The organism is Micromonospora sp. B9E7 (genome assembly GCF_039871815.1).
Lineage (GTDB): Bacteria > Actinomycetota > Actinomycetes > Mycobacteriales > Micromonosporaceae > Micromonospora.
The window spans coordinates 1-112789 of sequence record NZ_JBDPLX010000024.1 but is presented as its reverse complement, the minus strand read 5'-3'; the positions used below and the strand labels follow the sequence as shown (position 1 = coordinate 112789).

The window sequence follows — 112789 nt, the reverse complement described above, 5'->3', positions numbered from 1 at the left end:
CCCCCACCCAGGCCCCCACGTCCGGGTCGATCATGGAGTTGTGGCGGGTGACAAAGTAAACGTTCCGGATCGAAGCGGGCACCACCACTCCATGATCGACCGGGTCTCGGCGCGGCTGAAACATGGTCGAATTCCGGCAAAACCGCCCGGAGGGCGATGAACTGGCGTCTGATCGCTGCTAGGCGCCACCGCTGCACGGGCGTCGGCCACCTCGATCGGGAGCGCAGGTGCTGGTACTGCTCGTCCTCCACCTCGCGGCGGCTCTCGCCGCACCGCTGCTCGTCCGGTGGTGGGGTTCCAGCGCGTGCTATCCGCTGGCGCTGGCGCCGGCCGCCGCGTTCTGCTGGGCGGTGGCCCGCACACCGGCCGTCGGCGACGGCGGGGCCGTGGTCGAGACGTACCCGTGGATCCAGCACTTGGGTCTGGACATCGCGCTGCGGCTCACCACGCTGTCCTGGCTGATGACGCTGCTGATCGGCGGCGTCGGCGCGCTGGTCCTGGTCTACAGCGCCCGCTACTTCACCACCGGCTCGACCGGGCTCGCACAGTTCGCCGGGGTCCTGGTCGCCTTCGCCGGCGCGATGCTTCTCCTGGTCTTCGCCGACGACCTGCTGCTGCTCTACGTCGGCTGGGAGCTGACCACGATCTTCTCGTACCTGCTGATCGGGCACAGCACCGAACGACGTTCCAGCCGGTGGGCGGCGGCGCAGGCGCTGACGGTCACCACGCTGGGCGGGCTCGCCATGTTGGTCGGGTTCATCATGCTGGGCGAGCACGCCGGCACCTACCGGTGGTCGGAGATCGCGGCCCAGCCGCTGCCCGGCGGCGGGTACCTGGTGGGCGCCGTACTGCTGATCCTGGCCGGCGCGCTGTCCAAGTCGGCGGTGCTGCCGTTCAACTCCTGGCTGCCGGTAGCGATGGCGGCGCCCACGCCGGTCAGCGCCTACCTGCACGCCGCCGCCATGGTCAAGGCCGGCGTCTACCTGGTCGGGCTGCTCGCGCCGGTGCTCGCCACGGTCGGCCCGTGGCGGCCGGTGGTGCAGGTCGCCGGCGTGGCGACCATGCTCGTCGGCGGTTGGGCGGCGCTGCGGCAGACCGATCTGAAGCTGCTGCTGGCGTACGGGACGGTCAGTCAGCTCGGTCTGCTGGTCGCGGTCACCGGGTCGGGCACCCCCGACGCGGCCCTGGCCGGCGTGGCGATGCTGCTGGCGCACGCGCTGTTCAAGGCGGCGCTGTTCCTGGTCGTCGGCATCATCGACCACGGTGCCGGAACCCGTGACCTGCGCGAGCTGACCGGGCTGCGGCGCTGGTCCAGGCCGCTGTTCGTGGTGGCGGTGCTGGCCGCGGCGTCGATGGCCGGTGTGCCGCCGCTGGTCGGCTTCGTATCCAAGGAGGCGGTGTTCGCGGCGTTCACCCATCAGCCGGTGCTCCTCACCGGTCTGGTCGCCGGGACGGTGCTCACCGTCGCGTACAGCGCGCGCTTCCTCTGGGGCGCGTTCGCCGACCGGCCGGGCGTGGCACCGGTCCGACCGGGACCCGTCGCCGCGTCGTTGCTGGTCCCGCCGGCGGTGCTCGCCGGGGTCGGTCTGCTCGCCGGCCCGGCCGCGAGCGTGCTGGACGACCTGCTGAGCCCGTACGCCGATCTGCTCGGTGAGGTGGACGCGCACCTGGCGCTCTGGTCCGGGCCGACTCCGGCGCTCGGTCTGTCCGTGGTGGCGCTCGTCGGCGGTGGCCTGCTCTTCGCGGTGCGCGGGCCGCTCGCCCCGGCGCTGGCCCGGCTCCGGTCGCCGGTGAGCGGCAACCAGGGGTACGAGTGGATCGTGGGCCGGTTCGACCGGCTGGCCATCGACGTCACCGGCGCGACCCAGCGTGGTTCCCTGCCGCAGTATCTGGGCATCATCCTGGTCGCCCTGGTGCTGGTCCCCGGTACGGCGATGCTCTCCGCCAGCCCGTGGCGGGCTCGGATCCCGCTCTGGGACAGCCTGCTGCAACCGGTGGTCGTCGTGGTGATCGCGGTCGCCGCGGTGCTGGCGGTCGGTGCCCGTCGCCGCCTGACCGCGATGCTGCTGGTGGGAATGACCGGCTACGGCACGGCGATGCTGTTCGTCCTGCACGGAGCACCCGACCTGGCGCTGACCCAGTTTCTGGTGGAGACCGCGACGATCGCGGTCTTCGTGCTGGTGCTGCGTCGCCTGCCGCAGCGGTTCTCGGCCCGCCCGTTGCGCCGTACCCGCTGGCTCCGTCGGGTGATCGGGGTGGCGGTGGGTGTGGTGGCCGCCGGGCTGGCCCTCACCGCCGCCGGTGCCCGCCAGGCGCCGAGCGTCTCCGCTGCCTTCCCGGACCTGGCGGTGGTCCAGGGGTACGGCCGCAACGTGGTGAACGTGACCCTGGTCGACATCCGGGCCTGGGACACCCTGGGGGAGTTGGCGGTGCTGGTGGTGGCCGCGACCGGCGTGGCCAGCCTGATCTTCGAGCGGTCCCGCACCGGGCCGCGACCGCGCCGCCCGGAGTCGGACCAGCGGCTGAGCGAGTCTGGCCGGCCGGTGTGGCTGCGCGGCGGTCCCACCCTCTACGAGGGGCGCCGGTCGATCGTGTTGGAGGTGGTCATCCGGCTGATCTTCCACACCGTGGTGCTGTTCTCCCTCTTCCTGCTGTTCTCCGGGCACAACGCGCCGGGCGGTGGTTTCGCCGGTGGTCTGGTGGCGGGTCTCGCCCTGGTGGTGCGCTATCTGGCGGGTGGCCGGTACGAGCTGACCGAGGCCGCTCCGGTCGGCGCCGGCCTGATCCTCGGCGCCGGGTTGGCCGTGTCGGCGGGCAGCGGGGTGGTGGCGTTGCTGGCCGGTGGTGCGGTGCTGGAGAGCGCCAAGCTCGACCAGGCACTGCCGCTGGTCGGCGACACCCACCTGGTGACGTCGCTCTTCTTCGACATCGGCGTGTACCTGGTCGTGATCGGGCTGGTGCTGGACATCCTGCGCAGCCTCGGTGCCGAGGTGGACCGGCACATCGAGGCCACCGGCGAGGCCACCGGTGGACTGGCCGTCGACAAGGGAGACCGGTCATGAGCGCGAGGAGTGAGCCGGTTCTGCGAGCCCCGCAGTCGCGAACAGAGGTGGCACCGTGACCGCGAGCGACGCCGGGCCGACGTTGGTGATGGTGCTGGCCGTCGCGGTGTTGTTCGGGTGCGGGGTGATCCTGCTGTTGGAGCGGAGCCTGACCCGGATCCTGCTGGGTGTGATCCTGCTCGGCAACGGGGTGAACCTGTTGATCCTGCTGGGTGGGCGGTCGGGTGGGGCGCCGATCGTCGGCACCGGTCCGGTGGATCGGATGAGTGACCCGCTGCCGCAGGCGATGGTGTTGACGTCGATCGTGATCACCTTCGGGTTCACCGCGTTCCTGCTCGCGGTGGCGTACCGCAGCTGGTATCTCTCCGGCGACGACGAGGTGCCCGACGACCTGGAGGATCGACAGATCATCCGGCGGGCCGGGCGCAACGAGGTGGGTGCCGTCGACCACGGCGGGGAGGGCCCGAACGGTGACCCGGAGCAGGTTGATCCGGAGCCCGCCCGTCGTCGGCTGCGGCGCGGGGACGAGGCGTGATGGGCGCGTTGGTGCCGCTGCCGGTGGTGGTGCCGCTGCTCGGTGCGGCGTTGACCCTGCTGCTGGCCGGGAAACCCCGACTTCAGCGCGCGGTCAGTGTGCTCTGCCTGGGCGGCACGCTCGTCGTGGCGCTGCTGCTGCTGGTGCAGGCGTATCGGCACGGGCCGGTGGTGGTGGCGGTCGGCGGTTGGCCGGCCCCGGTCGGCATCGTGCTGGTCGCGGACCAACTGGCCGCGCTGATGGTGGTGGTCTCGTCGGCGGTGACCCTCTGCGTGTTGTTGTACTCGATCGGTCAGGGTCGCAGTGAGACGATCGAGTCCACGCCGGTGTCGATTTTCCACCCGACCTACCTGGTGCTCACCGCGGGCGTGACCAACGCATTCCTGGCCGGTGACCTGTTCAACCTCTTCGTCGGCTTCGAGATCCTGCTGGCCGCGAGCTTCGTGCTGATCACGCTGGGCGGCACCGAGACCCGGATCCGCACCGGGTCGACGTACGTGGTGGTCAGCATCCTCTCCTCGATGATCTTCCTGACGGCGGTGGGCCTGGTGTACGCGGCCACCGGAACGCTCAACCTCGCCCAGCTCGCCCAACGCCTCGACGACCTGCCCGACGGCGTCCGGCTGGCCCTGGAGTTGATGTTGCTGCTGGCCTTCGCGATCAAGGCGGCGGTCTTCCCGCTGTCGGCGTGGCTGCCGGACAGCTACCCCACCGCGCCGGCCCCGGTCACCGCCGTCTTCGCGGGCCTGCTCACCAAGGTGGGCGTGTACGCGATCATCCGTACCGAGACGTTGTTGTTTCCCGGCGGGCAGGCGGACACGTTGCTCATGGTCGTCGCCGGGCTGACCATGCTGGTCGGCATCCTCGGCGCGGTGGCCCAGTCCGACCTGAAACGGCTCTTCTCGTTCACCCTGGTCAGCCACATCGGCTACATGATCTTCGGGGTGGCGTTGAGCACCGCCGCCGGGCTCTCCGGTGCGATCTTCTACGTGGTGCACCACATCACCATCCAGACCACGCTGTTCCTGGTCGCCGGTCTGGTCGAGGAGCGCGCCGGCAGCACGGACCTGCGCCGCATCGGAGGGTTGGCCCGGGTGGCGCCGCTGCTCGGGGTGCTGTTCTTCGTCCCGGCCATGAACCTCGCCGGGGTGCCGCCCTTCTCCGGTTTCCTCGGCAAGCTCGGTCTGCTCCAGGCCGGGGTGGCGGCCGGCGGGCCACTGCCCGGGGTGCTGGTGGCCGCCGGCACGTTGACCAGCCTGCTCACCCTCTACGTGGCGTCCCGGGTGTGGAACATCGCCTTCTGGCGCGCGCCCCGGCTGGCCACCGGTGAGCCGGTCGTCCGGCTGCCGAGGCTGATGGTCGGGGCCACCGTGGCCCTGGTCGCCCTCGGGCTGGCGTTGAGCGTGCTGGCCGGTCCGCTCTTCGACGTCACCGCCGACGCGGCGGCCGACCTGCGCCTGCGTACCCCGTACGTGCGGGCCGTGCTGCCGGGCGGTGAACCGTGACCGGCTCGCCCGGGGCCGGCCCGGACGCCTCCGGCCCCAGGGTGTCCGGTCGCGGCCGGCTCGGGCGCTGGCGGGACCAGGTGGTGGCGCTCGGGTGGCTGGTGCTGGTCTGGAACCTGCTCTGGGGGGACGTCAACTGGGCGAACCTGCTCGGCGGTCTGCTGGTGGGTGGCGCGGTGCTGGTCTTCTACCCGCTGCCGGCGGTCAGCTTCGGCGGCCGGTTGCGGCCGGGGGCGCTGCTGGTGTTCGCCGGTCGGTTCGCCGTCGAGCTGGTCACCGCGAGTCTGCACGTCGCCCGGATCGCCGTGCAGCCCGGCTACCGGCCGCGAGGGGCGATCATCGGAGTCCAGCTGCGGGTGTCCAGCGACCTGAACCTGGCGCTCACCGCCGAGGCGGTCTCGCTGGTGCCGGGCACGCTGATCCTCGAGGTGGACCGGGAGGCCGGCACGCTCTACCTGCACGTGCTGGACACCCACCGGCCGGCGGACCTGGACGCGGCCCGGGAACGCACCCTCGCCATCGAACGACGCATCGTCCGTGCGGTGGGCTCCGCCGCCGAACTGCGCCGCGTCGAGACCGACTCGTCCGAGAAGGGAACCCGCCCGTGACCACGTTCCTGGCCGTCGTCCTCACCGCTCTGTTGTCGGTGACCGCGCTGCTCGCGCTGCTGCGCCTCTACCGTGGCCCGTCACTGGTGGACCGGGTGATCGCCGCGGACATGCTGCTGGCCACCATGGTCGGCGCGGTGGGTGCCGAGGCGGCGGTCAACCGGCACGCCACCACGCTGCCCGTGCTGGTCGTGCTCTCCCTGCTCGGTTTCGTGGGCTCGGTGTCGCTGGTCCGCTTCGCGGTCCGGGAGCCCTCGTGATCGCGACCATCGCCGACTGGCTCGGCGCGTTCTGCCTGGTGGGCGGCGCGCTGCTCGGCCTGGCCGCCGCGATCGGTGTGCTGCGCTTCCCGGACGCGCTGTCCCGGATGCACGCGGCCACCAAGCCACAGGTGCTCGGGGTGCTCCTGTTGCTGTTGGGCATCGGGTTGCGGCTGCGGTCCCCGGCGGACCTGGGCATGATCCTGCTGGTGGCGGTCTTCCAGTTGGCGACCGCGCCGGTGGCGGCCCAGATGATCGGGCGGGCCGCGTACCGGTCGGGGCGGCTCGACCGGAGCCTGCTGGACGCCGATGAGCTGGCCGAACGCGGATCCGGCGGCGGCTCGACAGGCCCGGCGTGACGGCCCTGGGCGGGCCCGGCGTGACGGCCGAGCAGGTTCGTGAACCGGACGATCCGCTCCTTCGGCCCACCCTCAGCGGAGTCCCAGCCAGCGCCGATAAAATAGCGGCATGATCGACTCTTCTGCCCAGGAGGGCAGCAGTAGCCAGCCGGGTCGTGCCCGGCATATCCCCGTACCGACGACCCCGGGAGCCCTGAGCGACCCGTGTTGATCGTCGTTGGTCTTCTCTTGATCGTTGTTCTCACTGCCGCCACCGGATACTTCGTGGCACAGGAGTTCGGCTACGTCGCCGTGGACCGGGGCAAGCTGCGTCAGCTCGCCGATGACGGCGACCCCGCCGCCGCCCGGGCCCTGACCGTCACCAGTCGGCTCTCCTTCATGCTCTCCGGAGCCCAACTCGGCATCACCGTCACCGCCCTGCTGGTCGGTTACGTCGCCGAGCCCTACCTGGGCGGTGGCCTCGCCGACCTGCTCGGCGTGGCAGGCGTCAGCGAGGCGGTCAGCCTTCCGCTCTCGGTGGCGTTGGCCCTGGTCATCGCCACCGTCGTGCAGATGGTCCTCGGCGAGCTGGCCCCGAAGAACCTGGCCATCGCACGGGCCGAGCAACTGGCCCGGGCGCTGAGCCGGTCCACCCTGATCTACCTGGCCGTCGCCGGGCCGCTGATCCGGCTCTTCGACCGGGCATCGGTACGCCTGCTGCGCAGGATCGGCATCGAGCCGATCGAGGAGCTGCCCAGCGGCGCCACCCCGGCGGACCTGGAACAGATCATCGCCGAGTCCCGCGAGGAGGGCAGCCTCGATGCCGAGATGTCCACGCTGCTCGACCGAGGTCTGGACTTCCGTGAGCTGACCGCCGGGGAGGCCATGGTGCCCCGGGTCGACGTGCACACCGTACGGGCGCACGAGCCGGTCAGCCGGGTGGTCGAGCTGCTGGACACCGGCCACTCCCGCTTCCCGGTACGCGGTACGGAGGGCGTCGACGACCTGATCGGCGTCGTCGGCATCGCCGACGTGCTCGGCGTACCCCCGGGGGAGCGGGCGACCACTCCGGTGAGCGCGGTGGCCGGGCCGCCGTTGCTCGTACCGGAGACGTTGCCCCTGCCCACGGTGCTGGACCGCCTGCGGTCCGGGCACCGGCAGATGGCGTGCGTGGTCGACGAGTACGGCGGCTTCGCCGGCGTCATCACGTTGGAGGACATCGCCGAGGAGCTGGTCGGCCCGATCCGGGACGAGGACGACCCACCGGAGCGGGCACCCGCCCGACAGGACGACGGGTCCTGGGTGGTACCGGCGCGCTGGCGGATCGACGAGGTCGCCGACAGCACCGGCATCGCCCTGCCCGAGGCCCCGGAGTACGACACCCTGTCCGGGTTGGTGATGCGGGAGCTGGGCCGGGTGCCGGAGGTCGGTGACCGGCTGGAGATCAGCCTGCTGCCGGAGGGCGCGGACGGCGAGGCCAACGACGCCGAGCCCCGCGCGTTGGTCGAGGTGCTGGCCGTGGACCGGCACGTGGCCGATTCGGTGCGGTTGCAACTCACCAAACCGGAGGTGACCGCGTGAGCCCCGGGATCGCGCTGTTCAGTTCGGTGATCCTGCTGGCGCTGAACGGGTTCTTCGTGGCCGCCGAGTTCGCCCTGGTGGCAAGCAAGCGCTACCGCCTGGAGCAGGCGGCGGCGAACGGTGGTCGGGCGGCACGTGCCGCGTTGGACGGCGTCCGCGAGCTGTCGCTGATGTTGGCCGGCGCGCAGCTCGGTATCACGCTGTGCACCCTGGGTCTCGGCGCGCTGGCCGAGCCGGCGATCGAGCACCTGCTCAGCCCACTGCTGCACGCGGTGGGCCTGCCGGACGCGGCCAGCCACCTGATCGCCCTGATCTTCGCCCTCGGCGTGGTCACCTTCCTGCACCTGGTGGTGGGGGAGATGGCGCCGAAGTCCTGGGCGATCACCGACGCGGAGCGCTCGGCGACGCTGCTCGCCCTGCCGTTCCGCGCCTTCGCCCGGGTGTCGCGGCCGGTGCTGTCCGCGCTCAACGCCCTGGCCAACGCGATCCTGCGGCTGTTCGGGGTCAACCAGCAGGATCAGCTCGCCCAGGTGCACGGCCCGGACGAGCTGCGGATCCTGCTGGAGCAGTCCCGCGAGCACGGGCTGCTCGGCGCGGAGCAGCACCAGTTGTTGACCAGCATGCTGGAGTTGCAGGGCACGTCGGTCGCGCAGGTGATGGAACCGTTCGCCACCATGGTCACCGTCCGTCGGGACGACCCGGCCGGGCGGATCGAGGAGGTCAGCCGGGACAGCGGCCGGTCCCGGCTGGCGGTGCTGGACGAGCAGGGCGACGTCTGTGGCCTGGTGCACGTCCGGGAGGCGGTACGGGTGGTCACCACCGGCCGCGTCGCGACCGCCGGGGAGTTGATGACCCCCGCGTTCACCCTGCCCGCGACGTCCTCGGTCACCGAGGCGGTGGCGGCGATGCGGGCCCGGCAGTCGCAGCTCGCGTTGGTGCGCAACGGCGGTGGCCCGGCTCGACCGATCGGTTTCGTGGCTCTGGAGGACCTCCTGGAGGAGGTCATCGGCGAGTTCGACGACGAGACCGACACGGTCCCGCGCGGGCGGCGCCTGCGCTGACCTGCCGACCCGGCCGCGCTGAAGCGGTGCGGCCGGGTCGGCGAGGCGCGGCGCGGTGGGGCATGGACGGCGTGGCGCGGCGCGGTGGGACATGGTCGGCGGGGTGGCGCTGCTCGGCGCGGCCGGGCTTGAGGCCCGCCGGACCGGGTAGGCGCGGCTGGTGTGGGGCGAGCGGGGCCCTGCACCGGGAGGGGGCGCGCGGTGCGGCTGACGGGAGTGTCCCCGGAGTCCGGTCGGACCGGGCTCTCCGTGCAGACCACGCTTGCCAACCCGAGCACCCGCCCGGGTCTGCGCCTGCCGGGGCGGGTGACCCTCGCGGCCGGGCCGGAGGACGTGCTGGTCCGGCACATCCGGCTCGGTCTGGTCACCACTGTCGAACCGGACGACCCGGCCGCCGCCCGACGCCTCGTGCAGTTCCACCAGGTGCCGATCGCCGGTCGGTTCGTCGTACCGGCCGGGCGACGGAGGGCTGTCGACTTCGCGTTGCCGTTGCCCTGGGAGACCCCGGTGACGACCTTCGGTGGGGTGCCGCTGCTGAGCCTGCGGATGGGTCTGCGGACCGAGGTGTCCGTCGACCCCGATCTCGACCAGGGCGCGATGGTCCCCGTCTTCGTGCACCCGATCCCCACCCAGCAGCACGTGTTCGCGGCGTTGGACACGCTCGGTTTCGCGATCCGTCAGGCGGGGTTGCAGCAGGGTGGGCTGCCCGGGGTGGAGCACACCCTGCCCCTGCACCAGCGTTGGGGCTACTGGGTGGGCCCGCTCTACGCCGGCCCGATCACCGAGCTTGAGGTGATCTTCGTGACCAACTCGGCCGGCCTGGAGGCGATCCTCTGGATGGATCGCCGGCTGGCGCTGGCCGGAATCACGCACCAGAGCATCAGCCGGTTCCGGATCTGGCACGAGGACGCCGACCGGCGGGACTGGGTCGCCACCGTGGACGGCTGGATCCGCCAGGCGATCAACCGGCACGCCGCCGCTGCCGCGCACGCCGACTGGTCCGCGCAGATCCGCGGGTCCGCCCACGTCAGCCGCCACCCGGACGAGCCGATCCGGCCCGGCTACGGGCTCGGCGGCACCGCCGGCAGTGCCGGTGTCGGTGGCGGCGGCTCCGGCGGCGGCGACGGCACCTGACCCCCCCCACCCTCCCCACCCTCCCCACCCCGGCCCCGCCAACTTCGTCGATCATGGAGTTGTGGTGGGATGAATATCCCGTTTCGCACCCTTTGTGAGGCACCACAAGTCCATGATCGACGCCGACGGGGTGGGGGGTGGGGGTGGGGTGGGGGGTTAGCTGGCGGTTGCGGTGGCCAGCTTGAGGCTGAAGGCCAGGAACAGGGCGGCCACCGCGGTGGTGCCGCCGGCCGCGAGGCGGCGGCGTTGGCGGAACTGGGCGGCCAGGAAGGTGCCCGCGAAGATCAACGCGGTCAGGTAGAGCGCGCTGGTCACCTGTGCGATCAGGCCGAGGAGCAGGAACGACAGCGCCGGCCAGGCGTAGCCGGGGTCGACGAACTGGATGAAGAACGAGATGAAGAACAGGATCGCCTTCGGGTTCAGCAGGCTGATCACCAGCGCCTTGCGGAACGGGCTGCGCATCGCCGCCGGCTCCGCGGCGTCGATGAGCCGCGGCGTGCTCGGGTCGTTGCGGTCGCGCCAGCGCCGAGCGGCGCCGAGCAGCATGGTCACCCCGACATAACCGAGGTACGCGGCACCGGCGTACTTGATCACCAGGAACAGCGGCGGGTACGCCTTGAGCAACGACGCCACCCCGGCGGCGGAGAGGAACATCAGCACCCCGTCGCCGACGAACACGCCCCCGGCGGCCCGGTAGCCGACCGCGACACCTCGTTTGGCCGCGGTCGAGAGCACGAAGAGTGAGTTCGGCCCGGGCAGCAGGATGATGGCCACGGTGCCCAGCACGTACGTCCAGATGTCGGTGATCCCCAGCACGCCCGCCATCATCACGCCACCGGTGCCGTACGGCGAAGTCTTTCTCGTAGCCTGGCCTGTGCGTTCGGCCACTCGTCGACGGTCATCGCGTACGTCACGGTGTCCCGCCAGGAGCCGTCCGGGCGTTGCCGGTGCATCCGGAGCACCCCTTCCCGGGTCGCGCCGAGTCGTTCGATGGCGGCCTGGGAGCGAACGTTGCGGATGTCGGTGTGCCAGGCGACCCGCACCGCGCCCAGCTCGTCGAAGGCCCGGCCGAGCAGCAGCAGCTTCGCCTCGGTGTTGATCCCGGTACGCCACCAGGGCCGGCCCAGGAAGGTGTGCCCGATCGCCACCGCCCGCCGCTCCGGGTCGATGTCGTAGTAGGAGGTGGTGCCCACCACCGCCCCGGTCGCCGCGCACCGCTGCACCCAGGCGACCCGCTCACCGCGGTGCTGGGCGGCCAGGGCGGCGCCGATCACGTCGGCGGTTTCGGCGGGCGTGGTGGGAGGCGCGACGCTGAGGTGCCGCCACACCTCCGGGTCCGCGCTGGCGGCGTGCAACTCGTCGGTGTGCGTCGACTCCAGCGGCTCCAGCTGGACGTGCTCGCCGTGCAGCGACACCGGGTCGTGCCAGGGCGTGCGGGGTGTCCGCAGAAACGCCGGCAGCGGTGCGGTGACGCCGGAATCCGGCTCGGGTTGCCCGGCGGTCAACCGCAGCGGCAGCACGCCGGCCCAGTGCGGCAGGTGCAGGTCGGCCTCGTCCTCGCGGACCCCGCCGGTGCGGGATCGGACGGACACCTCGCGCAGGGGCAACGCCAGCACGGCGGTCTCGGCCAGCTCGCGGCGGCTGGGCGGGCGGGTGTCGGTGCTGCGTCCCGAGCCGACCTTCTCCACGAGTGCGGTGAGCATGGCGACCTTCTCCCGCTCGTCGGTGACCAGACGGGCGGTGCCGTGCGCGACGACCGAGCGGTAGTTGGCGCTGTGGTGGAACTGGGAGCGGGCGTAGACCAGCCCGTCGAGCACTGTCACCGCGACGCAGACCGGCAGCCCGTCGCCCCGGGCGGCGAGCAGTGGCCGACTGCCGGTGGAGCCGTGCAGGTAGAGGGTGTCGCCGATGCGCACGTGCAGGGTGGGAAGCACCCGTGGCTGCCCGTCGACGGTGAAGCCGAGTGCGCAGTCGTACGCCTCGTCGAGCACGGCGTGGGCGGCGGCCTCGTCGTAGCTCATCTTGTCGCGGGAGCGGTGGGGTGTGGTCCGGGCGGTGGGTGGATACATGCGCGCCCCTTTGTTCTAGTACAATCTGTTGTTTGTGTCAGCACGCTATCAGCTCAGTGGTACGACGGCCGTCGAGATTTCGGCCGGCATCGAGTCGGGCATCCGTACCGGCGCCCTCTCTCCGGGGGCCGCGCTGCCACCGGTGCGGGCCCTCGCCGCCGACCTGGGTGTCAGCCCCGCCACCGTCGCCCGTGCCTATCAGGAGCTGCGCCAACGCGGCCTGCTCGTCACCGCCGGACGGCACGGCACCCGGGTACGCCCCCGCCCCCCGGTGGCCGCCCGCCGCTCCGCGCTGCGCCCCCCACCGCTGCCCGGAGCCCGGGACCTGTCCCGGGGCGACCCCGACCACCGGCTGCTCCCTCCACTCGGCCCGCACCTGGCGGCGCTCGCCGCCGACGGCGGACCGTCGGTCAGCTACTCCGACGCCGGAGTGCTGCCCGAGTTGGCCGAGGTGGCCCGGGCCCGACTGGCCGCCGACGGCGTACCGGCCGGGGAGTTGACCCTCGCCGGCGGCGCGCTCGACGGCATCGAACGGCTGCTCGGCGCCCACCTGCGCCCGGGCGACGCGGTCGCGGTGGAGGACCCGGGCTGGGCCAACCTGCTCGACCTGGTGGCCGCGCTGGGGCTGCGCCCGATCGGCGTACCCGTGGACGACGAAGGGCCGCTGGTGGCCGGGGTGGCCGCCGCGCTCGCCGCCGGAGCGCGTGCGCTGGTGGTCACCAGCCGAGCCCAGAACCCGACCGGCTCGGCCGTCTCCGCGGGGCGCGCCGAGGCGCTGCGGGCGTTGCTTGCCGGCCGGCGGGACCTGCTGTTGATCGAGGACGACCACGCCGCCGAGCTGGCCCGCGTACCGCTGCACCCGCTGGCCGGGGCGACCGCGAGCTGGGCCTTCCTGCGCTCGGTGAGCAAACCCTTCGGCCCGGACCTGCGGCTCGCGGTGCTGGTCGGCGACGAGACCACGGTGGCCCGGGTGGCCGGCCGGACGCGGGTTGGCGCCGGCTGGGTCTCCACCGTGCTGCAACGGCTGGTCCTCGCCCTCTGGCGGGATCCGGCGGTCGACGAGCTGGTGCGTCGGGCGGCGCAGAGCTACGAGCAGCGGCGCGACGGGCTGCTGACCGCGCTGGCGGAGCACGGCCTGCCGGCGCACGGCCGCAGCGGCATCAACGTCTGGCTGCCGGTGCCGGACGAGACGAGCGCGGTCACCGCCTTGCGCGACGCCGGCTGGGCGGTGGCCCCCGGCGCTCTCTACCGGATCGCCGCCCCGCCCGCCGTGCGCGTCACGGTCAGCTCGCTGGACATCGACGACCTGGCGCCCCTGGCCGCCGCCCTGGCCCACGCCGCCAACCCCACCCCACCCCCGGGTTTCCCCACCTGACCGGCCTCGCCCCGCCGCCGTAGGCCCCGTGTCGGTACGAGCGACGTTCGAGCAGAAAGTACGGGGTTGCGAGGATTCGGGGCGAACGGGACGGGTATGCGGGCCGCCGGAGGTGGAGACCATGGCTTCACGTGGGGCACGTAAGGGAATCTGGATCGCGATCGCGGTGGCGATCATCATCATCGTCATCGTGCTGATCGCGATCGCTTCCGGTGGGGACGGCGGCGGAAACGGATACTGACGCGGCTGCTCGGCGGGCGGGCGTACCCGGCACCGGGCATCGAACGGGTATATAACAGTCGGCATGGCCGAGCAGACCGGGAACGCCCCGGGCGCCCAGCGGTTCATCCCGCCCGACGCCGACACCATCGACGCCCTGCGCGCCGCCGCAGGCGGCTGTCGGGGCTGTGAGCTGTATCGGGACGCCTCGCAGACGGTCTTCGGCCGGGGCGACGAGAGCGCCCGGGTGGTGCTGGTCGGCGAGCAACCGGGCGACATGGAGGACCAGAAGGGGCTGCCCTTCGTCGGCCCCGCCGGTCGGCTGCTGCGCCGCGCGGTCGACGACGCCGGGCTGGACCCGGGTCACCTCTACCTCACAAATGCCGTGAAGCACTTCCGCTTCGAGCAGCGCGGCAAGCGGCGGATCCACCAGACCCCCGACCAGGCGCACATCACGGCCTGCCGACCCTGGTTGGTCGCCGAGTTCGCCCGGTTGCGCCCGGAGATCGTGGTGGTGCTCGGCGCGACCGCCGCCAAGGCGCTGCTCGGCCCGTCCTTCCGGGTCACCCGGCAGCGGGGCGAGCTGCTGCCCTGGCCCGCCTCGGCCCAGCACCCGGAAGACTTCCGGCGGGTGCCGGTGGACAACACCGGAAAGCGCGCCGACGCGCCGGATGCTCGGCTGCTGGCCACCATCCACCCGTCCGCGGTGCTCCGCGCCGACGACCAGGACAAGGCGTACGAGGGTCTGGTCGCCGACCTCACCGTCGTCACCCGCGCCCTGCCCGCCTGACGCTCCTGCCGGTCGTTCGCGTGGTCGGCAGTCGGCGATGAGCCGATACCTACCGGAAACGGCACTGCGCGATTCGTGAAACAGCTTCTCTGCAGACTCATGCGAGTCGATCTTGTAGGGAGGCGTGATGAGCGATCAGACACAGTCGACGGTCAGCCGGCGTGGGTTCCTGCGTGCGGTGGGAGTCAGCGGTGGCGCCGGTGCGATGCTCGCCACGATGGGCGCGATGGGCCTCGCTCCCAGCGCGGAAGCGTCGGTCACCCCGGCATTCCGGCCGCCGGAGCGGTCCGACTTCACGCTGACCGGACGGCCGGGTGCCAGCGTGGTCATCCTCGGGGGCGGCATCGCGGGTCTCACCGCCGCCTACGAGCTGGGCAAGGCGGGTTACCGCTGCACGATCCTCGAGGCGCGGCACCGCGTCGGCGGGCGGAACCTGACCATCCGCGGCGGCGACGTCGAAACCGACCTCGATGGACGGACCCAGCGGGCGGGCTTCTCCGACGGGGTCTACTTCAACGCCGGGCCGGGCCGGATCGCGCAGTGGATGGTCACCATGGACTACTGCCGGGAACTCGGCGTACCCGTCGAGGTCTTCACCAACCAGAACGCCGACGCCTGGATCTACAACGAGTCCGCCGGGATGACCGAGCCGGTCCGGTACCGCACGGCCAAGGCCGACGTGTACGGCTACGTCTCGGAACTGCTGGCGAAGGCCACCGACCAGGGTGCGCTGGACGCCCAGCTCACCGCCGAGGACCGAACCCGGCTGCTGACGTTCCTGCAGAGCTTCGGTGCGATCGGCGGACGCACCAACGGCTGGGCGTACACCGGGACCAACCGCCGGGGCTTCGCCGCCTATCCGGGCGCGGGCAACGACGTGGGCAGCCCGCTCGGTACGCCGCCGGCGCTCTCCGACGTCTTCGCCAGCAACGTCGGCCGGTACTTCTCCTTCGAGTTCGGCTACGACCAGGCCATGCTGATGTTCCAGCCGGTCGGCGGCATGGACCAGATCCCCCGGGCCCTGGCCAAGGCGGTGGGCATGCACCGGATCCGGCTCGACGCCGAGGTGACCGGGGTGACCGACCGGGGCGGCAACGTCGAGGTGACCTATCGGCAGGGTGGCCGGCAGGCACAGCTCACCGCCGACTACTGCGTGGCCACGCTGCCACCGCACCTGATGGCCCGCGTACCGCACAATCTCGGCACGGCGGTGACCGCCGCCCTGGCCGACTTCCCGGTCACCGCCGCCGGCAAGATCGGTCTGGAGTACCGCAGCCGCTGGTGGGAGACCGACCAGCGGATCTACGGCGGCATCACCGAGACCGATCTGGACCTGTCGCACATCTGGTACCCGTCGCACGGCTTCCACGGCAAGCGCGGCCTGGTCGTCGGCTACTACAACACCGGGGCGAACGCCAGGGCGTACAGCGGGCTCACACCCGAGCAACGCAGGGAGCGTGCGGTCAGCCAGGGTGTGAAGATCCATGGTGACAAGTACCGCAGCGAGCTGCTCACCTCGTACTCCCACGCCTGGGACCGGACGCGCTACATCGAGGGCGCCTGGACCTCACCTCGCTACGGCACGGCCGGCTACAACCTGTTGCTCCAGCCGGCCGGGCGGGTCTACTTCGCCGGCGACTGGCTGAGCCACGAGGTGGCCTGGCAGCACGGCGCGTTCGTGGCGGCCCGCTCGGCGGTGTCGTCGCTGCACCAGCGGGTCATGGCCGACTGACCGACCGACTGACCGCCGCGCCTGCTCAAGGTCCGCGCCCGGTCAAGGTCCGCGCGCCCGATCAAGGCCCGCGCAACTTCGGGGAAAGTGCTGCCTCCACGCACGCTGAAGCAGCAGCATCCCTGAAGTTGCGCGGATCTTTCGGGCGGGCGGGGGTGCGGCGGCGCGGCGGGGGCGGGCGGGGCGGCGGGGCGGCGGGTGGTGTCGCTGGTGCGCGAGGATGGGTCACCCCTTCCTGAGGAGCGCCCGATGGCCACCGCCCTGACCGCGCCGGGCACCGCCGCCCGCCCCGACCTCACGTCGATCCAGCGGCGTACCCTCCGGCTGCTCTTCACCACCCAGATCGTCGGCGGTGTCGGCGTCACCATCGGCATCGCGGTGGGCGCGCTGCTCGCCGCGCGGATCGCCGGTACCGCGGTGGCCGGTGTGGCGCAGAGCGCCGGGGTGGTCGGCGCGGCGTTGCTCGCCGTGCCGGTCACCCGGATCATGGACCGGCACGGGCGGCGACCGGGGCTGGTGGTGGCGTACGCGGTCGGTGCCGTCGGCGGCGTGCTCGTGGTGCTGTCCGCGGTGACCCGCTGGGTGCCGCTGCTCTTCCTCGGCATGTTGCTCTTCGGCGGGGGCACCGCCGCGAATCTCCAGGCCCGCTACACGGCGGTGGATCTCGCCGAGCCGGCCCGACGAGGGCGGCAGCTCTCCCTGATCGTCTGGGCGACCACCATCGGCGCGGTGGCCGCACCGAACTTCGCCGCGCTGGCCGACCGGATCACCACCGGCTGGGGGCTGCCCCCGCTCGCCGGCCCGTTCGCGTTCAGCTCGGCCGCGTTCGTGCTGGCTGCCGTCGTACTCCTCGGGTTGCTCCGGCCCGACCCGCTGCTCACCGCGCGGCGGCTCGCGGTGGCCGAGGCGCCGGCCGCCGATCTGCCGCCGGCCACCGACGCGACGGCGGCCGCAGTGGCGGCCGAGGCGCCGGCGGCAGGTGGCGGTGCGATGCCGGCCGCCGCGCCGGTCAAGGTGCGCGCGCCGCGCGGCGCCGGGATGCGGGCAGCCTGGTCGGTGGTACGCGAGCTGCCCGCCGCCCGGCTCGGCATCGCCGCCGTGGCGGTCGGTCACCTGGTCATGGTGGCGGTGATGGCGATGACCCCGGTCCGGCTCGGCGAGTCGCACGCCGACGCCGACGTACTGCGCCTGGTCGGCATCGTGCTGAGCCTGCACATCGCGGGCATGTACGCGTTCTCCCCGGTGGTGGGTTGGCTCACCGACCGGCTCGGCCGGCGGGCCGTGATCCTCGGCGGGGTCGGGTTGCTGCTGGCCGCCTGCGCGGTCGCCGGCACCGCCGGGCACCACACACCCCGGCTCTCGGTGGGTCTGGTCCTGCTCGGGCTGGGCTGGTCGGGGACGATGGTGGCCGGCTCGACGCTGCTGTCCGAGTCGGTGCCGACCGGGGTGCGGCCGAGCGTCCAGGGGTTCTCCGACCTGATCATGGGGTTGGCCGGGGCCGTCGCTGCCGTGGTCAGCGGGTTTGTCATGCAGTTCGCCGGTTATCCCGTGCTCACCCTGCTGGCGGCGGTCGCGGCGGTGCCCCTGGTGGCGCTAGCGTTGCGCCCGGTGCCGACCGGGGCACCGGACGAGGAGGGCTGATCACGTGCGGCTGACCGACTTCTGGGCGCGCTTGGAGGAGGCGTTCGGGCCCGGCTACGCGGCGAGCATCGCTCGCGACCAGGTGCTGTCGCAGCTCGACGGACGGACCATCGAGCAGGCACTGGCGTCGGGTGAGCGGACGAACGTGGTCTGGCGGGCGGTCTGCGCCGCGTATCCCGACCGAGTGCCTGCCCGACTACGCTGAGCAGCCTTTTCGTCGCTTCCGCGTGTCGCTTGTCGAGTCGTACACCTGTTCGGCTATTGTCCACAGCGGGGTGCTCGTCCACAGCTCGCGGCCCGTCGGCTGGTTTTCTGTCGGACCCAGCGCCTAGCGTGTCCGCGTGACGCGAAGCTCAGCAAAGACGCCGGCGAAGGCAGGGGTGGCAACCATGGCAGCAGGGCCTGACCGGGAGAAGGCACTCGACCTTGCTCTCGCTCAGATTGACAAGCAATTCGGCAAGGGCTCGGTGATGCGGCTGGGTGACCGGCCGGTCGTCCAGACCGCGATCATTCCGACCGGCTCCATCGCGCTCGACGTGGCGTTGGGCATTGGTGGCCTGCCGCGCGGCCGGGTGGTCGAGATCTACGGTCCCGAGTCCAGCGGTAAGACCACGGTGGCTCTGCACGCGGTGGCCAACGCCCAGCGCAACGGGGGCATCGCCGCCTTCATCGACGCCGAGCACGCGCTCGACCCGGAGTACGCGAAGGCCCTCGGTGTCGACACCGACGCGATGCTGGTCTCCCAGCCGGACACCGGCGAGCAGGCGCTGGAGATCGCGGACATGCTGATCCGTTCCGGCGCCCTGGACATCATCGTGATCGACTCGGTGGCGGCCCTGGTGCCGCGCGCCGAGATCGAGGGCGAGATGGGTGACAGCCACGTGGGTCTCCAGGCCCGGCTGATGAGCCAGGCGCTCCGGAAGATCACCGGTGTGCTCAGCAACACCGGCACCACGGCGATCTTCATCAACCAGCTGCGGGAAAAGATCGGCGTCATGTTCGGCAGCCCGGAGACCACCACCGGTGGTCGGGCGCTGAAGTTCTACGCCTCGGTCCGGCTCGACGTGCGACGCATCGAGAGCCTCAAGGACGGCACCGACGTGGTCGGCAACCGCACCCGGGTCAAGGTCGTGAAGAACAAGGTCGCCGCGCCGTTCAAGCAGGCCGAGTTCGACATCATGTACGGCAAGGGCATCTCGCGTGAGGGCTCGCTGATCGACGTCGGCGTGGAGCAGGCGATCATCCGTAAGTCCGGAGCGTGGTACACGTACGACGGCGACCAGCTCGGCCAGGGCAAGGAGAAGGCCCGGGAGTTCCTGAAGGAAAACCCGGACGTGGCCGCCGAGATCGAGAAGAAGATCCTGGAGAAGCTCGGCGTCGGGGTCGGCGCGGGTGACGCCGCCGGTGGCCCGGAGCTGCCGCCGGTCGACTTCTGACCGGTCGCTGACCCATGGCAGGACGACGCGCACGCACGGGGCGGGGCTGGGATGCCAGTCCGCCCCGTGCGGGCGACGCCGCTGATCCGCCGCGTCCCCGTCGGGGGCGCCGGGCCGAGTCGTCGGCGGATGAACCGGCGGCCACGCCGCGCGACGAGTCCGAGGTGGCTCGCGAGATCTGCCTGCGCCAGCTCGCCGTCCGGCCCCGCACCCGGGCCGAGCTGGCCGGAGCGTTGGCCAAGCGGGGCATCTCGGAGCAGGTGTCGGCCGAGGTGCTCGACCGGTACGACGAGGTCGGCATCATCGACGACGCCGCGTTCGCCCGAGCCTGGGTGTCCAGTCGGCACACCGGGCGCGGCCTGGCTCGCCGGGCGCTCGCCAACGAGCTGCGCCGCAAGGGCGTCGACGGTGACGTGGCCACCGAGGCGCTGGGTGAGCTGGACGAGGAGACCGAGGCGGACACCGCCCGCGCCCTCGTGGAGCGCAAACTGCGCACGGCCCGGGGCGAGCCCGACGCGATCTTCCGTCGGCTGGTGGGCATGCTGGCCCGCAAGGGCTACCCGCCGGGCGTGGCGATCCGGGCGGTGAAGGACGCGCTGGCCGCGCAGAGCGCCGAGGCGGCCGAGTTCGCCGAGCAGATCGACGCCGACGCGCTAGCTGACGCCGAGGGTGACCTGGACCGGGACACCCGCGCGGTGGAGTGACCGGCCCGCCGGGGCTGTCGGGCTCGGTCTGGACCGCGACGCGCGCGGTGGAGTCGGCGCGCTCCTCGGCACTGACGTCATGGTTGTCACAAAGTCGGCTCTGCCCACTGGGTCGTCGTCCCTGAACAGGTACGACATGTCAATCGAGCCTGCCAGGTCGCGGTTTTTGTCACTCTGTGTCCGCAACGACATCAGCTTTGGGTGACGATTCAACTTCTCTCCGTTCGGGGGGTTTGATCATGAGTCCTTGACCAGAGCACCCCCGGAGACCTAGCCTCGCCATACAGGCTCACATTGCCCGACCATTGCAGGCTAAGCGCACAACATAGATCGCGTAACAAGACAGCATCACTTTGGCCGACTCCGCGGCCTTTGGCGGCAGCTCCGGACTGGCCGGTCCGGGACGCCGCGACAACTGCACCCGGTCGCCGACGTTGCCCGCGGGCACCGCCGGCGGAGAGAGCTACCCACGGCCAGCCGCTCCGGTCGGGCGTCCACAGCCGCAGGAGTGTGCCCCGGCACGGTCGCTGCGGTCTCGACGTTAGGGGAGGCGGCCATGGCGGGGCGGCGGCACAGGTTCACCGGTAGACCCGACGGGGTTCCGGCATGAACGCCTTCGATGTCGTGCTCCTCGCGGCCGTCCTCGTCCTCGCGGTGGTGGTGATCGGGGCCGTGCTGGTGGGCATCCGGACGCTGCGCCGGATGGGCTCCGCGCCGGCTCCGGAGGATCCCGCCTTCATCGCCGAGAAGGACCGCCAGGAGCAGTCCCTCGCTGCCCTACGGACCGCGGCCGACGAGGCGAACAGCACGATCGACGTGGCGAAGTCCGCCGCCGCTGCGGCGCGTACCGAGGCGGCGGCGGCGAAGGCGGAGGCGAAGGCGGCCCGCGCGGAGGCGCGCCGGGTGCTCGACGACGCCCGCGCCGAGGCGGACACCGTTCTGGAGCGCGCCCACAAGCAGGCCGAGGCGGACGCCGAGCAGTTGCGGACGGCAGCGCGGCGCAGTGGCGAGCGGGAGGTCGCGGTGCTGGCCGCCACCACCCGGGAGCAGGCCGCCGAGGTCGAACGGCGGGCCGCCCGGATGGACGAGCGGGAGCGGATGCACACCGAGGAGGTGGAGCGGTTCGCCGAGCGGGAGCGGCAGCTCACCGCCGCGAAAGCTGCGCTCGCCGCCCGGGAGTCCGCGCTCGCCCAGCGGGAGGTCGAGCTGTCCGAGTCCGAGGAGCTGCGCCGTCGCGAGCTGGAGCGGATCGCCGGGCTCACCGCCGACTCGGCGCGACTGGAGCTGATCGACGCGATCGAGACGTCTGCCAAGCGGGAGGCGGCGCTGCTCGTACGCGACATCGAGTCCGACGCGCGCAACACCGCCGAGCAGCGGGCCCGACACATCGTGGTGGACGCCATCCAGCGGGTCGCCAGCGAGCAGACCGCGGAGAGCGTGGTCAGCGTCCTGCACCTGCCCGGTGACGAGATGAAGGGGCGGATCATCGGCCGGGAGGGGCGCAACATCCGCGCCTTCGAGTCGGTGACCGGCGTCAACCTGATCATCGACGACACTCCTGAGGCGGTGCTGCTCTCCTGCTTCGACCCGGTCCGCCGAGAGGTGGGCCGGCTGACGCTGGAGAAGCTGGTCCTGGACGGGCGGATCCACCCGCACCGGATCGAGGAGGTCTACGACCTGGCCCGGCAGGAGGTGGAGCAGCTCTGCCTCCGCGCCGCCGAGGACGCCCTGGTCGAGGTCGGCATCACCGAGATCCACCCGGAGCTGGTGACCCTGCTCGGCCGGCTGCGCTACCGCACCTCGTACGGGCAGAACGTGCTCAAGCACCTGGTCGAGACCGCCCACATCGCCGGCATCATGGCCGCCGAGCTGCGGTTGGACGTGCCCATCATCAAGCGCTCGGCGTTCCTGCACGACATCGGCAAGGCGCTCACGCACGAGGTGGAGGGCAGTCACGCCATCATCGGCGCGGATCTGGCCCGCAAGTACGGCGAGCACGAGGACGTGGTGCACGCCATCGAGGCGCACCACAACGAGGTGCCCCCGCAGACCATCGAGGCCGTCCTCACCCAGGCGTCCGACGCCTGCTCCGGTGGTCGGCCGGGCGCGCGCCGGGAAAGCCTGGAGGCGTACGTCAAGCGGCTGGAGCGGATCGAGGAGATCGCGGCCGGCAAGCTCGGCGTGGACAAGGTCTTCGCCATGCAGGCCGGCCGGGAGATCCGGGTGATGGTCAAGCCGGACGACGTGGACGACATCGGCGCGGCCGTGCTGGCCCGGGACGTGGCCAAGCAGATCGAGGAGGAGCTGACCTACCCGGGTCAGATCCGCGTCACCGTGGTCCGCGAGTCCCGGGTCACCGAGATCGCCCGCTGAGGCCGCCCGGCCACCACGGCGATCAGCGGCGTCGGGTCACCCGAGGACCCCGCAAGTCAGCTGTCACGTACCGAGCGAAACGAAAGGGCCAGCCCGATGCTGGGCTGGCCCTTTCGCGTGCGAGCTGGTGTCAGACGCCCGTGCCGGAGCTTTCGGACTGGGAGATCAGCGCGGCCGGCGGCGGATTCTGCGCCGGGGTGCCCGCGGTCTTGCGGCCCTTGGCGAGCCGCTGCTGGACGTACTGGGCGAGCTTCGACAGCGAGTAGTTCACCACGATGAAGAGCACGGCGATCACGACGTAGACCTGGATCGGGTTACCCAGCACGCCGATGATCTGCTTGCCGATGTTCAGGGTCTCCTCGTAGCTGATGATGAACCCCAGAGAGGTGTCCTTGAGCACCACGACCAGTTGGCTGATCAGTGCCGGCAGCATGATCCGGAAGGCCTGCGGCAGCAGGATCATCCGGGTGGTCTGTGTCGGGGACAGCCCGATGGCGGCGGCGGCCTCCGCCTGGCCGCCCGGCAGGCCCTCCATGCCGGAGCGGAGGATCTCGCCGATCACCACCGAGTTGTAGATGGTGAGGCCGATGACCAGATACCAGAGGTTGTCGAAGTAGAGGCCGAACTCGGGGAAGCCGCGGGCCACGAAGAAGATGGTGATCACGACCGGCAGGCCGCGGAACACCTCGACGCAGACCCGGGTGACCGCCGACAGCAGCGCGCTCACCCCGCGCAGCAGGTACGCCAGCGGCGTGGCGAGGCCGGTGAACTTGCGACCGGTCAGGCTCTTGAGCTGGATCCGCAGCATCGCCAGCAGCGTGCCGACCACCAGCGAGGCCACGATGGCCATCGCCGCCGCGATCAGGGTGTTCTTGAAGCCGAGGCCGATCCGCTCCCACACGAGGGAGAAGTTCTCGTTGGAGGGGTCGACCAGCGGACCCCACAACTCCATCGACAACTGGCCCTTCTCGTCCAGGGGCCGATAGATCAGGAGGTACGCCCCGATGAGCAGGACGACACCGGCGACGATGCTGCTGATCAGCGTGATCCGCCGCTGCCGCGGCCCGGGGACGTCGTAGAGGACGCTGGTCTGCTGACTCATCGGGCCACCGCCTGTCGCTTCTCGATCCGGTCCAGCAGGGCGCCGAGCGGCACAGTCATGATCAGGTAGCCGATCGAGATCCCGATGGCGACCGGGATGAAGGCGTAGCCCTCGGCGCCGGTCAGCTGATCAGCCGTGGCGGACAGGTCGCCGACGACTCCGAAGAAGCCGGCCAGCGCCGAGTTCTTGATCATCGCGATGATCACCGAGCCGAGCGGCACCACCGACGCCTGCCAGGACTGCGGCAGCACCACGTGGCGCAGGTTCTGCCCGAAGGTCAGACCCAGTGACCGCGCCGCCTCCGCCTGGCCGGCGGGCACCGCGTTGACTCCGGACCGCAGTGCCTCGCAGACGAACGCGGCGGTGTAGAGCACCAGGGCGATCAGGGCGAACCGGAAGTACGGGAGATCGGTGCCGAGCCGGGTGAACAGCGAGTCGACCACCGGGATGCGGAGGAAGTCCGCGTTGGAGCCGAGCGCCGGCAGGCCGAACGCGGCGAAGAACATCACCACGGTCAGCGGCATGTTGCGGAAGACGTTCACGTAGCTGGTGCCGAGGGCGCGTAGCGGCGGCACCGGTGAGATGCGCAGCACCGCCACGATGGCGCCCAGGACGAGGGCGCCGATCGCGGCGAGGATGCAGATCTGGAGGGTGAGCCAGAAACCACCCGCAAAGACGTCGAACTTGTCGATGAGCACGTTCACGGGTCGGTGTTCCTCCCCACCCTCCAGATCGAAGGATCAGATCAGTAGCGGTTGATGGTGGGCGCCGAGCCCAGTTCCGCGCCGAACTTGCCGGCGGTCTCGTCCCAGGCCTTCTTCCAGCTGCCGTCGGCGACCGCCTTGTCCAGCGTGTCGTTGACGAAGCTGCGGAAGTCCGCGTCCTCCTTCTTCACGCCGATGCCGTACGGCTCCTTGGTGAAGTTGCTGCCGGCCAGCTTGAAGGAGGCCTCGTCCTTGGCGATGTAGCCGAGCAGGATCACGTTGTCCGTGGTCACGGCGTCGACCTGGCCGCCCTTGAGGGCGTCCCGGCACTTGTCGTAGGTGTCGAAGAGCACCAGCTGGGTGCCGACGTCCTTGACGTACTGCTTGATCGTCTCGGCCGGGGTGGAGCCGGTGACGGAGCAGACCTTCTTGGTGCCGTCCTTGAACGAGTCCGGACCGGTGATGGTGGTGTCGCTCTTCTTGACCAGGATGTTCTGGCCGGCCTCGTAGTACGGGCCCGCGAAGGCGATCCGCTCCTTGCGCTTGTCGTTGATCGTGTAGGTCGCGGCGACCAGGTCGACCGTGCCGTTGACGATGACGTCCTCGCGGACCTTCGAGGGGGCCTCGACCCACTCGATCTTGTCCTCGGGGATGCCGAGCTCCTTGACGATGATCTTCGCGATCTCGACGTCGAAGCCCTCCGGCTTGCCCGACAGGCCCTTCAGTCCGAAGCCGGGCTGGTCGAACTTGGTGCCGACCTTGATCTTCTGGGCCTTGTTCAGCTTCTCCATGGTGCTGCCGGCGGCGAAGGACTTGCTGCCAGCGCCGGTGCCCTCCCCGCCGTCGTCGCCACCGCAGGCGGTGAGGCCGAGCGCCAGAGCGGCGACCGCGGCGACTGCCGCAACGCGCGTGATACGCATACTCTTCTCCTTCTTCGACGGAGCCCACCGAGTGCGGCGCGCTCCACTACGGACGCCTAGTGCGTGAGGATCTTGGAGAGGAAGTCCCGGGCCCGCTCGCTGCGCGGGTTCGCGAAGAATTCCGCTGGCGGGGCGTCCTCGACCAGTTGCCCGTCGGCCATGAAGATGACCCGGTTGGCGGCGTGCCGCGCGAAGCCCATCTCGTGCGTGACCACGACCATCGTCATGCCGTCGCGGGCCAGCGAGGTCATCACGTCCAGCACCTCGCCGACCATCTCCGGGTCCAGGGCGCTGGTGGGCTCGTCGAACAGCATCGCCTTGGGCTGCATGGCCAGCGCCCGGGCGATGGCCGCCCGCTGCTGCTGCCCGCCGGAGAGCTGGGCCGGGAACTTGTCCGCCTGGTTGGCGATGCCGACCCGGTCGAGCAGGGCCAGGCCGCGCTCACGGGCGGCGGCCGGCTTCTCCTTGCGGACCTTGATCGGGCCGAGGGTGACGTTCTCCAGGATGGTCTTGTGCGCGAAGAGGTTGAAGGACTGGAAGACCATGCCCACCTCGCTGCGCAGCTTCGCGAGGGGCTTGCCCTCGGCCGGCAGCTGCTGGCCGTCGAAGGTGATGGTGCCGGAGTTGATCGGCTCCAGTCGGTTGATGGTGCGGCACAGCGTCGACTTGCCGGAGCCGGACGGGCCGATCACCACGACCACCTCGCCCCGACCCACCGACAGTGAGACGTCGTCCAGCACGTGCAGCGGCCCGAACCACTTGTTGACCGCGTCCAGCACGATGAGCGGTTCGCCCGTCGTCACGTCGTCCACCGTCCCCTGTCGTCTCCCGGATCGGGGTCGGTTGACCCCCGGTGCGGCCACTGTAGGCGGCCTGATGTGGCGGAATGCAACTCGGCGGGTCACGGAGCGGTAACACCGGTCACGATCGTCGTGGTCGGTCCGATTTCGGTCACCGTCTGGGTGGCACCGGTAGCGATCGTGGCCGGTTGTCGCGATCATGAGGGAATGACCGAACCGGTACGGCTGACCCGTTACGCCCGCGGCGGTGGCTGCGCCTGCAAGATCCCGCCGGGCGAGTTGGAGATCATGGTGGCCGGTCTCGGCCCGGCTACCGGCACCGCCGAGTTGCTGGTCGGGCTGGACCACGGCGACGACGCGGCGGTGGTACGCCTGGACGAGCGGACCGGCCTGGTCAGCACCGCCGACTTCTTCACCCCGGTGGTCGACGACGCGTACGACTGGGGTCGCATCGCCGCGGCCAACGCGCTCTCCGACGTGTACGCGATGGGCGGCACCCCGTTGGTGGCGCTCAACCTGCTGTGCTGGCCGCGCGACGTGCTGCCGATGGAGTTGGCGGGCGAGGTCCTGCGCGGCGGGCAGGACGTGGCGCGGGAGGCCGGCTGTCACCTGGCGGGTGGGCACAGCGTGGACGACGACGGTCCGAAGTACGGGCTGGCGGTCACCGGCACCGTCCGGCCCGAAGAGCTGATCACCCTGGACGCCGGGCGGGCCGGAGTGCCGTTGTCGCTGACGAAGCCGCTCGGGGTGGGTGTGTTGAACACCCGGCACAAGAACACCGGCGAGAGCTTCCCGCAGGCGGTGGCCTCGATGAGCGCGCTCAACCGGGACGCTGCCCGCGCGGCGGTCGCCGCCGGCATCCGCTGCGGCACCGACGTGACCGGGTTCGGTCTGCTCGGGCACGCCTCGAAGCTGGCCCGGGCCAGTCAGCTCACGGTGGCCATCGACACGGCCCGGGTGCCGTACCTGGATGGTGCGCGGGAGGCGCTGCGCGACGGCTACGTCAGCGGCGGCAGCCAGCGCAACCTGGCGTGGGTGACGCCGTGGACCGATTTCGGCTCTGCCGGGGCGGACGAGCGGCTGCTGTTGGCCGACGCGCAGACCTCCGGCGGCCTGCTGGTGGCCGGCGAGGTGCCCGGCGCTCCGGTGGTGGGCGAGTTGCTGCCGCGTGGCGAGCACCTGGTCGTCCTGCGCTGACCGATCCGATAACACCCGGCAGGCATCGGCGAGGAACGTGAGGACACGCGGCGGTGGTGGTGCGGCTGCCGCACCGTACCCGATAAACTGTCACCTTCCCGCTACTCCGAGCAATGCCGCTCAGGGAAATTTTGCCCGGAATGGTCACAGACCGGTAACTTGCGCCCGGCTGGGGTCAAATGCCCTCCACCATCGTCAGTAAGGCCCGATCCGGAGGCCGGTGGGGACGAACGCAGCGAGGAGGCGAAATGACCGAGCTGTGGAACTGGAGAATCGACGGGGCTCAACCCGTCCAGGTCTACCCGGCGCTGGCCGAGGCCATTGGTCGGGTGGTGATGCCGTTGGCGGTGGCCGATCCGGCCCGGCTGCCGGCGTACGCGGTGGTGTGCGACGTGTGGGAGGCGCCGGGCGAGTTCGCGACGGTGGTGGACGTCTACGGGGTGCCCGAGCAGCTCCCCGAGCACGCCAGCATCGCCGCGCTCGCTCGACTGCTGGGCCGCAACTGCCTGTTGCGCGACGACACGCTCGACGCGGGCCGGCACCTGCTCGTGGCTCCGGACGGCACGGTCCGTCCGGTGCACTTCGACGTGCGGGACACCGACGACGGTGAGGTGCTCACCCGGAAACGGCTCTGCACGTTGGGCGACCCGGGTTGCCGGGGTTGGTCGCAGTGCCACCGCTCGCGCTGGGCGCCCGACACGGTCGCCCCAGCGCTCGCCGCGGCCTGACCTCGCAAGGGTCAGGCCGGGCCGGCCCGGACGGGTCGGGGCGCGCCGGCGATCAGTGGGACGCGGTGGCCTGCCGGTCCGGGGTGCCCGCACCGGCACCCCGCACCACCAGTTGGTCGAGCAAGGTGCGCGTGGCCTCGGCCACGGCGGCCACCGCGGCGTCGAACGCGGCGGCGTTGTGCGCGGCGGGCGCCCGGAAGCCAGAGATCTTCCGGACGTACTGCAACGCCGCCGCCTCGACGTCCGCGTCCGTCACCTGCGGGGTGAACGGTTCACGCAGCGTCTTGATGCTCCGGCACATGTGCGCTCCTCCTCTGTCGACCCGGCGGCCTGCCACCCGTGGTGCCGACAACTGTACCGACGGTGACACTTGGTCGATATTTGTCTATCCTGGTCACGGACCAGAGCCTTTCGAGCCATTCTCGCCGCTCGCGCTCCCAGCGCCCCGGGCCCCCGGAGACTCATTGTGGACCACGCCCCCACCCGCCCATCCCGTCCCGACCTGGATGACCTCACCCGTAGCCTGCACACCCCGCTGGAACGGATCGCCGTCGAGCACGCCGATCTGGTCGAGGCGGTCCGCAGGCGCGTCGTCGCGGGCCAGTCCGTGCCGCCCGGCAGTGTGCCCGTCGCCGCCTTCAACTCGTCCATCTGAAAGATGGCCTGCCGGTGCGGTGCACCCGGAACGGACGGATCCTGCCGGCGGATCAGCCAGTTCGTGCTGAAGGTGCACAGTCGGTGCGACCTCAGCTGCGACCACTGCTACGTCTACGAGCACGCCGACCAGACCTGGCGGGACCGACCGGTGCGGATGTCACCGGCCACGGCCCGTTCCGCCGCACGACGCATCGCCGAGCACGCACGCGAGCACGGGTTGCCAGCCGTCCACGTGGTGTTGCACGGGGGTGAGCCGCTGCTGCTCGGTGCCGCCGGGCTGCGCGAGGTGCTGACCGAGCTGCGGGCGGCGATCAGCCCGTGGACGCGACTCGACCTGCGCATGCAGACCAACGGTGTACTGCTCGACGAGCAGCTGTGCCGGCTGCTCGTCGAGTACGGCGTACGGGTCGGTGTGTCGTTCGACGGCGATCGCGTGGCGAACGACCGGCACCGGGTCTTCGCCCACGGCGGCAGCAGTCACGGCCACGTCCGGCGGGCTCTGGCGCTGCTCCGGCAACCGGCGTTTCGCAGCAGCTACGCCGGCATCCTCTGCACCGTCGACATCCGCAACGACCCGGACCGGGTGTACGAGGCGCTGCTGGCCGAGAGCCCGCCCCGGGTCGACCTGCTGCTGCCACACGCCACCTGGGACAACCCGCCGGAGCGCCCCGGCCCCGGCGCCACCCCGTACGCGGACTGGCTTCTCCGCATTCACCGCAGGTGGGTGGACGACGGGTGCCCCGGGTCGATCCGGATGTTCGAGGCGTTGCGGCCGGGTGGCGCGGGCACCGAGGCGTTCGGTCTCGCGCCGGCCGACGTGCTGGTGGTCGAGGCGGACGGCAGTTGGGAGCAGGTCGACTCGTTGAAGACGGCGTACCACGGCGCCGCCGGCACCGGGTTCGACGTGATCGCCCACTCGGTGGACGAGGCCGCCCGGCACCCCGGGGTCGCCATCCGCCAGGAAGGCGTGCAGGGGCTCTGCACGACCTGCCGGGCGTGCCCGGTGGTCGACCGGTGTGGCGGCGGGCTGTACGCCCACCGCTGGCGCACCGGCTCCGGCTTCGACAACCCCTCGGTCTACTGTGCCGACCTGCTCCGCCTGATCGACGGCGTGGCCGCGTACCCGGAGCCCACTTCCGTCGCGCCGGGCGAGTGGTCCACCACGCCGTCGGTCGACGAGCTGCTGGACGACCTGGCGACCGGGCACGGATCGCCGCAGACCGTCAGACGGCTCGCCGACGACCAGTTGGCCATCACCCGGATGCTGTTGGCCGCCTGCCGGGAGATGTCCGGCCCCACAGCCGCCTGGGAGGTGCTCGCCGACCTCGAGGTGACGGCGCCGACGGCGGTCCGAGCGGTCCTGGAGCACCCCTTCGTCCGTCCGTGGCTGGTGCACCGCCTCGACCCGTCGACCCGATCCGGTGCCCGCGCGGCGGTCGACCCGCTACCGGCCCTCGCCGTCGCCGCGGCCGTCCGGGCGGGCGTACCCGTCACAGTGGACGTTCCGGTGCGGCCCGACGTGATCACAGTGCCCACGCTCGGCACCCTGGTGCTGCCCGGCCTGGGGGAGAGCGCCGAGGTGACCGTCCAGCCCGGGGGCTTCCGCGTCCGGGGTGGGTCGGCGGACCGGACGGTGCACCTCGACCCGGCCGAGCCGTCGGCCGGTTGGCGACCGACACGCGACGTGCCGGTGCCCGCCGGGCGGTTGCGCATCGAAGACGACGACCCGTACCGGGACTGCTACGGCCAGCCGGTCGCGCCCGGCCTCGTGGCGCCGACGGCGCGGGCGTTGGGCCGTACCCTCGCCGAGGCCTGGCAGGCCGTGCACCGCGACGTGCCGGCGCACGGGGCGGCGCTCGACGGCGGCCTGCGGGCCGTCGTGCCACTGGCGCCCGACCCGGCGCGGCCCCTGCGGAGCGCGACCGCCCGGCACGCGTTCGGTGCGGTCGCCGTGACTCCCCATCCGGACCCGGAGACGGTGGCGGTGCTGCTCGTGCACGAGTGGCAACACGCGAAGCTCGGCGCGGTGCTCGACCGGTACGACCTGGTCGCACCGGGCCACGGGGCCCGCATCCGGGTGCCCTGGCGCCCCGACCCGCGGCCACCCGAGGGCGTCCTCCAGGGGGTGTACGCCCACCTGGCCGTCACCCAGGTGTGGCGGTCCCGGGCGGCATCCGCCGGTGGGGACGCGTCGGAGCACGCCGCCCGCTACCTGGCGTGGACCCGGGCCGGCGCCGACGCTCTGCTGGCCAGTCGTTCGCTCACCGCCGCTGGTGAACGGTTCGTCGACCAGCTGCGCCATGCCCTGGAGGAGACCCGTGCCGGGTCCCGATGAGCGTCCGTGGCCCACACTGGGCCGGCTTCGCCTGGCCGACGACCTGCGGGCGCTGGGGGTCCGCCCGGGTGTGTGCCTCGTGGTGCACTGCGGCCTGCGTCGGGTGGGTCCGCTGGAGCACGGCCCGGCGACCCTCGCCGGGGCCCTGCGGGACGTCCTCGGCCCCGCCGGCACGCTGCTGGTGCCCACCCAGACCGACGGCAACTCGACCACCTCCCGAGCTCACCTGGCGGCCGTCGCCGGCATGGATCGGGCGCAGCGCGACCGCTACGAGGCGGCGCTGCCGGGTTGGGACCGCCGAACCACCCCCTCGCAGCGGATGGGCGCGCTCGCCGAGTACGTCCGCTGCGCCCCCGGTGCGGTACGCAGCGACCATCCACAGACCTCGTTCGCCGCGCTCGGCCCTCGGGCCCGTCAGCTCACCGACGGCCACGACATCACCTGCCACCTGGGGGAACGCTCACCGGTGGGCAACCTGTACGCGGCCGACGGGCAGATCCTGCTGCTCGGTGCGGGCTACGAGGCGTGCAGCGCCCTGCACCTGGCGGAATACCGGCTGCCCGTGCCGCCGCCCGAGCGCGACTACTGCTGCTTCCGGCTCGTCGACGGGCGTCGGGTCCAACTCGACTTCCGCGCGCTCGACCTGGACGACACCGACTTCCCACAGGTCGGTGCCGCACTCGACGACACGCCGATCGTCGCGCACGGTCGGGTCGGCCGGGCCGACGCCCGCCTGCTGCCGGCACGAGCCGCCGTGGACTTCGCGGTCGGCTGGTTCGCCGCGAACCGCTTGGCGGTGCGACGTTGACGCGGGGACTACGCTGATGATCCGGCCGCGTGGGGAGGGCGGAGGGGCAGCGGTGAGCACAGTGGACGCACCCTCCAGGACGCGCGCCCCGCTCTTCTTCATCAGCTACTCGCGGGCGCCGGTCGGCCGGGCCACCGGCAAACCCGCCGAGTACGTCTCCCGGTTCTTCGAGGACGTCTCCGTCCACGTCAGTGAGCTGGTCGGTCCGGTGACCGGTGTGGACGCCGGCTTCCTGGACACCTCCATCGCCGGTGGTGAACGGTGGAGCCCGGAGCTGCTCCAGGCCGCCGGCACCTGTCAGGTCTTCGTTCCGCTGGTGTCCAGCGCACTGCTCGGCAGTGAGTGGTGTGGTCGCGAGTGGGACGCCTTCTCCCGCCGACGGATCGTCCCGCGACACAGCTCCGCCTCGCCGCACGAGACGGCGATCGTGCCGGTCACCTGGTCGCCGACGAACGGCACGGCACTGCCCCAGGTGCTCCGCGACATCCAACGGTTCACCCCGACCGCCATGCCGGATCCCGACATCGCGGTGCACTACCAGCGGGATGGGGTCTACGGCTTGCTGACCATGCAGTGGGAGAACGCGTACCGGGCGGTGGTCTGGCGGCTCGCGCAGCGGATCGTGGCCATCCACCGGTCGTACCTGGTGGAGCCCTGGGTGCCGGCGAGCGTGGACGAGCTGTGCAACCGGTTCGCCGAGGAGCCGGGATGAGCCCGCCGGCGGACCGGCGTCGACAGGCGTCGCGAGGAACGTACTTCTTCCTCAGCTACGCGCACTCGGCGCCGCCGCGGGGTGCCCGTGCCGACACCGACGTCTGGGTCGGCCAGTTCTTCACCGACCTGACCGAGGAGGTCCGGCGGCAGGCGCGACCGGTGGCGGGGATGCGGATCGGTTTCTTCGACCAGCACATCCCGTTGGGGGCCGACTGGAAGGCGGCTCTCGCCGAGGCGCTCGGCGACGCCGAGGTCTTCGTCCCGCTCTACTCGCCCGGCTACTTCAGTCGCCCGTGGGCGTTGGGGGAGCAGGAGTCCTTCCGGGCCCGGCTCGCCGCCGCCGGGCGGGCCCGGGTCGCCGCCGGCCATCTCATCCCGGTGCTGTGGATCCCGTTCCCCCCGTGGGAGGCCCATCCGGAGCTGGACGGCGCCCTGGACCTGGGCCGCGACGTCCCGGAGTACGCCGAGGACGGCCTGCGCGCGTTCTGCATGCTGGCCCCCTACCGGCAGCAGTACGAGCTTCTGCTGAACCGCCTGGCCAGCCGGATCGTGCACACCGCCGAGCGGCGGCCGCTGGGCCCGTCCCGCGCGCCGGGCCTCGACGAGGTCGTCCGCCCGGGGCCGACCGACCCGGACTTCGTCGTCGCCGTGCTGGCCCCGACCCGGGACCATCTGCCGACCGACCGCGACCCTGCCGGCTACGCGGCCAGCGGCCGGCTCTGGCGGCCGTACGGGCGTCGCCAGGAGCTGCCCGCCGCCGAGTACGCGGCCAGCACCGCCGAGCGACTCGGGCTGTCGGCCCGCACGGCCGACTTCGCGCAGGCCGCCGGGCTGCTCGGTCGCCGGCCCGCCGTGCTGCTGGTCGACCCGTGGATCGCGGCGGCGCCCGGCGGTGCGGAAGCCCTTGCCCGCATGCTGCACGGCCTGCGGGAGTGGGTCGTTCCGCTGGTGGTCACCGACGACGACGACACCCAGGACGCCAGCCGGTGGGCGACCGAGGTGACGCAACTGCTGCACGACGCCGGTCTGCCCCAGGTCAAGCGCGCGTGCACCGTGCCGGAGTTCGTCGACCTGATGCCGGCGCTGGTCACCGAGGCCCGCCGTCAGTTCCTCAAGTACGGCCCGGTGGTCCCCTTCGAACCACCGCCGGAGCCGGTGCCGAGCCTGCGTGACGGCCTGTCCGCCGCCGGCCCGGCCGCTCCCACCGACCCCGCGTCCCCGCCTGATGATCCGGCCCCATTGCGTCCCCACGGAGAAAACCGATGAACAACGATCGCGAAGGCCAGGTCGTCACCTTCTACTCGTTCAAGGGTGGGACGGGCCGGACGATGGCGCTGGCCAACGTGGCCTGGATCCTCGCGGCCAGCGGCCGGCGGGTGCTGGTCGCCGACTGGGACCTCGAGTCGCCTGGCCTGCACCGCTTCTTCCACCCGTTCCTCGACGCCGAGGCGATCCAGGGCACCAGTGGCGTGATCGACATGATCCGCGACTACGAGTGGGAGACCACCCGGGTCGACGACCGACCGGACCGCTGGATGGAGCAGTACGCCCGGGTCGGCCGACACGCGTTCTCGCTGCGCTGGAACTTCCCGAACGGCGGTGGCCTCGACTTCCTCTCGGCGGGCCGGCAGAACAGCGACTACGCGGTCTCGGTGAGCGGGCTGGACTGGGACAACTTCTACAACCGCCTGGGCGGCGCGCAGTTCTTCGAGGCGTTGCGCGCGGACATGAAGCGCCAGTACGACTTCACCCTGATCGACAGCCGGACGGGGTTGAGCGACGTCGCCGACATCTGCACGCTGCACCTGCCGGACACCCTGGTCGACTGTTTCACGCTCAGCGACCAGGGCATCGACGGCGCGGCCCGGGTGGCGCACTCGGTCCGAGACCGCTACCGGCGGCGCGACATCCGGGTCCTGCCGGTCCCGATGCGGGTCGACCAGGCCGAGAAGGAACGGGCCGAGGCGGGACGCCTGCTGGCCATGCGCCGGTTCGCCGGGTTGCCGGCCGGCATGACCGAGGCCGAGCGGCGGCGATACTGGGCCGCGGTCGAGGTCCCGTACCGGCCGTTCTACGCGTACGAGGAGACCCTCGCCACGTTCGGCGACCCGCCCGGCTCGCCGACGTCGCTGCTGGCCGCGTTCGAGACGTTGACCGGGATCCTCACCGACGGCGCGGTGACCGCGCTGCCGGTGATGGACGAGTCGGTGCGGGAGCGGGGCAAGGCCCGTTTCCGCCGGCGCACCGAGGCGATCGACGACCAGATCGTGCTCCGTTGTGCGCCGGAGGACGCCATCTGGGCCGAGTGGCTGGAGCGGGTGCTCAGTTCGGCCGGGCTGCGGGTGGTGGATCCCACGGCCGCCGTCGGTTCCGCCGGTACGCCCGCGCCGCGCACGCTGACCGTGGTCTCGCCGGCCTACGTGGCGACGCCGTCCGGCGGTCTGCCCGCTCGCGACACGAGCACCGGTTCCACGGCGCTCGCGGTCTACGTCGCCGACCTGCGTCCGCTGGCGGAGTTCCCCTCCCAGAGCTCCACCAACCTGGTCAACGTGAGCGCGGCGACCGCCGTGGAGCGGGTGTTGCGGCTGGTCGGTCGGCCGGTGCCGTCGTCGGCGGACGGCCCGGCGGGCGGCAGCACCAGGTTCCCCGGCGCCGAACCGTTGATCTTCAACGCCCCCAACCGGAATGCCCGGTTCACCGGCCGGGAGGACGACCTGGCCCGGTTGCGCGCGCAACTGCAGAGCGGGGGCAGCGCGGTGGTGCTGCCGGTCGCCCTGCAGGGCATGGGTGGCGTCGGCAAGACGCAGGTGGCTCTGGAATACGTGCACCGGTTCAAGGCCGCGTACGACGTGGTCTGGTGGATCGTGGCGGACCCGCCGCAGTTCGTCGACACCGCCCTCGCCGACCTCGCCAGTCGCCTCGGCATCCTCGCCGGGCCCACCCTGCCCGACACGGTCCGGTCCGTGCTGCAGGTGCTCGGCCGGGGCGAGCCGTACGAGCGGTGGCTCGTCGTGCTCGACAACGCCGAGGAACTCGACCAGATCGAGCCCTTCCTGCCCCAGGGCCCCGGGCACGTCCTGCTGACCTCCCGCAACCGCGCGTGGGGTGACCGGGCGAACCCGATCCAGGTGGACGTCTTCGACCGCACCGAGAGCGTCGCGCACCTCGCCCAGCGGGTGCCCACGATCAGCGCCGAGGAGGCCGACCGGGTGGCCGAGGCGCTCGGCGACCTGCCGATCGCGGTGGCCGCGGCGGGCGCGTGGCTCGCCGACACCGGCACCTCGGTCGGCGACTACCTGCGGCAGATCGAGCGGCACGGCCCGAGCGCCCTCTCCGTCGAGGCCACCTGGGACCTGTCGTTGAACCGGCTGCTCGACCAGGCGCCCGCCGCGTACCGGCTGTTGCAGCTCTGCTCGGTACTGGCCCCGGAAATCTCGCTGGAACTCATCTACAGCGACGAGATGGCGGCGGCCCTCGTGCCGTTCGACCCGTCGGTGTCGGAGCGGCTCGTGCGTGGCGCACTGGTCCAGCAGATCAACCGGCTCGCGCTGCTCAAACTCGACGTCCAGGGCGGCCGGGTCCAGGTGCACCGGTTGCTGCAGGCGGTGGTCCGCGACCGGATGACCGAGGACGAGATCGATGCTGCCCGGCACCAGGTGCACCTGGTGCTGGCCGCGTCCCGGCCACGCGGCGACGTGGACGACCCGACCACCTGGGCCCGGCTGCGCATGCTCTGGCCGCACCTGGAGGTCTCCGAGGCACTGACCTGCCCGGACGAGTCGGTGTGCCAACTGCTGATCGACCGGGTTCGTTATCTGTGGCAGCGCGGCGGTCTGGATCAGGCCGACGGGTTCAGCCGGGAGGTCGACGCCACCTGGACCGCGCGCCTCGGCGACACCCGGGACGAGACCGAGGCGTCGGCGCTGGGCCGGCAGTTGCTGCACCTGAGGTTCAACCGGGCGAACATCCTGCGCAGCCTGGGCCGGTTCGAGGAGGCCCGGGACCTGGACGAGGCGGTGTTGGCCGAGCAACGCCGGTTGCTGGGCGCGATGCACCCGCACAGTCTGATGACCGCCGGAAGCCTCGGCGGTGACCTGCGCGCCCTCGGCCGCTACGCCGAGGCGCTGGAACGGGACCGCTCCACCTACGCCTCCTGGCTGCAGGTGTTCGGCGAGGACCACCCCCGGACGTTGAGCGCCGCCAACAACCTCGCCGTCTCGTACCGGCTGGTCGGCGACTACCGGGCGGCCCGCCGGTGGGACGACGAGGTGCACCAACGGCGGCGGCTGGTGCTCGGCCCCACCCACCCCTACACCCTCGTCTCCGCCGTGCGGCTGGGCAGCGACCTGCGGGAGGCCGGCGAGTACGAGCGGTCGGCCGCCCTGCTGCGCACGGTGTACGAGACGTACTGCGAGGTGCTCGGGCCGGACGACGGTCAGAGTCTCGCCGCACAGGTGAACCTGGCGGTGTCACTGCGCAGCGCCGGCCGGGGCGGTGAGGCCGCGCCGATGTTCGAGACGGCCTACCGGGAGCTCGACGAACGTTTCGGCCCGGACAACCCGGACACGGTGGCGTGCCGGTCGAGTCGCGCGGCGAACCTGCTGGCCGTCGGCGACGGTGCCCGGGCGCTGACCGAGATGACCGCCGTCAGGCAGGCGTACGAGGAGCAACTGCACCTCGGGGCGGAGCACCCGCACACGCTGGCGACGCTGAGCAACATCTCCGCGGCCGAGCGCGCGGTCGGTCGCAGGTCGGATGCGCGCGCGTCGGCTGCCATGGCGTCCGGCGAGCTGCGCAAGGTGCTCGGCCCCGACCACCCGCACACCCTCGCGGCGGAGGTGAACCATGCGGTGTGCCTCGCCGAGGAGGGGGAGTGGGAGTTGGCGCGGGACCGCCTGCGGGAGACCGCCGATCGCCTGGCCGCGGTGATCGGTGCGGAGCACCCCGACACGCTTCGCTGCCTCGGTGATCTCGCCATGGTGTCGAGGCGGGTCGGTGGCGACGGCGCGGGCGAGGACGTCGGCGACGTGGCGGACCGGCTGGCCGAGGTGGTCGGCCCGGAGCACCCGACCGTACAGACCCTGCGCGAGCGGCGGTTCGTCGTCCGGGTGATCGACCCGCACACGATCTGACCGGGCGGGGCGGGTCGGGCGTCGAGGCCCGGCTCGCCGGCCGGGCCGTCCCCGGTCAGAGCCGCGGAGTGGTCGCGAGGTCCGGTTTGGCCAGCCAGGTCAGGGTCTGCGGCAGGATCTCCACCGCCCCGAAGTGCGCGGCCCCGGGCTGCACCTGGACCTCGGCGCGGGAGATCCGCGAGGCGAGCCAGTGGGAGTGCTCCACCGGGGAGAAGCGGTCCTGCTCGCCGTGCCAGAGCCGGACCTCCGCACGGATGGCACCCAGGTCGAACCCCCAGCCGCGTCGGATCGCCAGCACGTCGTCGATCCAGCCCTCGGGGCCGTGCCGCAGCGCCTCGGAGTACATGTCGGTCAGGAGCCGTCGGATCGCGATGTCGTCGACGACCCGGATGTCCTCCTCCGGCAACTGGGGGCGGAGGAACTCCAGCAGCGTCATCGGGTCCCGCCGGGCCTCCTCGGCGCGCACCTTCAGGTTGAGGGTGAGCTCGGCCAGGTCCTCGTCGGCCTGCCCGTAGTCCTCCACGTTCGATTCCGCCATGCCGGCGTACCAGTCCAGGTCGGGTGCGCCGGCCGGGGCGAGCCCCACCAGCACGGCGGCCCGGGTGACCCGGTCGGGCAGCAGCGCCGCGCAGGCCAGGGCGTGGGGGCCGCCACCGGATCGACCCACCACCGCGAACCGCTCGATGCCGAGGTCGTCGGCGATCGCCGCCACGTCGGCCGCCGCGTCGGCCACCCGCCGACCCTCGTGTCGGTCGGAGTCGCCGTAACCGGGCCGGTCGTAGCAGACGAGGTGCACGCCGAGGCGGTAGACGACGATGCCCCGCGGACGGGGGCCGCTGCGGCTGCCCGGGGTGCCGTGCAGCAGGAAGACCGCGGGCCCGTCCGGAGAGCCGGAGGTCTCCACCGCGAGGTGCCGCCCGTCCGGGGTGGTGACGGTGCGCTGTGCCGCATCTGGTCGCGTCACGGTTGGCCTCCCGCGGGTCGTCATGTGCTCCCCCGTGAACGGAGCCGCGCATCGTCGGCGCCGAGTGCAAAGCCCCCGAAATCGCCCAGAACACATTCTTGTTGTGCAGCGTACTGCCCGTCGTGGATGCCCGCTATGGGCCACCGGGTCAATGCCGGTGGGTAGGGGCCGCCGAACGGGCCGCTACCCTGGTAGCCCGAGGGGAAGGGGCACCAAGAAGGTGGCTAGGACCTACAACGTCGTGACGTACGGCTGCCAGATGAACGTGCACGATTCCGAGCGCATCTCCGGTCTGCTCGAACAGGCCGGCTACGTGCGCGCGCTGCCCGCCGACGACACCCCGGACATCGTCGTCTTCAACACCTGCGCGGTGCGGGAGAACGCGGACAACCGGCTCTACGGCAACCTCGGTCGCCTGCGCCCGGTGAAGGACAAGCACCCCGGGATGCAGATCGCGGTCGGCGGCTGCCTGGCCCAGAAGGACCGCGGCGACATCGTCCGCAAGGCGCCCTGGGTCGACGTGGTCTTCGGCACCCACAACATCGGCGCGCTGCCGGTGCTGCTGGAGCGGGCCCGGCACAACGCCGCCGCCGAGGTGGAGATCCTGGAGTCCCTGGACGTCTTCCCCTCCACGCTGCCCACCCGCCGCGAGTCCACGTACGCCGGTTGGGTGTCGATCTCGGTGGGCTGCAACAACACCTGCACCTTCTGCATCGTGCCGGCGCTGCGCGGCAAGGAGAAGGACCGGCGGCCCGGCGACATCCTCTCCGAGGTGCGCGCCCTGGTCGACGAGGGCGTGCTGGAGGTGACGCTGCTCGGGCAGAACGTCAACTCCTACGGCGTCGAGTTCGGCGACCGGTACGCGTTCGGCAAGCTGCTGCGCGCCTGCGGCGACATCGACGGGTTGGAGCGGGTCCGGTTCACCAGCCCGCACCCGAAGGACTTCACCGACGACGTGATCGCCGCGATGGCCGAGACGCCGAACGTCTGTCACTCGCTGCACATGCCGTTGCAGTCCGGCTCCGACGACGTGCTCCGGGCGATGCGCCGGTCCTACCGCTCCGAGCGCTACCTGGGGATCATCGAGAAGGTCCGGGCGGCGATGCCGGACGCGGCGATCACCACCGACATCATCGTCGGCTTCCCCGGCGAGACCGAGGCCGACTTCCAGCGCACCCTGGACGTGGTCCGCGAGGCACGGTTCTCCTCGGCCTTCACCTTCCAGTACTCGAAGCGGCCCGGCACCCCCGCCGCGACGATGGACGACCAGTTGCCCAAGCAGGTCGTGCAGGAGCGCTACGAGCGGCTGGTCGCCTGCGTCGAGGAGAACGCCTGGGCGGAGAACAAGCGGCTGGTGGGCGAGACCGTCGAGGTGCTGGTCGCCGTCGGCGAGGGCCGCAAGGACGAGCGCACCGGCCGGATGTCCGGTCGGGCCCGCGACGGCCGGCTGGTGCACTTCGCGACCGACGGTCCCGGCGGGGAGTCGCTCGCCGGCCAGATCCGCCCGGGCGACATCGTGCACAGCACGGTCACGTACGCCGCGCCGCATCACCTCAACGCCGACGGGGCGCTGGTGGCACACCGGCGTACCCGGGCCGGCGACGCGGCCGAGGTGGGTCGCTCCCCGCGTACCCCCGGGGTTTTGCTCGGTCTGCCGACGATCGGCGCACCGCCGGTCACGCCCGCACCCCTCGCCGGCTGCGCCACCCACTGACCGCACGGAAGGGCCCCCTGGACGAGGGGCCCTTCCGTGAAGGACTGAGTCAGACGGTGATCCGGCCGGCGCCCGCGCCCGCCGTCACGATGGACTTGACGTTGCTCGCGGTGTCCAGCTGGTAGGAGTACGGGATGCTGGCCACGCTGCCGCCGGCCTGGCCGGTGGGCGAGTTGACGAAGTGGTTGTTGCGGGCGACCAGGCTGCCGGGCCCGGAGTCGCCCTCACCACGGTGGTACGGGTCGTCGACGTTCTCGAAGTAGTTGCCCTCGACGAGCACACCCGCGTTCTCGGTGGACGCGACGCCGTAGCCGCCGTTGGCCCGGTAGTAGTTGTTGTAGACGTGCACCGGGTTGCCGAAGCGCACCCGGGGGTTGCGTTGGTTGCTGCCGTCGAACCAGTTGTGGTGGTAGCTCACCCGCAGGTGACCGACGTCCTGGCTGGCGTTGTCGTCGCTGTGGCCGAGCAGCATGGTCTTGTCGTGGTTGAAGACCCGGTTCCACGACACGGTCACGAAGTCCGAGCCGCGCTTGATGTCGACGGCACCGTCGTACCCGTTGCTGAAGCTGTTGTGGTCGATCCAGATGTTGGTGGCCGACTCCTGCACGTTGATCGCGTCGTCGTTCCAGTCCCGGAAGCTCAGGTTCCGGATGATCACGTTGCGGTCGCCGTTGATGTTGAGCCCGCAGCCGGCGATCGTCGCGCCGGAGTTGCCGAGGATGGTCTTGTTGGACCGGACCCGCAGCATGCCCGAGCAGGTGATGGTCCCGGACACCCGGATCACCGCGGCGCCGGTCGCGTTCAGCGCGCTGGTCAGTGCCGAGGCGTTGGTGACGGTGGTCATCGCGGCGTTGCCGCCGCCGGTGGTGCCGCCGTTCTGGGTGGCCCATCCGACCAGGCCGGTCTGCGGCGGGTTCGTCGGCGGTGGCGTGGTCGGCGGTGGCGGGGTGGTCGGCGGTGGCGTGCTGGGCGGCGGCGTGGTCGGCGTGGTGCTGCCGGTGCAGGCGACATTGTTCAGGGTGAAGCTGGCCGGGGCAGGGTTGCTGGAGTTGTTCCAGGTCGCGTTGAAGCCGAACGAGGCGCTGGCGTTGGTCGCCAGGTTGCCGTTGTAGTCGACGTTCGTCGCGGAGACCTGGCTGCCGCTCTGCGAGACGGTGGCGCCCCACGCCTGGTTGACCTGCTGGCCGGCCCCGTACGACCAGCGCAACGTCCACCCGGAGACCGGGTCGCCCAGGTTGGTGACCGTGACGTTGCCGGTGAACCCGCCCGGCCACTGGCTGGCGGCCGAGTAGGTGACCTGGCAACCGGCGGCCGCCTGGGCGGACACGGAGGTCAGCAGACCGGCGGTGACGAGGGTGGCGGTGGCTGCGGCGGTGGTGGCGATCAGCGTCATTCGACGCCGTCCTGTGCGCATGCTGCTTCCTTTCGATGAGGCGGACGGACCGTCGCGTCGCCCATGCCCGTGGGCGGCGAGGTTGGCCGGGACCAGGGTCCTCGGGCCCGCCGGTGCAGGTTCGTGAAGGAAAGCGGCTCCCGCGCTTGCGCCCGCCGATGAAGAGGCAAGCGCTTTCCCGATGAAAGCATAGAAGGGCATGCATGTAAATGGTCGGGACGGCCGATGCGTCGCACACCGGCCGTCCCCGACAGCTCAGCAGCTCACGTCGCCGGGCTTCACCGTGCCCGGCGCGCTCTCGGTGCCGTTGGCGGTGAAGCCCACGGTGACCGACCCGCCCGCCGGCAGGGACGGAGCGTGGCGTGGCGCGGGGCGGGGAGGGCGGGGTGCGGGCGCGCCCCAGCGCGGCGGGCGTGGCCGGCGGCAGGTGCGGGGCGTGGTGGCCTGGACACGCGGGAGCCCCCGGTCCCCGTGGGGGCCGGGGGCTCCGGAAGACGTCAGCTCAGCCGGCCTGCTCGGCGAGCTGGAGGAACTGCCGCTTGGAGGCGAGGGCCTGCTCGGCCTCCTTGATCCGGCGTGCGTCCCCGGCGCTCTGCGCCCGGGCCAGCCGGTCCTCGGCTTCCGCCACCTGCGCCCGCATCTGGGCGAGCAGCGGGTTGTCCTCCTTGGTGGTGCGGCGCCACGCCGAGTCCATCACGTCGCGGACCTTGTCGTCGATGGCGCGCAGCCGGCGCTCCAGCCCGGCCGCCGCCTCCCGGGGGACGCGGCCGGCCTCGTGCCACTGTGCCTGGATCTCGCGCAGCTTGGCCTGGGCGCCCTTCGGGTCGGCGTCGATGTCCAACGCCTCGGCCTCGGCGAGGAGGGCCTGCTTGCGCTCCAGGTTGCCGCGCTGCTCGTTGTCCCGGGCCGAGAAGACCTCACTGCGCCGGCTGAAGAACGCGTCCTGCGCACCCCGGAACCGTTCCCAGAGCTTCTGCTCGGCCTCCTTGGAGGCGCGCGGCGCGGCCTTCCACTGGGTCATCAGGTCCTTGAGCTGGTTGGCGGTGGCAGCCCAGTCGGTGGATTCCTGGAGCTTCTCCGCCTGGGCGACCAGCTCCTCCTTGGCGGTCTGCGCCTGCTTGCGCTGCGAGTCCAGGGAGGCGAAGTGGGCACCACGACGTCGGGTGAAGCCGTCCCGGGCGGCGGCGAACCGCTTCCACAGCTCACCGTCGGCCTTCTTGTCGACCCCACGGATGGTCTTCCACTCGTCGAGGATCTCCTTGAGCCGGTCCCCGGCGGTCTTCCAACCGGTGGACTCGGCGGCCAGCTTCTCGGCCTCCTCGACCAGCGCGGTCTTGCGGGCCAGGGCCTCGCCGCGAGCGGCGTCCCGGGCCGCGCGGGCCTCACCGGCCTTCTCCTCGGCGAGGGTCGCCAGCTTGTCCAGACGAGCGGTCAGGGCGTCGATGTCGCCGACCACGTTGGCCTCGGGCAGCGTGGTGCGGATCCGCCGGATCGTGCTCAACGAGTGTCCGGCATCCGCCGCACCCGACTTGAGCCGTGCTTCGGTCAGGTCCACCTCGGTGACCAGATCGGCGAAGCGGCGCGCGAAGTGTGCCAGGCCTTCCTCCGGCGCACCCGCCTGCCAGGATCCGACCACCCGCTCGCCGTCGGTGGTCTTGACGTACACGGTGCCGTCCGCGTCCACCCGTCCGAAGGCAGTCCAGTCGCTCATGTGCCCATCCTCGTTCTCCCGGCGTCGGGGGAACGAACCCCCGTCGCCGCCACGGCGCAGCCAAGTTGCTTCCGGCATTGTCACAGGTCTCACCCGGTCCGCGTCGAGCGCCTATCGCCGACCGTGACCATACGGTGTCCTAGGGGCCGAATGACCGGATCGGCGCGGAGACGCACCGGGGATTCCCGCTACGGTGAACGGGTGCCACTGGTCGCCGCCGCTGTCTGCCCGCATCCGCCCCTGCTCGTACCCGAGGTTGCCGGCTTCGCGGCCGCGGAGTTGGACGACCTTCGGGCGGCCTGCGACACCGCCGTACGCCGGTTGCTGGCCGTCGGCCCGGACAGCGTGGTGTTGCTCGGGACCGGCCCGGTGACCGGTCCGATCCGCACTCCGGCCACGGGCTCCCTACAGCCCTGGGGTGTCGACCTGGACGTGCCGCTGGTCCTCGGCCAGCCCGACCGGGGTGCGGTGCTGCCGTTGAGCCTGACCATCGGTGCGTGGTTGCTGGCCCGCCACGAGGCGCCACCCCAGGCCAGCGCACCCCCGGCCAGCCCACCCCAGAGCAGCGCACCCCCGGCCAGCGCACCCCAGAGCAGCGCACCGCCGGTGGCCGCCGTGCAGGTGGCCGCTGACGCGGGCCCGGCCGAGCTGGCGGCGCTGGCGGACGAGATCGTCGCTACGGGTGAGCGGGTGGCGTTGCTGGTGCTCGGGGACGGGTCGGCGTGTCGGGGAGAGAAATCACCCGGGTACGACGACCCGCGTGCCCTCCCGTACGACCAGAGGGTTGCGACGGCGCTGGCCGAGGCGGACCTGGACGTCCTGCTCGACCTGGACCCGGTGCTGTCGACGGAGCTGAAGGCCGCCGGTCGCGCGCCCTGGCAGGTGCTGGCCGGCGTGGCCCGGGCGGCGGACGGCGGCTGGCGCGGCGAACTGCTGCACGACTCGGCCCCCTACGGGGTGGCCTACTTCGTGGCGTCCTGGGAGCGGCTGTGACCAGCGGCGGAGTCGGCACGGTCGTCGCGGTGGTCGGCCCGACCGCGGCGGGTAAGTCGGCGCTGAGCATCGCGTTGGCGCACGCCCTCGACGGGGAGGTGGTCAACGCCGACTCGATGCAGCTCTACCGGGGCATGGACATCGGCACCGCCAAGTTGACCCTCGCCGAGCGGGACGGGGTGCCGCATCACCTGCTGGACATCTGGGAGGTGACCGAGCCGGCGAGCGTCGCGGAGTACCAGCGGCTGGCCCGCGCGGCGGTCGACGACATCCTGTCCCGGGGGCGGGTGCCGCTGTTGGTGGGCGGGTCCGGGCTGTACGTGCGGGCGGTGCTGGAGCGTTTCGAGTTCCCCGGCACCGACGCGGTGCTGCGGGAGCGGCTGGAACGCGAGTTGGCCGAGGTGGGCCCGGCGCCGTTGTACGCGCGGCTGCGCGCCGCCGACCCGGCCGCCGCCGAGGGCATCCTGCCTGGCAACGGTCGTCGGATCGTGCGGGCCCTGGAGGTGATCGAGCTCACCGGAGCGCCGTTCACGGCCTCGTTGCCGCAGCCCACGCCGTACTACCCGTCGGTGCAGCTCGGCGTCGACCTGGACACCGGGCTGCTGGACGAGCGGATCGCGCTGCGGGTCGACCGGATGTGGGCCGACGGCCTGGTGCCGGAGACCCGTGAGCTGGTCGGGCGCGGGTTGCCGGAGGGGCGGACGGCGAGTCGGGCGCTCGGCTACCAGCAGGTGTTGCGCATGCTCGCCGGTGAGCTGACCGAGTCGGAGGCGCACGACGAGACGGTTCGGGCGACCCGGCGCTTCGTCCGCCGGCAGCGGTCCTGGTTCCGGCGGGATCCGCGGATCCACTGGTTGGACTCGGCGACGCCGGACCTGATCGGGGCCGCCCTGCGCTTGGTGCCGGTTGCTGCGCGATGATGGGGGTGTGGAGTTCACCAAGGGCCACGGCACCGGCAACGACTTCGTCCTCCTTCCCGACCCGGACGGTCAGCTCGACCTGACCCCGGAGCTGGTCGCGGCGCTCTGCGACCGCAGGCGGGGCATTGGCGCGGACGGCGTGCTGCGGGTGGTCCGCGCGGCCAAGCACCCGGACGGCGCGGGGCTGGCCGGCGAGGCCGAGTGGTTCATGGACTACTGGAACGCCGACGGTTCGTTCGCCGAGATGTGCGGCAACGGCGCCCGGGTCTTCGTGCGGTACCTGCTCGACACCGGCCTGGCGACGCCCGCCGGCGCGGCGCTGCCGGTGGCGACCCGGGCCGGCGTCGTGCGCGCGCTGGTCGAGGGCGATGCCGTGTCCGTCGAGATGCGCCGACCCCGGGTGTACGACGAGTCGGCCGCCACCCTCGGCGAGCTGACCCTGACCGGCACGGCGGTGGACGTCGGTAATCCGCACCTGGTCTGCGTCCTGCCCGCCGGTGTGGAGTTGTCCGCGCTGGACCTGACCAGAGCTCCCGGGTACGACCCGGAGGTGTTCCCGAGCGGGGTGAACGTGGAGTTCATCGTGGCGGGCGACCCGGTCGACGCCACCGACGGGCACACCCTGATGCGGGTGTACGAGCGCGGCAGCGCGGAGACGCTGTCCTGCGGCACAGGTGCCTGCGCGGTGGGCGCGGTGGCCCTGCGCGACGCGGGCCGGGACACGGGTGTGGTCGCCGTGGACGTGCCCGGCGGCTGCCTGACGGTCACCGTGACGGCCGATTCCTGCTGGCTGTCCGGCCCGGCAGTCCTGGTGGCGACAGGCGAACTCGACCCCGCCGCCCTGCTTCGGTGATCAAGAGGTTTGCGTCAGAGTCCACGCTCTTCCTGACGCAAACCTCTTGATCAACCGGGGTTCGCTGAGCCGGGTTCGCTGAGCCGGGGTTCGGCGGGGGAGTGCGGGTCAGGGGGTTGCGCTGGCGTTGGCCGCGATCTCGGGGAGGTCCGCGGGGCCGGGGTCGGCGGCCGGGAGTGGGCTGGGGTTGTGCGCGGCGGCGCGGACGGCGGCGGCGACCGCCGGGGCGACCCGGGAGTCGAAGACGCTCGGCACGATCACCGTCGGGTTGATCTTGTCTTCGCCCACCACGTCCGCGATGGCCTGGGCGGCCGCGAGGGCCATCTCCTCGGTGAACTCCTCGGCGTGCGCGTCGAGCATGCCGCGGAACACCCCGGGGAAGGCGAGCACGTTGTTGATCTGGTTCGGCTGGTCCGAGCGACCGGTGGCGACCACTGCGGCGTGCTTGCGCGCCTCCCGGGGGTCGACCTCCGGGTCCGGGTTGGCCAGGGCGAAGACGATCGCGTCCTTCGCCATCTGGGCGATGTCGTCACCGGTGAGCAGGTTCGGCGCGCTCACGCCGATGAACACGTCGGCACCCCGGATCGCACCCGGCAGGTCACCCGAGTAGTTCTCCTTGTTGGTGTTCTCCGCCAGCCACTGCCACGCCGAGTTGAGCCCGGTCAGCCCGCGGTGCAGGGCGCCCTGCCGGTCGTACGCGATGATGTCGCCGACGCCCTGACGCAGCAGCAGCTTCATGATCGCGGTGCCGGCCGCGCCGGCGCCCGAGACGACCACGCGGACGTCGCCAAGCTGCTTGCCGACCACCCGCAGCGCGTTGGTCAGCGCCGCCAGCACGCAGATCGCGGTGCCGTGCTGGTCGTCGTGGAAGACCGGGATGTCCAGCGCCTCGCGCAGCCGGGCCTCGATCTCGAAGCAGCGCGGCGCGGCGATGTCCTCCAGGTTGATCCCGCCGTACGCCGGCGCGATGGCCTTGACGATCTGCACGATCTCGTCGGTGTCCTGGGTGTCCAGCACCACCGGCCAGGCGTCCACCCCACCGAAGCGCTTGAACAGCGCCGCCTTGCCCTCCATCACGGGCAGCGACGCGGCCGGGCCCAGGTTGCCCAGGCCGAGCACCGCCGAGCCGTCACTGACCACCGCGACGGTGTTTCGCTTGATGGTCAGCCGCCGGGCGTCCGCCGGGTTCTCGGCGATCGCCATGCAGACCCGGGCAACCCCCGGGGTGTACGCCCGGGACAGCTCGTCGCGGTTGCGCAGCGCAACCTTCGACGTCACCTCGATCTTGCCGCCCAGGTGCAGGAGGAACGTCCGGTCCGACACCTTGCGCACGTCCACGCCGTCCAGCGCGGTCAGCGCGTCGACCACCTGGTCGGCGTGGCTGGCGTCGGCGGTGTCGCAGGTCAGGTCGACGATCACGTTGGTGGGGTCCGAGTCCACCACGTCCAGCGCCGTGACGATCGCCCCGGCCTCGCCGACGGAGGTGGTGAGCCGCCCGATCGAGGAGGCGTCCGCGGTCACGGCGATCCGGATGGTGATCGAAAATCCGGCGCTCGGCAGTCGGGTGATGGCCACGGGATCCCTCCGTCACGGCTGTGCGGCCGGTCGGCCGCCGTCCGCATTTCTACCGGGTTGTCGAGTCCGACCAGCATTCGGCCCCACCTTTGGCGACCTTCACCATGGGCATATAGCAGGTGCGTTCGGCGTTGTGTCATGTCAGGATTACGTTCTACTTATCAAAACGGACAGGAGAACCGCTTGCGAGACCAGGAGAGCTTCGTCCCCGTCGAGGACGAGCTCGACGACGTCACCACCGGCGAGATGGAGCTGTCGGAGCGGCAGTCCCTCCGACGCGTCCCGGGCCTGTCGACCGAGCTCACCGACGTCACCGAGGTGGAATACCGCCAGCTGAGGCTGGAGCGGGTCGTCCTGGTGGGTGTCTGGACCGAGGGCACGGTGACCGACGCCGAAAACTCCCTGACCGAGCTTGCCGCGCTGGCCGAGACCGCCGGCTCGCAGGTGCTCGAAGGGCTCATCCAGCGTCGTACCCGGCCCGACCCGGCCACGTACATCGGCCGCGGCAAGGTCGACGACCTCGGCGCGGTGGTCCTCTCCACCGGCGCCGACACGGTCATCTGTGACGGTGAGCTGTCCCCGTCGCAGCTGCGCAACCTGGAGCAGCGCACCAAGGTCAAGGTTGTCGACCGGACGGCGCTGATCCTCGACATCTTCGCCCAGCACGCCAAGAGCAAGGAAGGTAAGGCGCAGGTCGAGCTTGCCCAGCTCGAATACCTGCTGCCCCGGCTGCGTGGTTGGGGTGAGACGCTCTCCCGGCAGACCGGTGGTTCCGGCCGGGGCGGCGGCGCCGGTGGCGGCGTGGGTGTGCGTGGTCCCGGTGAAACCAAGCTGGAGACCGACCGGCGGCGTATCCGCCACCGCATCTCCCGGCTGCGCCGCGAGATCAAGAGCATGCGGACGGTACGCGTCACCAAGCGCGCCCGACGCACCCGCAACTCCGTCCCCGCCGTGGCCATCGCCGGTTACACCAACGCCGGCAAGTCCAGCCTGCTCAACCGGTTGACCGGCGCGGGTGTGCTGGTGGAGAACGCGCTGTTCGCGACGTTGGACCCGACCACCCGCAAGGCCACCGCCTCGGACGGGCGGCTCTACACCCTCTCCGACACCGTCGGCTTCGTCCGGCACCTGCCGCACCAGATCGTCGAGGCGTTCCGCTCGACGCTGGAGGAGGTCGCGGAGGCGGACCTGGTGGTGCACGTCGTCGACGGCACCCACCCGGATCCGGAGGAGCAGGTCCGGGCGGTCCACGCGGTGCTCGCCGAGGTCAGCGCCGACCGGCTCCCCGAGCTGTTGGTGGTCAACAAGACCGACGCGGCCGACGAGGACACGCTGCTGCGGCTGAAGCGGCTCTGGCCGGACGCGATCTTCGTGTCCGCGCACTCCGGTCGGGGCATCGACGGGCTGCGCGCGGCGATCGAGGAACGACTGCCGCGCCCCGCCGTGGAGGTCCGGGCCGTGCTTCCGTACGACCGGGGCGACCTGGTGGCACGGGTGCACCGCACGGGTGACGTGCTCAGCACCTCGCACCTGCCGGAGGGCACTCTGTTGCACGTCCGGGTCGGCGCGGAGTTGGCTGCGGAGCTGGCGCCCTACGAGGTCCAGCGGGAGAGTCAGGCGGCTGGCGTCCGGTCCTGAGCGGCCACGGCGTCATCCACCGGAAACGCGCGGCATGCGACACTGGCCGAATGCGCCGCGTTGTTTCCTCGGTCACGGTTGCCCTCGGCCTGCTCGGGGCAACCGTGGCGCTTCCCGGTGTCGCTGTGGCGGCTTCCGCTCCCGGGTTGTCCGCTGTCACGCCCGGCCAGAAGCGGTGCACGATCGTCGACGAGCGCCTGCGGGAGCTGTCGGGGCTGGTCGCGACCACGAGCGGCTACGTCGTCATCAACGACGCCACCGAGAACGCGGCACGCAAGCGGATCTTCTTCCTCGACAGCAAGTGCAAGATCTCGAAGGAGGCGGTCCGCTACTCGGGGCAGGGCCCGGCCGACACCGAGGACCTGGCGCTCTCCAAGGACGGCAAAACCCTCTGGATCGCCGACATCGGTGACAACGCCGACTCGAAGACCCGCCGCACGCGCGTCGCGCTCTGGTCGATGCCGGTCAGCGGTGCCAAACAGCCGACGCTGCACCGGCTGGCCTATCCCGAGGCGAAACCGCACGACGCCGAGGCGCTGCTCATCGGCGACGACGGCAAACCGCTGATCATCACGAAGGTGACCAGCGGCAAGGCCGAGATCTACACCCCGACGGCGGCTCTGAAGAGCGGCGACACCGAACCGGTGCCGATGCGTAAGGCCGGCGAGATCGCCCTGCCGAAGACGCAGACGGAGAACCCGCTCAACACGTTCGGTCGGATCGCCATCACCGGCGCGGCCCGGTCGCCGGACGGCTCCCGGGTGGTCCTGCGCACCTACGCGGACGCTTTCGAGTTCGACGTCAGCGGCGGTGACATCGTCGGCGCGCTCAGCACCGGCAAGCCCCGGGTGACGGCGTTGGCGGACCCGTTCGGCGAGGCCATCAGCTACACCGCGGACGGGAAGTCGTTCCTCACCGTCTCCGATGCCACCCGGTTCGGGGAGGACGATCCCCTCGACATCCTCGCCTACACACCGTCCAGCTCGACCGCCGTGCCACAGGCACCGGGCGGCGGGGCGGCTGCCAAGCCGGCCGCGTCGAAATCCTGGACGGACGGGCTGAGCTTCGACGACATCACGTACCTCGTCGGCGCGGTCGGGTTGATCGGTCTGCTGCTGGTCGGCGCTGGCATATTCGGCATCGTCCAGGCCCGTCGCCGGCCGCCGAGTGACGACTCCGACTCGTCGGACCCGGGTGGTGAGCCGTTCGACCCGCGCACGGGTCGTTCCGCCGACGGCCCCCGAGCAGCTGTCGACCGCAAGGGCGGTGTCTACGGTGGCGGCGCGGCGGCGGGCGGCGCGGTCTACGGCGGTGCCCCGGGCCGTGGCGGTGTCCCAGGTCGCGGCGGCGCGGCCCCGGCAGGTGGTGCCGTGTACGGAGGTGCCCGCCCGGCAGCAGCCGATGGTGGCTACGGTGCGGCACGGGCAGATGGCGGCAACGGCGTCTACGGAGGCGGACGCCCTCCGGCCGGTGCCGGCGGTCGTCCGCAGGGCGTTGGTGGTCGCCCCCAGGGCGCCGGCGGTGGTGGTCGTCCGCAGGGCGCAGGCGCTGGCGGTCGGCCGCAAGGCGCCGGCGGTGGTCGTCCGCAGGGAGCCGGTGGTCGTCCGCAGGGCGGGGGCGGTCGGCCTGGCGGCGGGGTGTACGGCGACGGTGGCGGCCAGCCCGGCACCGGTCGCGCGGAACCGCCCCGGCGCGGCGGTCCGGAGCCCGACCAGCGGGGCCAGCGGCCCGGCCGTCGGCGGGACGACGACGCCCCTGTCGATCCGTACGGGCAGTATCCCGGGGGCGGTCGCGGCTATCGGGGCGACCGCTACTGAGACTGTCGGTGTGACCACCCGCCGTTGAACGACGGATGCGGGTGGGCACCACGTGGCGCCCACCCGCCGATCGGTCAGATCCGGCGTAGCACCGCTACGACTCGGCCCATGATGGTGGCGTCGTCACCGGGGATCGGGTCGAAGGCCGGGTTCTGCGGCATCAGCCAGACGTGCCCGTCGCGTCGCCGGTAGGTCTTCACGGTCGCCTCGCCGTCGAGCATGGCGGCCACGATCTCGCCGGAGTCGGCGGTCGGCTGTTGCCGGACGACGACCCAGTCGCCGTCGCAGATCGCCGCGTCGAGCATCGAGTCGCCCTTGACCTGGAGCATGAAGACCTCGCCCTCGCCCACCAGCTCGCGCGGGAGCGGGAAGATGTCCTCCACGGCCTGCTCGGCGAGGATGGGACCACCGGCGGCGATCCGGCCGAGCATCGGCACGTACGCCGGGGTCGGCCGCTGTGCCCGGGACAACTCGTCGTCGATGGCCTCGCTGGGAGCGCGGACGTCAACCGCGCGCGGCCGGTTCGGGTCGCGGCGCAGGAAGCCCTTCTTCTCCAGCTCCTTGAGCTGGTAGGCGACGCTGGACGGCGACACCAGGCCGACGGCCTCACCGATCTCACGGACGCTCGGCGGGTAGCCGTGCCGCTCCACCCAGGTGCGGATGAACTCCAGGATGCGACGCTGGCGGGCGGTCAGGTCGATCGTCGCCGGGTCGGGGAAGGCGCTGACCACAGGTGTGACCGGGCGCACGGCGGGCTGACCCGTCCGGCTGCGCGCGGCGCTGCGACGTCGGGTGGCCGGCGGGCCCGCCTCGGTGATCTGCTGCGGGCTCTTCGGCCGGCTTGCCCGGTCCTCGGTCACGTCCGTCCTCCCTGGTCGGCGCTGGGTGCCTCGTCGGCTCGTGGTGCGTGCGGGGTGCCACGTTGTTCATGACCGTATAGGTGAGATCGGTCATTTTCAAACATCTGTACGACCTCTCACCGGCGTGTCGGAGTGAAAAACCACTCTGGTCGTACGGATGTTCTGATAAATGGTACGTCAGGTAGCACTGGTGTTCGATCCTCGGCCGTTTTCCGGGTCAGTCTGGCCTGCTGGCCGGTAACTCGGGCGAGGGCTCGGCGTTGGGTCTTCGGGCGCGCTGATGGTGTCGGATGACCGGATGGTCCGTGACGCGCCGGACACGCCGGCCAACTTGACCCGGCTTCCCCGGCGACATACGGTCAACCCCTAGATGTAGTAGTGACACGGGCGTAAGTTGCCCACAGGTTGGGTCCGACTACCGACCGCACTCCCGTAAGGTCGAGCACGGCGGGCGTCATCCGACGATGGCACCGTCGCGTAGAGCCGTGCCCGGGCGTGCCCGGTGTGGGCGCAGTTGATCATTTTTTGGAGGTGGGCGATGCGGTGTCCGTACTGCCGGCACGCTGACTCCCGGGTGGTCGACTCGCGGGAGGCCGACGACGGCCAACTCATTCGACGGCGGCGGTCCTGCCCGGAGTGCGGCAAGCGGTTCACCACCGTCGAGGAGGCGGTCCTCGCGGTCGTCAAGCGCAGCGGCGTGACCGAGCCGTTCAGCCGCACGAAGATCATCGGCGGGGTGCGCAAGGCGTGCCAGGGCCGGCCGGTCGACGACGACTCGCTCGCGCTGCTCGCGCAGCGGGTGGAGGAGACCGTCCGGGCCAAGGGGGCCGCCGAGATCCCCAGCCACGAGGTGGGCCTGGCGATCCTGGGCCCGTTGCGCGACCTGGACGAGATCGCCTACCTGCGGTTCGCCAGCGTCTACCGCTCCTTCGACTCGCTCGCCGACTTCGAGCGCGAGATCGAGACGTTGCGGGCCGCGGCGCGAGCCCGGGAACAGGGCCGGGCCGATGCGGTCGAGGCCGCCGGCCGTACCAGCTGAGTCTTCACAGTTTTTCGAGAGATTGGGACGCGCGGTGGGTGACCGCGCAGACGAGGGGGGCGACGGCGTGACAACTAGCCGTTCACGGAACAAGGCAGGCGCGGGGCTGAAGATCGATCGGGTGTGGACGACCGAGGGGGTCCACCCGTACGACGAGGTCAGCTGGGAGCGCCGCGACGTCGTGATGACGAACTGGCGGGACGGCTCGATCAACTTCGAGCAGCGGGGGGTCGAGTTCCCGGAGTCGTGGAGCGTCAACGCGGCCAACATCGTCACCACGAAGTACTTCCGGGGCGCGGTGGGGACCCCGGAGCGGGAGTGGTCGCTCAAGCAGTTGATCGACCGGGTGGTCACCACCTACCGCACCGCGGGCGAGGAGTACGGCTACTTCGCGAGCCCGGCGGACGCCGAGATCTTCGATCACGAGCTGACCTGGATGCTGCTGAACCAGGTGTTCAGCTTCAACTCGCCGGTCTGGTTCAACGTCGGTACGCCGTCGCCGCAGCAGGTCAGCGCCTGTTTCATCCTGGCCGTCGACGACTCGATGGACTCCATCCTCGACTGGTACAAGGAGGAGGGGCTGATCTTCAAGGGCGGCTCCGGCTCCGGCGTCAACCTGTCGCGGATCCGCTCGTCGAAGGAGTTGCTCTCCTCCGGCGGCACCGCCTCCGGCCCGGTCAGCTTCATGCGCGGCGCGGACGCCTCGGCCGGCACCATCAAGTCCGGCGGCGCGACCCGTCGGGCGGCCAAGATGGTCATCATCGACGTGGACCACCCGGACATCGAGGAGTTCGTGGTCACGAAGGCGCGCGAGGAGGACAAGATCCGCGCGCTGCGTGACGCCGGGTTCGACATGGACCTCGGCGGCTCCGACATCGTCAGCGTGCAGTACCAGAACGCCAACAACTCGGTCCGGGTCTCCGACGAGTTCATGTCGGCGGTGGAGAACGGCGGCGGCTTCGACCTGCGCGGCCGGCTGGACGGCTCGGTGATCGACACCGTCGACGCCAAGAAGCTGTTCCGGACCATCTCGCAGGCCGCCTGGGAGTGCGCCGACCCGGGCCTGCAGTACGACGACACGATCAACGACTGGCACACCTGCCCGGAGACCGGGCGGATCACCGCGTCGAACCCGTGCTCGGAGTACCTGCACCTGGACAACTCCTCGTGCAACCTGGCCTCGCTCAACCTGATGAAGTTCCTCCGCGCCGACGGTGGCTTCGAGGTGGAGAAGTTCGTCAAGTCCGTCGAGTTCGTCATCACCGCGATGGACATCTCGATCTGCTTCGCGGACTTCCCGACCGAGAAGATCGGTGAGACGTCCCGCGCCTACCGGCAGCTCGGCATCGGCTACGCCAACCTCGGCGCCCTGCTGATGGCCTCCGGCCTGCCCTACGACTCGGAGCAGGGCCGCTCGGTCGCCGCCTCGATCACGTCCCTGATGACCGGCACCGCGTACCGCCGCTCGGCCGAGCTGGCCGGCGTCGTCGGCCCGTACGACGGCTACGCCCGCAACGCCGAGCCGCACAAGCGGGTCATGCGCAAGCACGCCGCCGCGAACGACGAGATCAAGCCGACCAGCCCGGTGGCCACCGCGATCGTCCGTGAGGCGACCAAGCAGTGGACCCAGGGCAACAAGATCGGTGACAAGTTCGGCTGGCGCAACGCGCAGGCCAGCGTCCTCGCCCCGACCGGCACCATCGGCTTCATGATGGACTGCGACACGACCGGCGTGGAGCCGGACCTGGCGCTGGTCAAGTTCAAGAAGCTGGTCGGCGGCGGTTCGATGCAGATCGTCAACCAGACCGTGCCGCGCGCCCTGCGCAGCCTCGGTTACCCCGAGGAGCAGGTCGAGGCGATCGTCGAGCACATCGCCGACCACGGTCACGTGGTGGACGCCCCCGGCCTCAAGCCGGAGCACTACGCGGTCTTCGACTGCGCGATGGGGGAGCGGACGATCGCCCCGATGGGTCACGTGCGGATGATGGCGGCCATCCAGCCGTTCGTCTCCGGCGCCATCTCCAAGACGGTCAACATGCCGGAAGCGGCCACCGTCGAGGACGTCGAGAAGATCTACTTCGAGGGCTGGAAGCTCGGCCTCAAGGCCCTGGCGATCTACCGCGACAACTGCAAGGTCGGTCAGCCGCTCTCGGTGGCGAAGTCCAACAAGGCCACCGAGCCGGCCGCCGAGGCCGCGCCGGTCGTCGAGAAGGTCGTCGAGTACCGGCCGGTGCGCAAGCGCCTGCCGAAGAAGCGCCCGTCCGAGACGGTCAGCTTCTCCGTCGGCGGTGCCGAGGGCTACCTCACCGCGTCGTCCTACCCGGACGACGGCCTCGGCGAGGTCTTCCTCAAGATGTCCAAGCAGGGCTCGACCCTGGCCGGCGTGATGGACGCCTTCTCGGTGGCCATCAGCATCGGCCTGCAGTACGGCGTGCCGCTGGAGACGTTCGTCAGCAAGTTCACCAACATGCGCTTCGAGCCCGCCGGTATGACCGACGACCCGGACGTGCGGATGGCCGCCTCGGTGATGGACTACATCTTCCGTCGCCTGGCGCTGGACTTCCTGCCCTACGAGCGCCGCGCCGAGCTGGGCATCTTCACCGCCTCGGAGCGGGCCGCCCAGCTGCGGGCCGAGGCCGACGCGGAGGCTGCCGCCGTCACCGGCGTCGAACTCACCGCGATGGCGTCCTCGGCGCCGGTGGCACCCCCGGCCAAGCCGGAGGCCGTCGCCCAGCCGGCCCAGGAAATGGCCGACGTGGCCGTCGCCAAGCCGGCACCGAGCGTGGGTTCCAGCACCGAGTTGCTGGAGGCCGTGATCGGCAAGGCCGCCGACGCACCGCTCTGCTTCACCTGCGGTACGAAGATGCGCCCCGCCGGTAGCTGCTACGTCTGCGAGGGCTGCGGCTCCACCAGCGGCTGCAGCTGACGTACGCGTAACGCGGCGCTGTCCCGGCTTCCCTCACGGGAGGCCGGGGCAGCGCCGTTTCCAGACGCGCGCAGAAACGTGTAGAGCTGAATGCTGATCTCGGCGGCCGGCTGCGGAAGACCCGTGTGGCACCGGACTTGTCGGATGCTGTCTACTGCAGTACCCGTTGCCGCGACACGTTGAACAGGGCGGCCAACTCGCCAGGCCCGTACAAGCGCGGTTGCTTCACCGGCTTTTCGGCATCAGGTGATGACGGTCGCTTGGAGCTAATTGAGGGTCGAGAGGAAATTCGACCAAAGTCGGCCGTCGAATCGCAGGATCGGGCCGGAAGGGTCCTTGCTGTCACGGACCTCGACGGCGTGGTCGACCTGCCGAGCCTCGACGCAGGCACCGTTGCTGCCGCTGCCGCTGCCGCTGCCGCTGCGGGTGCTCTTGCGTTAGGCGGAGTGGCTGCTCGTCAACCCGCACTGCCTCGTCGATCATGGGGTTGTGGTGGGTGACAAACTACCCGAACCACACCCGATCGGGCACCACAACTCCATGATCGACGACTCCGGACCACCCTCATGTCGCGATCTTGCACGTACTGTCCCGGTGTAAAGGGCATTCCGCGCTTTTCGGCGACCGAATCTGACCACGCACGGCCCGGTCCTTCCAGGGTCGACCGGGCGAGCTGCCCTGAGAGGTGATGGGCTCGTCCCAATCAGGGCTGGGCGAACAGGGGCCCGTAGTTCGAGCGGAACATCTGCTCTCCGAGGCGGCGCATCACCAGGTCGCGCAGCGCGGGCGGGAGCCCGGTGGCCTTGTCGCGGCGGTGGGTCTGGCTGAGCACCCAGTTCGTCCGAGGGCGGCGCCGCACCTCGAAACCACGCAAGGCGTCGGCGATGGAATCCGAGTTGGCCAACGACGAGGCGAGCACGACGGCGTCCTCCAGGGCCATCGCCGCGCCCTGGGCCATGTTCGGTGAGGTGGCGTGGGCGGCGTCGCCGATCAGCAGCACCGGCCCTCGGGACCAGGAGTCGAGCACGACCTCCTGGTTCGGGCCGGCGTGCAGGGTGCTGTCGTCGTGGTCGAGGGCCTTGAGCATGATGGTCGCCGGCTCGGTGAACGACTCGGCCACGTCGTCGCGCCAGCCCGGCCGGTCCGCCACCGGGCCGTCGTTGTAGTAGCAGTACGTCTGCTCGGCGCTGATCGGGATCGTCAGGAACTGCCGTCCGCGCCCCAACTGCACCGACCAGAACGGCTCGTCGTCGATGCGGGGAGCAACCCAGCGGTACGCGTACTGGCCCAGGTTGCGGGCCGCCTGACCGTCGAAGGCGAGCCGACGTACTGCCGAGTTCACGCCGTCCGCGCCGATCACCAGGTCGTACCGTTCGGTGCTGCCGTCGTCGAACTCGACGGCGACCCGGTCACCCTCCGGGGAGAGCGCGACCGGGTGGCGACCCCAGCGGATCGGGGCGTCGCCGACGCCAGCCAACAGGGCCCGGTGCAGCTGGGCCCGGGGCAACGACACGCACGGCCCGACGCCCTGCCACAGGGCGGCCACGTCGATGTCGAAGAGGCGACGACCACGCTGGTTCGCGCTGCGCTGACGGATGATCTCCACGGCGACGTCGGCGACCGGCTCCCGCAGACCGAGGACGTCGAGCATCCGGGTGGCATTGCCGGTGAGGTAGATGCCGGTGCCGGAGTCGGTCGGCCCGGGTGCCCGCTCGACCACGTCGACGGTCGCGCCCCACTCGCGCAACGCGGCGAGCGTCGCCAGCCCCGCGACGCCCCCACCGACGATCAGTACCCGGACACTGTTACCCCGCACGACACGTTCCTCCCCGATGCTCAGGCCTGCTGAGCTGCTGCTCAACGGTTCGGCCGACGCAGCACTCTAGAAGGCGGGTGAGGCAGCGCACGGGAACGGGGGCTGAATTACCGAGGAATGGGCTGCGACGATGAGGGCATGATCACCGCCGAGGTGTATGTGGAGTTCGGCAGGCGTGAGGCGCGCGGGGTGTCACCCACGTACGAGCGTCTGTCGCACGCCGTAGCCGACGACGAGCCCCTGCTCACTCTGCTGGACGGGCTTCCGCCGGCCAAGCGGCAGCCGAACCTGTTGTTCAGCGTCGTCCGCTGGCTCGGCGGTCCGGTCGACGACCCGGCCGCGTTCCACGACTTCGTGGTGACGCACTGGCCCGCCGTCAAGGCGGAGCTGCTCACCCGGGCCACCCAGACGAACGAGGCCGGCCGGTGTGCCGTGCTGCTGCCGGTGCTCGCCGCGCTGCCGCAGCCCCTCGCCCTGCTGGAGGTCGGCGCCTCCGCCGGGCTCTGCCTCTACCCCGACCGGTACGCCTACCGCTACGGCGAGCACCAGGTCGGCACCGGTGAGCCGGTCCTGGAGTGCGCGGCCAGCGGGTTGGTGCCGCCGGCACGCGTACCCCGGGTGGTGTGGCGGGCCGGCCTCGACCTGAACCCGCTCGACGTGACCGACCCCGGCGACGTGTCCTGGTTGGACGCGCTGATCTGGCCGGAGCACGCGCACCGGCGGGCCCGGCTGCGCGCTGCGGCCGCGGTCGCCGCGGCCGACCCGCCGCTGCTGGTCCGCGGTGATCTGGTGGACGACCTGCCGGCGCTGGCGGCTCGGGCGCCGGCTGACGCGACGCTTGTGGTCTTCCACACGTCCGTGCTGTACCAGGTGCCGCCGCCGCGGCGGGAGGCGTTCGTCCGGCTGGTCGGTGAGCTGCCCGGCCACTGGATCGCGAACGAGGCCCCGGAGGTGCTGGGGTACGACGGGTTACCCGCCCCGCCGGACGATGCCATGCACAACGTCCTCGCGTTGGACGGTCGTCCACTGGCCTGGGCGCGGGGCCACGGCCAGGCGATGACCTGGTTCGGGTGACGCCGCGAGTTGGCTCAGCGGGCCGGTTCGGGCATCCGGGCGCGTAGGGCCTGGAGGAACCACTCCGCCGCCGGGGCGACCGCGTCGCCGGTCGACCAGCCGTTGATCACCGACAGCAGGTCGAGGTACCGGTCGCGGCGGGGATCGTTCGCCACGGTCAGCCGTTCGAGCAGCCGCTGGCGCAGGCCGGTGTCGTCGGGGCGGCCCCGCAGACGCGCGTACCGGTCGATGACCACCGCGACCACGGCATCCGCCTCGGGAGCGGTCGGATCGAGACCGGCCGCCAAGGCGGGGGCCACCGCGTCCCGCACCACCGCGACCGCGTCCGGGCGGGGCAGTTCCGTAACGTCGTGGTCGGCGGCGTGCTGCCGCGCCAACTGCCGCATGCTCGCCCGAAAGGTGGGGTCCCGACACAGCTCGGCCAACTCCAACCACGCCTCGACCTGCTCGGTGGTGGGCTCGTCGGGCAGCTCCGGCGTCATCGAGACCATCACACCCGGGTACGCGGGCTGGTCGCCCAGGCCGGCGAAGACGGTGTCCAGGAAGTCGCCCACGAGTCGTCCCCGCTGATGCGTGGTGAGCTGGGCCAACCGGTGCAGGTCCTCCACTTCGGACGAGCTGGCTCCGCGCTTCGCGGCGACGGTGAGCACCGCCTGGCGTAGCCGCAGCACCCGGATCTGCACCGCCAACGCCTCGGCGTGCGCGGCGGCCACCTCGGGCAGGGGCACCTCGCGGTCTACCACACGGCGAATGGTGGCCAGGTCCACGCCCAGGTCGCGCAGGGTGCGGACCAGCTCCAGCCGGGCAACCGCCTCGGCGTCGAAGAGGCGGTAGCCGGCCGGGCTGCGATCGGTCGGTGGCACGATGCCGGTGTCGGCGTAGTACCGGATGGTCTTGACGCTCAGGCCCGTCCGCCGGGCGAGGTCGCCGATCGTGTACCGCGTCTCCCCACTCATGCCACCACCCTCGCGCCTCCCCCCGGTGGAGACTCAAGCACCACCCGGCCAGCCTCCTAGACTGCCCCGGTGAGCGGAGAGCGGAAACCCCTGGCCGGCCGGCCGCTCACCGAGCCGCACCCGTCCCGCCTGCCGCCCGAGCACCCCGACCGGGCCCGGATCCTCGCCGCGCACGACGCCGCGCTCGCTGCCGACGAGGCCGGTTACCTCGACCCGGCGAGCGGGTTGTTCGTGCTCAGCGCCGGCTTCCTGGCCCGTCGCGGCACGTGCTGCGGGCGGGGTTGCCGACACTGCCCGTACCTGGACGATCCACCGTCCGGATAGGCGTGAATGAGGACTACCGCCCGACCCGGACACCCCGTACGGTTTCCGACGGACAACCGGCGGGCGCTTTCCGCCGTCGGTCGGCGAGAGGGTGGAACGTGCGCGGGCGGATCGTGGTCGCCGGGGTGGCGGGGCTGTTGGTGAGCGGGTGCGCCGCCGAGGCCGAGCCGGTGGCGGTGCCGCCGCCGGTGCCGATCGCCGTGGACGTGGCGGCGGCCTCCTCGGGCGGGGCCTGCCGACTGCTGGACTTCGCGGTCATCGAACAGCTGGTCAAGGTGCGCTTCGACGTGGCGGCGGCCAGCGAACAGGGCGACACGCACACCTGTGTGGTCCGGGCTGCGGGAGCGACGCTGCCGGAGCTGACGTTGAGTGTGTCCGAGACCACGATCGACAAGACCACCTTCGGCGCGGACGTGGTGCCCGACAAGGCGGCGAAGGTCACCGGGCTGGGCCAGCAGGCGTACCGCCGGACCATCGCCGCCGCCAGTGGGCGCGGACCGGTCGCCGAGGTGGGTTGGCTGGCCACCGACGGGCGGTTGGCCACGGTGAGCTGGACCTCGGCCCGTGGCAGCGAACGCTCGGCAGCGGAGAAGCTGACCGGCGACCTGACCGCACTGGCGAAGAAGGTGGACACCCGGGCGTTGTGACGCCCGGGTGCCTGGTTGGTCAGTTGGCGGCGACGAAGACCCGGGAGGCGACCTCGCGGGGCAGCCGCACCCGGTCGCCGGAACGGTCGATGGACACCCCGTCGCGCTCCTGCGCCACGGTCACCGTCGCGCCGGGGTCGACGCCGGCGGCGTGCAACTGGCGTAGCACGTCACCGTCGGTCTGCACGCTCTCGCAGATCCGGCGGACCACGACCGGCCCGGAGAGGCCCGGGAAGGCCAGGTTGCGCTCGCCCTCGGCGGCCTCGGTGGCTTCCGCCTCCGGTGAGCCCAGCTCCTCCAGGCCCGGGATCGGGTTGCCGTACGGGGAGCGGGTCGGCCGGTTGAGCAGGTCGTAGACCCGCTTCTCCACGGCGTCGCTCATCACGTGCTCCCAGCGGCAGGCCTCTTCGTGGGCCTCCTCGTAGGGCATCCCGATGACGTTGACCAGCAGCAACTCGGCGAGGCGGTGCTTGCGCATCACCGAAACGGCCGTGCCGCGACCCAGGGCGGTGAGCGTGAGGTGTCGGTCACCCTCGACGGTGAGCAGGCCGTCGCGCTCCATCCGGGCGACGGTCTGGCTCACGGTGGGGCCGCTCTGTCGCAGTCGCTCGGCGATGCGGGCACGCAGCGGTGGCACCCCCTCCTCTTCCAGTTCGAGGATGGTGCGCAGGTACATTTCGGTCGTGTCGACCAGGTCGTGAGACTTCATAACGTCAGCGGCCCTCCGGTGCACATGTTACCTCGGTGAACGACTGGCGACCGCCGCCGAACCGCGGGCCGCCGACACGAATGGTGTTTGATGGTCGCCATGTCCGGTCCCCAGGAGCCGTTGGTCGAGGTCGATCGCCTTGCCGCCGCGCTCGACGATGTCGATCCGCCCACCCTGCTCGACGTCCGCTGGCGGCTCGTCGGCCCGCCCGGCCGTGACGACTACCTCGCCGGCCACCTGCCCGGCGCGGTCTTCGTCGATCTGGACACCGTGTTCTGCGGCGCTCCGGGTGCCGGCGGTCGGCACCCGCTGCCCGACCCGGCGACGTTGCAGGCCGGGCTCCGGGCTGCCGGCGTCCGCGCCGGTCACCCCGTCGTGGTGTACGACGGCGGCGACGGTCTTGCCGCCGCGCGGGCCTGGTGGACGTTGCGCTGGGCGGGACACCACCCGGTGAGCCTGCTGCACGGTGGCTACCCGGCCTGGGTCGCGGCCGGTCTGTCCGTCTCCACCGACGCGCCCGCCCCGACCCCCGGCGACGTCGTGGTACGTCCGGGTGATCTTCCGGTGCTCGACGCGGGGCAGGCCGCCGTGCTGGCCGCCGCCGACGACGCCGTGCTGCTCGACGTACGGGCGGCTCCCCGTTACCGGGGTGAGGTGGAGCCGATCGACCCGGTCGCGGGGCACGTGCCGGGGGCGGTGAACCTGCCCGCCGGTGCGTACGTAGGCCCGGACGGGCGCTTCCCGGCCGCCGACGTGCTGGGCGAGCGGTTCGCCGCCGCCGGGGTGACCGCAGCGCGGACCGTCGGGGCGTACTGCGGCTCCGGGGTGACCGCCGCGCAGGCGGTGCTCGCGCTGCACCTGGCCGGCCGCACGGACGCGGCGCTCTACGTTGGATCGTGGAGCAACTGGGTCGCCGATCCGGCTCGCCCCGTCGCCGTCGGGCAGACACCTGGCCGTTGACCAGCGCGTGCGGTGGGCCGGCGGCGGTCCCCGTGCGACGATGGGCTCATGTCCGACGACACGGTGGTGGTGTGGGACGAGTCGCTGCTCGCCTACGACATGGGTGACCATCCGCTCGACCCGATCCGGGTGGAGCTCACCTTCGCGCTCGCCCGCGAGCTGGGCATCCTGGATCGTCCCGGGGTGCGGATGGTCAAGCCGGAGATCGCCGACGACTCCGTGCTCACCCGGGTGCACGACCCCGCCTACCTGGCCGCGGTGCGTGCCGCGCCGCGCGACCCGCTCTTCGCCGGTTACGGGCTGGGCACCTCGGACAACCCGGTGTTCGAGGGCATGCACGAGGCCAGTGCGTTGATCGCCGGGGCGACGGTGGCTGCCGCCGAGGCGGTCTGGCGCGGGGACGCGCGGCGGGCGGTGAACGTGGCCGGCGGCCTGCACCACGCGATGCCCGCCCGGGCCTCCGGCTTCTGCGTCTACAACGACCCCGCGGTGGCCATCGCCCACCTGCTCGATCTCGGTGCCGAGCGGATCGCGTACGTGGATGTCGACGTGCACCACGGCGACGGGGTGCAGCAGATCTTCTGGGACGACCCCCGGGTGCTGACGGTCAGCCTGCACGAGACCCCACTGGCGCTCTTCCCGGGCACCGGTTTTCCGGACGAGACGGGTGGGCCGGGCGCGCAGGGCACCGCCGTCAACATGCCGCTGCCCCCGGGTGTCGACGACACCGCCTGGCAGCGGGCCTTCCACGCGATCGTGCCGTCGGTGCTGCGCGCGTTCCGGCCGCAGGTGCTGGTCACCCAGTGCGGCGCGGACGGTCACCGACTGGATCCGCTCGCCGACCTGAACCTGACGGTGGACGGGCAGCGGGCCACCTACCTGGCGATGCGGGCACTCGCCGACGAGCTGTGCGACGGTCGCTGGGTGGCCACCGGCGGCGGCGGATACGCGCTGGTCGAGGTGGTGCCCCGGGCCTGGAGCCACCTGCTGGCCGTGGCCACCGGCGCCCCGATCGACCCGGCCACCCTCACCCCGCCCGGATGGCGGGACCTGGTCGCCTCCCGTCGGCTGGGCCGGGAGGTGCCGTTGCGGATGACCGACGACGCGGACCCGTCGTACGAGCCGTGGCAGCCGACCGGTGAGCCCAACGCGGTGGACCGGGCGATCGCGGCCACCCGCAAGACGGTCTTCCCGCTGCTCGGGCTCGACCCGCACGATCCGCGGGACTGAGCCGGGCCGTTTCGGTGACGAGCCTGAACCAGCCCGTCGACGTGCTGCTCAGCGACGGCAGCACCGTCCAGTTGCGACCGATCGACCCGGCCGACGCGCCGGGCATCGTGGCGATGCACAGCCGGTTCTCCGAGCGCACCCGCTACCTCCGGTATTTTTCCCCGTACCCGCGCATCCCGGAACGGGATCTGGTCCGTTTCGTCACCGTCGACCACCACGACCGGGAGGCGTTCGTGGTGCTGGCCGCCGGTCAGATCGTCGCGGTCGGCCGGTACGAGCGGCTCGGCCCGCAGGCCCCGGAGGCGGAGGTGGCCTTCGTGGTGGAGGACGCCTTCCAGGGCCGCGGCATCGGCTCGGTGCTGATGGAGCACCTGGCCGACGCGGCCCGTCGCAACGACATCATGAGCTTCGTCGCCGAGGTGTTGCCGGCCAACGGGACGATGCTGCGCGTCTTCGCCGACTTTGGTTACCAGGTCCAGCGCGAGTACGCCGACGGCGTGGTGCACCTGAGCTTCCCGATCGCGCCCACCGAGGCGACCCTGGAAGTGCAACGCGGCCGGGAGCACCGCACCGAGGCCCGCTCGATCGCCCGGCTACTCGCCCCACGGGGCATCGCCGTCTACGGTGCCAGCGCCACCGGTCAGGGCGTCGGCGCGGCGGTGCTCGGGCACCTGCGGGACGGTGGCTTCACCGGCGCGGTGGTGCCGGTGCACCCGAGCGCGTCGACAGTGGCCGGCCTGCCCGCGTACCCCTCGGCGGTCGAGGCCGGCACGCCGGTGGACCTGGCGGTGGTGGCGGTCCCGCCGGAGGCGGCGACCGCAGTCGTCGCCGACGCCGCCGCGGCGGGGGTGCACGGCCTGGTGGTCATCTCGGCCGGCTTCGCCGAGGCCGGAGCGGAGGGCGCGGCCACGCAACGTGCGCTGGTCCGCGCGGCGCACGCCGCCGGCATGCGGGTGATCGGCCCGAACTGCCTGGGCGTGGCCAACACCGACCCGACGGTACGCCTCAACGCCACCCTCTCCCCGGCACTGCCGCCGGCCGGACGGGTGGGCATCTTCAGCCAGTCCGGCGCGTTCGGGGTGGCGTTGCTCGCCGAGGCGGACCGGCGTGGCCTCGGGCTGTCCAGTTTCGTCTCGGCCGGAAACCGGGCGGACGTCTCCGGCAACGACCTACTTCAGTATTGGCAGGACGACCCCGGCACCGACGTGATCATGCTGTACCTGGAGACCTTCGGTAACCCACGCAAGTTCGCCCGGTTGGCCCGGCGTATCGGCCGCGCCAAACCGGTCGTCGCGCTCGCCTCGCCGGCCCGCCCGGTGGGGGTCGGTGACACCGCCGGGCCGGACGAGGTGGCGGTGGCCGCGCTCTTCGCCCAGTCCGGGGTGATCCGGGTGGACACCGTGCCGGAGCTGCTCGACGTGGGTGTGCTGCTGGCCAATCAGCCGTTGCCGGTGGGCGGACGGGTCGGTGTGGTCGGCAACTCCTCGGCCCTGACCGGCCTGGCCGCCACCGCCTGCGTCGGGCAGGGCCTCACCGTGGCCGACGGTTATCCCCGCGACGTCGGGCCGAGCGCCGGTGCCGCCGAGTTCGCCGCCGCTCTCGCCGAGACGGCCGGCGACGAGCGGGTGGACGCCCTGGTGGTGGTCTTCGCTCCGCCGCTGCCCGGGCAGCTGACCGAGGTGGACGCCAACGTGACCGCCGCGCTACCGGCCGCCCTGGCACTGGGTAAGCCGACCGTGGCGACGTTCCTGGTCGGGCGGCTGCCGCCGGGCGTGCCCGCGTACGGGGGCGTGGAGGAGGCCGTGCGGGCTCTCGCCCGGGTGCACAGGTACGCCGAGTGGTTACGACGTCCGCCCGGGGTGGCGCCCGAGTTGCCCGGCGTCGACCAGGCCGCCGCGCAGGCCGCGCTCCGCGCCGACGGCACCGATCCGGGCGCGCTGCTGGCCGCGTACGGCATCGAGGTGGTGGCCTCGGTGACGGTCGACTCGGCCGACGCGGCGGTCGACGCGGCGGCGCGGCTGGGTTTCCCGGTGGTGCTCAAGGCGGCCGCCCCCGGGCTGCGGCACCGGCTCGACCTCGGCGCGGTCCGGCTCGACCTGCCCGACGAGCCGACCCTGCGTCGGGCGTACGCCGAGCTGGCGGCGACCTTCGGAGCGGACGCGCTGGTCCAGCCGATGGTGCCGCCGGGGGTGGCCTGCGTGGTCGAGTTGGTGGAGGACCCGGCGTTTGGGCCGGTGGTCGGCTTCGGTCTCGGCGGGGTCGCCACCGAGTTGCTGGGCGATCGGGCCTGGCGGGCGGTTCCGCTGACCGACACCGACGCGGCCGAGCTGGTCGACGAGCCCCGGGCGGCGCCGTTGCTGCGCGGGCACCGGGGTGCCGCACCGGTCGACCGGGCGGCCCTGGCTGACCTGCTGCTGCGGGTGGGTCAGCTCGCCGACGAACAGCCCCGGGTGCGTTCGTTGACCCTCAACCCGGTGCTGGCCCGCCCGGGCGGCATCTCCGTCCTGCACGCCCAGGTACGCGTCGGCGGTGTGGCCGCCCGCCCCGACACCGGCCCCCGCCGCCTCTGAGTGCGCCCGGTCAGGCGCGGCTGGAGATCTGTTGGACGCCCCACGAGTTGCCGTCCGGGTCGGTGAAGAAGACGAAGCCGATGTTGTCCAGCGGGTCCGGCACCGGCCGGGGGTTCTGTCCCACCGTCTGGATCTCGCTGACCTCCACACCGCGTTCGACCAGCTCCGCGTGGGCGCGCTTGAGGTCGGGCACCACCAGTTGTAGGCCCTTGAGGGAACCCGGCGGCATCTCCGGGACGACGCCCTTGCCGATCACGATCGAGCAGCCGGAGCCGGGCGGGGTCAACTGCACGATGCGCGCCTCGTCGCTGATCACCGTGTCGTGGTCCACCGTGAAGCCGAGCTGGTCGGCGTAGAACTTCTTCGCCCGGTCCAGATCGGAGACCGGCACGATCACCACTTCCAACGTCCAGTTCATCTTTGCTCTCTTCTTGTCGTCGTTGTCGATCGCAGCAGCTCGGCGAGCCGCGTGAAGCTCTGCCCGACGCCCCGGGTCATCGGGTAGCGCAGCACGATGTCCCGCCCCTCCGCGGTGGCGTAGAGCAGCGTGGTGGTGACTGTCGTCCGCCCGGCCACCTCGGTGAACTCGTGGCTGACCAGCGTCTCGCCCGGGTAGGACTGGTCGTCGAACAGTTCGGTGCAGACCAGCCGGTGCGGTGGCTCGATGTGTCGGTAGGCCCCAGCCTGGACCATCCGGGCGCCGTCCGGGCCCTGCGACACGAACCGCCACCGCCCGCCGACCCGCAGGTCGACGTCGCACTCCACCAGGCTCCAGCCGCGCGCGCCGTACCACCGGACCAGCAGGTCGGGTTGGGTGAAGGCGGCGAACACCAGCCGCGCCGGTGCCTCGAACAGCCGGCTCAACACGATCTCCCGGTCACCCGGGGTGTGTACGACGAGCGGGTCGTCGACGCCGCTCACCCGCGCGACCTGTCCGGGTGGGAGTGTCGACCGATGCTGTCGGTCTGGTCGTCGGCCTGGATGTCGTCGAGCAGCGCGTCGAGGCGCTGATAGCTCTCCGCCCAGTAGCCGCGGTAGTCGGCGAGCCATGCTGTCGCCTCCCGCAGCGGGCGGGCCTCCAGCCGGCACGGCCGGCGCTGGGCGTCCCGCCCCCGGCTGACGAGGCCGGCGCGTTCCAGCACCTTGAGGTGCTTGGAGATCGCCGGCTGGCTCATGGCGAAGGGTTCTGCCAGCTCCGTCACGCTCGCCTCCCCGGCCGCGAGCCGAGCGAGGATGGCCCGTCGGGTCGGGTCGGCCAGTGCCGCGAACGTCGCGTCCAGCAGTTCGGTGCTCACCACGCATAACCTCCTGGTTTTATAACCATGTGGTTTCTATCGTGGATCGAGGTCACCGGTCAAGAACCACGACAGCATGGAAGGCCCCGGCGAACCGCCAGGGCCTTCCATGGGAACCGGGTGCGTCAGCAGGCGTACGCCTCCAGGCGCTGGGCCCGCTCCGGTGCGCGCAGCTTCAGCAGCGTCACCTTCTCGATCTGCCGGATCCGCTCCCGGGACAGCCCGAACTCCCGGCCGACCTCGTCCAGCGTGCGCTGCCGGCCGTCGTCCAGACCGAACCGGAGCCGGATGACCGCCTGCTCCCGCTGGGACAGGGTGGCCAGCACCACGCTGACCTCGTTGCGCAGCTCACCCTGGGCGGCGGCGTCGCCCGGCTCGGTACGCGGATCCACCGATGCCACGAAGTCACCGAGCGCGCTCTCGCCGTCGTCGCCGACGGCCTGGTCCAGGCTGACCGGCTCCCGGTCGTAGGAGATCAGCTCGATGACCTGGATCTCGGGGATCTCGAGGGCGCGGGCGACCTCGGCGACCGTGGGTTCGCGGCCCAGCGTCACCGACAGCTCGCGGCGGGCCCGGACCATCCGGTTGACCTGCTCGACCATGTGCACCGGGATGCGAATGGTGCGGGCCTGGTCGGCCATCGCGCGGGTGATCGCCTGCCGGATCCACCAGGTCGCGTACGTGGAGAACTTGTAGCCCTTGGCGTAGTCGAACTTCTCCACCGCCCGGATCAGGCCGAGGTTGCCCTCCTGGATCAGGTCCAGGAACGCCATGCCGCGACCGGTGTAGCGCTTGGCGATGCTGACCACCAGCCGCAGGTTCGCCTCCAACAGATGGTCCTTCGCGGCCCGGCCCTCCGCGACGATCAGCTCCAGGTCCGCCCGCAACTCGGCGGAGACCGGCGTGCAGGTCGCCAGCTTCTCGTCGGCGAACAGTCCGGCCTCGATCCGCCGGGCCAGGTCGACCTCCTGCGCGGCGGTCAGCAGCTTCGTCCGGCCGATCCCGTTGAGGTACGCCCGGACCAGGTCGGTGGAGATGCCACGCTCGTCGGTGGCGTCCAGGTCGGTGAGGACCTCGGAGGCCCCGTCGGTGTCGGTCGTGGTGGACGGGCGCGTCTGGTGTTCCGTCATCTGCAGGACCATCTCTGTCTCTCCCCGTTTCCACGTCTGTGCCGTGTCTCCGGCCCAGCGGTGCCGGTGTGAGACACAGCTTGGCGGGCGGGGCGTAAAACGGGAGTGAGGCGATCGGGCACCCGACAGGAATTGGGTCGGGTCGTTGGTGCGGTGTGTCGTCCGGGTGTGCGGTTGCCCGCCACGGTTACGTTGCGGACGGTCGGCCAGCTCGGGTCGGCGAGGACGACAAATGGAGGACGGCGTGGTCTTCAAGCGGCTCATGAAGGCGATGGGCGTCGGCGGCCCGTCGGTGGAGACGGTGCTGGCCAACCCGAACTGCCGCCCGGGCGGCCAATTGGAGGGCCGCATCCAGGTGATCGGCGGCGACCACCAGGTCGACATCGACCAGGTACACCTCGGCCTGGTCACCAGGGTCGAGGTGGAGAGCGGCGACAACGACTACGACACCACCCAGGAGTTCCACCGCCAGCAGGTCACCGGTGCGTTCCGGCTGGAGCCGGGGCAGCGCCACGACCTCCCGTTCCGCTTCGCCGTGCCGTGGGAGACGCCGGTCACCGAGCTGTACGGGCAGCACCTGCACGGCATGACGATGGGTCTGCGTACCGAGCTGGAGGTCGCCCGCGCGGTCGACAAGGGTGACCTGGACGCCGTGTCGGTGCACCCACTGCCGGCACAGGAGCGGCTGCTCGACGCGTTGCTGCGGCTGGGCTTCCGGTTCGCACGCGCCGATGTGGAACGTGGGCACATCTACGGCGTACGGCAGACGTTGCCGTTCTACCAGGAGATCGAGTTCAACCCCGCGCCGCAGTACGCCCGCTCGATCAACCAGCTGGAGGTCACCTTCATCGCCGACGCCCAGCAGATGCAGGTGGTGCTGGAGGTCGACAAGCGCGGCGGCGTCTTCAGCGAGGGCCGGGACGCCTTCGGCCGGTTCACGGTGGACCACGCCACCGCCGACCGCACCGACTGGACCGCCGAACTCGACAACTGGCTCCGCCAGTCCCTGTCCCGCCGAGGCCTCTTCTCCTAACCCGACCTACTCCCACCCACCCCCCCCGGGCGGGGCCGGGCCGGGGGTGGGCTGGGGTGGGGTGGGGGTGGGGTTAGAGGTCTAGGAGGAGGGTTTGGGGGCCTATGTTGGTGCTCTCGACCAGCATGTGGGCGCGGAAGCGGCCGGTCTCGACCTTGGCGCCGCGTTCGCGTAGCGCGTCGACGACGGCGGTCACCAGTGGTTCGGCCACCTCGGCGGGGGCGGCTGCCGTCCAGCTCGGACGGCGTCCCTTGCGGGCGTCGCCGTAGAGGGTGAACTGACTGACCACCAGGATCGGCGCGCCGGTGTCGGCGGCGGATCGCTCGTCGTCCAGGATGCGCAACTCGTGCACCTTGCGGGCCATCGTCTGAGCGGTCTGCGCGGTGTCGGTGTGGGTCACCCCGAGCAGCACCAGCAGGCCGTTCTCGATCGCGCCGACCACCTCGCCGTCCACGGTCACGCTGGCCCGCCCGACGGTCTGCACCACGGCCCGCATCAGGCGGTGACCTGCTCGATGAAGCCGCGCTCGACCAGGTGCGCCACGATCGGGCCGGCGGCCTCGGCCATCTCGTCGGGCTCGACGTCGTGCGCGGCGGCGAGCAGGGCGAGCTGGTCACGTAGCGGCAGCCGGCCGTCGGCGCCACCGACCAGCGCCAGCACCAGCGGGTCGATCTCCTCGGTCCAGCGCAGGCCGTGCGGCATCGCGAGGACCTGCCGGTCCACTGCCCAGCCCTCGTCGCCCATGGTGGCCTCCTGGCGCAGTTGGAGGCCGTCGGCGGCCCGGTAGCGCTCGGCGAGCAGCGCTTCGGTGTCGCGTACCCGGAGGAAGTCCTGGCGGTCGAACCAGGCCGCGATCTGGTCGCCGAGCGGTGGCTGCACCCGCTGGCGCAGGTCCTCCACCCGGACCACCGGCTCGGCGTGCCCGCCCCGGCGCAGCGACACGATGCCGAAGCCGATCCCCTCCACCTTGTGCGCGTCGAACCAGTCCAGCCAGGCGGCCATGCGCTGCGGGTCGGGGGTCTCGCCGACGTCGGTGAGCCACAGGTCGACGTACGCCATGGGGTCGGCCACCTCGCGCTGGATGACCCAGGCGTCCAGGCCGGTCCCGGCGAACCAGCCGGCGACCCGTTCGTCCCACTCCTCACCGGCGACGTGCACCCAGTTCGCCAGGTACTGCATGGTGCCGCCCTCGGTGAGCAGGCCCGGGGCGGCGGCGGCCAGCTCGGCGCCGATCGCGTCACCGACCCGGCCGGAGTCACGGTAGACGTGCGTGGTGGTGCCCGGGCCGACCACGAACGGCGGGTTGCTCACCACCAGGTCGAAGCGTCGGCCGGCCACCGGGGCGACCAGGTCGCCGCGCAGCAGCTCCCAGTCCTGGCCGTTGAGGGCGGCGGTGGTCGCGGCGAAGCGCAGTGCCCGCTCGGAGAGGTCGGTGGCGGTCACCGAGTCGGCGTGGGTGGCCAGGTGCAGGGCCTGGACGCCGGAGCCGGTGCCCAGGTCCAGCGCGGTGCCGACCGGCCGGCGCATGGTCGCGCCGATCAGGGTGTGGGTCGCCCCGCCGATGCCGAGCACGTGCTCGGCGTGCAACGGGCGACCCGGCCGGGCGCTGGCCGGCACGTCGGCGAGCACCCACCAGTCGTCCCCGTACGGCTCCAGGTCGACGCCGGCCCGCAGGCCGTCGCCGTACCGTTCGACCAGCCCGCCAGCGAGGGCCTCCTCCAGACTCAGCGGCGTCAGCGCGGCGACCACCGCCGCCTCCGGTTCGGTCTGGTCGCAGATGAACACCCGGATCAGGGTGCCCAGTGGGTCGCCGTCCTCGGTGGCGCGCAGCGCGGCGCGATAGTCGTTGCGGGCGACCGCGGCGGTTGCCTGCGCGCCCAGCCGCTCGGCGATGCCGTGGCTGGTGAACCCGGTCCGGGTCAGCGCGGTCCGCAGTGCGTCGACGCCGGCGGGGGAGAGCAGCATGTCGTGTTCGTCCACGCCGCCATCCTGCCTTCCACCGCGACGTCGGGCGCGGCCACCCGCCGGATCGAACCCGGAGCGTCGGTGTTCGTCCGCGGTGGGCGGCCGGGCAGGATGGGGTCATGACGCTCGTGCTTCCCATCGACCCCGAGGCCAACCGGCTGCTGGAGCGCAGCCCGCTGGCCCTGCTCATCGGCATGACCCTGGATCAGCAGGTGCCGATGGAGAAGGCGTTCTCCTCGCCGTACGTGCTCACCCAGCGGCTCGGTCACGAGCTGGACGCGGTCGAGCTGGCCGGGTACGACCCGGAGGCGCTCGTCGCGCTCTTCGCCCAGCCGCCCGCGTTGCACCGGTTCCCGAAGGCGATGGCGGCCCGGGTGCAGGAGGTCTGCCAGGTGCTGGTGGAGCGCTACGACGGCGACGCGGCACTGCTCTGGTCGGATGTCGCCGACGGGCCGGAGCTGCTGCGCCGGGTTTCCGGGCTGCCCGGCTTCGGCAAGCAGAAGGCGCAGATCTTCGTGGCCCTGCTCGGCAAGCGGTTCGGGGTGACCCCGCAGGACTGGCGGCAGGCCGCCGGTGGGTACGGCGACCCGGGCGCGTACCGGTCGGTGGCCGACGTCACCGACGCCGACTCGTTGCGCCGGGTGCGGGAGTTCAAGCAGCAGATGAAGGCGGCGGCCAAGGCCAAGACCACCGACGGCTGAGCCGGCCGCTCAGGCGGCGGTGGGGTGCGCCAGGGAGGCCAGCGCGCGCCGCACGTCGGCGAGCGAGACGGTCGCCGAGTCGTCCAGGTCGGCCAGGCCGGCCTCGATCCACTGGCGCATCAGGGTGGTGACCCCGATGCCCCGGGCGTCGGCGGCGGCGCGCACCCGCTCGTAGGTCTCCAGTGGCAGCCGGACCGACCGGCTGACCATCGGCACGTCGGTGTCGGGGGTGGGGAGGTCCACCGCCGGGCTCTCGTCGATCAACTCGGCGATCCGGTCGTCGCCGCTGTGGAACTGCTTGGTCGCGTCGTTTCGGTGCATCGTCACGGCCTCCTCATCGGCGAGATCTCCGCACGGCCTCGTCGTAGCGCTTGGACTCGGCGTCGCTCAGCTCACGGGCGGAGAGGATGTCCCAGTCGTTGTCGGTGCCATCGGCCTCGGCGAGCAGCACTGCCAGTCGGCGGCCCCGACGGGCGGCGGCGTAGACCACCATCACGTCGTCGCCCAGATGGCGGATGACCCGTCGGGCGCTGTGCAGCGCCTCCCAGACTTCCCCGGGCGTGACGTCGTAGACCCTCAGGTTGGCCAACGCCTCGTCGGTGAAGCTGAACCTGCTGCCCACGCTGGCGAGCGTACCACGCACGTAACACGTGGCGTGATGACTCGAAGTTCGCTGATCACGGTGTCGCGGTGACAGGATGAGGGGCAATCCCCTCGTAGGAGGTCCATGGTGAAGCGTCAGGCGTACCAGCCGATTCTGATCACCGACGCCTCGCGCAGCCAGGACGATCAGCTCACCAGTCGCCAGCGCCGTTATGTCCTGATGATGGGCATCCGAGTGCTGTGCATCATCGTCGGCGCGATCCTGGTCGGTGCGAACGCCCCACTGCTCTGGCTCTGGCTGCCGTTGTGCGGCCTCGGCATGGTGCTCATCCCCTGGCTGGCCGTGCTGCTGGCCAACGACCGGCCGCCCAAGGAGGAGCACCGGCTGGCCAACCGGTTCCACCCTCGCCAGCAGGACGACACGCCACCGATGAGCCTCACCGCCGAGGAACGCCCGCACAAGGTCATCGACGCCGAACCCTGACCCGCGAACGGGTCAGGGTTCGTACCGTCAGGGCTGTGGACGTGCGCCCGCGGTGGAGACGGCCAGCGCCCCCAGGTCGGTGGCGCGGCTCAGCGCCGCCGCCGGGGTGGCACCCGCGAGCCACGCGGTGAGCAGGCCAGCCGCGAAGGCGTCGCCGGCGCCCGTGACATCCACCACCGCCACCCGGCGGGCCGCGGCCACGCAGACCGCCGCGCTGCGGTCGACCCAGACCGCGCCGGCCGCCCCGCGCTTGACCACGACCCGCTGGGCCGTCGCCGACAACACCCGCCCCTGCGCCGCCGGGTCCAGCCCGCCGGCCAGCACCGTCGCCTCGTCCGCGTTGACCAGCAGCAGGTCGACGTCGCGTACCCAACTCAGGAACGCCGCCGCGCCGACCCGCCGCAGCGGCGCCGCGGAGGCCGCGTCGACGCTGATGGTGAGCCCACGCTCGCGCGCGGCGGCCAGCGCCCGCAGCCCCGCGCCACGCGACGCGGCGTCCAGCAGGGTGTACGCGGACAGGTGCAGGTGCCCAGCGTCGGGTGCCGCCGCGACGGCACGCTCGACGTGCGCGGCGGTCAGCCGCAGGTTCGCGCCCCGCTGGCTGACCATGGTCCGTTCGTCGTCGTCCGCCAACACGATCACCGTGCCGGTCGGCACGCCCTCGATCCGCTCCACCGCGCAGTCGACACCCGCCCGGGTCAGCTCGGCCACCCGGTCCCGCCCCGCGTCGTCGTCACCGACCGCGCCGACGAGCGTGACGTCGACCCGCTGCGCGGCGACCCAGGCAGCGGTGTTGGCCGCCTGACCGCCGCCGCCGAGACTGATCTGCGCTCCGGTGTCCGAGCCGGCCGCGAGGGGCCCGGACAGCACGGCGACCACGTCGGTGATCACGTCGCCGACGACGACCACCCGGGCCGGTCGGGTCACGCCGGGGAGGTGGTGCGGCGGGCCGCTGCGGCGACCGCGATCCGCGCGGCCAGGTCGGCGTTGCGCAGGATGATCCGGACGTTCACCGCCAGGCTCGCGCCCTCGGTGGCCGAGTGGAAGTGCGCCAGCAGGTACGGCGTGACGGCCTTTCCCGTGACGCCGTCCCGCTCCAGCAGGGACAGGCCCTCGGCGAGCGTCCGGTCGTGCAGCTCCGGGTCGAGCTGCTCGTCGACCGGCAGCGGGTTGGCGACGAGCAGCCCGCCGGTGTGCAGGGCGTGCTCGTCCCGGGCGGCGAGCACGGCGCCGACCTGCTCCGGTGAGTCCACCGACCAGTCCAGGTCGAAGCCGGCGTCGGTCAGGTAGAAGCCGGGGAACCGGCGGGTGCGGTAACCGACCACGGCGACGCCGAGGGTCTCCAGGCGCTCCAGCGTCGCGCCCACGTCGAGGATCGACTTGACCCCGGCGCAGACCACCGCGATCGGGGTCTGGGCCAGGGTGACCAGGTCCGCCGACTCGTCGAAGGTGTGCGCTGCCTCCCGGTGCACCCCACCCAGCCCGCCGGTGGCGAACACCCCGATCCCGGCCGCGGCGGCCACCGCGCTGGTCGCGGCGACGGTCGTCGCGCCGTCCGCGCCCGTCGCCGCCGCCAACGCGAGGTCGCGGACCGAGAGCTTGGTCACTCCGTCGACGGTGGCGAGGCGGGTCAGCTGAGCGTCGTCGAGGCCGACCACCAGTTCGCCGCCGATCATTCCGATCGTCGCCGGAACGGCCCCGGCGTTCCGAACAGCTTGCTCGATCTCCCTGGCCACCCGCAGGTTCTCCGGCCGGGGCAGTCCGTGCGAGACGATGGTGCTCTCCAGGGCGACGACGGGTCGGCCGTCGCGAAGGGCTTCGGCGACCTCGGCGCCGTAGCTGATGCGAAAGTCAGTCACATTGGCACCGTACGGTGTCGGGTGTCCGCCGGCCTCAAGTGGACCCGGCCGTGATGACCTGCCAAACTTGTTGGTTGGAGGTGCAGACGTGAGCACAGAGGTTCTCGAGCGTCCGGAGCTGAAGGACGCCGACACCGGTCCCGAGATGTTCCACTACGTCCGCAAGGAGAAGATCGCCGAAAGTGCCGTCATGGGCACCTTCGTCGTCGCGCTCTGCGGTGAGACGTTCCCGGTCACCAAGGCCGCCAAGCCGGGTTCGCCGGTCTGCCCCAAGTGCAAGGAGATCTACGACTCGTACCGCGAGTGAACGCGGGCCGGCGTCCCGGCCGGCGACGTAGCCTGCGGCGGTGACCACCTCCACCGCCCTGCTCCTCGCCGACCTGACCGGGGTGGCGGTGTTCGCCGCGTCCGGTGCCTCGGCGGCGGTGGCGAAGCGACTGGACCTGTTCGGCGTCGCCTTCGTCGGCTTCGTGGCCGCCCTCGGCGGTGGGATCTTCCGGGACCTTGCCATCGACGAGGTCCCGCCGTTGGCCTTCGCCGACTGGCGGTACGCGGCCACCGCCGCGACCACCGCGCTCGCCGTCTTCTGGCTGCACCCCCAACTGGCCCGACTGCGCACCACCGTCCTGGTGCTGGACGCGGCGGGCCTGGCACTGTTCACCGTCACCGGCACTCTCAAGGCACTCGACGCCCGGGTGCCAGCGGTCGGTGCCTGCCTGATCGGCATGCTCACCGCGATCGGCGGCGGGCTCGGCCGTGACCTGCTCACCGCCGAGATCCCGGTGGTGCTGCGCCGGGAGATCTACGCGCTGGCTGCGCTGGCCGGCTCGATCCTGGTGGTGATCCTGTACGCCACCGACCAGGCTGGGCCGGCGCCGCTCACCGCCGCCGCCGTCCTGGTGTTCGGGCTGCGCCTGATCGCACTACGACGACGGTGGTCCGCCCCGGTGGCGACGCTGCGCCCGCCACGCACCGGTGACCCGGAGTGGTGAGGCCCGTTCTGCCGGGGTGACAGATGTGACCAGCGTGGCGTCGCCTGGGACGTCGGGCCGACGCTGGTTATGCTGAGTCGGCCTTCGCGGCAGCTTCTGCGCGGAGGCGTTTTCATGGGCGGCGGTCAACGTGGCCCTCGCCCCGGATCCGCCATCGTGCGGTCGGAGAGGAGCTTCGCGTGGCAGCCCGGACGCCGGTGCTCGAGACGTTTCCGGCACTACGCGCCTGGCAGCGTAAGGCCCTGGTCGAATACCTGCGCCGGCGTACCGAGGACTTCACCGCGGTCGCCACCCCTGGCGCCGGCAAGACCACCTTCGCCCTGCGGATCGCGGCCGAGCTGCTCGGTGACGGCACCGTCGAGGCGGTCACCGTGGTCGCACCGACCGAGCACCTGAAGAACCAGTGGGCCGAAGCCGCGGCCCGGGTGGGCATCCAGCTCGACGCGGCGTTCCGTAACGCCGACGTGCACTCCGCGGCCGACTTCCACGGCGCGGTGGTCACCTACGCGCAGGTGGGAATGGCCCCGCAGGTCCACCGGCGGCGCACCATGACCCGACGCACCCTGGTCATCCTCGACGAGATCCACCACGCAGGCGACTCCCGGTCCTGGGGCGACGGGGTGAAGAACGCCTTCGAACCCGCCGTACGCCGGCTGATGCTCACCGGCACCCCGTTCCGCTCCGACGACAACCCGATCCCGTTCGTCAGCTACGAGCGGGGCGGAGACGGGCTGCTGCGCTCCCGCGCCGACTCGGTCTACGGCTACTCCGACGCGCTGCGCGACGGCGTGGTCCGGCCGGTGCTCTTCCTGGCGTACTCCGGGGAGACCCGTTGGCGGACCAACGCGGGGGAGGAGCTGGCCGCCCGCCTCGGTGAACCGATGACGCAGGATCTGGTGGCGCAGGCCTGGCGTACCGCCCTGGACCCCGCCGGCGACTGGATGCCGCAGGTGCTGAGGGCCGCCGACGCCCGACTCACCGTGCTGCGCAACGCGGGTATGGCCGACGCCGGCGGACTGATCATCGCCACCGACCAACAGACCGCCCGCTCGTACGCCAAGCTGATCGAGCAGGTGACCGGCGAGAAGGCCGCCGTGGTGCTCTCCGACGACCAGGGCGCGTCCGCCCGGATCGCGACGTTCGCGGCGTCCGACCAGCGGTGGCTGGTCGCGGTGCGGATGGTGTCCGAGGGGGTCGACATCCCCCGCCTCGCGGTCGGGGTCTACGCCACCAGTGCCAGCACGCCGCTCTACTTCGCCCAGGCGATCGGCCGGTTCGTCCGGGCCCGTCGGCCCGGGGAGACCGCGTCGGTGTTCCTGCCCAGCGTGCCGCACCTGCTCGGGCTGGCCAGCGAAATGGAGACCGAGCGGGACCACGTACTCGGCAAACCCAAGGAATCCGACGGCTTCGACGACGACCTGCTGGAACGAGCGCAGCGCGACGACCAGGCCAGCGGGGAGTTGGAGAAGCGTTTCGCCGCGCTCTCGGCCACCGCCGAGCTGGATCAGGTGATCTTCGATGGCGCGTCCTTCGGCACCGCGGCTCAGGCCGGCACCCCCGAGGAAGAGGAATACCTCGGCCTACCCGGCCTGCTCACCGCCGACCAGGTCTCCCTGCTGCTGACCAAGCGGCAGGCCGCGCAACTCGCCGCCCAGCGCCGTCGTACCGCCGACGGGCCCGCTCAGCCGGCCGCTGCGCCCACAGCGGCGCCACCGGCACCCATGAGCGCCGCCCAGCGCCGCGTGGCGCTCAGGCGCCAACTGAACGCTCTGGTGGCGGCCCGACACCACCGCACCGGCCAACCCCACGGCAAGATCCATGCCGAGTTGCGCCGCCTCTGCGGCGGCCCGCCGAGCGCCCAGGCCACCATCGAGCAGCTCGAGGAACGCATCGCCACCGTCCAGACCCTCTAGACCCGCCCCGGTCGGCGGTCCTGCCCGGGTCGGCGGTCCTGTATGCGCCCGTGCTTGGAACGCACTGCCTGCGCCCCGTGCCTGCGACAGGGCCTGTGGCCGTGCTGGCGGTTTGATCCACTCGGCTTCCTTGAAGACGCGGTCTTGGAGCGGCGTGGAGGGCGCGACTTCCTTGAAACCGAGTGGATCACGGCTTTGGTCCGGGGTGGGGCCGAGGATTGTCTTCCTGAAACGCCCGCGCTGTGGGTGTCCCTACGTCAAGATCGCGCGATATCCGGGATGTAGTGGCATCCGTGCGTCGGTGAGACCACTACATCCTGGTTCGAGCACGATCTTGGAGTTCGTGGGCGACTCCGAACCTGTTTCCGGTCCCTCGGGGCGGTATGCGTCGTCAAGGTCCGCGCAATCTCGGGGATTTTGGTGCTTCCCGCGTGTCGGAGGCAGCAACTTTTGGGAAGTTGCGGAGATCTTGACGCGGGACGCGGGACGCGGGACGCGGGACGCGGGACGCGGGACGCGGGACGCGGGCAGGAAAAAGCCGGCCGGAGACACCCTCGGGGTGCCTCCGGCCGGCTATGTCGGTTTGCGGATTTAGTTCGCCATCAGATCGGCGCCACGCCAGCTGAAATCGGGCTCCGTCGCGAACCGCTCGGTGATCTTCACGAGATCCTCCGCGTACTTGTTCGCATGGTGCCCGCAGAACACCAGCTCGCTCCCACCCGCCAGAGTGATCCGGAGCTTCCCGGCAGCATTGCAGCGGTCGCACCGTTCATCGGCGGCTGGGGGCGCCACCGTCTCGGGCGGCGGCGTGAGGGTCGGGGTCATCGCCTTCCTCCTCTGGTCGTCACCGATGAACAATCTCTTCGGTCGTTGCTCACCTATGGTGCAACACCCTTGCTAGGCACTGCCTTCCCTGTGTGCCCGCGGGGGACCGAGGTCACACCTGGCAGGGACAGTGTGCCGTGCACCCAGGGTGCCACGTCAACGATCACATTCGTGCATCCGGACGATCACCATCTGGTGTTGCACACCAGGTGGTCAAAAAGACACGTTCGGTTGACGAAACCCGGTCAGTCCAGGTAATCCCGGAGGACCTGCGACCGGGACGGGTGGCGCAGCTTGGACATCGTCTTGGACTCGATCTGCCGGATCCGCTCCCGGGTCACCCCGTAGACCTGGCCGATCTCGTCCAGCGTCCGTGGCTGACCGTCGGTCAGGCCGAAGCGCAGGCGTACCACACCCGCCTCACGCTCGGAGAGCGTCTGCAGCACCTGCTGGAGCTGGTCCTGCAGGAGCGAGAACGAGACCGCGTCCACCGCGACGACGGCCTCGGAGTCCTCGATGAAGTCGCCGAGCTGGCTGTCGCCCTCGTCACCGATGGTCTGGTCCAGAGAGATGGGCTCCCGGGCGTACTGCTGGATCTCCAGCACCTTCTCCGGTGTGATGTCCATCTCCTTGGCCAGTTCCTCCGGAGTGGGCTCGCGGCCCAGGTCCTGGAGCAGCTCGCGCTGTATGCGGCCAAGCTTGTTGATGACCTCGACCATGTGCACCGGGATGCGGATGGTGCGGGCCTGGTCGGCCATCGCGCGGGTGATCGCCTGCCGGATCCACCAGGTGGCGTACGTGGAGAACTTGTAGCCCTTGGTGTAGTCGAACTTCTCCACCGCGCGGATCAGGCCGAGGTTGCCCTCCTGGATCAGGTCGAGGAAGGCCATGCCGCGGCCCGTGTACCGCTTCGCCAGGGACACCACGAGTCGGAGGTTCGCCTCCAGGAGGTGGTTCTTGGCCCGCTCGCCGTCGCGGGAGATCCAGCCCAGGTCGCGGACCATCTCCCGGACGAGCTTCTCCTCGCCCTCGTCGGCGGCCCGCAGCCGTTCGGCGGCGTAGAGCCCGGCCTCGATCCGCTTGGCCAGCTCCACCTCCTGCTCGGCGTTGAGCAGCGGAACCTTGCCGATCTGCTTCAGGTACGCACGGACCGAGTCGGCGGAGGCGGTCAGCTCGGCGTCTCGCCGGGCCTGCTTGAGGGCCTCGGACTCCTCGTCGTCCCACTCGAAGTCGTTGTCGGTCGCCGAGGCGGCCGCGTCGGTCTCGGCGGCCTGGGTCAGCTCGGCCGGCTCCTCGACCACCACGTCCTCGATGGCGGCGGCCAGCTCCTCCGGGTCGATCTCGCCCTCGGCGCCCTCGCCCTTGGCCTTGGTGCCGGCCTTGGCACCAGCGGCGGCGACCGTCGCCTTGGTGGCCCGGGTCGACTTGGTGGCCTTCGCCGGCGCGGCAGCGCCGTCGGCGGGGGTGCCGGTGGCCTTGCGTGCGGCCACCTTGCGCGGGGCCGGCGTGGACGGCGTGTCGTCGGAGGCGGGCGCCTGCTTCGGGGCGGGCGCGGCGGCCTTCTTGGTGGTCTTGGCGGTGGTGGCCCGGGACGCCGGCGTGGTCGAGCGGGCCGCGGCGACGCGGCGGCGGGTGCTCGCCGAGCCGTCCACCACTACGGTCACTCCCGCCTCGGAGAGCGCCCGCAGAATCTTCTTGGCCTGGGCCGGAGTCACCTCGGCGGACTCGACGGTGCGCGCGAGCTGGGCCGACGTGAGCTGACCGCCGGCGCTCTGCGCGTGGGCGATCAGGGTGTCGGTGAGCGAGCGAACGTCGGCGCCGGTCTGGCGGGGTTCTGTCACGAATGACCTTCCGGAGGCGAAGAGCGGGCACGGCCGGGTTGTCCGGCACAGCGTGGGGCAACCGGGCCGGGCAATGTGGTTGAGGGACCCTCGTGTCGCGGACCGGCCGGTGGTCGGCGGTCCGTGGCGCGTGGGCAGGGGTGAATTGTAACGCCGTCTGCGGCGATCATCCTGCGCCGCACTGCGTAACGGCAGTGGGACCGCCGATTCGGCGCTGATGTGGACTTTGTAAGGATGATACTCGCGCGGGGCCCCGAACGCCCCGGTCGTGCGGGAAGGGGACGTTGGGATGGGCCATTCGGCGGCGTCACCTCGGGAACTTCTGGCGGTCGCGCTCGGCGTCGCCCGGGATGCGGCGGCCACCGCGTACCGGATGCGGGTCGAGGGTGTCTCCGTGGCGGCGACCAAGAGCACCGTCACCGACGTGGTCACCGCAGCCGACCGGGCGGTCGAGCGGCAGGTGCTGGACGCGCTGAAGGAGCTTCGACCGGACGACGCGGTGCTCGGCGAGGAATACGGTACGCGGGACACCGGGCCGGTCGCCCCGGGCGGCGTGCGCTGGATCGTCGACCCGATCGACGGGACCGTCAACTACCTCTACGGGCTGCCGTACAGCGCGGTGTCGCTGGCTGCCGAGGTGGACGGCGTGGTGGTCGCCGGCGTGGTGCGCAACGTGAACACCGGCGAGGAGTGGACTGCCACGGTCGGGGGCGGGGCCTGGCGCGACGGTGTCCGGTTGCGCTGCTCCGGCGAGGTCGATCTGGGGCAGGCGCTGGTCGGCACGGGCTTCGGATACGACGCTGGTCGTCGCGTCCACCAGGCCCAGGTGGTCGCCGGGCTGATCGCGCACGTACGGGACATCCGCCGGCTGGGCGCCGCCGCGTTGGACCTGTGTCTGGTCGCGGAGGGCCGGCTCGACGCGTACTTCGAGAAGGGTCTTGCGCCCTGGGACCTGGCGGCGGGCGGGTTGGTGGCCGCGGAGGCGGGGGTCCGGGTCGCCGGCCTGGCCGGTGGGCCGCCGGGGCCGGACCTGGTGGTCGCGGCCCCGCCGGCGCTGTTCGGGTCGTTGCACGACCGGCTGGCCGAGTTGGACGCCGCCGGCGGCCCCTGACCGGCCGATCAGACCGGCCCGGTCGTCACTTGGCGGCCGGGGAGGGGCAGGCGCCCTTGGGGGCGCGGGGCGCGCCGATGTCGCCCAGGGACTGGTTGACCTCGGTCGTGGTGGCGAGCTGCTGGAAGCCGTTGCCCAACACCACGTCCACGACGTCGTCGGTGCGCTTCGGGTCGTAGCCCGGCTCGGCGTTGTTCAGGAAGTACGCCTGGAGCAGGTGCGCGGAGCCGACCCCCTTCGGGCCGTACCGCAGCATCGCCACGTCGTCGATGCCCTTGCGCTCGTTGCCGACCTTCACGACCTGGAACTTGCGGTTGCGGAAGTCGTCCGCGACGCTGCCGGCCCGGCCGGGCTCGTCGGTCGCGTTGAACACGTTGATCTTGACGTCCTTGGGCTCGTGCAGAGTCACGTCGGCCAGCGGCCAGCCCTCCGGGCAGCCCTCGGCCGTGCCGGCCTTCCCCTGGGTGTCCCGGATGATCGCGGTCACCACGAATGCCAGGGCCAGCACCCCCAGCAGGCCGACGACGACGAGTGCTCGCACCCGCGCAAAACTCATCTGAGCACTCCCGGGACCTCAGGTGGATGACGGCGGCCGGAAGCTATCGGACTGGCCGCCGGCCGTCGAATACGCCGCTGAGGTTAACGGTTGTCCGGCCGTCGCGTGGAAACAGCCCGACATGCCGGCGCGCCGACCACGAACCAGGTACTACTACCCCTATCTTCGTGTCGCCTGAATCACATTGGGAACAACTTCGCGTGCGGGGGCGTACATCTCAGCCGCAAGGGCGGTATACATGCCTCGCCCAAGGGGGGGTAAGGTTCCGCGCTCGCAGGGGAGTCGCCCCAGCGAGCTCGACCCGTTCGGTCCTCGGGTCGGGTGCCCGACACAAGTGGTGGCCGGCCAGCGGAACCGAAACAGCGTCGTCCGGCGTTACAACCGGAAGCGACAACATCGATATGGGAGAGTGAAACCGATGGCCACCGACTACGACGCCCCGCGTCGCGACGAGGTCGACCTCGGCGAGGACAGCCTGGAAGAGCTCAAGGCACGGCGCGTCGACTCACAGTCGGGCGCGGTGGACGTCGACGAGGCCGAGGTGGCCGAGAGCTTCGAGCTGCCCGGTGCCGATCTGGCCGACGAGGAGCTCACGGTCAAGGTGCTTCCGATGCAGCAGGACGAGTTCCGGTGCGCCCGCTGCTTCCTGGTCCACCACCGTAGCCAGCTGGCAGTCGAGCGTAACGGCGAGTTGATCTGCCGCGAGTGCGTCTGACATCCACGACACCGGCGGCGGCCTCCTGAACGGGGCCGCCGCTGCCGGTGTAGGCATGCGCCACCGGTGGGTACCTGCTTGACTCGTAACGGGTAGCCACAGCACCGGGAGGTCCGATGAGCGATCGAGGCGGCACCACCGACGGCGGCACGGGTGACCTTGACGCCACCGGCGGAGCGGGCGACCTCGGCGCAACCGTCGCGGCGTTGACCGCGGACGACATCGCGCCCGCCCGACGCCGTCAACTGCTGGCCCGGATGGTCGGGCAGGCCCGTGCGCGGGGCATCTCCGACCTGTTCAAGCCCCGTGCCGCCGTGCGCTGGATGGTCGACACGGTCACCGAGATCGCCCCGCACGTCCCGGTACGGGACCTGGACACCCTGCGTCGGCATTTTCCCGGTCTGGACGATGCCGCCCTGGCCGACCGGCTCGTCCGCAACGCGTCCCGGACCACCGCCGCGATCGGCGCGGCCGGCGGGGGAGTCGCCGCCGTCGAGTGGACGGTCGCACCGACCCTGCTCTCCGCGCCGGTGCTGCTCGCCGCCGAGACCGTCGCCGTGGTGGCAGTGGAGCTGAAGCTGGTCGGGGAGCTGCACGAGATCCACGGCGTGGCCCTGCCGGCCGGCGGCAGCCAACGTGCGGTCGCCCTGGTGCACTCCTGGGCCACCCAGCGGGGCGTCAACCCAATGGTGCCCGGCGTGGGAGTGGGCGCGGTGCTCGGCACCGCGGCTCGCAAGGAGCTGCGGGAGATGCTGCTGCGGCGCTTCGGTCGCAACCTCACCACGCTCGGGCCGTTCCTGACCGGCGCGGCGGTGGCCAGCTTCCTCAACCGACGAGCCACGCAGCAGATGGCCGAACAGCTTCAGGTGGACCTGCGGCGGCGGGCCATCGCCAGGCCCGCGCCCCCGGCTGCCCTGCCAGGCCCGCCGACCGGCACCTGAGCGGGTCGGCGGCGTTGCGGATCAGCCCGGCTCGCCCGCTGTCGGACCGGAGAGCGTCAGGGCGTCCCGTGCGGCCAGCACCGCCTCGGCCAGCTCGACGGGGTGCCGCGTGCTCACCACCCAGAACGGGGTCGGGTCGGCCGGGTCGTCGAGCACCACCTGCACGGCGCCGCCGATCCACGGGCGCTGCACCACGAACGCGAGCGGGTCCGCACCGACCCCGAGCACCTCACGGCGGCCGGCCACGTCCAGCGGCACCACGTCGGCCACGAAGCGGACCGGCAGGCGTGCGTCGTCCACCCGCAGCTCGGAGTCGGCGACCCCGATCCGGATCCGGCCCAGCCACCACAACCCGACCGCGGTGAGCGGCAGCAGCACGGCGAACGGCAGCCAGGTGCGGACGCCGGAGGCGCCCATCCAGATCTCGACGGCCAGCAGCGCGGCGGCCACCAGCCCGGCCAGCCACAGCCACCAGGGCAGGTCCAGCCGTTCGGTGTACGCCGGGCGGGCGTCGACCGGCGGCTGATCGGCGGACGGAGAGGGCGACATGCTCACTCCTGCGAGGGTACGGCGCACGGCGGCTCGACGAACCGGCAGGATGGCAGGGTCACCCCGAGAACCGGACGGAAGAGGGGACCCGTGACCGACGTCGTACCCGTGCCTGTGCAGCTGCTCGACTCCGAACTGCCGCTGCCCACGTACTCCCATCCCGGCGACGCCGGGGCCGACCTGGTGGCGGCCGCGGACGTGGAGCTGCCTCCCGGTGGCCGTGCCCTGGTGCCCACCGGCGTGGCCATCGCGTTGCCGGAGGGGTACGTGGGTCTGGTCCACCCCCGTTCCGGGTTGGCGGCGAGGCTCGGCGTGACGGTGCTCAACGCGCCCGGTACGGTCGACGCCGGCTACCGGGGTGAGATCCTGGTCAACCTGATCAACCATGATCGGGATGTGCCGGCGAAGATCTCCCGCGGCGACCGGATCGCACAGCTCGTGGTGCAACAGGTCGCACGGGCGCGGTTCGAGCCGGTGGCCGAGCTGCCCGCGTCCCGGCGCGGGACCGGCGGACACGGTTCCACCGGCGGGCATGCCGGGCTGGTGCCGTCGCCGACGGGCCAGGATCGGGTCGAGCGACGGCCGGACGAGCCGGGCCGCAGGCAGACGGAAGACATGGCAGGGTGAGCGTGAACAGCGGAGGGTGGGCGCAGTGATCTTCTCCCGAAAGCGGGCCGATGCCGAGCGGCAGACCCGTGACGAGCGGGCCACCCAGGTCCCGGACCAGGGCGATGCGGCGCCGTCGTTGGTGCGCGGCCCGTACGACATCTCCGAGAGCTACGACGACGTGCAGCGGCTCGACCTGGGCAGCCTGCACATCCCGGCGATCGCCGACGTCGAGGTGCGGGTGCAGGCCGACCCGCAGGGCGTGATCCAGCAGGTCGTGCTGGTGCATGGCGACAATGCGCTCCAGCTGGGCGTCTTCGCCGCTCCCCGGTCCGAGGGGATCTGGGACGAGGTGCGCGAGGAGATCCGCCAGTCGCTGCTGCGCGACGGTGCGAGCGCGCAGGAGGTCGACGGCGAGTACGGCCCGGAGCTGCACGCTCAGGTGCGTACTCCGGACGGCCCGACGCATCTGCGGTTCGTCGGCATCGACGGACCGCGCTGGATGGTCCGCGGCGTGTTCCAGGGCCCGGTGGCCACCGCCCCGGCCGTGGCCGGACCGCTCGTGGAGTGCCTGGACGGCCTGGTGGTCGACCGTGGCCAGGAGGCGAAGCCGGTCCGTGAGCCGCTCCCGCTGCGGCTGCCCCGGGAGGTCGCCGACCAGGCCGCCGCCGAGGCAGGCGACGTGGCCGCCGAGCCGCGCCAGGTCTGACCCACGCCCCACCGGCCCGCCGGAACGAGCCTCGTCGGCGTACGCTGGCGGCACGGTTCCGGCGCCGCCGGTGCCGGCCGGGGACGGCGAGCGTGGAGAGGGTGACGCGGAGGTCATGATGACCGACGAGGGCAGGGTGTCGCTGCGGCGGCTCCTGCAACGGTTCACCGCCAGCGAGGCCGAGATCGACGCGCAGGAGCTGCGGCGGGAGAGCGCCGAGTGCGGCGGGATCCCGGCCCAGATGTGCTCCCGGGGTCAGTTGGTGTCGGTCGCCGGTCGGCTGCGCACGGTGGTCTACACGCCGCGCACCAACCTGCCCACCCTGGAAGCCGACCTGTACGACGGCAGCGACGTGGTCACCCTGGTCTGGTTGGGTCGACGGCACATCGCCGGGATCGAGCCGGGCCGGCACCTGACCGCCCGTGGTCGGGTGGCCGTCCGCGACGACCGCAAGGTCATCTACAACCCCTACTACGAGCTGGACTCGCCGAAGTGACGGCGTTGCGGACGGAAGGCCGGCGATGACGACGGGACAGGACCGGGCGGCACAGCCGGAGATCGACCCCCAGGACGACGAGGCGCTGCCGACGATCGCCGAGCAGATGGCCGACCAGCTCGGCGGCTGGCGGGGTCTGGTGGAGTCCAGCATCCCGGTCGTGGTCTTCGTCCTCGCCAACATCATCGGCGAGCTGCGGCCGGCGGTGATCGCCTCGGTCTCCGTCGCGCTGTTGATCGCCGGGGTGCGGCTGGCCCAGCGTCGGCCGATCCGGCACGCCGTCAACGGCCTGTTCGGCGTCGGCGTGGGCGCGGCCATCGCCTGGCGCACCGGCGACGAGCGCGATTTCTACCTTCCCGGCATCCTCTACGGCATCGGCTACGGCATCGCCCTGCTGATCTCGGCGGCGATCCGGCAGCCGCTGGTCGGCTGGATCTGGTCGGTGCTGGTCGCCAAGGGCCGTTCGGAGTGGCGGGCCGACCCGAAGCTGGTGCGTACCTTCACCCAGCTCACTGTGCTCTGGGGCGTGGTCTGGCTGGCCAAGGTGGGCGTGCAGGCCGGGCTGTACCTGGCCCACCAGGACACCGCGCTGGGCGTGGCCCGACTGGTGCTGGGCTACCCGCCGTACGCGCTGCTGCTGCTGATCACGGTCTGGACGGTGCGCCGGGTCACCCGGGAGGCTCCGCCGGCCCCGGTGCCCGGCGCCTGAGCGAGGCGGGGCAAGCCGGGGAGCGGTCGCCCGTCGGGTCAGCGTGAGCTGCGGGTCCGCTCGACGCTGTCCGGTCCGAGGACCACCACGCGGACCTGGTCCTCCACCTCGGCGGTGCAGACGAAGATCAGCTCGTCGCCGGCCTCGATGGGGTCGTCCGGGCTGGGCACCAGGACCCGCTTGCCGCGCAGGATCGCCACCAGCGCGGAGTCGCGGGGCAGCGGCACGGCGTGGATGGGCTGACCGACGTACGGCGCGGTCGGCGGCAGGGTGATCTCGACCAGGTTCGCCTCACCCTGGCGGAAGGTCATCAGCCGGACCAGGTCGCCGACGGTGACCGCCTCCTCGACCAGCGCGGCCATCACCCGCGGCTTGCTCACCGCGACGTCGACGCCCCACTGCTCGGTGAACAGCCACTCGTTCTCGGCCCGGTTGACCCGGGCCACCACGCGGGGCACCGCGAACTCGGTCTTGGCCAGCAGCGACAGCACCAGGTTGGTCTTGTCGTCGCCGGTCGCCGCGACCACCACGTCGCAGCCGGCGATGTTGGCCTCCTCCAGGCTCGCCACCTCGCACGCGTCGGCGAGCACCCACTCGGCGGCCGGTACCCGGTCCGGGCGCAGCATCTTGGGTTGGCGCTCGATGAGCATCACCTGGTGGCCGTTGTCGATCAACTCCTGGGCGATCGAGCGGCCCACGTTGCCCGCGCCCGCGATGGCGACCCGCATGGCTCAGTGCCCCCCTTCCGGCGGCGCCGCCGCCACCGACGTGACCGTCGCCACGATGTCATCGCTGACCAGCATGAACACCTGGTCACCCTCCTGCACGACGGTGGAGCCGGTGGGTAGCGTGCCGATGCCGAAGCGGATCAGGTAGGCCACCCGTGCGCCGGTCGAGTCCTCCAGGTTGCGCACCGACCGGCCGATCCAGTCCTTGTGCACCGGCACCTCGACGATCGACACCGTGCTCGTGGGGTCGCGGAAGATCTCCACGTTGCCCTCCGGCACCAGGTGCCGCAGCATCCGGTCGGCCGTCCAGCGCACGGTCGCGACGGTGGGGATGCCCAGCCGCTCGTAGACCTGCGCGCGGCGCTGGTCGTAGATGCGGGCGGCGACCCGGGACACGCCGAACGTCTCGCGCGCCAGCCGGGCCGAGATGATGTTGGAGTTGTCGCCGCTGGAGACCGCCGCGAAGGCGTCCGCGCGCTCGATGCCGGCCTGCCGGAGCACCTCGCCGTCGAAACCCGCGCCGGTCACCGTGATCCCGGCGAAGTCGGGGCCGAGCCGGCGGAAGGCGTCGGCGTCCTGGTCGATCACCGCCACCGAGTGCCCTCGGGACTCCAGGCTGTGGGCGAGGGTCGACCCGACCCGGCCACACCCCATGATCACGACGTGCACGCTGTCCCTCCCAAGGTGCGTACCGCCCCCGCTGCCGGTGGCCTTCCGAGTGCGAGCCTGCCACGTCTCGCTGGGGAGCGGGGACCGACCGTACCCCGTCGTCGCCGGGGGCGGTGATCGCCCACCCCCGCGTTCCCGCCGTGGTGGTCGTACCCTTGGCGTTCGTGGCCAGTCCCACCTCGCTGCTGAAGCGGCTTCTCCTCGGTCGACCGTTCCGGTCCGACCGCCTGCAGCACACCCTCCTGCCGAAGCGCATCGCGCTGCCCGTGTTCGCCTCCGACGCGCTGTCCAGCGTCGCGTACGCGCCCGACGAGATCCTGCTGACCCTCTCCATCGCCGGGGCCTCGGCGTACCTGTTCTCCCCGTGGATCGCCCTCGCGGTGGTCGTGGTGATGCTCACCGTGGTGGCGAGCTACCGGCAGAACGTGCACGCCTACCCCTCCGGCGGCGGCGACTACGAGGTGGCCACGGTCAACCTCGGTCCGAAGTTCGGCGTCGGGGTGGCCAGCGCGCTGCTTGTCGACTACGTGCTCACGGTGGCGGTGTCGGTCTCCTCGGGGGTGGCCAACCTCGGCTCGGTGGTGCCGTTCGTGGCCACCCACAAGGTCATGATCGCGGTGCTCGCGGTGGTGCTGTTGACCGCTGTCAACCTGCGCGGGCTGCGCGAGTCGGGCACCGCGTTCGCCATCCCCACCTACGGCTTTGTGATCGTGATGCTCGGGATGCTGCTCACCGGGCTGTTCCGGGTGTTCGTGCTGGGCGACGAACTCCGCGCGCCGAGTGCCGACCTGGTGATCCAGGCCGAGCACAGCGTGACCGGTTTCGCACTCGTCTTCCTCCTGCTGCGCACGTTCAGCTCGGGCGCCGCCGCGCTCACCGGCGTGGAGGCGATCTCCAACGGGGTGCCGGCGTTCAAGGCGCCGAAGAGCCGTAACGCCGCCACCACGCTGCTGCTGCTCGGCACCATCTCGGTGAGCATGCTGGTCGGGATCATCTGGTTGGCCCGGCTGACCCACCTGCAGTTCGTCGAGGACCCGGGTCTCCAGATCGTCTCCGGCCCCGACGGGTACGTGCAGAAGACGGTCACCACCCAGCTCGGCGAGACGGTCTTCGGTTCCGGGTCGATCCTGCTCTACGTGCTGGCCGGGGTCACCGCCCTGATCCTCTTCCTGGCCGCGAACACCGCGTTCAACGGGTTCCCGGTGCTCGGTTCGATCCTCGCCCAGGACCGCTACCTGCCCCGCCAGTTCCACACCCGGGGCGACCGGCTGGCCTTCTCCAACGGCATCACCTTCCTCGCCCTCTTCGCGATCGTGCTGATCGTCGGCTTCCAGGCCGAGGTGACGAAGCTGATCCAGCTCTACATCGTCGGGGTCTTCGTCTCGTTCACCGTCTCCCAGGCCGGCATGATCCGGCACTGGAACCGGCGCCTGCGTACCGAGCGGGACCCGGAGGCGCGGCGTCGGATGTACCGGTCCCGGGCGATCAACACCTTCGGCGCGGGTATGACCGGTGCGGTGCTGGTGATCGTCCTGATCACGAAGTTCCTGCTCGGCGCGTGGATCGCGATCGCCGCGATGGCAGTGATCTACATGCTGATGCTCGGCATCCGCCGGCACTACGACCGGATCGCCGTCGAACTGACCCCGCCGGACGAGGGCCGGGCCGTGCTGCCTGCCCGCAACCACGCGATCGTGCTGGTCAGCAAACTGCACCAGCCGACGCTGCGGGCCATCGCCTACGCCCGGGCCACCCGGCCGGACACGCTGACCGCCGTGACCGTCAACGTGGACGAGAACGACACCCGGGACCTGCAGGCCGACTGGGAGCGGCGGGAGATGGCCATCCCGCTCACCGTGATCGACTCGCCGTACCGGGAGATCACCCGGCCGATCCTGGACTTCGTGGCCTCCACCCGCCGTAAGTCACCCCGGGACGTGGTCACCGTCTTCATCCCGGAGTACGTGGTCGGCCGCTGGTGGGAGAACCTGCTGCACAACCAGAGCGCCCTGCGCCTCAAGGGCCGGCTGCTCTTCGAGCCGGGGGTGATGGTGGTCAGCGTGCCGTGGCAGCTCGCGTCGACGGCCAACAAGAACCTGGAACGGCTCGACGCCACGCTGTCCCGGACACCGGCACGCGGGCCACGCGGCACCGTGCCGCCGGTCTCCGCCCCGCCGGCGGTCTCGGCGGCGCCGGTCTCCGCCCCGCCCGGCGAGGGTGGCCCGGCGGGCAGCGGTACGGGAGACAGCGGCCGTGACTGAGCCGAGCGAGCGTGGACTGGCCGAGGCGGAGCGGGTCGAGCTGACCGTCGACGCGGTCGCCCCCGGCGGGCACTGCGTGGCACGGGTGAACGGGCAGGTGGTCTTCGTCCGGCACGCGCTGCCCGGTGAACGGGTGATCGCCGAGGTGACCGAGGTGCACCGCGGGTTCGTCCGGGCCGACGCGGTGACCGTGCTGGACCCCTCACCGGATCGGGTCGAGCCGCCCTGCCCGTACGCGAAGCCGGGTGCCTGTGGTGGCTGCGACCTGCAACATGTCGCCCCGGACGCGCAACTGGCCTGGAAGACCGCCGTGGTGCGCGAACAGTTGGTCCGTCTCGGCGGGCTGACCGACGTCGAGCTGGACCAGCTCGGCGTCCGGGTCGAGGCGTTGCCCGGTGGGCTGCTCGGCTGGCGCTCCCGGGTCCGCTACGCGGTGGACGCCGCGGATCGGGCCGGCCTGCTCAAGCACCGCTCGCACGAGGTGGTGCCCATCGACCGCTGCCGGATCGCCCACCCGGCCATCCAGCAGCTGCCGGTGCTCACCCCCACCGGTGCGCGCTGGTCGGCCGCCGAGGCGGTGGAGACCGTCGCCAGCACCGGCGGGGACGTGACCGTCACGGAGATCCGCGAGGGGGTGCCCACCCCGGTGAGCGGGCCGGCCGAGGTCCGCGAGGTGGCCGCCGGGCGGGACTGGACGCTACCCGCGTCCGCGTTCTGGCAGGTGCACCCGGCTGCGGCGGACACCCTCTCCACGGCGGTGCTGGAGTTGCTGGACCCGAAGCCGGGCGAGATCGCGTGGGACCTCTACGGCGGCGCGGGGTTGTTCGCCGTCGGGTTGGCCGACCGTGTCGGTGCGACCGGCCGGGTGACCCTTGTCGAGGCGGCGGGGCAGGGCGTCGCCGCAGCCCGGGAGAACCTCGCCGACCTGCCCACCGTCGAGGTCGTGTCGGCCCGGGTGGAGACCGCGCTGGCCCGTCGACGGATCACCGGCCCGGTCGACGTGGTGGTGCTCGACCCGCCGCGCTCCGGCGCCGGTGCCCCGGTGGTGCGCGCGCTGGCCGCCGCCGGCCCCCGGGCGGTCGCGTACGTGGCCTGCGACCCGGCGGCCTTCGCCCGGGACGTGCGCACCTTCACCGACCTCGGCTGGCGGCTGGCCGCGTTGCGGGGCTTCGACCTGTTCCCGATGACGCAGCACGTCGAGCAGGTGGGGCTGCTGCTCCCGCCGACCGTCTGACTACCCTGGCCCGATGAAGATCGTCGGGATGATGTCCGGGACGTCGTACGACGGGGTGGACGTCGTCGCGGCGGAGTTCGAGGTCGACGGGGACACCCTCTGGCTGCGACCGTTGGGGCACCGTGGCCTGGACTACGACGAGGAGCTGCGCGCCGAGATCGCCGCGCTGCTGCCCCCGGCGGCCACCACCGTCGAGGCCGTCTGCCGGCTCGACAACCGCCTCGGCGAGGTGTTCGCCGAGGCGGCGGCGATCGGCCTGGAGCTGGCCGGTGGGCGGGCCGACGCGGTGGTCTCGCCCGGCCAGACGGTCTTCCACTGGGTCGACGACGGGGTGGCCCTGGGCACCCTGCAACTGGGTACGGTGGCCCGGGTGGCCGCCCGGGTCGGCGTACCCGTGCTGAGTGACCTGCGTTCGGCGGACATCGCCGTCGGCGGGCAGGGCGCGCCGCTGGTGCCGGCCTTCGACGCGTTGCTGCTCGACGCCGCGGCCGGGCCGCGCGCGGCGCTGAACCTCGGGGGCATCGCCAACCTCACCGTGGTCGCCCCGGGGGCCCCGGTCCTCGGGTACGACGTGGGCCCGGCCAACGCCCTGCTGGACGCTGCCGCCCGCCGCTTCCTGGACCAGCCGTGCGACCTCGACGGGGCGCGGGCGGCGGCTGGTCGGGTGCACCCCGGGCTGCTCGCCGCGTTGCTGGCCGAGCCGTACTACGCGGCGGCCCCGCCCAAGTCCACCGGCAAGGAGCTGTTCCACGCCGGTTACCTGGACCGGCACCTCGCCGCGCTCGGTACGCCGGTGCCGGTGGACGACCTGCTGGCCACACTGACCGAGCTGACCGCGCGGGTGGTGGCCGCGGAGTGCGACCGGCACGGCGTGGCCGAGGTGATCGCCGCCGGCGGTGGTGTGCGCAACCCCACCCTGCTGCGGCGGCTCGCCGCCCTCGGCGACGGACGGTGGCGGCTGCGCGGCGCCGACGAGTTGGGCGTCCCCGCGCAGGCCAAGGAGGCGTACGCCTTCGCGCTGCTCGGCTGGCTGTCCTGGCACGGGCTGCCCGGGTCGATCCCGTCGGTGACCGGCGCCACCCGGGGCGCGGTGCTCGGCTCGTGGACGCCCTCGGGGCCGGCGTACCCGGGCCGGCCGACCGCCCCGCCCCGACGACTGCGGATCCGGCCCTGATCAGGCACTCAGCTGCGGGGCGCGGGTGCGTCGGGCTCGGCCCAGGCTGCGGAGTACCACCGGGCCGATAGACTCTCCGGTCATGAGTGTTGAAGAGGACACGGCCAACCACGGCCGGCTGCTCGGGACGGTACGCGGTCCGCAGGACGTCAAGCGGATGTCCGGCGAGGAGCTGGACGTCCTCGCCGCCGAGATCCGGGACTTCCTGATCGCCAAGGTCTCCCGCACCGGTGGGCACGTCGGGCCCAACCTCGGTGTGGTCGAGCTGACACTGGCCATGCACCGCGTCTTCGACTCGCCCCGGGACCGGCTCCTGTTCGACACCGGCCACCAGGCGTACGTGCACAAGATCCTCACCGGGCGCCAGGCCGGCTTCGACAAGCTCCGCCAGCGCGGGGGCCTCTCCGGCTACCCCAGCCAGGCGGAGAGCGAGCACGACCTCATCGAGAACTCGCACGCCTCCACCGCGCTCTCCTACGCCGACGGCCTGGCCAAGGCGTACGCCCTGCGGGGTGAGCAGCGCAGCGTCGTGGCCGTGGTCGGCGACGGCGCGCTCACCGGCGGCATGTGCTGGGAGGCGCTGAACAACATCGCCACCGCCGGCAACTCGCTGGTGATCGTGGTCAACGACAACGGCCGGTCCTACTCGCCCACCATCGGCGGGCTGGCCGACCACCTCTCCTCGCTGCGGCTCAACCCGGGCTACGAGAAGGTCCTCGACACGGTCAAGGACGCCCTCGGCTCCACGCCGCTGGTCGGCAAGCCGATGTACGAGGTGCTGCACGCGGTCAAGAAGGGCATCAAGGACGCCGTGGCCCCGCAGGCGATGTTCGAGGACCTCGGCATCAAGTACGTCGGCCCCGTGGACGGGCACGACGTGGCTGCGGTCGAGGCGGCGCTGCGCGCGGCGAAGAACTTCGGCGGTCCGGTGATCGTGCACGCGGTCACCCGCAAGGGCTACGGCTACCGTCCGGCCGAGGAGGACGACGCGGACTGCCTGCACGGCCCGAGCAGCGCCTTCGACGTCGAGACCGGTGCGTTGCTGGCCGCCCCGTCGGTGAAGTGGACGCACGTCTTCGCCGACGAGCTGCTGGCCATCGCCGACGAGCGCCCGGACGTGGTGGGCATCACCGCCGCCATGGCCGAGCCGACCGGCATCGCGAAGCTGGCCCGTAAGTACCCCGAGCGGGTGTACGACGTGGGCATCGCCGAGCAGCACGCCGCCACCTCGGCGGCCGGGCTGGCGCTCGGCGGCCTGCACCCCGTGGTCGCGGTCTACGCCACCTTCCTCAACCGTGCCTTCGACCAGGTCCTGCTGGACGTGGCGATGCACAAGCTGCCGGTGACCTTCGTGCTGGACCGGGCCGGCATCACCGGCCCGGACGGTCCCAGCCACTACGGCATCTGGGACATGTCGGTCTTCGGGGTGGTGCCCGGGCTGCGGATCGCCGCTCCCCGCGACGCCGCCACGCTGCGGGAGGAGCTGCGCGAGGCGATGGCCGTCGACAACGGCCCCACCGTGCTGCGCTTCCCGACCGGCTCGGTCGCCGCGGACCTTCCGGCGCTGCGCCGGGTCGGCACTGTCGACGTGCTGGCCGAGTCGGCGCGTACCGACGTGCTGCTGGTCGCCGTCGGGTCGTTCGGCCAGTTGGGCATGGAGGTGGCCGCCCGGGTCGCCGAGCAGGGCTACGGGGTCACCGTCGTCGACCCGCGCTGGGTGCGTCCGGTTCCGGCGGAGCTGGTCGACCTGGCCGCCCGGCACCGGCTCGTGGTCAGCGTCGAGGACGGCGTGCGGGTCGGCGGGGTGGGCGACGCGCTCGCCCAGGCGATGCGCGACGCCGACGTCCGGGTGCCGCTCAAGGACCTGGGCGTACCGGCCGACTGGCACCCGCACGGCACGCGGGCGCAGATCCTCGCCGACCTGGGCCTGACCGCCCAGGACGTGGCCCGTAACGTCACCGGCTGGATCTCCGGTCTGGACGCCACGCCGGACCGCCTGACCCCGAGCGACGCGGCCGCGCAGAACTGACCCGACGAACGACGGCGGGCGACCCCTCTCGGGGACGCCCGCCGTCGCGTTGTGCGGGTCGGGGTGGGATCAGTCGGCTGGTTTCACCGAGCGGTAGTGGGTCTTGTCGGTGTTGGCGAGGCTGTAGGTCTGGGAACGGGACGGGCTGGGGACGACCGCCAGGCCGGGTCGTTCGACCAGCAGGGGAGTGCCCGGCGGCACGGACAGGGAGCCGTCCCGGGTGGGCCGCCAGCTGAGCACCACCAGCGGTTGACCGGGCATCGGGAGCTGGTACGCCTGCAACGGGGTGGCCCGGTCGGCGGGCGAGACGACGGGCGCGCTCCCGTCGGCCGGCCGGTAGACCACGGCGGTCATCGCGCCGGCGTCGGTGTCCCAGCTGAGCTGCTGCAACTCGGCTGGCTTGCCGCCTCCGAGGGCGACCTCGCCGAGCGAGCGGACGGTGAGCTTCGCCATCGGCCAGGACGTCGGCACCGAGCGCGGCGCGTCCCGGTCGCCGATCCGGCGCGGGATGCTGCCGAACGGGCCCCGGTCGCCGGCCAGCACGCAGGTGTCCAGGCCGGTGAGTGCCCGCCGTCCCGTGCCCGACTCGTCGCGGACCAGCGGATAGCGCGGATCGACGGTGCCGGTGCCCAGGTCGAGCAGCCGGTCCGCGGCCCGACCCCGGGGCAGCGACTCGGTGGTGCGCAGGGTCGCGGTCACCCCGACAGCTGTGCAGGACGGCACGTCGACCGGTGCGCTGAGGCCGTCCGCGACGGTCAACGTCCGATCCTGTGGCCCGACCAGCGTCTGCACCCGGGCGGAGACCAGGTAGCGCCGGCCGGCGGCGGTCTGCACCGGCAGCACGTCCGAGTAGACGAGGTAACCCGGGTCGGTGTACTCGGCGGCGCGGGTCACCGCGTACCGGTCGCCGTCGCGGGTGAGTTGCAGCAGCCAGGAGGCGCTCTCGCCGGGCACGTCGGCGGCCACGAGGGCCACCGGGGTGCCGTCCACCCGACCGGAGAAGAGGATGCCGGACGAGGGCAGGTGCGCCCGGTCGGCGTCCGGTGAGCGCCAGTCCCGGACGGCCCGGGTGACCGCTGTCGTCGCCGTGGCGTCTTTCGACAGGTCACCCCGGGGCGGCCACACGGCCAACGCCCCGTCCAGGCTGTCGTACCCGACCCGCAGGTCCTGTGACTTCCTCTCGGCCACCGGACCGCAGGCCGTGCTGGCCAGCAGCGCGCTGAGCAGGACGGGGAGCGCCCTGCCGTACCGGCCTGGAGTCACCTGGCCCGCCCCCGATCGCCTCACCGTCGCTGTCGGAAAGCGCCATAGTACGAGATGTCGGATGCGAGGCCCCAGTTGCCCGCCGCCAAACTCACCACATTGGACCGCACCGGGGCTTTAGTGCGTTTTCGTTGCTCCGGTAGACTCCGCCGACTGTGACGCCTGCCGAGTCCCGCGCCCTGCCCGCGCCGCACCCGGAGGCCGCCGCCGGCCCCGACGAACTGGTGACCTATCGCACACCGGTCGGCATCCTCGCCGGCCCCGCAGCCCTGACCGGCACGTCCAGCGCCCCGACCGACTCCCAGGGCACCCCCGGCGCCACGCTCGCCGCACCGGCCGAGGTCGCCGCGCCGGCCCCCGCTGACGCGCCCGCTGAGCCTGAGGCGCCGGCTGAGCCTGACGCGCCGGCTGAGGGCGCGGCGCCGGTCGAGCCCGAAACGGCTGCCGACGACGCGGAGGCGGCACCGACCACGGCCTGGTGGCGTCGCTTGACTCGACGGCGGCAGCACCTCGCCGTCGGCGGGTTGTTCCTGCTCGCCGCGCTCTGGGTGACCAGCCGCATCTGGCTTGACCCGTCCGGCCGGGTGGCCTCGCTCTACACCGGTGACCCGGCCCAGGTGCAGTTCTTCCTCGCCCACTCGGTACGCGTGGTGCTGCACGGCGAGTACCCGTTCTACACCGAGCAGTTCAACTACCCCGACGGCGTCAACCTGATGGCCAACACGGCAGTGCTGGCGCTGGGCATCCCGATGGTCCCGGTGACGCTGCTCTTCGGGCCGGCGGTCTCCTTTGTGGTGCTGGTGACGCTCGGGCTCGCCGGCACCGCGATGGCCTGGTATCTCATGCTGTCCCGTCATCTGGTGCGTACCCCGCTCGCGGCGGCGGTGGGCGGCTGGTTCTGCGGCTTCTCGCCCGCGATGTTGTCGCACGCGAGTTGGCACCCGAACATCATCAGCCAGTTCCTGCTGCCGTTCATCGTCTGGCGCGTGCTGGTCCTCACCCGGTCCCGCCGACCCGTCCGGGACGGGGCGCTGCTCGCCCTGCTGGTCACGGCGCAGGCTTTCATCAACGAGGAGATCCTGCTCTTCACGGCCCTGGCCTGCGGGGTGTTCCTGCTGGCGGTGCTCGCCCAGGAGCCGGCCCGTTGGCGGGCGGCGTGGCGGCCGCTCGGCGCCGGCGTGGCGACCTGCGCGCTGCTGGCCGGGGCACTGCTGGCGTACCCCCTGTACGTGCAGTTCGCCGGGCCGATGGCGTACCACGGGCTCAGCGACGCGGTGCGGGACTACGGCAACGACATCGCCGCGTTCTTCGCCCCCGGTTCGCCCACCCTCGGCGGCAACCAGCGGGCCAACGTGAACCTGGCGCCGAACTACTCCGAGGAGAACGCCTTCTTCGGTTGGAGTCTGTCGCTGCTCGCCATCGGCATCGTGGTCTGGCTGCGCCGGGAGTTGATCGTGCGAGCGCTCGCGGCGACCGGCGTGTTCTTCGCCGTGCTCTCGCTCGGCGAGCGGGTCTCCTGGTGGGACCGGGAGTTGTTCACCGGGCCCTGGCAGTGGTTGGTCCAATTGCCACTGTTGGACGCGGTGGTGCCGACCCGGTTCGGTCTGATCACCAGTGTGGTGATCGGTCTGCTGCTCGCGCTCGCCGTCGAGCGGGCCTGGGTGCTGCGCCCGGCCGAGCGGCGCACCGTTCGGACGCTCACCGCCGCAGGGCTGGCGTTCGCGCTGCTGCCGATCGCTCCGATGCCGCTGCGGATGGTCTCCCGACCTCCGGTGCCGGACTTCATCACGGCCGACCGCTGGCGGGCGTACGTCGGACCGGACCAGACGCTCGTGCCGATCCCGGTGCCCAGCATGGGTAACACGCACGGCATGCGCTGGGCGGCGGCCACCAACCTCGACTTCAAGATCCCCGGCGGTTACTTCCTCGCGCCGCGAAACGGAAACACCGGCGACGCGGGTCGGTTCGGCGGCCGACCCAGCGGTGTGGGCCAGATGCTGGAGGAGGTGGCGACCACCGGGCGTACGCCGAAGCTCGACGACCGGCAGCGCCGTCGTTTCACCGACGAGCTGCGCCACTGGCGGGCCGCGATCCTGGTGCTCCCGATCCGTCAGCAGAACTCCGAACCGCTCCGACGTACCGTCGAGGACCTGGTCGGCCCCGGCCGCCAGGAACTGGACGTCTGGGTGTGGGACGTCCGGGCGCTGACCGACCGTTCGGTCTGATGACCACCGGGACGACGTCCCCGACCACGGCGGCCCCGGCGGCGGCCCGCGCACCCGGCCCGGACCGGCTCCGGGACCTGCTGGTGGTGGCCGGGTATCTGGCCCTGGCCGTCGTGCTGACCAGCGCGCAGTGGAGGCACCCGTGGCGGCTGTTCCACCAGGCGGGCGACCAGATCCTCTTCGAGTGGATGCTGGCCCACGCGGCGCACGCCGTCGTCGAGGGGGAGAACCCGCTCTACAGCGCCGGGTTGAACGCACCCGACGGGGTGAACCTGATGGCGAACACCTCGGTGCTCGGCCTGGGTGTCCCGTTGACCCCGGTGACCCTGCTCTTCGGCTCTCAGGTCGCGTTCTGCGTGGCGGTCGTCTGCTGCCTCGCCGGCACCGCCGCGGCCTGGTACGCGCTGCTGCGCGCCCGCCTGGTCACCACCCGGACCGCAGCCGCCGTCGGTGGTCTGGTCTGCGGCTTCGCGCCGGGCATGATCGCCCAGGCGGGCGCGCACCTGCACATCGCCGCGCAGTTCCTGGTGCCCGCGATCCTCGCCCTGGTGTTCCGGCCCGCCCCGGACGCGGCGCACCGCCTCGTCGGAGTGTGGCGGCCCGGCGTCGTCCTCGGGCTGCTGCTCGTCTGGCAGGTCTTCATCGGCGAGGAGCTGCTGGTCTTCCTGGCGCTCGCGGCCGGGGTGTTCGCGCTCGGCTACGCGCTCGCCGACCGGGCAGCCGCCCGGCGGCTCGCGCCGGCCCTGTTCGGCCGGCTGGCGGTGGCGGCCGGGGTGGCGACGGTGCTGCTGGCGTACCCCCTGTGGTTCCAGTTCCACGGCCCGCAGCACTACTCCGGGATGGCGTTCGCCGCGCACGGGTTCCAGTTGGACGCCGCGTCGTTCACCGCGTCGGCCCGGCAGACCGTCCTGGGTGACGACTGGTTGCCGGGGCTGCTCTCGCCGAACCCGACCGAGGAGAACTCCTTCTTCGGCCCGGGGTTGCTGGTGCTCGCCGTGGTGATCGTGATCTGGCTGTGGCGGCGACCGTTGGTCCGCGCGCTGGCCGGCTGTGGGCTGGTGTTCGCGCTGCTCTCCCTCGGCACCGAGCTGCGGGTCGACGGCACCGCCACCGGCGTACCCGGGCCGTACCGGCTGGTCGCCGGCCTGCCCCTGCTCGACCTCGCGGTGCCGGCCCGGTTCGCGCTGGTCTGCGTACCGGTGCTGGGTGTGCTGGTGGCGCTCTCGCTGGACCGGGTGCGGGCGGCGCGCCCCCTGCCGGCCGCCCCCGGGCTGCCGGTGCGGTTGCTGTGGGCCGGCGCGGTGGCCGCCGCGTTGCTGCCGCTGACGCCGACGCCGATCCGGGTGGTGCCGGTCATGCCGGTGCCGGGGTTCGTCGCGGACGGCGGGTGGCGGTCCCTGGTGCCGCCGGACCGGACGGTGGTCGCCGTGCCTCCGGTCACCGGCGCGGCGCGGAGCCCGGTGATGCTCTGGTCCGCCCGTACCGGCCTGGCGTTCACCGCACCGGGCGGCTACTTCATCGGGCCGAGCGGACCGGACGACCCGGCGGCCCGCTGGGGCGCGCCGGACCGGCCCACGTCGGTGCTGCTGCGACGGGTGGCCGAGACCGGTGCGGTGCCGGTGCTGACCGACGCCGACCGCCGTCGGGCCGTCGAGGACCTGCGGCACTGGCGGGCCGCCGTGGTGGTGCTCGGTCCGCTGACGAACGGCGACCCGGTCCGTCGGACCGTCGACGACCTGCTCGGGCCGGGCCGCCCGGTGGACGGCGGTTGGGTGTGGGACGTCCGGGCCCAGGTCGGCTGATCAGCCCACGAGAGCGCGGACGTCCCAGACCCAGACGTCGTCGACCCGCTGCGGCGGCCCGAGCAGGCCGGTGACCAGCTCACGCAGCACCGCCTCGCGCGGGTGCGCACCGAGCACCACCACCGACGCCCGCCAGAACCGCAGGTCCTCGACGGCTTGGCGGCGGTTCTCGTCGGTCAGCGCCGGGACGGCGTCCTTGTCCATCGTGGAGTAGATGAGGGTGCTGGTGGGCCGGTTCGGCGCGCCGAAGACCCCCTCGCCCACCTCGTTCGGGCCGATGAAGTAACCGCCCGGGACGGGGAACTCCTGCCCGGTCAGCGCACTCCAGCGCAACGTCGGCAGGCCGTGCACGTTGCTCGGGATCGGCACCGGCACCAGGGTTCGGCCCGCCGGCACGTACGGTCGCCAGCCGCCCGCGGTGATGAAGTGTGGTGGTGGGTCGATCTGCTGGGCGGGCAGCGGCCGGGGGAAGAGCGGCAGCACGGCGAGGGCGACCGCCGCGTACCCCACCGGGCGCAGCCACCGACGGCGCGTCGCGACCGGCGCGGATTCGTCCGCCGCCACGGGCTCGCCGTCAGCCGCCGGAACCGCGTCGCCCGTGCGTTGCGCCGGGACCCGGGGCCGGTCGACCGCCGGGCGTCCCTGGCGGTGCGCGGCGTCCCAGGTCAGCGCGAGCAGTACGCCCACCGCGGCGGCCACCACCAGCGTCAACCGGGTCGGCATCATCATCTCGACCAGCGGCAGGTCGTCCGGCACGTACGACCAGGGACCGCGCACACCCGTCTCGACGCCGTCGAACCGCACCCGGGGCCCGATCGACGCCACGGTGAAGACGACGATCAGCACCGCGGCGATCCGGGCGGGAAGCGAGCGGCGGACGAGCAGCACCAGGGCGATCACCGAGAGCAGCACCAGCGGCCAGCCGAACCAGGTGTTCTGCTCGGTCAGCCCGATCGTCTTCTCCACCGCCGGGTCACCGGCCCAGGTGTCGCGGGCGAAGGTGACGAAGGCGACCAGGTCCTCACCCCAGTTGTGGAAGACGCCGCCCTGCAGGCCCCGGTAGGACTGCGGGCCGTTGAACTGGAACCAGATCGGGTACGCCGCCAGCACCAGGGCCAGTCCGCCGGCGACGCCGAGCCCGGCCAGGAACGTGCCGGCGGCGGCCCGGGTGGCCGCCGGGCGCTGCACGGCGTACGCCAGCACGACGACCAGGCAGGCCAGGGCGGTGAGCAGCAACATCTCCTCGTTGATGAAGATCTGGTACGTCACCAGCGCACCGAGCACCAGCCCGTTGCGCCGCCACCGTCCCGGCTCACCGAGGCGCAGCACCCGCACCACGATCAGCGGCAGCAGGAAGTTGGACACGAAGTTGGGTTGGCCGTTGGCGTGGTGGATGATTCCCGGCGCGAAACCGAGGAACGCGCCGCCGACGAAGGCCGCCGCGCGGGAGCGCACCAGGTGGCGGGAGAGCATCCAGTACCCGGTGCCGGCGGTGGCGGCCAGCGCCCCACCCAGGTAGAGCGCGTACATCACCTGGGGACCGAGCAACATGGTCAGCGGGGCCAGCGGCAGGGTCACCCCGAGCAGCGAGGTGTTGGCGATCATGTTCACCCCGTCCGGGGCGTTCTGCCGGGCCGTGAACAGCGGGTTCTCCAGGTGCCGCACCGAGTACGCGCCGTGCGCGAACAGCCACTCGAACCAGCTGTGGTCGGTGGGCAGGTGCGAGGAGACCCGACCGGTGACGTCACCCCAGTAGTTGAGGCAGACGAAGACGCCCAGCAGCACATAGGCTCCGAGTGCCAGCAGGTCGGCTCGGGCCGGGCGGCGTCGAGGCCGTCGTGTCGACTCGGCCTCGGCCGGGTCGGCGTCGGTCAGGGGAATCAGCGAAGGGTCTACCACCGGCACGGCCACGACGGGCCATCGTACAGGCGCGGTTCCGTCGCTTTTGCCGGCCCGGTGCACCCACGGCCGGTTTGCCGGACGGTGACCAGAGGTGACGGGAAGGACGGTCGTTGTCGATCATCGAGCTGGGCGAGGTTCGCGACGAGGCCGCGTCGGCGCCTGCGGTTCGCCGACCGCGCGCCGCCGGCCGCCCGCTGCGCAGCACGGCCGTGCTGATCCTCGCCCTGGTGGTGCTGCCCGGTGCCGCGCCGCTTTCGCAGCAGACGGTGAGCGTGCTGCCCGGCATCGCCGGTAGGTGCCAGGCGTCCCCGCCGATGCTGCTCTGCCAGCGCCTCGACGGCACCACCGCGTTCTGGAGGTGGAGGCGGTGACCGACTCGGTGATCGACCTCGGTGTGCTGCGGCACGGCCCGGATCCGGACCCGTCACCCCGTCCACCCCGCGCGCACGGTCGGCAGCTGCGCGCTGCGCTGGTCGCGTTGCTCGCGCTGCTCACCCTCGCCGCAGCCGGCGCACCGCCGCCCCGGCAGGTCGTGCTGACGCTGCCGGTACGGCCCGGGGCCGACGTGCTCGTCGACGGCGACCTCTTCGTGGTGATCGAGCCGACCAGCACGCCGTCGTCGCAGCAGCGACGACTGGCGGCGTATCGGCTGCCCGGCGGCGAGCCGGCCTGGCAGATGCCGCTGTCGGGGGAGGCCCGGTACTGGGGGATCTTCCCGCTGGGCGGGCTGCTGATGCTCACCGGGTACGAGATCGGGCCGCAGGGTCGGGACACGACGACCATCGCGCTGGACCGGGCGACCGGCGCGTACCGGTGGCAGCAACCGGGGAGCGCCAGCAAACTGGTCGACGGCAACCTGCTGCTGAGCTCCGGCGGCGAGAGCGAGCCGAGCGTCCTGCGGGCGGTCGACCCCTGCTGCGGCACCGTGCGCTGGCAGTTGCCCGCCACCACCGCCGAGATCAGCCCACACGAGACCGCGCGTGGGATCGATCGGCTGATCTTCAGCCCACCCACCGGGCCGGTCGAGGTGCGCGACGCGACCACCGGAGTCGTGCTGACCCGCTCCGACCTGCGACCAGCCGACGGTGGGCGATTCGGCCTGCAGGTGATGGACGACCTCCTGCTGGCCCTCGACCGAGGCTCGGGCACGGTCACCGCGTACGGCCTGGACCAGCTCGACCGGCGGTGGATCCGCCCGAACGTGAACGTCGACTTCGCGTTGGACTGTGGCCTCGTCCTGTGTCTGCGCACCGGTTCCAACCGACTGCAGGCGCTCGACCCGGCCACCGGCGAGGTGCGTTGGAGCAGCAGTCGCTGGGGGTGGGCGTGGGGGCACGAGGATCGACTGCTGGCCAACGTGCTGGGCCGCGGTGACTCGTCGGACCGCTTCGTCGTGCTCGACGCGCTCACCGGACAGGAGGTGGCCGACCTGGGCCGGTGGGACCTGTACGAACTGAGTCAGGGCGGCCGGCTGGTCGGCACCCGCAAGCATCCCGACGGCGGGGTGCTCGTCGGCGAGGTGGACGTCCTGGCCGGGGAGGTACGCGTCCTCGACGTGCTGCGCGACGCCACCGGCGAGTGTCAGGTGATCTCCTATCACCTGCTGTGCTCGGGGCCCAGCGGCACGTACCGGCTGTGGCAGTTGCCCGTCTGACTACCAGTTCGCCTGGGCCGGCCGAGGGGGCAGCGGCACCGACGGGGGCCGCAGCACGTACGCCACACCGCCGCTGCCGCGTTGCCAGACCGCCTCGAACCGTTGCCGGGGCACGGTACGGCGGACCGCGTCGTCGTCCGGGGCGTACGGGTCGTTGAGCACCGGGTCGCCGTCGGCGGTGAAACCGACCAGCACCATGAGGTGCCCCCTGGTGTCGTAGGGGAGCCCCGGAACCTCGTCGGCCCGGAACGCGGCGGACACGATCAGCGGGATGCCAGCCGCGACGAACGCCTCCGCCTCGGCCAGCGACCGGAGCCGGGTGACGAACGCCTCCACCCCGTACCGACCCGCGTACGCGGTGTTGAACGGCCAGTTGCCGGCCCCGGCGTACGCGTGGTCGTAGCAGTGCCGGGCGGCGTGCACCACCACCGGACGCGGGCCGGGCGGCTCCACCCAGGAGTAGCGCTCCGGCGTCGGCCCGACACCCCAGTAGGCGAGCACCATCGAGGTGCAGGTGGGGCTGCACCAGGAGTCGCCGCCCCCGCCCCACTGCGGGTACTGACCGGCGTGCAGCCGCTGCGAGTAACGGGGCACGTCCAGCACCCGCCCACGGGCAGCGGACGAGGCGGGCTCCGGCTCGTACCCCTGGTCGGTCGGGGTGGGGCCGGTGGCGACCGCGCCGACGCTGCGCAGCACCGGGCCGGTCGGGTTGCCGACCGGCCGGCACAGGGTCACCCGCGCCTGCCAGCCGGTGACCGTCGCCCCGGTCACGATCAGGGTGTCGGTGTCGACCCGGGCGTCACCGTCGCCCTGCCCGGGTACCGAGGTGCGTCGCACCGCCCCGTCGTCGGCCGCCCACCGGGCCAGCCGGTACCAGCCGGTGGCGGGCGCGTCGTCGTGCCAGCCACGTAGCTCGACCTCGATCCAGCAGCCGTCCGGGGTGTCGGCGGTCCAGGACGGCACCACTTCGGCGACGGCGAAGCCCACCCGCACCGGCGGTGACGTCCACGTGCTCCGCCCGTCGACGCCGTGCTCGTCGACGCCGTGCTCGCCGGCGTCGCTGTCCTCCGGCAGGTGGAAACCCCGGTACGCGATGTCCCGCCGGGTGGGAGGTGCCGCGATGGTCATGCCAGGTCCGTCCGTCGCTCGGTGCCGCCGGACAGCATCGCGTACGCCGACCTGGCCCGCAACGCCGACCGGTGCGGGCGGCGAGGGACGATGGTTGCCGGCCGGCACTAGGTTGTCGGTGGTCAGCAGCGAGGAGGCCGGGATGCGGGTACTGGTGGTCGAGGACGAGCGCAACCTCGCCGACGCGATCGCGCGCGGGTTGCGCAAGCGGGGGATGGCGGTCGACGTGGCGTACGACGGCGACGCCGGCCACGAGGCGGTGTTCGTCACCCGGTACGACGTGGTGGTGCTCGACCGTGACCTGCCGGGCGTGCACGGTGACCAGATCTGCGCCGACCTGGCCGCCTCCGGCGCGCTGACCCGGGTGTTGATGCTCACGGCGAGCGGCACGGTGGCCGACCGGGTGGAGGGGTTGCAGCTCGGCGCGGACGACTACCTGCCCAAACCGTTCGCCTTCGACGAGTTGGTCGCGCGGGTGCAGGCGCTGGGCCGGCGGGCGACTCCGGCCGCGCCGCCGGTGCTCGAACTGGCCGACCTGGTGCTGGACCCGGCCCGTCGGGTGGCCACCCGCGCCGGCGTGCCTGTCGACCTCACCAACAAGGAGTTCGGGGTGCTCAGCGAGCTGCTCAAGGCTCGTGGCGCGGTGGTCTCCAGCGAGGAGCTGCTGGAACGGGTCTGGGACGCGAACACCGACCCGTTCACCACGATCGTCCGGGTCACCGTGATGACGCTGCGCAAGAAGCTCGGCGACCCGCCGCTGATCGAGACGGTGGTCGGCGCGGGTTACCGCACCGCCGAGCTGAGCGCATGAGCCGCCGGTTGCGGCCCACCCTGCGGCTGCGGCTGACGCTGCTCAACGGGGTGCTGCTGATCGGCGCGGGGGCGATCCTGGTGCTGCTGGCGTGGCTGCTGGTCCGGGACGCGCTGCGCCCCACCGACGAGCTGCTGCCCGGCACGGTCGTGCTGCTGGCCGACGGCGAGTCGATGGACGCCGCCCAGTGGCAGCGGCAACTCGTCGACGCCGCCTCCGGGGAGCTGCTGGCCAAGGGCCTGGTGGCGCTGCTGGCGATCAGTGTGGTCGGGGTGGCCGGCGCGTACGCGGTGGCCGGTCGGGCGCTGCGCCCGCTGCACCAGGTCACCGCGACCGCCCAGCGGCTCGGTGAGGCCACCCTGGACCAGCGGATCGGCTACTCGGGCGCCGACGACGAGGTGGCCGAGCTGGCCAAGACGTTCGACGCCATGTTGGACCGGATCGCGTCCGCCTTCGAGGCGCAGAAGCGTTTCGTGGCGAACGCCTCGCACGAGCTGCGTACCCCGCTCGCCGTGATGCGGACCGAGATCGACGTGACGCTCAGCGACGACGACGCGGACGCCGCCGAATACCGTCGGATGGCGACCGTGGTCCGCGACGCCTCGGAACGGGCCAACGGCCTGGTGGACGCGCTGCTGGTGCTGGCCCGCAGCGAGGCGCAGGCCGGGCGGCAACTGGGTCGGCGGACCGAGTGCGACCTCGCCGCCGGCACCGTCAACGCGTTGTCGGCGATGCGCCGCGAGGTGGAACGGATCGGCCTGCGGGTGCAGACGTCACTGGAGTCCGCGCCGGTCGTCGGTGATCCGGGGTTGCTCGACCGGCTGGCCGGGAACCTCATCGAGAACGCGGTCCGCTACAACCACCTGCACGGCCGACTGTGGGTGCGTACCGGCACCGACGGCGTGCGGTCCTGGCTGGTGGTGGGCAACACCGGCTTCGAGGTGGACCAGGCCGACGTGCCGGGGCTGTTCGAGCCGTTCCGGCGCGGTGGCCGGGAACGCACCGGCGCGCGCGGCTCCGGCCTCGGGCTGTCCATCGTCCGGGCGGTGTGCACTGCGCACGGCGGGACGGTGCGGGTGATCGCGCAGCCCGGCGGTGGTCTGGAGGTGACGGTGACCCTGCCGTCGGCGGACGCCCCGGTGGTGCCCGGAACCGTGTCCGCCGCCGGCTGATCGGGGTTGCGCGCCCCGCTCGGCGGATGGAAAGATCGCCGGGTCAGCTCGGAGAGTGAAAGGGGGTGCGTCGATGTCCACCAGTCCTGGCTCCGCACCCCGGGTCTTCGCAGGCTGACCCCGGGCGGCGGAGCGTCCCCATCCGACAGTGGAGGGACCACCCGTGTATCCACGGATCCGCAACATCAGTTTCGACTGTCACGACACGTACGCCCTGGCCGGCTTCTGGTCGGCAGTGCTCGGGTACACCCGGCACGGCGAGGACGCCCCCGGCGATCCGGAGGCGGCCCTGCTGCCGCCGGACGGGACCACCCCGAACCTGTTCTTCCAGGAGGTGCCGGAAGACAAGGTGACCAAGAACCGGGTCCACATCTGCCTGGAACCGGTCGACCGGACCCGGGACGAGGAGATCGAGCGGGTGCTCGGCCTCGGGGCCACCATGGTCACCGATTGCCGGCACACCGACGGGACGGGCTGGGCGGTTCTCGCCGACCCGGAGGGCAACGAGTTCTGCGTGGTCCGCAGCGCCGGGGAGCGTGTCGCCACCACCACTGTGGAGGACCAGCTGTGAGTTCGATCATCCATAACATCAGCATCGACTGTCGCGACACGTACGCCCTCGCCGGCTTCTGGGCGCAGGTCTTCGACTGCCCCCGGCAGCCCGACGATTTCCCCGGTGACCCGGAGGCGATGCTCCTGCCGCCGGGTGGCCCGGAGGTGCTGTTCATCGCCGTGCCCGAGGGCAAGACGGTGAAGAACCGACTGCACCTCGACCTGCAACCCACCGACCGCAGCCGGGCCGAGGAGGTCGAGCGACTGCTCGGCATCGGCGCGACGCTCGTCGCCGACCAGGTCGGCCCGACCGGCGGCGGGTGGGTGGTGCTCGCCGACCCGGAGGGCAACGAGTTCTGCGTACTCGGCAACAGGGCCGAGCGGGCGGCGGCAGCGGCGGCACGGGCCGCGGCGGCGGTTGCCGAACCGGCCTGATCGCCGGCACAGGGCACGAGGCCCCGGCCACCTTCGGGTGGTCGGGGCCTCGGTCGTCGACGGCTCAGGAGCGCTGCTGGACCTGGCCCCGGATCGTGACGAACTCCGCCTTCGTCTGGTCGGCCGTCTTGAAGTACATGACCACCATGCCCAGGCTGCCCCGGTCGGCCCACACGCAGACGCCGAGCGGCACGCTCTCGGCCTTGCCGTCACCGCACTTCGCCTCGCCGCCGAGCGGACCAGGATCGACGGCCGCAAGGTTGGTCACCGTCAGTTCGGTGGAGAGCCCGCTGATGGCGTCGTCCAGCTCCTTCTTCGGGTCCGCCAACAGCCCGGACGCGCCGGCGATCATGACGAGGTCCTGCTTGGCCGGGTCCCCGTAGAAGGCCCCGACCGTGCTGGTCTCGTTCTGCACCATCGACTTCATCTCGGTGACCATCTGGTCGGCGGCGGCCTGCAACTCCGGCTCCGTGACCTTCGGCCGGCCGGCGAGGGTGGCCGGCGCGACCAGCCGGGTCTTGGTGGCGTCGACGACGTCGCCCACGTCGTCCTTGACCGTGAACCAGACGGCCGCCACGCCGCCGAGGCAGACCACCAGCAGCACGGCCAGCACGATCAGGATGATCTTGCCGACGTTCGACTTCTTCGCCGGTGGCGGGCCCGCGAACTGGCTGGGATCGCCGTACGGCTGACCCGGCTGCGCGGGCGGGAAGCCCTGCTGCTGCGGTGGCGGCCAACCACCGGGCTGCTGCGGCTGGCCCGACTGACCGGGCTGCTGCGGCGGGGTGGGGGAATCATGCGGCGGGCCGTAGGGACTGGCCGGCGGCTGGGACATTCAGTCAACTCCAAGGTGGGGTGCAAAGCGCGTGATCCTAACCCGCTCAGGACTCCGGGCGTTGTCCCTGCTGGGGGCCCCTCCGGCGCCGGGCTGATCGCAAACGGTCGCGGTGGTACTGCGCTCGGTCAGGCCGGCAGGCTCGCCGCCCCGCGCGGCAGGAACCGCTGGCCGGTGACCCGCTCGGACGTGCCGGTGCGGTCCAGGTACGGCGTGACACCGCCCAGGTGGAACGGCCAACCAGCGCCCAGGATCATGCACAGGTCGATGTCCTGCGCCTCGGCGACCACACCCTCGTCCAGCATCAGCCGGATCTCCTGCGCGAGCGCGTCGAGGGCGTTCTGTCGTACCTGCTCGGCGGTCAGCGGCTGGTCACCGACGACGAGCAGCTTGGCCACCTCGTCGTTGACCTGGTCGTCGACCACGATCGGCTGCCCCGAGTCGGCGATCCGCTTGAGGTTCTCGCTGACCCCGAACCGGTCCGGGTACGCGGCGTGCAGGGTGCCGCCCACGTGGTACGCGACGGCCGGCCCGACCAGTTGGAGCAGGGCGAGCGGACGCATCGGAAGGCCCAGCGGGTCCAGGGCGCTGTTCGCCACGTCCAGCGGGGTGCCCTGGTCGACGGCGGCGAAGACGGTGCCCAGGAAGCGGGTGAGCAGCCGGTTCACCACGAAAGCCGGCGCGTCCTTCACCAGCACGCTGGACTTCTTCAGTTGCTTGGCGACCGCGAACGCGGTCGCGAGGGTGACGTCGTCGGTGCGCTCACCCCGGACGATCTCCAACAGCGGCAGCACGGCAACCGGGTTGAAGAAGTGGAAGCCGACCACCCGCTCCGGGTGCTCCAGCTCGGCGGCCATCTCGGTGATCGACAGCGAGCTGGTGTTGGTCGCGAGCACCGCCTCCGGAGAGACGATCTTCTCCAACTCGGCCCAGACCTGCTTCTTGACGCCCAGGTCCTCGAAGACCGCCTCGATGACGAAGTCGGCGTCCGCGAAGGCGCTCTTGTCGACCGTGCCGCTGACCAGGCCGTACAGCTTGGCGGCGGTGCCCTTGTCCATCCGGCCCCTGGTGACGGCCTTCTCGATCTGGGTGTGCACGTAGCCGACGCCCTTGTCCACCCGGGACTGGTCGAGGTCGGTCATCACCACCGGCACCTGGAGGCGGCGGGCGAACAGTAGCGCCAACTGGCTGGCCATCAGGCCGGCGCCGACGATGCCGACCTTGGTGACCGGTCGGGCCAGGCCCTTGTCCGGCGCGCCGGCCGGGCGCTTGGCCCGCCGCTGCACCAGGTCGAACGCGTACAGGCCGCTGCGCAGCTCCTCGGAGAAGACCAGGTCCGCGAGGGCCTCGTCCTCGGCCGCGGTGCCGGTCGCGAAGTCCGCGTCCTTGGCCGTCTCCAGCAGGTCGAGAGCCTTGTACGCGGCCGGAACAGCGCCGTGCAGCCGCTGGTTGAGGGTCTCCCGGGCGAAGTAGAGCACGCCCGCCCACATGTCCTTGTCGACCTCGGGCCGGGTCACCGTGACCTGACCCCGGACGACGCCGGCGGCCCACTCCAGGGACCGCTCCAGGAAGTCGGCCGGCTCCAACAGGATGTCCGCGATGCCCAGCTCGGCGGCCTGCTTCGGCTTGAGCATCTTGTTCTGCATCAGCGGGTTCTGGATGATCACCTGGGTGGCGGCGGGGATGCCGATCAGGTTCGGCAGCAGTTGGGTGCCGCCCCAGCCGGGCACCAGACCGAGGGAGACCTCGGGCAGCGCGAGGGCCGCCGCACCGCCGGAGAGCGTCCGGTAGTGGCAGTGCAACGCCAACTCCAGCCCGCCGCCCATCGCCGCGCCGTTGACGAACGCGAACGTGGGCACGGTGCTGTCCTTGAGCCGGGCGAAGACCCGGTGACCGAGCCGGCCGATCTCCAGCGCCTGCGCGCGGTCGGCGAGTTGCGGCAGGCCGACGATGTCCGCGCCCACACAGAAGATGTACGGCTTGCCGGTCACCGCGATGAACGCCGGGTCGGCCGCGAGGGCGGCGGTGATCGCCTCGTCCAGGCTGGCCAGCCCACCGGGGCCGAAGGTGTTCGGCTTGGTGTGGTCGAAGCCGTTGTCCAGGGTGATCAGGGCGGCGGGGCGGTCCAGCCCCGGTACGTTCACCGAGCGCAGCAGCGCCCTGGTGACTACCTCGTTCGCTGCCTTCACTTGTCGCCCTCCGTCCAGTGCGGGTTCTCCCAGATGACCGTGCCGCCCATGCCGATGCCGATGCACATGGCGGTGAGCCCGTAGCGGACCTCGGGGTGCTCGGCGAACTGGCGGGCCAACTGGGTCATCAGCCGCACGCCGGACGACGCGAGGGGGTGACCGATGGCGATCGCGCCGCCCCACGGGTTGACCCGCGCGTCGTCGTCGGCGATGCCGAAGTGGTCGAGGAAGGCGAGCACCTGCACGGCGAACGCCTCGTTCAGCTCGAACAGGCCGATGTCGTCGATGCTGAGCCCGGCGAGGCGCAGCGCCTTCTCGGTGGACGGGATCGGTCCGATGCCCATCACCTCCGGCTCCACCCCGACGAACCCGAACGACACCAGTCGCATGGCGACCGGCAGACCCAGCTCGCGGGCGGTGGCCTCGTCGGCGAGCAGGCTCGCGGTGGCACCGTCGTTCAGGCCGGCCGCGTTGCCCGCGGTCACCTTGCCGTGTGGGCGGAACGGGGTCTTCAGGGTGGCGAGCTTCTCCAGCGAGGTGTCCCGCGGGGCCTCGTCCACAGTGGCCAGGCCCCAGCCGCCCTCCGCGTCGCGGATCGACATCGGCACCAGGTCGTCCTGGAGCTTGCCGTTGGCGTACGCCTTGGCGGTCTTCTGCTGCGAGGCGAGCGCGAACGCGTCGGTGCGTGCCTTGGTGATGTGCGGGACCAGGTCGTGCAGGTTCTCCGCGGTGGAGCCCATGACCAGCGCGGACGGGTCGACCAGCTTCTCCGCGATGATGCGCGGGTTGGGGTCGACGCCCTCGCCCATCGGGTGACGGCCCATGTGCTCGACGCCACCGGCGATGGCGACGTCGTACGCGCCCATCGCGATGCCGCTGGCCACGGTGGTCACCGCGGTCATCGCCCCGGCGCACATCCGGTCGATGGCGAAGCCGGGAACGGTCTTGGGCAGCCCGGCCAGCAGCGCTGCGGTGCGGCCGATGGTGAGGCCCTGGTCGCCGATCTGGGTGGTGGCCGCGATGGCGACCTCCTCGACCCGCTCCGGTGGCAGTTGCGGGTTGCGCCGCAGCAGCTCACGGATGCAGCGGATCACCAGGTCGTCGGCGCGGGTGTTGGCGTACATGCCACCCGCCTTGCCGAACGGGGTACGGACGCCGTCGACGAAGACGACATCTCGAACTTCACGGGGCACTTGAGCCTCCTATTCGACCGTGATTCGGCCTTCGCGCCGGGCGGCACGCCGGACCGAACAAGGGTCGCCGACACGGGCACGTTCCCCCGAATGCTACTCGCCAGTAACCAACCCCGTCCCCGCCCCCCGATGTGGCCCACCCCACACCACCACCCACCGACCCGCCCGCCCCTCCACCGCCCCCGCCCGTCCAGCTTTGGACGATCATGAGGTTGACGGCGCTGTGGATCTTCTGGAGGCCCGTCAACCTCATGATCAACCGGGCTCAGGGGCTCAGGGGCTCAGGGGCTC

101 protein-coding genes and 1 pseudogene are annotated in these 112789 nt (G+C 71.9%); 64 read left to right on the top strand and 38 right to left on the bottom strand.

Going from position 1 to position 112789, the window contains the following annotated elements; translation table 11 throughout:
• The first annotated feature begins 227 nt into the window (after positions 1-227).
• From ABGB10_RS28620 to ABGB10_RS28580, 9 genes are all read left to right on the top strand, one after another.
• A complete protein-coding gene (locus ABGB10_RS28620) occupies positions 228-3062 on the top strand; it encodes a Na+/H+ antiporter subunit A (protein ID WP_347664100.1) in 2835 nt (944 codons plus the stop codon).
• A gap of 55 nt (positions 3063-3117) precedes the next feature.
• Complete coding sequence (locus tag ABGB10_RS28615; protein WP_347664099.1) at positions 3118-3597, top strand: Na(+)/H(+) antiporter subunit C; 480 nt, start codon at positions 3118-3120, stop codon at positions 3595-3597.
• On the top strand, positions 3597-5102 hold the full coding sequence (locus ABGB10_RS28610) for a Na+/H+ antiporter subunit D (RefSeq protein WP_347664098.1): 1506 nt from the start codon (positions 3597-3599) through the stop codon (positions 5100-5102). Before ABGB10_RS28615 ends, ABGB10_RS28610 begins: the two co-directional genes overlap by 1 nt.
• Positions 5099-5710: a Na+/H+ antiporter subunit E gene (locus ABGB10_RS28605; protein WP_347664097.1), complete on the top strand. Its 612-nt coding sequence runs from the start codon at positions 5099-5101 to the stop codon at positions 5708-5710. The genes ABGB10_RS28610 and ABGB10_RS28605 overlap by 4 nt, the downstream gene beginning before the upstream one ends.
• A complete protein-coding gene (locus tag ABGB10_RS28600) occupies positions 5707-5970 on the top strand; it encodes a monovalent cation/H+ antiporter complex subunit F (RefSeq protein WP_347664096.1) in 264 nt (87 codons plus the stop codon). Before ABGB10_RS28605 ends, ABGB10_RS28600 begins: the two co-directional genes overlap by 4 nt.
• Complete coding sequence (gene mnhG, locus ABGB10_RS28595) at positions 5970-6329, top strand: monovalent cation/H(+) antiporter subunit G (RefSeq protein WP_347664105.1); 360 nt, start codon at positions 5970-5972, stop codon at positions 6327-6329. Before ABGB10_RS28600 ends, mnhG begins: the two co-directional genes overlap by 1 nt.
• A 204-nt stretch (positions 6330-6533) precedes the next feature.
• Positions 6534-7889 carry a hemolysin family protein gene (locus tag ABGB10_RS28590; RefSeq protein ID WP_347664095.1) on the top strand — a complete coding sequence of 452 codons (1356 nt, stop codon included), beginning with the start codon at positions 6534-6536 and terminating at the stop codon, positions 7887-7889.
• Positions 7886-8950, top strand: a complete 1065-nt coding sequence (locus ABGB10_RS28585) for a hemolysin family protein (protein WP_347664094.1) — start codon at positions 7886-7888, stop codon at positions 8948-8950. The genes ABGB10_RS28590 and ABGB10_RS28585 overlap by 4 nt, the downstream gene beginning before the upstream one ends.
• Before the next feature lie 201 nt (positions 8951-9151).
• Entirely contained in the window at positions 9152-10084 is a 933-nt protein-coding gene (locus tag ABGB10_RS28580; RefSeq protein WP_347664093.1) for a sporulation protein, read from the top strand.
• Between the two features lie 156 nt (positions 10085-10240).
• Here the strand turns inward: ABGB10_RS28580 and leuE are convergent, their stop codons facing one another.
• Positions 10241-10912, bottom strand: a complete 672-nt coding sequence (leuE, locus tag ABGB10_RS28575) for a leucine efflux protein LeuE (protein WP_347664092.1) — start codon at positions 10910-10912, stop codon at positions 10241-10243.
• Positions 10912-12153 carry a bifunctional pyridoxamine 5'-phosphate oxidase family protein/GNAT family N-acetyltransferase gene (locus tag ABGB10_RS28570; protein WP_347664091.1) on the bottom strand — a complete coding sequence of 414 codons (1242 nt, stop codon included), beginning with the start codon at positions 12151-12153 and terminating at the stop codon, positions 10912-10914. Before ABGB10_RS28570 ends, leuE begins: the two co-directional genes overlap by 1 nt.
• A 34-nt stretch (positions 12154-12187) precedes the next feature.
• Here ABGB10_RS28570 and ABGB10_RS28565 point away from each other — a divergent pair, with 34 nt between their 5' ends.
• The 8 genes from ABGB10_RS28565 to rny all read left to right on the top strand — a co-directional run bounded on the left by ABGB10_RS28565 (position 12188) and on the right by rny (position 22423).
• Positions 12188-13528, top strand: a complete 1341-nt coding sequence (locus ABGB10_RS28565) for an aminotransferase class I/II-fold pyridoxal phosphate-dependent enzyme (RefSeq protein ID WP_347664090.1) — start codon at positions 12188-12190, stop codon at positions 13526-13528.
• 304 nt (positions 13529-13832) lie between these two features.
• Positions 13833-14537, top strand: a complete 705-nt coding sequence (locus tag ABGB10_RS28560) for a UdgX family uracil-DNA binding protein (protein WP_347664089.1) — start codon at positions 13833-13835, stop codon at positions 14535-14537.
• Positions 14538-14664: 127 nt separating this feature from the next.
• On the top strand, positions 14665-16269 hold the full coding sequence (locus ABGB10_RS28555; RefSeq protein WP_347664088.1) for an FAD-dependent oxidoreductase: 1605 nt from the start codon (positions 14665-14667) through the stop codon (positions 16267-16269).
• A 249-nt stretch (positions 16270-16518) separates the two neighbouring features.
• Positions 16519-17910 carry an MFS transporter gene (locus tag ABGB10_RS28550; RefSeq protein WP_347664087.1) on the top strand — a complete coding sequence of 464 codons (1392 nt, stop codon included), beginning with the start codon at positions 16519-16521 and terminating at the stop codon, positions 17908-17910.
• 4 nt (positions 17911-17914) lie between these two features.
• Positions 17915-18115, top strand: coding sequence for a DUF3046 domain-containing protein (locus ABGB10_RS28545; protein ID WP_145784952.1), 201 nt, complete (start codon positions 17915-17917; stop codon positions 18113-18115).
• Positions 18116-18299: 184 nt separating this feature from the next.
• Positions 18300-19346 (top strand): recombinase RecA, encoded by a 1047-nt coding sequence (recA, locus tag ABGB10_RS28540; RefSeq protein WP_007456801.1) that lies wholly within the window; start codon positions 18300-18302, stop codon positions 19344-19346.
• Positions 19347-19360: 14 nt separating this feature from the next.
• Complete coding sequence (locus tag ABGB10_RS28535) at positions 19361-20050, top strand: regulatory protein RecX (protein WP_347664086.1); 690 nt, start codon at positions 19361-19363, stop codon at positions 20048-20050.
• 606 nt (positions 20051-20656) lie between these two features.
• Positions 20657-22423 (top strand): ribonuclease Y, encoded by a 1767-nt coding sequence (gene rny / locus ABGB10_RS28530; RefSeq protein ID WP_347664085.1) that lies wholly within the window; start codon positions 20657-20659, stop codon positions 22421-22423.
• Positions 22424-22553: 130 nt separating this feature from the next.
• Here the strand turns inward: rny and ABGB10_RS28525 are convergent, their stop codons facing one another.
• From ABGB10_RS28525 to ABGB10_RS28510, 4 genes are read right to left on the bottom strand one after another with little or no spacing between them, the layout of a single operon-like run.
• Positions 22554-23525, bottom strand: coding sequence for an amino acid ABC transporter permease (locus ABGB10_RS28525; protein WP_347664084.1), 972 nt, complete (start codon positions 23523-23525; stop codon positions 22554-22556).
• Complete coding sequence (locus tag ABGB10_RS28520; RefSeq protein WP_347664083.1) at positions 23522-24229, bottom strand: amino acid ABC transporter permease; 708 nt, start codon at positions 24227-24229, stop codon at positions 23522-23524. Before ABGB10_RS28520 ends, ABGB10_RS28525 begins: the two co-directional genes overlap by 4 nt.
• A gap of 41 nt (positions 24230-24270) precedes the next feature.
• Positions 24271-25149, bottom strand: coding sequence for a glutamate ABC transporter substrate-binding protein (locus tag ABGB10_RS28515; protein ID WP_347664082.1), 879 nt, complete (start codon positions 25147-25149; stop codon positions 24271-24273).
• 56 nt (positions 25150-25205) lie between these two features.
• Positions 25206-25961: an amino acid ABC transporter ATP-binding protein gene (locus ABGB10_RS28510; RefSeq protein ID WP_347664081.1), complete on the bottom strand. Its 756-nt coding sequence runs from the start codon at positions 25959-25961 to the stop codon at positions 25206-25208.
• 195 nt (positions 25962-26156) lie between these two features.
• Here ABGB10_RS28510 and selD point away from each other — a divergent pair, with 195 nt between their 5' ends.
• Positions 26157-27146: a selenide, water dikinase SelD gene (gene selD / locus ABGB10_RS28505; RefSeq protein WP_347664080.1), complete on the top strand. Its 990-nt coding sequence runs from the start codon at positions 26157-26159 to the stop codon at positions 27144-27146.
• A gap of 248 nt (positions 27147-27394) precedes the next feature.
• Positions 27395-27874, top strand: coding sequence for a hypothetical protein (locus ABGB10_RS28500; protein WP_347664079.1), 480 nt, complete (start codon positions 27395-27397; stop codon positions 27872-27874).
• Between the two features lie 52 nt (positions 27875-27926).
• Here ABGB10_RS28500 and ABGB10_RS28495 read toward each other — a convergent pair whose 3' ends face one another.
• A complete protein-coding gene (locus ABGB10_RS28495) occupies positions 27927-28175 on the bottom strand; it encodes a DUF2277 family protein (protein ID WP_347664078.1) in 249 nt (82 codons plus the stop codon).
• Between the two features lie 165 nt (positions 28176-28340).
• On the opposite strand from ABGB10_RS28495, the gene ABGB10_RS28490 reads away from it, so the two are divergent.
• The 6 genes from ABGB10_RS28490 to fxsT all read left to right on the top strand — a co-directional run bounded on the left by ABGB10_RS28490 (position 28341) and on the right by fxsT (position 37520).
• Entirely contained in the window at positions 28341-28529 is a 189-nt protein-coding gene (locus tag ABGB10_RS28490) for a hypothetical protein (protein ID WP_347664077.1), read from the top strand.
• Positions 28530-28592: 63 nt separating this feature from the next.
• Positions 28593-30866, top strand: coding sequence for an FxsB family cyclophane-forming radical SAM/SPASM peptide maturase (locus ABGB10_RS28485; RefSeq protein ID WP_347664076.1), 2274 nt, complete (start codon positions 28593-28595; stop codon positions 30864-30866).
• Positions 30850-31674, top strand: coding sequence for an AAC(3) family N-acetyltransferase (locus ABGB10_RS28480; protein ID WP_347664075.1), 825 nt, complete (start codon positions 30850-30852; stop codon positions 31672-31674). The genes ABGB10_RS28485 and ABGB10_RS28480 overlap by 17 nt, the downstream gene beginning before the upstream one ends.
• 52 nt (positions 31675-31726) lie before the next feature.
• A complete protein-coding gene (locus ABGB10_RS28475) occupies positions 31727-32386 on the top strand; it encodes a TIR-like protein FxsC (protein ID WP_347664074.1) in 660 nt (219 codons plus the stop codon).
• On the top strand, positions 32383-33654 hold the full coding sequence (locus ABGB10_RS28470; protein ID WP_347664073.1) for a TIR-like protein FxsC: 1272 nt from the start codon (positions 32383-32385) through the stop codon (positions 33652-33654). Before ABGB10_RS28475 ends, ABGB10_RS28470 begins: the two co-directional genes overlap by 4 nt.
• Positions 33651-37520, top strand: coding sequence for an FxSxx-COOH system tetratricopeptide repeat protein (gene fxsT / locus ABGB10_RS28465; protein WP_347664072.1), 3870 nt, complete (start codon positions 33651-33653; stop codon positions 37518-37520). The genes ABGB10_RS28470 and fxsT overlap by 4 nt, the downstream gene beginning before the upstream one ends.
• Positions 37521-37575: 55 nt before the next feature.
• Here fxsT and ABGB10_RS28460 read toward each other — a convergent pair whose 3' ends face one another.
• Positions 37576-38484, bottom strand: coding sequence for an alpha/beta hydrolase (locus ABGB10_RS28460; protein WP_347664071.1), 909 nt, complete (start codon positions 38482-38484; stop codon positions 37576-37578).
• Positions 38485-38704: 220 nt separating this feature from the next.
• On the opposite strand from ABGB10_RS28460, the gene miaB reads away from it, so the two are divergent.
• Positions 38705-40198: a tRNA (N6-isopentenyl adenosine(37)-C2)-methylthiotransferase MiaB gene (miaB, locus tag ABGB10_RS28455; protein WP_347664070.1), complete on the top strand. Its 1494-nt coding sequence runs from the start codon at positions 38705-38707 to the stop codon at positions 40196-40198.
• Positions 40199-40247: 49 nt separating this feature from the next.
• Here the strand turns inward: miaB and ABGB10_RS28450 are convergent, their stop codons facing one another.
• Together ABGB10_RS28450 and ABGB10_RS28445 are read right to left on the bottom strand one after the other, a co-directional pair.
• On the bottom strand, positions 40248-41612 hold the full coding sequence (locus tag ABGB10_RS28450; protein ID WP_347664069.1) for a cellulose binding domain-containing protein: 1365 nt from the start codon (positions 41610-41612) through the stop codon (positions 40248-40250).
• 481 nt (positions 41613-42093) lie between these two features.
• A complete protein-coding gene (locus ABGB10_RS28445; protein ID WP_347664068.1) occupies positions 42094-43302 on the bottom strand; it encodes a DUF349 domain-containing protein in 1209 nt (402 codons plus the stop codon).
• 150 nt (positions 43303-43452) lie between these two features.
• Here ABGB10_RS28445 and ABGB10_RS28440 point away from each other — a divergent pair, with 150 nt between their 5' ends.
• Genes ABGB10_RS28440 through dapF form a run of 3 tightly spaced genes read left to right on the top strand, consistent with a single transcriptional unit; the run spans position 43453 to position 46068 of the window.
• Positions 43453-44295 carry a hypothetical protein gene (locus tag ABGB10_RS28440; RefSeq protein ID WP_347664067.1) on the top strand — a complete coding sequence of 281 codons (843 nt, stop codon included), beginning with the start codon at positions 43453-43455 and terminating at the stop codon, positions 44293-44295.
• A complete protein-coding gene (gene miaA, locus ABGB10_RS28435) occupies positions 44292-45215 on the top strand; it encodes a tRNA (adenosine(37)-N6)-dimethylallyltransferase MiaA (RefSeq protein WP_347664066.1) in 924 nt (307 codons plus the stop codon). The genes ABGB10_RS28440 and miaA overlap by 4 nt, the downstream gene beginning before the upstream one ends.
• A 7-nt stretch (positions 45216-45222) precedes the next feature.
• A complete protein-coding gene (gene dapF, locus ABGB10_RS28430) occupies positions 45223-46068 on the top strand; it encodes a diaminopimelate epimerase (protein ID WP_347664065.1) in 846 nt (281 codons plus the stop codon).
• Between the two features lie 108 nt (positions 46069-46176).
• On the opposite strand, the gene ABGB10_RS28425 is transcribed toward dapF, so the two are convergent.
• On the bottom strand, positions 46177-47643 hold the full coding sequence (locus ABGB10_RS28425; protein ID WP_347664064.1) for an NAD-dependent malic enzyme: 1467 nt from the start codon (positions 47641-47643) through the stop codon (positions 46177-46179).
• A gap of 183 nt (positions 47644-47826) precedes the next feature.
• Here ABGB10_RS28425 and hflX point away from each other — a divergent pair, with 183 nt between their 5' ends.
• Both hflX and ABGB10_RS28415 read left to right on the top strand, forming a co-directional pair.
• A complete protein-coding gene (hflX, locus tag ABGB10_RS28420) occupies positions 47827-49281 on the top strand; it encodes a GTPase HflX (protein ID WP_347664063.1) in 1455 nt (484 codons plus the stop codon).
• A gap of 50 nt (positions 49282-49331) precedes the next feature.
• Entirely contained in the window at positions 49332-51098 is a 1767-nt protein-coding gene (locus ABGB10_RS28415) for a hypothetical protein (RefSeq protein ID WP_347664062.1), read from the top strand.
• A gap of 74 nt (positions 51099-51172) precedes the next feature.
• Here ABGB10_RS28415 and lexA read toward each other — a convergent pair whose 3' ends face one another.
• Positions 51173-51958 (bottom strand): transcriptional repressor LexA, encoded by a 786-nt coding sequence (lexA, locus tag ABGB10_RS28410; protein WP_347664061.1) that lies wholly within the window; start codon positions 51956-51958, stop codon positions 51173-51175.
• A 538-nt stretch (positions 51959-52496) separates the two neighbouring features.
• Between lexA and nrdR the strand changes: the two genes are divergently transcribed.
• Positions 52497-52997 (top strand): transcriptional regulator NrdR, encoded by a 501-nt coding sequence (gene nrdR / locus ABGB10_RS28405; RefSeq protein ID WP_210858234.1) that lies wholly within the window; start codon positions 52497-52499, stop codon positions 52995-52997.
• Between the two features lie 34 nt (positions 52998-53031).
• A complete protein-coding gene (locus tag ABGB10_RS28400; protein ID WP_347664060.1) occupies positions 53032-55923 on the top strand; it encodes a vitamin B12-dependent ribonucleotide reductase in 2892 nt (963 codons plus the stop codon).
• A gap of 266 nt (positions 55924-56189) precedes the next feature.
• Here the strand turns inward: ABGB10_RS28400 and ABGB10_RS28395 are convergent.
• Both ABGB10_RS28395 and ABGB10_RS28390 read right to left on the bottom strand, forming a co-directional pair.
• A pseudogene (locus ABGB10_RS28395) lies at positions 56190-56348 on the bottom strand (DUF397 domain-containing protein); the annotation flags it as partial.
• Between the two features lie 278 nt (positions 56349-56626).
• The gene (locus ABGB10_RS28390) at positions 56627-57739 is read right to left on the bottom strand and encodes an FAD-dependent monooxygenase (protein ID WP_347664059.1); all 1113 of its coding nucleotides are present in this window, start codon (positions 57737-57739) and stop codon (positions 56627-56629) included.
• Between the two features lie 138 nt (positions 57740-57877).
• Between ABGB10_RS28390 and ABGB10_RS28385 the strand changes: the two genes are divergently transcribed.
• The gene (locus tag ABGB10_RS28385; protein ID WP_347664058.1) at positions 57878-58813 is read left to right on the top strand and encodes a DUF2332 domain-containing protein; all 936 of its coding nucleotides are present in this window, start codon (positions 57878-57880) and stop codon (positions 58811-58813) included.
• Positions 58814-58827: 14 nt separating this feature from the next.
• Here the strand turns inward: ABGB10_RS28385 and ABGB10_RS28380 are convergent, their stop codons facing one another.
• Positions 58828-59769 (bottom strand): MerR family transcriptional regulator, encoded by a 942-nt coding sequence (locus tag ABGB10_RS28380; RefSeq protein WP_347664057.1) that lies wholly within the window; start codon positions 59767-59769, stop codon positions 58828-58830.
• A gap of 69 nt (positions 59770-59838) precedes the next feature.
• Here ABGB10_RS28380 and ABGB10_RS28375 point away from each other — a divergent pair, with 69 nt between their 5' ends.
• Both ABGB10_RS28375 and ABGB10_RS28370 read left to right on the top strand, forming a co-directional pair.
• A complete protein-coding gene (locus tag ABGB10_RS28375) occupies positions 59839-60093 on the top strand; it encodes a DUF5522 domain-containing protein (protein WP_347664056.1) in 255 nt (84 codons plus the stop codon).
• A gap of 98 nt (positions 60094-60191) precedes the next feature.
• Positions 60192-60740 (top strand): hypothetical protein, encoded by a 549-nt coding sequence (locus ABGB10_RS28370; protein WP_347664055.1) that lies wholly within the window; start codon positions 60192-60194, stop codon positions 60738-60740.
• A gap of 19 nt (positions 60741-60759) precedes the next feature.
• Here ABGB10_RS28370 and ABGB10_RS28365 read toward each other — a convergent pair whose 3' ends face one another.
• Positions 60760-61449 (bottom strand): metal-dependent transcriptional regulator, encoded by a 690-nt coding sequence (locus tag ABGB10_RS28365; protein WP_347664054.1) that lies wholly within the window; start codon positions 61447-61449, stop codon positions 60760-60762.
• Positions 61450-61548: 99 nt separating this feature from the next.
• Here ABGB10_RS28365 and ABGB10_RS28360 point away from each other — a divergent pair, with 99 nt between their 5' ends.
• Genes ABGB10_RS28360 through ABGB10_RS28350 form a run of 3 tightly spaced genes read left to right on the top strand, consistent with a single transcriptional unit; the run spans position 61549 to position 66209 of the window.
• Complete coding sequence (locus ABGB10_RS28360) at positions 61549-62409, top strand: sulfurtransferase (RefSeq protein WP_347664053.1); 861 nt, start codon at positions 61549-61551, stop codon at positions 62407-62409.
• Between the two features lie 48 nt (positions 62410-62457).
• On the top strand, positions 62458-63639 hold the full coding sequence (locus tag ABGB10_RS28355; protein ID WP_347664052.1) for an acetoin utilization protein AcuC: 1182 nt from the start codon (positions 62458-62460) through the stop codon (positions 63637-63639).
• A gap of 14 nt (positions 63640-63653) precedes the next feature.
• Positions 63654-66209, top strand: coding sequence for a GNAT family N-acetyltransferase (locus ABGB10_RS28350; RefSeq protein ID WP_347664051.1), 2556 nt, complete (start codon positions 63654-63656; stop codon positions 66207-66209).
• A 10-nt stretch (positions 66210-66219) separates the two neighbouring features.
• Here the strand turns inward: ABGB10_RS28350 and ABGB10_RS28345 are convergent, their stop codons facing one another.
• From ABGB10_RS28345 to sigB, 4 genes are all read right to left on the bottom strand, one after another.
• Positions 66220-66627: a VOC family protein gene (locus ABGB10_RS28345; protein ID WP_347664050.1), complete on the bottom strand. Its 408-nt coding sequence runs from the start codon at positions 66625-66627 to the stop codon at positions 66220-66222.
• Positions 66624-67130 carry an SRPBCC family protein gene (locus tag ABGB10_RS28340; RefSeq protein WP_347664049.1) on the bottom strand — a complete coding sequence of 169 codons (507 nt, stop codon included), beginning with the start codon at positions 67128-67130 and terminating at the stop codon, positions 66624-66626. The genes ABGB10_RS28345 and ABGB10_RS28340 overlap by 4 nt, the downstream gene beginning before the upstream one ends.
• Positions 67127-67504 carry a metalloregulator ArsR/SmtB family transcription factor gene (locus ABGB10_RS28335; RefSeq protein WP_347664047.1) on the bottom strand — a complete coding sequence of 126 codons (378 nt, stop codon included), beginning with the start codon at positions 67502-67504 and terminating at the stop codon, positions 67127-67129. Before ABGB10_RS28335 ends, ABGB10_RS28340 begins: the two co-directional genes overlap by 4 nt.
• Before the next feature lie 125 nt (positions 67505-67629).
• Positions 67630-68634: an RNA polymerase sigma factor SigB gene (gene sigB / locus ABGB10_RS28330; protein WP_347664046.1), complete on the bottom strand. Its 1005-nt coding sequence runs from the start codon at positions 68632-68634 to the stop codon at positions 67630-67632.
• Between the two features lie 244 nt (positions 68635-68878).
• Between sigB and ABGB10_RS28325 the strand changes: the two genes are divergently transcribed.
• Positions 68879-69667 carry a sporulation protein gene (locus ABGB10_RS28325; protein WP_347664104.1) on the top strand — a complete coding sequence of 263 codons (789 nt, stop codon included), beginning with the start codon at positions 68879-68881 and terminating at the stop codon, positions 69665-69667.
• Between the two features lie 73 nt (positions 69668-69740).
• Here ABGB10_RS28325 and dtd read toward each other — a convergent pair whose 3' ends face one another.
• Both dtd and ABGB10_RS28315 read right to left on the bottom strand, forming a co-directional pair.
• Positions 69741-70163 (bottom strand): D-aminoacyl-tRNA deacylase, encoded by a 423-nt coding sequence (gene dtd, locus ABGB10_RS28320; protein ID WP_347664045.1) that lies wholly within the window; start codon positions 70161-70163, stop codon positions 69741-69743.
• Positions 70163-71647 carry a methyltransferase gene (locus ABGB10_RS28315; protein ID WP_347664044.1) on the bottom strand — a complete coding sequence of 495 codons (1485 nt, stop codon included), beginning with the start codon at positions 71645-71647 and terminating at the stop codon, positions 70163-70165. The genes dtd and ABGB10_RS28315 overlap by 1 nt, the downstream gene beginning before the upstream one ends.
• Positions 71648-71751: 104 nt before the next feature.
• On the opposite strand from ABGB10_RS28315, the gene ABGB10_RS28310 reads away from it, so the two are divergent.
• On the top strand, positions 71752-72333 hold the full coding sequence (locus ABGB10_RS28310; protein WP_347664043.1) for an HhH-GPD-type base excision DNA repair protein: 582 nt from the start codon (positions 71752-71754) through the stop codon (positions 72331-72333).
• Between the two features lie 9 nt (positions 72334-72342).
• Here the strand turns inward: ABGB10_RS28310 and ABGB10_RS28305 are convergent, their stop codons facing one another.
• On the bottom strand, positions 72343-72654 hold the full coding sequence (locus ABGB10_RS28305; RefSeq protein ID WP_074318058.1) for a hypothetical protein: 312 nt from the start codon (positions 72652-72654) through the stop codon (positions 72343-72345).
• Positions 72655-72667: 13 nt separating this feature from the next.
• Entirely contained in the window at positions 72668-72955 is a 288-nt protein-coding gene (locus tag ABGB10_RS28300) for a hypothetical protein (protein ID WP_088946797.1), read from the bottom strand.
• 105 nt (positions 72956-73060) lie between these two features.
• Here ABGB10_RS28300 and ABGB10_RS28295 point away from each other — a divergent pair, with 105 nt between their 5' ends.
• Entirely contained in the window at positions 73061-73420 is a 360-nt protein-coding gene (locus ABGB10_RS28295) for a DUF3099 domain-containing protein (protein WP_347664042.1), read from the top strand.
• A gap of 27 nt (positions 73421-73447) precedes the next feature.
• Here the strand turns inward: ABGB10_RS28295 and ABGB10_RS28290 are convergent, their stop codons facing one another.
• Both ABGB10_RS28290 and ABGB10_RS28285 read right to left on the bottom strand, forming a co-directional pair.
• On the bottom strand, positions 73448-74347 hold the full coding sequence (locus ABGB10_RS28290) for a PfkB family carbohydrate kinase (RefSeq protein ID WP_347664041.1): 900 nt from the start codon (positions 74345-74347) through the stop codon (positions 73448-73450).
• The gene (locus tag ABGB10_RS28285; RefSeq protein WP_347664040.1) at positions 74344-75279 is read right to left on the bottom strand and encodes a pseudouridine-5'-phosphate glycosidase; all 936 of its coding nucleotides are present in this window, start codon (positions 75277-75279) and stop codon (positions 74344-74346) included. Before ABGB10_RS28285 ends, ABGB10_RS28290 begins: the two co-directional genes overlap by 4 nt.
• 88 nt (positions 75280-75367) lie before the next feature.
• Here ABGB10_RS28285 and ABGB10_RS28280 point away from each other — a divergent pair, with 88 nt between their 5' ends.
• The 3 genes from ABGB10_RS28280 (at position 75368) to ABGB10_RS28270 (ending at position 78184) form a co-directional block, all read left to right on the top strand.
• A complete protein-coding gene (locus tag ABGB10_RS28280) occupies positions 75368-75586 on the top strand; it encodes a DUF3039 domain-containing protein (RefSeq protein ID WP_007456912.1) in 219 nt (72 codons plus the stop codon).
• Positions 75587-75626: 40 nt separating this feature from the next.
• Positions 75627-76271: a trimeric intracellular cation channel family protein gene (locus ABGB10_RS28275; protein WP_347664039.1), complete on the top strand. Its 645-nt coding sequence runs from the start codon at positions 75627-75629 to the stop codon at positions 76269-76271.
• Positions 76272-76450: 179 nt separating this feature from the next.
• Entirely contained in the window at positions 76451-78184 is a 1734-nt protein-coding gene (locus ABGB10_RS28270; protein WP_145784901.1) for a DEAD/DEAH box helicase, read from the top strand.
• 591 nt (positions 78185-78775) lie between these two features.
• Here ABGB10_RS28270 and ABGB10_RS28265 read toward each other — a convergent pair.
• Together ABGB10_RS28265 and ABGB10_RS28260 are read right to left on the bottom strand one after the other, a co-directional pair.
• A complete protein-coding gene (locus ABGB10_RS28265; protein WP_030337431.1) occupies positions 78776-79009 on the bottom strand; it encodes a hypothetical protein in 234 nt (77 codons plus the stop codon).
• A gap of 245 nt (positions 79010-79254) precedes the next feature.
• On the bottom strand, positions 79255-80850 hold the full coding sequence (locus tag ABGB10_RS28260; protein ID WP_347664038.1) for an RNA polymerase sigma factor: 1596 nt from the start codon (positions 80848-80850) through the stop codon (positions 79255-79257).
• A gap of 289 nt (positions 80851-81139) precedes the next feature.
• On the opposite strand from ABGB10_RS28260, the gene ABGB10_RS28255 reads away from it, so the two are divergent.
• On the top strand, positions 81140-81961 hold the full coding sequence (locus ABGB10_RS28255) for an inositol monophosphatase family protein (RefSeq protein ID WP_347664037.1): 822 nt from the start codon (positions 81140-81142) through the stop codon (positions 81959-81961).
• A gap of 25 nt (positions 81962-81986) precedes the next feature.
• Here ABGB10_RS28255 and ABGB10_RS28250 read toward each other — a convergent pair whose 3' ends face one another.
• Positions 81987-82502, bottom strand: a complete 516-nt coding sequence (locus ABGB10_RS28250) for a LytR C-terminal domain-containing protein (RefSeq protein WP_347664103.1) — start codon at positions 82500-82502, stop codon at positions 81987-81989.
• A 433-nt stretch (positions 82503-82935) separates the two neighbouring features.
• Between ABGB10_RS28250 and ABGB10_RS28245 the strand changes: the two genes are divergently transcribed.
• Both ABGB10_RS28245 and ABGB10_RS28240 read left to right on the top strand, forming a co-directional pair.
• The gene (locus ABGB10_RS28245) at positions 82936-83232 is read left to right on the top strand and encodes a DUF4193 domain-containing protein (protein WP_007075406.1); all 297 of its coding nucleotides are present in this window, start codon (positions 82936-82938) and stop codon (positions 83230-83232) included.
• Positions 83233-83348: 116 nt separating this feature from the next.
• A complete protein-coding gene (locus ABGB10_RS28240) occupies positions 83349-84173 on the top strand; it encodes a hypothetical protein (protein WP_347664036.1) in 825 nt (274 codons plus the stop codon).
• Positions 84174-84194: 21 nt separating this feature from the next.
• Here the strand turns inward: ABGB10_RS28240 and ABGB10_RS28235 are convergent, their stop codons facing one another.
• Entirely contained in the window at positions 84195-84722 is a 528-nt protein-coding gene (locus ABGB10_RS28235) for a DUF3093 domain-containing protein (protein WP_347664035.1), read from the bottom strand.
• Between the two features lie 90 nt (positions 84723-84812).
• Here ABGB10_RS28235 and dut point away from each other — a divergent pair, with 90 nt between their 5' ends.
• The 4 genes from dut to ABGB10_RS28215 all read left to right on the top strand — a co-directional run bounded on the left by dut (position 84813) and on the right by ABGB10_RS28215 (position 87242).
• The gene (gene dut / locus ABGB10_RS28230) at positions 84813-85349 is read left to right on the top strand and encodes a dUTP diphosphatase (protein WP_347664034.1); all 537 of its coding nucleotides are present in this window, start codon (positions 84813-84815) and stop codon (positions 85347-85349) included.
• Positions 85350-85374: 25 nt separating this feature from the next.
• Positions 85375-86037 (top strand): DUF3710 domain-containing protein, encoded by a 663-nt coding sequence (locus ABGB10_RS28225; RefSeq protein ID WP_347664033.1) that lies wholly within the window; start codon positions 85375-85377, stop codon positions 86035-86037.
• A gap of 115 nt (positions 86038-86152) precedes the next feature.
• A complete protein-coding gene (locus ABGB10_RS28220; RefSeq protein ID WP_269680468.1) occupies positions 86153-86533 on the top strand; it encodes an OB-fold nucleic acid binding domain-containing protein in 381 nt (126 codons plus the stop codon).
• 25 nt (positions 86534-86558) lie between these two features.
• Complete coding sequence (locus ABGB10_RS28215; protein ID WP_347664032.1) at positions 86559-87242, top strand: DUF3159 domain-containing protein; 684 nt, start codon at positions 86559-86561, stop codon at positions 87240-87242.
• A 38-nt stretch (positions 87243-87280) separates the two neighbouring features.
• On the opposite strand, the gene ABGB10_RS28210 is transcribed toward ABGB10_RS28215, so the two are convergent.
• Both ABGB10_RS28210 and ABGB10_RS28205 read right to left on the bottom strand, forming a co-directional pair.
• Positions 87281-87970: a TrkA family potassium uptake protein gene (locus ABGB10_RS28210; RefSeq protein WP_347664031.1), complete on the bottom strand. Its 690-nt coding sequence runs from the start codon at positions 87968-87970 to the stop codon at positions 87281-87283.
• A gap of 3 nt (positions 87971-87973) precedes the next feature.
• On the bottom strand, positions 87974-88639 hold the full coding sequence (locus ABGB10_RS28205) for a TrkA family potassium uptake protein (protein WP_347664029.1): 666 nt from the start codon (positions 88637-88639) through the stop codon (positions 87974-87976).
• Positions 88640-88803: 164 nt separating this feature from the next.
• Here ABGB10_RS28205 and ABGB10_RS28200 point away from each other — a divergent pair, with 164 nt between their 5' ends.
• The 4 genes from ABGB10_RS28200 to dxs all read left to right on the top strand — a co-directional run bounded on the left by ABGB10_RS28200 (position 88804) and on the right by dxs (position 95337).
• Positions 88804-90900, top strand: coding sequence for an APC family permease (locus ABGB10_RS28200; protein ID WP_347664028.1), 2097 nt, complete (start codon positions 88804-88806; stop codon positions 90898-90900).
• Positions 90893-92134 (top strand): class I SAM-dependent RNA methyltransferase, encoded by a 1242-nt coding sequence (locus ABGB10_RS28195; RefSeq protein ID WP_347664027.1) that lies wholly within the window; start codon positions 90893-90895, stop codon positions 92132-92134. Before ABGB10_RS28200 ends, ABGB10_RS28195 begins: the two co-directional genes overlap by 8 nt.
• 13 nt (positions 92135-92147) lie before the next feature.
• Positions 92148-93308 (top strand): anhydro-N-acetylmuramic acid kinase, encoded by a 1161-nt coding sequence (locus tag ABGB10_RS28190; RefSeq protein WP_347664026.1) that lies wholly within the window; start codon positions 92148-92150, stop codon positions 93306-93308.
• A gap of 82 nt (positions 93309-93390) precedes the next feature.
• The gene (gene dxs, locus ABGB10_RS28185; RefSeq protein ID WP_347664025.1) at positions 93391-95337 is read left to right on the top strand and encodes a 1-deoxy-D-xylulose-5-phosphate synthase; all 1947 of its coding nucleotides are present in this window, start codon (positions 93391-93393) and stop codon (positions 95335-95337) included.
• Between the two features lie 69 nt (positions 95338-95406).
• On the opposite strand, the gene ABGB10_RS28180 is transcribed toward dxs, so the two are convergent.
• Positions 95407-96564 carry a hypothetical protein gene (locus ABGB10_RS28180; RefSeq protein WP_347664102.1) on the bottom strand — a complete coding sequence of 386 codons (1158 nt, stop codon included), beginning with the start codon at positions 96562-96564 and terminating at the stop codon, positions 95407-95409.
• Positions 96565-96755: 191 nt separating this feature from the next.
• On the opposite strand from ABGB10_RS28180, the gene ABGB10_RS28175 reads away from it, so the two are divergent.
• A complete protein-coding gene (locus tag ABGB10_RS28175; protein WP_347664024.1) occupies positions 96756-98825 on the top strand; it encodes a hypothetical protein in 2070 nt (689 codons plus the stop codon).
• Positions 98825-100627, top strand: coding sequence for a hypothetical protein (locus tag ABGB10_RS28170; RefSeq protein ID WP_347664023.1), 1803 nt, complete (start codon positions 98825-98827; stop codon positions 100625-100627). Before ABGB10_RS28175 ends, ABGB10_RS28170 begins: the two co-directional genes overlap by 1 nt.
• Here the strand turns inward: ABGB10_RS28170 and ABGB10_RS28165 are convergent, their stop codons facing one another.
• Entirely contained in the window at positions 100628-102526 is a 1899-nt protein-coding gene (locus ABGB10_RS28165) for a hypothetical protein (RefSeq protein ID WP_347664101.1), read from the bottom strand.
• 113 nt (positions 102527-102639) lie between these two features.
• Between ABGB10_RS28165 and ABGB10_RS28160 the strand changes: the two genes are divergently transcribed.
• Together ABGB10_RS28160 and ABGB10_RS28155 are read left to right on the top strand one after the other, a co-directional pair.
• Positions 102640-102900 (top strand): hypothetical protein, encoded by a 261-nt coding sequence (locus ABGB10_RS28160; protein WP_347664022.1) that lies wholly within the window; start codon positions 102640-102642, stop codon positions 102898-102900.
• Positions 102897-104183: a PQQ-binding-like beta-propeller repeat protein gene (locus tag ABGB10_RS28155; RefSeq protein ID WP_347664021.1), complete on the top strand. Its 1287-nt coding sequence runs from the start codon at positions 102897-102899 to the stop codon at positions 104181-104183. Before ABGB10_RS28160 ends, ABGB10_RS28155 begins: the two co-directional genes overlap by 4 nt.
• Here the strand turns inward: ABGB10_RS28155 and ABGB10_RS28150 are convergent, their stop codons facing one another.
• Positions 104184-105311 carry a peptidase C39 family protein gene (locus tag ABGB10_RS28150; protein WP_347664020.1) on the bottom strand — a complete coding sequence of 376 codons (1128 nt, stop codon included), beginning with the start codon at positions 105309-105311 and terminating at the stop codon, positions 104184-104186. It abuts the gene before it with no gap.
• A 142-nt stretch (positions 105312-105453) separates the two neighbouring features.
• On the opposite strand from ABGB10_RS28150, the gene ABGB10_RS28145 reads away from it, so the two are divergent.
• The 4 genes from ABGB10_RS28145 to ABGB10_RS28130 all read left to right on the top strand — a co-directional run bounded on the left by ABGB10_RS28145 (position 105454) and on the right by ABGB10_RS28130 (position 108281).
• Positions 105454-106122: a response regulator transcription factor gene (locus ABGB10_RS28145; protein WP_347664019.1), complete on the top strand. Its 669-nt coding sequence runs from the start codon at positions 105454-105456 to the stop codon at positions 106120-106122.
• Positions 106119-107294 carry a HAMP domain-containing sensor histidine kinase gene (locus ABGB10_RS28140; RefSeq protein ID WP_347664018.1) on the top strand — a complete coding sequence of 392 codons (1176 nt, stop codon included), beginning with the start codon at positions 106119-106121 and terminating at the stop codon, positions 107292-107294. The genes ABGB10_RS28145 and ABGB10_RS28140 overlap by 4 nt, the downstream gene beginning before the upstream one ends.
• A gap of 163 nt (positions 107295-107457) precedes the next feature.
• Positions 107458-107865, top strand: a complete 408-nt coding sequence (locus ABGB10_RS28135) for a VOC family protein (protein ID WP_347664017.1) — start codon at positions 107458-107460, stop codon at positions 107863-107865.
• The gene (locus ABGB10_RS28130; protein ID WP_347664016.1) at positions 107862-108281 is read left to right on the top strand and encodes a VOC family protein; all 420 of its coding nucleotides are present in this window, start codon (positions 107862-107864) and stop codon (positions 108279-108281) included. The genes ABGB10_RS28135 and ABGB10_RS28130 overlap by 4 nt, the downstream gene beginning before the upstream one ends.
• Before the next feature lie 64 nt (positions 108282-108345).
• Here ABGB10_RS28130 and ABGB10_RS28125 read toward each other — a convergent pair whose 3' ends face one another.
• From ABGB10_RS28125 to ABGB10_RS28115, 3 genes are all read right to left on the bottom strand, one after another.
• Positions 108346-109116 carry a hypothetical protein gene (locus ABGB10_RS28125; RefSeq protein WP_347664015.1) on the bottom strand — a complete coding sequence of 257 codons (771 nt, stop codon included), beginning with the start codon at positions 109114-109116 and terminating at the stop codon, positions 108346-108348.
• 128 nt (positions 109117-109244) lie between these two features.
• The gene (locus tag ABGB10_RS28120; RefSeq protein ID WP_347664014.1) at positions 109245-111305 is read right to left on the bottom strand and encodes a 3-hydroxyacyl-CoA dehydrogenase NAD-binding domain-containing protein; all 2061 of its coding nucleotides are present in this window, start codon (positions 111303-111305) and stop codon (positions 109245-109247) included.
• The gene (locus ABGB10_RS28115) at positions 111302-112498 is read right to left on the bottom strand and encodes a thiolase family protein (RefSeq protein ID WP_347664013.1); all 1197 of its coding nucleotides are present in this window, start codon (positions 112496-112498) and stop codon (positions 111302-111304) included. The genes ABGB10_RS28120 and ABGB10_RS28115 overlap by 4 nt, the downstream gene beginning before the upstream one ends.
• Between the last annotated feature and the right edge of the window lie 291 nt (positions 112499-112789).

What these genes read in the sequence shown, in the direction of transcription:
- ABGB10_RS28610 (WP_347664098.1), top strand. Translation starts at nt 3,597, where the DNA reads ATGGGCGCGTTGGTGCCGCTGCCGGTGGTGGTGCCGCTGCTCGGTGCG.
- leuE (WP_347664092.1), bottom strand. Translation starts at nt 10,912, where the DNA reads ATGATGGCGGGCGTGCTGGGGATCACCGACATCTGGACGTACGTGCTG.
- ABGB10_RS28570 (WP_347664091.1), bottom strand. Translation starts at nt 12,153, where the DNA reads ATGTATCCACCCACCGCCCGGACCACACCCCACCGCTCCCGCGACAAG.
- ABGB10_RS28560 (WP_347664089.1), top strand. Translation starts at nt 13,833, where the DNA reads ATGGCCGAGCAGACCGGGAACGCCCCGGGCGCCCAGCGGTTCATCCCG.
- ABGB10_RS28555 (WP_347664088.1), top strand. Translation starts at nt 14,665, where the DNA reads ATGAGCGATCAGACACAGTCGACGGTCAGCCGGCGTGGGTTCCTGCGT.
- ABGB10_RS28550 (WP_347664087.1), top strand. Translation starts at nt 16,519, where the DNA reads ATGGCCACCGCCCTGACCGCGCCGGGCACCGCCGCCCGCCCCGACCTC.
- recA (WP_007456801.1), top strand. Translation starts at nt 18,300, where the DNA reads ATGGCAGCAGGGCCTGACCGGGAGAAGGCACTCGACCTTGCTCTCGCT.
- ABGB10_RS28535 (WP_347664086.1), top strand. Translation starts at nt 19,361, where the DNA reads ATGGCAGGACGACGCGCACGCACGGGGCGGGGCTGGGATGCCAGTCCG.
- rny (WP_347664085.1), top strand. Translation starts at nt 20,657, where the DNA reads ATGAACGCCTTCGATGTCGTGCTCCTCGCGGCCGTCCTCGTCCTCGCG.
- ABGB10_RS28525 (WP_347664084.1), bottom strand. Translation starts at nt 23,525, where the DNA reads ATGAGTCAGCAGACCAGCGTCCTCTACGACGTCCCCGGGCCGCGGCAG.
- ABGB10_RS28515 (WP_347664082.1), bottom strand. Translation starts at nt 25,149, where the DNA reads ATGCGTATCACGCGCGTTGCGGCAGTCGCCGCGGTCGCCGCTCTGGCG.
- selD (WP_347664080.1), top strand. Translation starts at nt 26,157, where the DNA reads ATGACCGAACCGGTACGGCTGACCCGTTACGCCCGCGGCGGTGGCTGC.
- ABGB10_RS28500 (WP_347664079.1), top strand. Translation starts at nt 27,395, where the DNA reads ATGACCGAGCTGTGGAACTGGAGAATCGACGGGGCTCAACCCGTCCAG.
- ABGB10_RS28495 (WP_347664078.1), bottom strand. Translation starts at nt 28,175, where the DNA reads ATGTGCCGGAGCATCAAGACGCTGCGTGAACCGTTCACCCCGCAGGTG.
- ABGB10_RS28470 (WP_347664073.1), top strand. Translation starts at nt 32,383, where the DNA reads ATGAGCCCGCCGGCGGACCGGCGTCGACAGGCGTCGCGAGGAACGTAC.
- fxsT (WP_347664072.1), top strand. Translation starts at nt 33,651, where the DNA reads ATGAACAACGATCGCGAAGGCCAGGTCGTCACCTTCTACTCGTTCAAG.
- ABGB10_RS28450 (WP_347664069.1), bottom strand. Translation starts at nt 41,612, where the DNA reads ATGCGCACAGGACGGCGTCGAATGACGCTGATCGCCACCACCGCCGCA.
- ABGB10_RS28445 (WP_347664068.1), bottom strand. Translation starts at nt 43,302, where the DNA reads ATGAGCGACTGGACTGCCTTCGGACGGGTGGACGCGGACGGCACCGTG.
- ABGB10_RS28440 (WP_347664067.1), top strand. Translation starts at nt 43,453, where the DNA reads ATGACCGGATCGGCGCGGAGACGCACCGGGGATTCCCGCTACGGTGAA.
- ABGB10_RS28415 (WP_347664062.1), top strand. Translation starts at nt 49,332, where the DNA reads ATGCGCCGCGTTGTTTCCTCGGTCACGGTTGCCCTCGGCCTGCTCGGG.
- nrdR (WP_210858234.1), top strand. Translation starts at nt 52,497, where the DNA reads ATGCGGTGTCCGTACTGCCGGCACGCTGACTCCCGGGTGGTCGACTCG.
- ABGB10_RS28385 (WP_347664058.1), top strand. Translation starts at nt 57,878, where the DNA reads ATGATCACCGCCGAGGTGTATGTGGAGTTCGGCAGGCGTGAGGCGCGC.
- ABGB10_RS28380 (WP_347664057.1), bottom strand. Translation starts at nt 59,769, where the DNA reads ATGAGTGGGGAGACGCGGTACACGATCGGCGACCTCGCCCGGCGGACG.
- ABGB10_RS28365 (WP_347664054.1), bottom strand. Translation starts at nt 61,449, where the DNA reads ATGAAGTCTCACGACCTGGTCGACACGACCGAAATGTACCTGCGCACC.
- ABGB10_RS28360 (WP_347664053.1), top strand. Translation starts at nt 61,549, where the DNA reads ATGTCCGGTCCCCAGGAGCCGTTGGTCGAGGTCGATCGCCTTGCCGCC.
- ABGB10_RS28355 (WP_347664052.1), top strand. Translation starts at nt 62,458, where the DNA reads ATGTCCGACGACACGGTGGTGGTGTGGGACGAGTCGCTGCTCGCCTAC.
- ABGB10_RS28345 (WP_347664050.1), bottom strand. Translation starts at nt 66,627, where the DNA reads ATGAACTGGACGTTGGAAGTGGTGATCGTGCCGGTCTCCGATCTGGAC.
- sigB (WP_347664046.1), bottom strand. Translation starts at nt 68,634, where the DNA reads ATGACGGAACACCAGACGCGCCCGTCCACCACGACCGACACCGACGGG.
- dtd (WP_347664045.1), bottom strand. Translation starts at nt 70,163, where the DNA reads ATGCGGGCCGTGGTGCAGACCGTCGGGCGGGCCAGCGTGACCGTGGAC.
- ABGB10_RS28310 (WP_347664043.1), top strand. Translation starts at nt 71,752, where the DNA reads ATGACGCTCGTGCTTCCCATCGACCCCGAGGCCAACCGGCTGCTGGAG.
- ABGB10_RS28305 (WP_074318058.1), bottom strand. Translation starts at nt 72,654, where the DNA reads ATGCACCGAAACGACGCGACCAAGCAGTTCCACAGCGGCGACGACCGG.
- ABGB10_RS28295 (WP_347664042.1), top strand. Translation starts at nt 73,061, where the DNA reads ATGGTGAAGCGTCAGGCGTACCAGCCGATTCTGATCACCGACGCCTCG.
- ABGB10_RS28265 (WP_030337431.1), bottom strand. Translation starts at nt 79,009, where the DNA reads ATGACCCCGACCCTCACGCCGCCGCCCGAGACGGTGGCGCCCCCAGCC.
- ABGB10_RS28255 (WP_347664037.1), top strand. Translation starts at nt 81,140, where the DNA reads ATGGGCCATTCGGCGGCGTCACCTCGGGAACTTCTGGCGGTCGCGCTC.
- ABGB10_RS28245 (WP_007075406.1), top strand. Translation starts at nt 82,936, where the DNA reads ATGGCCACCGACTACGACGCCCCGCGTCGCGACGAGGTCGACCTCGGC.
- ABGB10_RS28240 (WP_347664036.1), top strand. Translation starts at nt 83,349, where the DNA reads ATGAGCGATCGAGGCGGCACCACCGACGGCGGCACGGGTGACCTTGAC.
- ABGB10_RS28235 (WP_347664035.1), bottom strand. Translation starts at nt 84,722, where the DNA reads ATGTCGCCCTCTCCGTCCGCCGATCAGCCGCCGGTCGACGCCCGCCCG.
- ABGB10_RS28220 (WP_269680468.1), top strand. Translation starts at nt 86,153, where the DNA reads ATGATGACCGACGAGGGCAGGGTGTCGCTGCGGCGGCTCCTGCAACGG.
- ABGB10_RS28215 (WP_347664032.1), top strand. Translation starts at nt 86,559, where the DNA reads ATGACGACGGGACAGGACCGGGCGGCACAGCCGGAGATCGACCCCCAG.
- ABGB10_RS28210 (WP_347664031.1), bottom strand. Translation starts at nt 87,970, where the DNA reads ATGCGGGTCGCCATCGCGGGCGCGGGCAACGTGGGCCGCTCGATCGCC.
- ABGB10_RS28190 (WP_347664026.1), top strand. Translation starts at nt 92,148, where the DNA reads ATGAAGATCGTCGGGATGATGTCCGGGACGTCGTACGACGGGGTGGAC.
- dxs (WP_347664025.1), top strand. Translation starts at nt 93,391, where the DNA reads ATGAGTGTTGAAGAGGACACGGCCAACCACGGCCGGCTGCTCGGGACG.
- ABGB10_RS28170 (WP_347664023.1), top strand. Translation starts at nt 98,825, where the DNA reads ATGACCACCGGGACGACGTCCCCGACCACGGCGGCCCCGGCGGCGGCC.
- ABGB10_RS28150 (WP_347664020.1), bottom strand. Translation starts at nt 105,311, where the DNA reads ATGACCATCGCGGCACCTCCCACCCGGCGGGACATCGCGTACCGGGGT.
- ABGB10_RS28145 (WP_347664019.1), top strand. Translation starts at nt 105,454, where the DNA reads ATGCGGGTACTGGTGGTCGAGGACGAGCGCAACCTCGCCGACGCGATC.
- ABGB10_RS28140 (WP_347664018.1), top strand. Translation starts at nt 106,119, where the DNA reads ATGAGCCGCCGGTTGCGGCCCACCCTGCGGCTGCGGCTGACGCTGCTC.
- ABGB10_RS28125 (WP_347664015.1), bottom strand. Translation starts at nt 109,116, where the DNA reads ATGTCCCAGCCGCCGGCCAGTCCCTACGGCCCGCCGCATGATTCCCCC.